Consider the following 115,343-nt stretch of genomic DNA (forward strand, 5'->3'; position numbering starts at 1 on the left):
TACATAAATTCTTCATCCTTTTTGCCGGGATACTATTCCTGTCAGCATCGGCCTGTTCCGATGTCGACGATCCAGTGATAGCAACGCTGGAGCCGGCACAACTAGTCAGCAGCACCCCTGAAAATGGAGCAGAAGGTGTACCCATCGGCGATGTAACCATCGTCTTGACATACGACCAGAATGTTTTCTGCCCTACAGCCGGACATAGCAGGATTACACTGGGAGACGCCACTATTACAAGTGTTGCCGCCAAGCTGAGCAATGTAACTATCAAAGCTACCGGATTGCAAAAAGGCGAAATATACAACCTCGTTGTTCCCGAAGGCGTAGTGCAAGGCCCTACCTATGTAAGTGCACAGCCGGTTTCTATTAGCTTCACAGCAAAAGACGACCCGAAGATAACAGCTACGCTTTGTACTCCAAATCCTACGGCTCAAGCACTTAAACTTTATCAATATCTGGTATCTACTTACAAGGAGAAAGTAATATCGGGAACTATGGCCAACGTAAACTGGAATGTAGAAGGTGCTGATGCAGTATATGCCCTTACGGGAAAATATCCGGCTATGAATACGTTCGACTATGTACACTTGCCATTCTCTCCAAGCAGTTGGATAGACTATAGCGATATTACGCCTGTAAAAGACTGGTGGAATGCAGGCGGTATAGTTTCTGCCATGTGGCACTGGAATGTACCTGTATCTGCCAGATTGTGGACGGGCGAAACAGCAATGCCGGACGACTGGTCGGGCAATGTACAGTTGACAGATGATGCCTTTGTGCAAAGTTTTGCAATAGCCAAAGTAGGCGATATTATACGTGTCGCAATCAAAGATTTAGCAGCAGGGGCGCAAGGCTCGATCAAAGGAAGTAATTGGGGCGAAATAGCCAGCGGTTATGAATATTTTGATATAAGCGGAAGCTATTACGAAATGCCGGTAACCGGCGAGATTCTGGAAAAGCTGCAATCGTCGGGTATGATCTTAAGCGGACACGATTATACGGTAACAGGCGTATATCTTATCCCTGCCAATTCGCAAGGCGATTACGCATTCTACAAGGAAAATACATATTTCGATGCTGCTAAGGCTACAGTTTCAGGTACATGGGAAAACGAAATATTTACTGCCGACTTGGCAAAAATCGCTACATCGTTGAAGCAATTACAATCGGAAGGCATTGCCGTTATCTGGCGTCCATTCCACGAAGCTGCCGGAGGATGGTTCTGGTGGGGCAAAGATGCCGAATCGTGCAAGAAACTCTGGATTGCCATGTTCGATTACTTCCAGGCACAGGGGGTAAACAACCTGATCTGGGTATGGACAAGCGAGCCGAATGATGCTGACTGGTATCCGGGCGATGCTTACGTAGATATTATAGGACGCGACCTCTACAATAAAGATACTGCCGCTTCCAATTCGGCCTACTGGACTGAATTTGAGCGTTACGGGCACAAGATTGTAGCACTGACCGAAAGCGGAACACTGGGGCTTCTGTCCGAACAGTGGAATGCAGGTGCGCGTTGGGCGTGGTTTATGCCGTGGTATGGAACCAACGATAATGGTGAAAACCATGCTACAGATGCTTGGTGGCAAGATGCTATGAGCCAAGATTATGTGATTACGCGCGATCAGTTGCCAAATCTGAAATAAATAATTCTGTATGAAGAGGAATAATAAAATGAAGGAGAAAATGAAAAATTACAAGGTTGTTAGAAATAATGTGAGTATGAGTTTGTTATTCCTCTTCTGCATGTTTTTTGCTGATTGCTTGGGAGCAACACCGTCTCTGGTGGAAGGAAAACCTCAGGGCTTTGTCGGCAAACATGGATTCCTTTCCGTAAAAGGAAAACACCTGGTAGACTGCAATGGCGATGTTATAGCATTACGGGGTGTCAGCCTCGGATGGCACAATTGGTGGTCTGAGTTTTATAATAAAGAGACTGTTGCGTGGCTAAATACAGATTGGGATGCAACATTGATAAGGGCTGCTATCGGGGTCGACCCCGATGGTGCTTATATCAGCAATCCCGATAAGGCGATGCAATGTCTTTATAACGTTATAAATGCAGCTATCGAGAACAACATGTATGTCATTGTCGATTGGCATAGCCATACCATCAAGGCAGATGAGGCAAAGGCATTCTTTACGCAGGTAGCTACTAAGTATAAGGATTATCCCAATATTATTTATGAAATATTCAACGAACCCGAAAATCAGTCGTGGGAAGAGGTAAAAGCCTATTCGGAAGAACTGATAAAGACTATCCGTCAGATAGACAAGAAGAATGTAATACTGGTTGGTTGCCCACATTGGGACCAGGATATACATCTGGTAGCTGACAACCCGATCGTAGGATATGAAAATATAATGTACACAATACATTTCTATGCAGCCACCCACAAACAGGATTTACGCGATAGAGCAGATTATGCTTTAAATAAAAACATACCTGTCTTTATATCCGAATGCGCTTCGATGGAAGCAACGGGCGACGGGCCTATCAATTACGAATCGTGGCAACAATGGCTCAACTGGATGGAAGCCAACCGGCTTAGCTGGGTTGCGTGGTCGGTATCTGCTAAAGACGAAACATGTTCGATGGTCAAAGATTCGTCTTCGCCATTAAGCAGATGGAACGACAACGACCTGAAAGAGTGGGGGCAAATAGTAAGGAAAACAATAAAAGAATATAACGGAAAATGAAAGCTTTAAGGTTAGGTTTGGTTATCCTTGTCGGAATAAGTTTTTTATACTCCTGTCAGGGAAATAACGAGGAAGATACATCTGCACCCGTCAAAGAATCTTATTCCGGCGTTTGGAAATTCCATGCCGGGGAAGGGACTGATAGTTTGTGGATGAATGCCAATTACAACGATTCTTTGTGGCAGGAAATAACATCTTCTAAATCGCTCAAAGAGCAAGATGTTTCGCTCGAAAACGGTTTTGGTTGGTATCGTAAAACCATCCGGTTCTGCGATAGCTTGCAGGCTGCCATCAAGAAGTCTGGTGCGGCAATGTTGCATCTTGGTAAATTTGCCGCTTGCGACGAAGTTTACGTCAATGGAAACTTGGTTGGAAAGACTGGCGAGTTTCCCCATAACTACAAGGGATATTTCGACAACGAACGCAATTATATCGTTTACGACAAAGACCTGAATCTTGAAGGCACTAATACCATTGCCATCAAATTCCATGACGGATGGAGCGCAGCCGGAGGATTTATCGAAGGTGCAGGTTTGTCTGTATCTTCTGCTACCACGAACGATAAATTTGCACTAAAAGTTATTGTCTACGACCCCGACTATATTTTCATGGGAACAAATCCAATAAAAATAGGAATTGATCTGCAAAACAATAATAAATGGAATGTAGACGGACGGTTGTATGTCACCCTTACCACAGACGATTATCAGCCAATAAGCTCCGATTCTTTAGACATCGAAGTGGGCAAAAATTCGAATTTCATTAAGGATTATACATTCAAAAATCCTGCTCCCGGATTTTATCGCTATACAGTGCAGTTCAGACGGAAAGGAGAAACCGTTTGTGAAAAGAAATTCAATGTAGGCTACGAACCTGAGAAAATACAATCGCCGGTTGATGCTAAAACCGATTTCAAAGAATTTTGGGACAATAACCTGAAAGAATTGGCTAAAGTAGCTCCAAACTATAAGCTTACGCCAATCCCCGAAGCATCGCAAGTCGATTATGATATGTATCTGGTCGAGATGCGTTCTTTCGGCAACGAACTGATAAGAGGATATTATGCCAAGCCTAAGCGCGAAGGCAAGCATCCTGTGATAGTAGAATATATGGGCTATGGCTCTTCTCCCTATTATCCGAATCAGTGGTGGGACGGCTTTGCATATTTCGTATTGTCGATACGGGGACAGGCACTCAACCAGCCGGCAAACAAATATGGCACATGGATAACCTACGGACTGAATGATAAATCTGACTATTATTACCGTGGCGCCTTTCTAGATGTTATCCGTGCATTAGACTTTGTTTCTTCACGTGCTGAGATAGACGCAGATAGAATAGTGGTAAGGGGAGGTAGCCAGGGTGGAGCCTTATCATTTGTAGCAGCAGCGCTCGACAAGCGGGTAAAAGCCGCAGCACCGAATATTCCTTTCCTATCCGATTATCCTGATTATTTCAAGATTGCCCTTTGGCCGAAGAGCGATTTCGACAATTATATGCAAGGTCATCCTACCGCCCAATGGGACGATATATATAACCTACTCACATACTTCGACATAAAAAACCTTGCCCAGTGGATAGAATGCCCTGTAGTAATGGGAATAGGGGTACAGGACGATGTATGTCCGCCTCATATCAACTTTGCAGCATACAACCAGATAAAAGCAGAAAAAAGTTGGATGGCATTCCCCGAGTACGAGCATAGTGTAGGCAAAGAATTTAATGATACGGCTATGGCCTTATTCAGAAAAAAATTAAAAGTAGAAAAACCATGACTAAAGTATTATTAGCTGTTATCGCAAGCCTGTTGTTATTCTCGTGTAAAGAGAAACCGGCAGAAGAGATAAATCCATTTGTAGCACAAAAAGACGGGCAGTTCTTTATTGGGGCAACTCCCTATTATTTCATCGGGACAAATTTCTGGTATGGAGCAATCCTCGGCTCGGAAGGTCAAGGAGGAGATCGCGAACGTTTGCATAAGGAACTCGACTTTATGAAAGCCAATGGCATTACCAACCTGCGCATACTTGTAGGCGCCGATGGGGTGGCAGGACAAGCCGTAAAAGTAATGCCTACACTTCAACAATCACCGGGTACTTACAACGATACTATCTTCGACGGGCTCGACTATCTGCTTGCCGAAATGGATAAACGCGATATGAAAGCAGTCCTCTTCCTGAACAACAGTTGGGAATGGAGCGGTGGATACGGACAGTATCTCGAATGGGCAGGAAAAGGAAACGTACCCGAAAAAGGTGTTTACGACTGGCCTTTGTTCGTTGAGCATGTTGCTAAATATGCCGATTGTGAAGAATGCAAAAAATTGTTCTTCAACCATGTGAAACATGTACTAGGCCGAACAAACAGATATACCAACAGGAAATATACCGACGACCCTGCTATCATGGCATGGCAGGTAGGCAACGAGCCGCGCGCATTTAGCGAGGAAAGAAAACCCGCATTTGCCAAATGGGTAAAAGAAACAACTGCTTTGATGCGCTCGCTCGACCCGAATCACCTGATATCCATAGGCTCGGAAGGGCAATGGGGCACAGAGATGGATATGGATTTATTTGAACAAATGCACGCCGACCCGAATGTCGATTACCTGACAATGCATGTCTGGCCTAAAAACTGGAGTTGGATAGATGTGAACAACATCCCCGGCTCGGTAGCTACAGGCATTGAAAAAACAAATGAATATATGCAAAACCATATCGCAGTAGCTAAGAAACTGAACAAGCCTATAGTTATGGAAGAATTTGGTTTTCCTCGCGATAATCATAAATATACGCTTGACGATCCTGTTACCGCACGCGATAAATATTACGCCAATGTATTTGCCCAAATACTGGCATCACACAAAGATAAAGGATATTTAGCCGGATGTAATTTCTGGGCATGGGGAGGCTTCGGACGCCCTGCACACGAGTTTTGGCAGCCTTGGGACAATTATGTAGGCGACCCTTCGCAGGAAGAACAAGGCTTAAATTCGGTTTTCGATACCGATTCCACTATCAAAGTCATTAAAGAGTACGCAGATCAACTAAAATAAAAGAGAGTCTAACGAATAAACGCTAAATAAGATGAACGAGCTATTTAAAAAACGTCTGGAGGCTGTCACAGCAGCATACGATCAACTGATTACACGCAAAAACGAACCGGTATTGCCGGGTAACGGTATATTCGAACGATATAAATATCCTGTACTTACGGCAGCCCATGCCCCGGTGATATGGAGATATGACATGTCGCCCAAAACCAATCCTTATTTCATGGAGCGTTTCGGAATCAACGGCACATTCAATGCCGGAGCAATGAAGTGGAATGGCAAATACCTGATGGCTGTTCGTGTGGAAGGAAACGACCGTAAATCATTCTTTGCTATAGCCGAAAGTCCAAATGGTATAGACAATTTCAAATTCTGGGATTATCCTATTGTAATGCCCGAAACAGATAATCCGGACGTCAATGTATATGATATGCGCCTTACAGCCCACGAAGACGGATGGATTTATGGCGTGTTCTGCACCGAACGAAAAGATCCGGATGCCAAGCCCGGCGATTTGTCGTCGGCTGTAGCTGCTGCCGGAATTGCCCGTACCAAAGATTTGGTTAATTGGGAACGCCTACCCGACCTGAAAACGAAGAGCCAACAGCGCAATGTAGTCCTTCACCCTGAGTTTGTAAACGGTAAGTATGCCCTATATACACGCCCTCAGGATGGCTTTATCGATGCCGGAAGCGGTGGTGGAATCGGCTGGGGGCTGGTAGACGATATAACCAATGCTGAGGTAAAAGACGAAAGGATAATAAACTTCCGTTATTATCATACGATAAAGGAACTGAAAAACGGAGAAGGCCCACACCCTATAAAAACACCGAAAGGCTGGTTGCATCTGGCTCATGGAGTGCGCGCATGTGCTGCCGGATTGAGATATGTTTTGTATATTTACCTTACCGATCTTGAAGATCCGGCAAAACTGATAGCCGAACCTGCCGGGCATATACTTGCCCCTATAGGCGAAGAACGCGTGGGCGACGTGTCGAATGTATTATTCACAAACGGATGGATTGCCGACGACGACGGTACTGTTTATATGTATTATGCTTCCTGCGATACGCGTATGCACGTAGCTGTAACATCGGTCGATCGCTTGTTGGATTATTGCCTGAACACTGCCCCCGATGGTTACCGTTCGGCAGCATCGGTAGAAACACTTACTGGTATTATTAAAAGGAATTTAGAATTAAATAATAATTAGTAAACAAAATACGAGGTACGGGTTTGCAAGTAACATCTGAAACTTGTTTGCTTGTACCTTGTTTACTTGTATCTAAACATATAAACTTAAAAACTTGTATAACTAAATATCCATGAATACACCAAAAATCACATTAAAAGAAAAAGTCGGATATGGATTTGGCGATATGGCCTCCTCCATGTTCTGGAAGATATTCGGGATGTATTCCCTGTTTTTTTATACCGATGTATTCGGTATAACGGCTGCTGCTGCCGGAACCATGTTTCTGGTTGCCCGCCTGTGGGATTCGGTTTTCGACCTCTTTGTCGGAATCATGGCCGACCGCACCAAGACCCGCTGGGGACGCTATCGCCCTTATCTGTTGTGGTTTGCCGTACCTTTTTCGGTAATGGGAGTTATAACATTCTTTGTTCCCGATTTCGGAGAGACTGGCAAATTGGTATATGCCTATATCACTTATTCGCTGATGATGATCGTGTATTCACTCATTAATGTACCGTATGCCTCATTGTTGGGAGTAATGTCTCCCAATCCGCAGGAACGCAATGTATTGTCGTCTTACCGTATGTCTTTTGCCTTTATCGGTAGCTTTATTACATTCATGTTGCTGCAACCATTGGTCGATACATATGCCAATGCGTTCGATTCGCATATCGTTACACAAATAGAGGGCGTTGCTGAAACCTCAATTAGCACCTCACCTATTGGATGGACTCTTGCTGTAGCATCTATAGGTGTTTTGTGTACCATCCTTTTTGTCCTATGCTTTAAGTGGACAAAGGAACGCGTAGAACCAGTAAATGAGGAGACGGATACTTCGGTAAAAAGCGACCTGAAAATACTGTTCCGCAACGCTCCCTGGTGGATTTTGGTTGCAACGGGGCTGGCAGCTTTGCTGTTCAATGCTGTGCGCGATGGGGTCGCTATCTATTATTTCCGCGATTATGTGCAGTTTGCCTACAAAATGCCGTTTACAGGTTGGGATATGACCACAATATATTTCCTTGTCGGACAGGCGGCAAATCTTGTAGGTGTGATTCTTGCTCCTACCCTGTCGGCAAAATATGGAAAAAGAAGGACATATATGATTGCAATGGCTGTTGCTGCTGTTTTGAGTGTTATTTTCTTCTTTATTCCTAACCAGATCGGGTGGATATTGTTGCTTCAAACTTTGATATCGTTCTTTGCCGGATATGTGCTGCCTCTATTGTGGAGCATGTTTGCCGATATAGTAGATTATCAAGAACTGACTACAAACCGCCGTACTTCGGGGCTTATATTCTCATCTTCTTCCATGTCGCAAAAACTAGGATGGGCGCTTGGTGCTGCCCTTACTGGCTGGATTCTCTTCCTGTTCAGATACAATCCGGATATTGCACAGCAAAGTGCCGAAACGATCATGGGCGAACGGCTGATGATCAGCCTTATCCCTGCGGCCTGTTGCGTATTGGCATTTATCGGTATGATGTTTTATCCACTGACGGAGAAGAAGGTAAAAGAAATTACAGAAGAACTGGATGCACGGAGAAGGCGTAAATAGGTTCTCTTGCACCCGGAGGGGCAGGTTTGTAAAATCCTTTGCAACTTCTCGGCTTGTACACACTTTGAGATAATCGAAGAAAAGTGGATAATATATTGATAACTGTTGACTGACAACTGAAAAATGGACGGATTAAAAAAAGAATTACTCGACAATATTCTGCCTTTTTGGATACACAAAATGGTAGACAACAAAAATGGCGGCTTTTACGGACAAATAGACGGAAAAGATATCCTGCATCCCGAAGCCAATAAAGGAGCTGTACTAAATGCCCGTATCTTATGGACATTTTCGGTAGCCTACCGCATTTTCGGGGATAAAGAATATCTGGAAACAGCAACGAGAGCATATGACTATATTAACAGCTATCTTGTTGATAAAGAATTTGGCGGCGTTTACTGGGAAACCGATTATAAGGGAAATCCGGTAAATACCAAAAAACAAGTTTATGCACAAGGTTTTGCGCTGTATGGTTTTTCCGAATATTACAGGGCAACAGGTAAGAGGGAGGCTTTAGATTTAGCTATCGACCTGTTTCACCTGATCGAGAAATATAAAGACAAGCGATATGGCGGTTATTTCGAAGCATTTACCCGCGAATGGCAACCGATAGATGATATGCGCCTTAGCGAAAAAGATGCAAATGAGAAGAAGTCGATGAATACACACCTGCATATCCTCGAACCATACACCAATTTGCTGCGCGTATGGAAAGACGAGGAATTGAAACAGGCGCAAAAAGACCTGATCCGCATTTTTAGCGATAATATCTTAGACGGCAAAACTTATCACCAAAACTTGTTCTTTGCTGAAGATTGGACTGTTAAATCGTCTGCCATATCCTATGGGCACGACATAGAAGCCTCGTGGCTGTTGTTCGAAGCAGCAGAAGTATTAGACGACAAAGAAATAGTGGAAGAAATCAGGCAACTTTCGATTAATGTTGCCGATGCCGCATCAGAAGGGTTGGAAGCCGACGGAAGCATGATCTATGAAAAGGATGGCGGGCACACCGACCGCGAACGACATTGGTGGGTACAAGCAGAAGCTATTGTAGGTTATATGTATGCCTACAAAAATTCGGGCGATATTAATTATAAGAAAAGGGCTGCCCGCATTTGGCAATACATACAAAACAACCTTGCAGACCGGCAGCATGGCGAATGGCATTGGAGCCGTATGGCAGACGGTGCTATTAACAGAAAAGACGATAAAGCCGGATTTTGGAAATGCCCATACCACAATAGCCGTATGTGCATGGAGATGATAGAACACTTTGATTTGAGATAAACATAAGAAAAGGAAATGAAAAAAAGTATATTGATAATGGCAACAACAATAGGCATGTCGGGTAGTATATTGGCACAAAGCAATATCGACATAGAGAAAAGGGCAGCGGAAATAGTAAAGGGTATGACCTTGCCCGAAAAGGTTGGGCAAATGGCGCAGATAAGCATAGATGCCGTATGCAAGGGGGAAGATACTCCTCCTGCAAGCACCATGCAACTCGATTTGGACAAACTGCGCGATGCTGTAGTGAATTACCATGTAGGCTCTATACTCAACTCGCCCAATGTGCGTGCACGTTCTACCTCGTGGTGGAACAATGCAGTGGAGCAGATGCAAAGCATGGCAATGAACGAAACACGGGTGAAAATACCGATAGTGTATGGCCTCGACCAGATTCATGGAGCTACATATACGGCAGGTTCTACCATGTTTCCTCAGGAAATAGCCCTTGCCGCCACATGGAACCCTGCCCATGCCCGCCGTATGGGAGAGATTACAGCTTACGAAACACGTGCAAGTAATGTTCCATGGAATTTTTCTCCTGTTCTCGATTTGGGGCAAGATCCGCGCTGGGCGCGCCATTACGAGGGTTTTGGAGAAGACCCTTACATTGGTTCCGTTTTTGGAGCCGAACTTATAAAAGGTTATGAAGGCGATAATAATGATATCTCTCATCCTCATAAAGTCGGGGCTTGTATGAAACACTTCCTCGGATACTCTGTACCTGTGAGTGGAAAAGACCGTACCCCGGCTTTTATTCCTGAAAATGTTTTGCTCGAATACCATGTGCCGGCATTTCAGGCAGCAGTAGATGCAGGAGTTGCTACAGTAATGATAAATTCAGCCTCGATAAACGGCGAGCCTGTACACGGCAGCTTTAAGTTACTAACAACACTACTGAAAGAAAAAATGGGATTCAAAGGCATGGTTGTTACCGACTGGCAGGATATAGAGAACCTTTATACACGCGAACGTTCGGCTACCAGCCATAAAGACGCTATCAAACAAGCTATAAATGCAGGCATTGATATGTCGATGATACCGTACGATTACAAGCGCTTCTGCGAAACTCTGATAGAGTTGGCAAATGAGGGTGAAGTTTCTATAGCGCGTATAGATGAGGCTGTAGCACGTATTATAGAATTTAAGCTGAAACTTGGTTTATTCGAAAAACCGAATACTTATGCCAAAGATTACCCTGAGTTCAATTCTCCGGAATTTCAGCAAGCCTCTTATGATGCAGCAGCCGATGCCATCACTTTATTAAAGAATAAAGATAATATTCTACCTCTCAAAAAAGGAGCGAAAATATTAGTCGCAGGCCCTAATGCCGTTAGCCGCCGCGCACTCAATGGTGGATGGACATATTCGTGGCAGGGAGAGAAAGTCAACGAATTTTTGTCGACTAATACCCTATTGACGGCTATCGAACAGACTTATGGCAAAGAGAATGTTGATTATATTCCGGGCGTCAGTTATACCGACGCAACAGAATATCGCACTGAATACAAAGACCGTTTCGAAGAGGCTGTTGCTGCCGCCGAGAATGCAGATTATGTAATTCTCTGCTTAGGAGAAAACTCTTATTGCGAAAAACCGGGCGATCTGGATGACCTGTATCTGAACGAACTGCAAACCGGGCTGGCTCAGGAAATACTCAAGCAAGGCAAACGAGTGATACTGGTACTTAGCGAAGGGCGGCCGCGTGTGATATCGCGTATTGCAGGAAAAGTGGATGCTATTGTGCAAACATACCTTCCGGGTGCTTATGGTGCTGACGCTTTAGCCGATATACTTATCGGCAAGGTAAATCCTTCGGGGAGATTGCCTTATACCTATCCGGCTTTTCCGAACTCCATAACTCCATATTACCATAAATATTCGGAAGAGCAGACTGCTAATGCGGGGGCTTATAACTACGAGGGTGACTTCAATCCGGAGTTCCATTTCGGCTATGGGTTAAGCTATACTACTTTTGCTTATTCTGATATGCGAATAGATAAAGCATCGCTGCCGAAAGGTTCGAAAGAGACTGTAAAAATAACAATAGACGTAACAAATACCGGCAATATGGAAGGTAAAGAAGCCGTACAACTTTATTCGAGCGACCTCTATGCTTCTATTATTCCCGATATGATCCGTTTGCGCCGGTTCGAGAAGGTTTCTTTAAAGCCGGGAGAAACAAAGACCATTACATTTGAGTTAAATTTGAACGACCTATCTTTCATCAACCTGCAAAACGAAAGAGTGGTAGAGCCCGGTGACTTTGAATTGAAGATAGGAGCTTCGTCAGCAGATATAAAGGAGAAAGTATTGTTTACCGTAACAGAATAATATAAAAGATGAAGAAAATATTTACCGTTTTAGTAATGAGCGTATTACTTATGGCTTGTAAAAAAGTACAAAAGGGCGAGCCTGTTCATCAACCTGTAGATAAAGATGCTACAGAAGAAACCGTTAAGTTATACAACAAGCTTTTTGCACTGATGGAGACAGGGACTATGGTAGGCCACCAGGATGCTTTGGCATATGGGCATGGCTGGTATAAGGAAAACGGGCGTTCAGACGTGAAGGGCGTTACAGGAGATTATCCGGCAGTCATCGGCTGGGAATTGGGACATGTGGAGATAGGTGCAGAATATAACCTCGATTCGGTCTACTTCTCCGATATGAAACAGTACATAAAAGATACATATAAAAGAGGCGGCATAACTACTGCCAGTTGGCACGGCGACAATATCGTAACAGGCAATACCTCGTGGGACTGTGCCCAGGATACGGTCGTGAAGACCATCCTCCCCGGAGGCTCCAACTACGATAAATATTTAACATGGCTCGACAGGGTCGGAGATTTCTTTCTCGACCTGAAAGATGAGGAGGGTAAGCCGATTCCGGTTGTTTTCCGCATGTATCACGAACATACAGGAGACTGGTTCTGGTGGGGTAGCACGCAATGTACACCCGACGAGTATAAACAGTTGTGGATGATGACTGTAGACCATCTTCGCAACAAGAAAAGTGTTCACAACCTCCTTTACGCTTATTCCCCATCCGAAACAAAGGATGAGGTGGAATTCCTCGAACGCTATCCGGGAGACGAATATGTAGACATCATAGGTTACGATTGCTATGCAACAGGCAGCGATTCCACAGCCGTGGCTAACTACAAGGCTGCAATGGACAGGAACTTGAAGATAGTAACAACTTATGCGCAGAAATCAGGTAAGCTTCCCATTGTGGGAGAAACAGGGATGGAGGCTATCCCCTATCCTACATATTTTACCGAAGCGGTATATCCTGTAATCAGCCAATATAAAATAGGATGGGTGTTATTCTGGCGCAATGCGTGGGAAGCCGATAAGCCGCAGCATTTTTACGCACCGTTTGCAGGGCACACATCGGCTCCCGATTTTGTCAACTTTGTAGAGAAGCCTGATGTTTTGATGAATAAGGATATTACCGAAGAATAAGAAAAAAGGGTATGCTATAAGTAAAGTGAAGCAATCACTCCTATCCTCACGGGGTGTGCTCTACTCCGTTAGGGATGAGAGACAGATAGCCGATTTACTTATGGCATACCATGTATTGCATAATAGTGTTATTTTACTAAATCCGAGTACATAATATTTGCCGGAGGACGCTTGTTCTCCAGTTCTTTTTTCATAAAGTCCATATAGGGGGCAACATGCCTGAAGAATTTATAATAGCCTTTGCATAGGTAGTTAAGCCCGTCTTCGCCCTGCTCAGTCTTTATTATTCTGTTTTTAGGGCATTCGCCATAGCAGGCGAACAAGAACTCGCAATCCTTACAGGTAGAAGGCAGTTTTTCGTATTTGTCGTTGCCGAATTTTATCTGCCTGTCGGAATACATCATTCCCGTCAACGTGTCTTTCCGTATGTTGCCCAACTTATACTCGGGATAAACGAAATGGTCGCAGCTATATACATCGCCGTTAAATTCCATTACGCCAGCGTGCCCGCAAGTCTTTGCCAATATGCACACGCCCGGTTTCTCGCCTACCCAGTTGGCTAGTGTAGAGTCGAAATATTGTATATAGTATTTGCCGACATCCTGTTTCACCCACTCATCGAATATCGCTATAAGGAAGTCTCCCCATTTTTCGGCAGGTACATTCCACGATGCGGGTTGTCCATCTTCTGTTTCTACAATAGGGGCAAACTGGATATAGCGGCAATCTATGCTTTTGAAGAAATTGTAGAACTCCAACGGATAGTCTACATTATAATCATTGACCACTCCCATAACGTTGAACTCAACACCATGCTTTTTCAGCAACGATATGCCTTTCATTACATTATAGAATGATGGACGCCCGTCACGTGTTTTGCGGTATTTATCGTGGCAATGTTGCGGCCCGTCGATAGAGATACCTATCAGGAAATTATTTTCTTTGAAGAACCTGCACCATTCGTCGGTAAGCAGCGTTCCGTTTGTTTGCAGGCAGTTTTCTATGTGCCTTCCCCGCCCGTATTTCCTTTGCAGTTCCAGAGCCTTCTTATAAAAACCGATATTGCGCATAAGGGCTTCGCCGCCATGCCATGTAAAAAGGACTTCGGGCTGCGTCTGCGAATTCAGGTATTGCTCGATAAACTCTTCGAGCAGCTCTTCGGTCATTACGTGGTTCTTGATATCTGGATAAAGACCTTTCTTTTCCAGATAGTAACAGTATTGGCAACGCAGGTTGCAGACAGCGCCTACAGGCTTGAGCATGACATAGAGTGGGCGCGCAAAGGGGGAAATATAGTTTGTTTGAGCCATATCAGATATTATAGTTAGCGCATAAAGATACAATGGTTTTCCCGGCTAAGGAAAACCATTGTATTAAAATATGTTTCGTTATGTTTTGCTCAAAGCAGGCATTTGTGTTTTTTATATATGTATTAGAAGAAAAAGTCTTTCCTTTCGGTTGTAAAACTATATAAAATATAGATCTTTGACAATAAATCGGATTTGCTTATTTTCCTTTGTTATACTAATGGAAGTCTGATATAAAAAAGATTTGCTATGAAATTGAAACAGACTTTAATATGAAAGGTTTGTAAACAATGCAATCGTTTGCAAACCTTTTTTGTTAAAATAAAATATAAGGAAATGGCATTAAACTTATTAATAAGTAGATTTGTTTAAACTAAACCAGGGAAATGCAATATCTAAATCATTTATATAATGAAAATAAAATTACACGTAAACTATAAGACCAATTGGGGGCAAACTCTCTTTGTATGCGGTTCTGTACCCCCACTAGGGAACAACGATGAGAGTAATGCTCTGGAAATGGTATATACACCCGAATCATCCTGGTCTGTCGAATTTGAATGTAACGAAGAAGGAACAGTAGAGTATTATTATATTGTAAAAGAAGGCAACAGGATCATCCACAAGGAATGGGGAGGGCATCGGTTCTCTGTGGAAAAAGGCAAGTGCTATGAAGTCGAAGATACCTGGCGCAATATGCCTCAGCAGCAATTCCTCTACACATCGGGCTTTACCGACAGTTTCTTTAAACACGAACCTCCGGCAAAGGCTAAGTTCGGCAAGAAATCCCTCGTCTTGTTAGTAGAATGCCCGTATGTTAAGAAAGACCAGTCGCTTATCCTTGTCGGGGCAACAAAGACTTTAGGGGAATGGAAACTGGAAAAAGCCCTGCATTTTACTCCGCAGCCGAATAGTTTCTGGCAACTAGTAATAAATGCGGCCAACATAAAACAGCCTCAGGAATATAAGCTTGCGATCTACGACCACCGCAAAAAAGATATAATCCATTGGGAAGAAGGGCCGAACAGGATGTTGCAACCCCTACCTGCCGGTTTTCCCGACAACTCGGTACATATCGAATCTTTCTCGTACTGGCATGGCTGGATGAACTGGAAAAGTGCAGGTGTAGCTATACCCGTATTTTCGCTACGTTCGGAAGACAGTTTCGGTATAGGAGAATTTTCCGACCTGAAAAAGATGGTCGATTGGGCGGCAGCAACCAGCCAGAATATCATACAGATATTGCCAATAAATGATACGACCAACACGCATACATGGATAGATTCGTACCCATACAATGCTATTTCGATATATGCCCTGCACCCTATCTATTTAGGGTTAAAGGAATTTCCGCTCGAAAATGCCGAATTGTACAAAGAATATCTGGCTAAGGCTAAAGAATTGAATAAACTGTCGCAGATAGATTACGAAAAGGTGTATGCACTCAAGCAGTCTTACCTGATCGACTTATTCGAAGAATCGGGTAGCAATGTGCTGAAAAGCAAAGAATATAAGGACTTCTACAGCCAAAACGAAGAATGGCTTTTTCCTTATGCCTGCTTCTCATACCTGCGCGACAAATACAAGACGCCCGATTTTAAACGATGGAGTACTTTCTCAAAATACAACAAGAAAGCATTACAGAAATCTGTAGATGGTAATAAAGATTTCAAAACGGCAATAGAATTGCTGTTCTTCACCCAATTCCTTCTTCATAAGCAATTGTTGGGAGTACGCCAATATGCCAATGCACACGGAGTAATACTCAAAGGCGATATCCCTATCGGCATCAGCCGCAACAGCGTAGAGGCATGGACTGAGCCGCACCTCTTCAATATGGATGTGCAAACGGGTGCGCCGCCCGACGATTTCTCGTTCTATGGACAAAACTGGGGGTTTCCTACTTACAACTGGGACGAAATGGCTAAAGACGGTTACCAGTGGTGGGTGAAACGTTTCCGTAAGATGGCCGATTATTTCGATGCCTACCGTATCGACCATATATTGGGATTCTTCCGCATTTGGGAAATACCCCTGTCTTCGGTGCAAGGCTTGCTGGGCTATTTTAGTCCTGCCCTGCCGCTTACTGTCGGCGAGATCAATTCTTCGGGCATGTACTTCTCCGAAGAAAGGATGGCCAGCCCGTTTATCCACGAAAATTATCTGGGCGAAGTATTTGGTGAATATGCCGAAGAAGTCAAGCAAAAATACCTGCATACTACAGGATGGCAGCTTTTCGGGCTGAATGAAGAATGCAATACCCAGGTGAAAATAAAGTCTCTCTTTGCCGGGCAGGAAGACGTGAAGAATAGCCATATACGCGATGGGCTTTACAGCCTTTGCAACGAAGTATTGTTCATAAAAGATAAACGCGAGCCGGACAAATACCATCCGCGTATCACTGCCCAGTTCAGCTATTCGTACAAATTCTTGAGTGAGGGTGAGAAATATGCCTTCAACCGCCTGTATGATGACTTCTTCTATCGCCGCCATACTCAATTCTGGCACGATCAGGCAATGAAGAAGCTGCCGACACTGATATCATCCACATCTATGCTGGTTTGTGGCGAAGACTTAGGGATGGTTCCCGATTCAGTGCCTTGGGTAATGAACAAATTGCAAATACTGAGCCTCGAGATAGAACGCATGCCAAAGGAGCGGAACGTATTGTTCAACAGCCTGCCAAGCCTGCCTTACCTCAGTGTATGCACCACCTCTACCCACGATATGTCGCCTATAAGGGCTTGGTGGCACGAGAACAAGGAACTTACCCAAACATACTACAATCAGGTGTTGTGGAAACAAGGGCCTGCTCCTGACGATTGCTCTTCCGACCTCTGCTGGCAGATCGTTAGCAACCACCTCAACTCGCCATCGATGCTTGCCATATTGCCATTGCAAGACTGGCTCTCGATAAGCGACAGCTTGAAGTATCCGAACCCGGAAGCCGAAAGGATCAACATTCCTGCTATTGCACAGCACTATTGGCGCTACCGTATGCACATCACTCTGGAAGAACTTCTGGCAGCCGACGACTTCAACCAAGAAATAAGGACAATGATTAAAGTTGCCGGACGAGAATAAAATATTCAATTAATTAATACATTAAATACCAATGAAGAAAAACTGTTTGATCTTATTGTTTCTGGTATTCTTTGCCCAAACTGTCTTTTCTATCGAGATAAAGACCGTAGATCCCGCCTTCTGGTGGGTGGGAATGAAGAATGCAGAATTGCAAGTACTCATCTATGGTAAAGACGTGGCAAAATCGGATGTAAGCATTACATCTAAAACTGCCCGCCTCAAGGAAACCGTAAAGCTGGAAAGCCCGAATTACCTGATACTTTATTTCGATTTGACCGATGCCAAGCCCGAAAAATTCGATATAGTATTGCAGCAAGGAAAAAACAAACAAAATGTTTCCTACGAGTTGAAAGAACGCAAACCCGGTTCTGCCAACAGGACAGGCTTCAATTCGAGTGATGTGCTATATCTCATAATGCCCGACCGTTTTGCAAACGGAGACCCGTCTAACGATGTTGTACCCGGAATGCTCGAAGCCAAAGTGGACAGGAACGAACAATATGCACGTCACGGCGGCGATTTTAAAGGGATAGACAACCATCTGGATTACATACACGACCTAGGCGTGACAGCCATCTGGCTCAATCCTGTGTTGGAAAACGATATGCCCGAAGGTTCGTACCATGGATATGCTACAACCGATTATTATAAGGTAGACCGCCGTTTCGGTTCGAATCAGGACTTTGTAAATCTGGTAGACAGAACCCATGCCAAAGGGATGAAGGTAGTAATGGACATGATCTTCAACCACTGCGGAAGCCATCATTTCTTTTTCACCGACCGTCCGGCGAAAGACTGGTTCAACTATCCCGAAAAATACATTCAAACCTCATACAAAACCACTACGCAGCACGATCCCTATGTGTCTGCCGCCGACAAAAAACTGGCGATAGACGGCTGGTTTGTAGAGTCGATGCCCGACCTCAACCAACGCAACCGGCATGTAGCCAAATACCTGATACAAAACAGTATTTGGTGGATAGAATACGGTGGCATAGATGGCATCCGCCAAGACACGCACCCTTATGCCGACTTCGATATGATGTCGCGCTGGTGCAAGGAAGTGACAGACGAATATCCCGATTTCAATATTGTGGGCGAAACATGGCTTAACAATAATGTGGCAGTTGCTTTCTGGCAAAAAAACAGCAAGCTGGCTGCACCACACAATTCGAACCTCCGCTGTGTGATGGATTTCCCTCTGATGGGAGTTATGGAAAAAGCCTTCGATGAAGAGACGACATGGGATCAGGGAATGTCGCGAATCTACGAATATCTGGGGCAAGACATTGTATATGAGAATCCGCACGAACTGCTGATATTCCTCGACAATCACGATACATCGCGTTTCTACAGGACGATAGAGCAGACATCCAACCTCAACAGGTATAAGCAGGCAATAGCGTTCCTGCTCACCACGCGTGGCATACCCGAAATATATTACGGGACGGAGATACTGATGGCTGCCGACAAAAGCGAGGGCGACGGCTACCTGCGCCGCAACTTCCCCGGAGGATGGCAGGGCGACAAAGTAAATGCTTTCAACCGCAGCGAAAGAACAGCCGCTCAAAACGAAGCGTTCGACTATATGCGCAAACTGCTCAACTGGCGCAAGGGCAACGAGGCCATATCGAAAGGAACGCTCAAACACTTTGCTCCGGCAAACGGGGTGTATGTTTATCAGCGCGCCTACAACGGTAAGTCGGTCGTGGTAATCCTTAGCGGTTCGGATGAAGAAAAAACAATCAAGACAGCCGATTACAAAGAGGTATTGCCTAAGAATCAGGCAAGAGATGTTATTAGTGAAAATATAGTAAACTTGAATGCAGAATCTTTAACAATTAAGCCAAGAAGCGTAATGGTATTAGAATTTTGATTATTTTTATAAAGTCATCAACATTCTACTACCATGAAAAAAGGGCCTCTTACAATTAAAGACATTGCAAAGTTCCTCAACATATCGCCCTCGACTGTATCGAGGGCTTTAAAAGATAATCCGGACATCAGTCTGGAAACCAGGAAACTGGTGCAGGATTATGCACGCGAGCATAAATACAAGCCTAACGAATTGGCACTGAGCCTGAGAACGCAACGTAACAACATTATAGGGGTCATAGTACCCGAACTGGCAAACCATTTTTTCTCGGGAATACTTTCGGGAATGGAAACGATAGCCGAAGAAAAAGATTTCCATGTCATTGTCTGCCAATCGTCGGAAGACTACAACAAGGAAATAAAGAATGTACAAACCCTGATAAAAGCACGGGTATGCGGCGTACTGATATCGCAGTCGAAAACTACGACCAAATACGACCATTTCCAGGAATTGATAGACAACGGCATACCCGTCATTTTTTTCGACAGGATATGCACGGGTATCGATACGGGAAAGGTGGTGGTAGACGACTACTCAGGGACATTCACAGCCGTGGAATATATGATAAAAACAGGCTGTAAGCGCATAGCATTCTTTTCGGCACCCCTGCACCTCGAAATATCGAAAAACAGGAAAAACGGATACTTGGATGCACTCAGGAAACACCACCTGCCGATAGACGAGACTCTGGTAAGGATAGCCGACACAAAGCCCTTAGGCTACGAAAAGGCGATGGAAATATTGCAGGAACCCGGCAGGCCGGATGCTTTCATGGCAATGAACGACTATACGGCATCGGGCATATTATCGGCCGCAAAAAAACTGGGGTTGAGAGTGCCGGAAGATATATCCATCTTTGGTTTCTCAAACTCTAATATATCACAGGATACCGATCCTATGCTAACCACTATGGATCAGCATCCGCAAAAAGTAGGAGAAGAAGCAATGAAGCTGATGCTGGAAAAGATCGAAAACCAGAATGCCCCGTTGCGAAAAAACAAAATAATAAAAACATCCCTCATAGCCCGGCAGACAACGCGCGAACTGCCACCGGAAGATGGGGGATAAGCAGATTATAAAAAATCAGACAAAACCATGAAACAAAAACCAACATTGACATTCTGGCAAATCTGGAACCTCAGTTTCGGATTTCTGGGAATACAAATAGGATACTCGTTGCAAAGTTCGCAGACCAGCCGTATCTTATCAGCCCTGGGAGCCGACCCGCACCAATTACCTTTATTCTGGCTGGCAGCACCCATCGCGGGGCTTATTGTACAGCCCATAATAGGCATGTCGAGCGACCGTACTTGGACAAGGATGGGGAGGCGGATTCCATTTATATTGGGCGGGGCTATCGTTTCGGCCATAGCCATGTACTTTATGCCTAATTCCGAGTTTGTGGCGGCAATTATGCCTCCTGTCATATTTGGTGCGTTCATGTTGTTGTTTATGGATTGTGCGTTCAATGTATCCATGCAGCCGTTCCGCTCGCTGGTCGGCGACATGGTTAACGATAAACAGCGCAATCTGGGGTATTCTACCCAGAGTTTCCTTACCAATGTGGGTGCTGTAGTAGGATCTTTTCTCCCCTTCCTGCTGACATGGATAGGCATACAAAATATACCCGAAGCCGGGGAAAAGGTTGCTCCTTCGGTCGTCTGGTCTTTCTATATAGGAGGCACAGTACTTTTGCTCACGGTCTTGTGGACAAGCCTGCGGGTAAAAGAGTATCCGCCAAAAGAATATGAGGAGTACAATGATATTACCGACAACGAAAAGCAGAAGAAATCTTTTATACAAATATTAAAGGAGACTCCAACCACGATGTTGCAGTTGGCAGTAGTGCAGTTTTTCTCATGGTTTGCCCTGTTTATCATGTGGGTATATTCTATTGGGGGTATTGCCGAAAATGTATGGCACACGGCCGATCCCCTTTCCGAAGCATACAACGAAGCCGGTAACTGGAACGGGGTATTAAGCGGGGTATATGGTATCTTTGCCGTTGTATTCTCTATGCTGATGGCTAAACTGGCTGATAAACTGGGACGAAAGAAAGTATATTCGTTTGCCCTGCTTATGGGAGCGTTAGGACTTGCTTCTATGTACGTTTTCGATGATAAGTATATGCTCCTACTATCTATGCTTGGGGTTGGTATCGCTTGGGCAGCCATCCTGGCCATGCCTTATGCTATCTTATCGGCGGCACTGCCTGCCAGTAAGATGGGGGTATATATGGGCATATTCAATGCAACGATAACAATACCTCAGATCGTAGCAGGGCTTACCGGAGGTCTTATCCTGAAATATGTAGCAGGAGGAAGTTCTATTGTAATGATGATAGTAGCAGGAGTGGCGATGGCATTAGCTGCCATTTCCGTCACATTCGTAAGAGATATAAATGCTGAAAAGCAAAAATTAGAGCAAGTCAACAAATGATTAAATGAATTGCATATGAAGAGTAAGTTATTATTAGTTATCGCAGCCGCGCTGTTTATCGGGTATTCGTGTAAAGAGAAACCGAAAGAAGCAGAAGGGCCTGTCGAAAAATGTACGGTAAAGCATCCGGACTGGACGCGCAACGCCGTCATTTACGAAGTGAATGTACGGCAATATACCAAAGAAGGCACTTTCACCGCTTTCGAACAGCATTTGCCACGCCTCAAAGAACTTGGCGTAGATGTGCTTTGGTTTATGCCTATCCATCCTATTTCCGAGAAGAACCGTAAAGGAACATTAGGTAGCTATTATGCTGTGAAGAACTACACGGAAGTGAATCCTGAATTTGGTACAAAAGAAGATTTTAAACGTGTGGTAGATAAGGCGCACGAAATGGGATTCAAAGTTATCCTCGACTGGGTTGCCAACCATACAGGTGGCGACAATATCTGGCTCGCCGAACATCCTGACTGGTATGTGAAAGATGCAGCAGGAAACCCTAAAAGCCCGTACGACTGGACTGATACTTACGAACTGGACTACGACAATCAGGATATGCGTGCGGCTATGATTGGCGCACTTAAATATTGGATAAAAGACTTCGATATAGATGGCTACCGTTGCGATATGGCGCATGAAGTACCTACCGATTTCTGGAACAATGTACGTCCTGCCCTCGACAGTGTCAAACCTGTATTTATGCTAGCCGAATCGGAAGAATACGACCTCCTCGAACATGCTTTCGACGCCAACTACTCGTGGGAGCTGATGCACATGATGGCAGACGTGTATAAAGGAACAAAGGATGCGGATAGTATTGCAGCGTATATCCAAAAGCTGGATTCGATAAAATGTCCTGATGGATACAAGATGAACTTCCTGACCAATCATGACGAAAATTCGTGGAATGGTACCGAGTTCGAACGCTACGGGAAAGCGGCTGAAGCCTTTGCAGTGTTGACTTATACCTTGAATGGTATGCCTATGATCTACACAGGGCAGGAAGTAGGTTTGAAAAAACGCCTCTCGTTCTTCGAGAAAGACATGGTTCCTTCGTGGACAGAAAATGCAACTACCAAGTTCTATAAGAAGTTGAATGAACTGAAACACAACCATCCCGCGCTTCGTGCCGGAGAGATGGGCGGCGAGTTTAGGCGGTACAGCACCAATTATGGAAAAGAACTGCTAATTTATTCGAGAGAGAAAGCCGGAAAAGAACTGATGGTAATGCTCAACCTTTCGGGCAAAAGCATCACTTATGCGAGTAACGATGCGTTGGGTAGGAATAATTATTACGATTACTTTACCGGAAAGCTTGTAGGCAATTTGCCGAAGACTATGAAGCCTTGGGAATACAGGGTATTTACAAGGGATAATTAATCGCATAGGGGTAATACAAAAGAAGTTGTCCCAAAAGTAATCATCTGCTTCATTGCTTCATTTATTAGCCATCGGTCACATACTTTTGTATGCTCCCTTCTGTCTAAAAATGAGCGGCTTCGCATCTAATCACTTTTGTCCTTTATTACTTTGGGGACACCTTCTTTTGTATGCAGGTTTACGTGTTTGTTATTTACGGATTAATCAAGAATAACACGGCACGGTTTTTATCATTATCCAGTTTAAACGGTTGTTGCCCGTCACCACGCCAGTTTACAGATATACGGTTTTTAGCGATACCATATTTAGTTTGCATGGCCTTGGCTACAGCTTCCGAACGGTTTTTTGACAAGCGTTGGTTAATAGTAGCATTACCGGTCTTCTTATCGGCATAACCTGTTACTACCACTGTTGCTCCAGGATTGTTGTTCAGGTAGTTTACAGCCAGTTCTATCTTAGCCCACTCTGGTTGGTCTATCACCCATTTGTTTATACGGAAGAATACAGGATCGGGCAAGAAGAAAGGTTCCACCTTCTTTACTTCTGCTTTCTCTTCAGGTTTCACGTCGAATGGCAGAGTCGGGGTTATCTCTACTTTTGGCGCTTCTTTCGGAGGCTCCGGAGCAGCGAATATATCCGGACAATCGTAGAACTTCCTGCGGCGAGCCATTTCCGATTGGGCAACGCTTAGTTGTTGTGCGCTTCTTTTTATTACGATAACTTCTTCTCCCGAATTGAGCTGCATAAGTACCGAGTCGCGTACAGTGCCACAGTTACACGGGTCGGCAGCCTTTTCTGTTGTAGTGGCTGCTTCTGTATTGTTTTCTTGTGCATTGAGCGAAAAAGACAGTACTATAAAGAGTATCGGTAGTAATATAAATCTCATCTTCATAATAATTTGGGTGTCAAGGTAAATTTATTCCTATCGTTTACTATTAATATCAAGGTACAAATTTAATACATTATTCTTAAAAAAGGTTTTCCTTCCCGAAGAAATGATAAGTTTTAACTATAAATGCGTCAGATAAGCGCATTCATGTATATATCCACATCAATAGCGGCTTCTTCTCTTTTTTCAATAAGGCGTCAATATCTTTCATCAGCCTGTTGCTTACTACCGGGCATCCCATGCTCCATCCCAACGGCAGGTGACGCGGATGAATTTCGTGATCGGGTACAGGAGTATGCGAATGCAACACGATTATTCGCCGGAAGGCATTGCTGTTGGTTTTTTCCAACCCGTGCATCTTGTAATGCGCATTTATGCCATAATTGCTATACGAGCGTATGCCTAGTTTATATTTACCCAGCGAGGAACAATAACTGCCTTCGGTATTACTGAAAACAGGTTTCGCCCCGGTACTGCCCTGTCCGTAGCCATGGCAGCAAAGCCCTGTATATTTGATTGTGTCATTCGCGAAGTCCCAAACGAAAATACGGTTCTTGCCAGAATGGATGCTAAAGTCTATCAAGATGCAATAATCGGTATTCAGTCCTTTGGTTTTACAATATACCATTGCCGAATCGGCTTTGGCTTTCAGGCGGCTGAATGCCGCCTGTTTTTCTGCCAATTCATTATCTAGCCTTTCCTGTATTTGCGGGTTGCTGGCATTGCTGCACATGCTAAAGCAAAGAATCAATAACAGCGTAAGTAGTGTGTAAGGCTTTGGTTCGTTCATTTGTATCTATTGAATAAAAAACACTTGTAGCTATTTCACCACTACCTTAACACCCTGTGTATGCGAAGCGTATTCAGGTGCATACATACACTGTATAGTTGTAATACCGTTGGTATATTCTCCTGTGCGGTTCACATATACAGGATATTCGAGTACATAAGTCCCTTTCGGCAAATGGTCGAAATAGAAGTTGGTCGAAGCATCTTTCGGCATCTGGTAATAAATCAGACCGTCAGCCCATTTCACACCCGAAACGGTTTGCAACGGTTCGAAGCATGATGCACGCATATCCTTCAACTGCACAAAGTCCATATCCTTGTTGGTGCGGACAGTGAGGCGTACTATAATTTTGTCGCCAACAGTGAGTGGATTGCTTTCTGTTATCTGTACCAGACCATTACCTGCAGCCGTTACATTTTCTTTGTATAACTGCTTTTCTACACTCAAATCGCCTTTTTGCGCTGTTATCTTATCCAGGTTTTCGTAATATTGCCAATACAATGCGCCGTAGGCAGGCTGAGGGTTTACTGTAGTGATTTCTACTTTACCCATCTCTTTCGAGATCTCTCCCTTATCCCATGTTTGCTTGATGTAGCCTGTACCCAGTTCCTTATTTTGTTGTTCTACGGCTTTGCCGCCAACTACTACACGCGCAGGGGTAGTTTCGCCCGAAAACCAGTCGGAACCTGTGCTTAGCAATGCGCTTACTGCATCTATCGTTGCGTGCGTAGACTCCCATTGCTGGGTTTTCTTTTGATTCACCAACCAGCGTTTGAGAGCATTCATTTCTTCAGGTTTCGCTCCAGCTTCCTGCAAGGCTTCCATCAGGAATGTATGTGTGCTGATAGCCGAAAGCGACATGAATACATTGCTGCGGTTGTTCGGCCAGTACATACCCAGTTTTTTGTCGTTGACAGCATGCTCGCGGACAGATTTCAGTATCTTGCCGGCTAATGCTTTTTCTCCGTTGCGGATCAGTACAGGGACAAGTATCGAACGCTCGTACATACCCAGTTTTGTCCAGTTCTTGCTTGCTACGTTGGTATAGAAGCGTTCTGCGGCACGTGTTTCCTGATCGATCGGTATATCTCGGTAGAAAGAACGGACATAGGCAAATTCGAGTTGAGAAACAGAAACCGAAGTCGTCTTTTCCCAATCCTTATTATTCTCTTTCAGGCGGCTGAAATCGTCACGTATTTGCTTGTCGATATATTTCAATGCCTGCATCTGCATTCTCTTTATCTCTTCCGGATATTGCACCTGCCCTATTTGTTGCAGGCGTGCATATCCGTAAAGGATATATTGCGATATGGCACGGCTAGGGTACATTCCTTTGTACCACGACCAACCTCCTTCGTTGTCCATTAGTTCCGACAGCTTACGTGTGGCTGCATCGGTTTGCTGTTTTGTATTATTCAGGTCGAACAATAGGGACAGGCGTTGCATTTGCTCTGTTTCGTTCTTGGCATCCATTACCCACGGGGTTTCTTCGAGCAAAACGTTTTTCAGTTCCTCATCTTTTTGCAGATTCGACATCAATGTTTGCTTGTCGCCTCCTTGTTTCTTCCATGCCTCTATCATTGCCGACACTTTCGGGTATTGGCGAACGATAGACGAACCTAGTGTATTCACATAGTAGCTTGCAAACCAGTTTACAGCATTCTCATTCGTTGGGTTCGACATGGTTGGCAGTGCCATTACCGCATACCATGCAGGATTGGATGTGTATTCCAGCGTCAGCTTATAGTTGCTGGCTGTAGCAGAATTGTTGTTATACAACTTGTCGAGCGTAAAGGTGTTTGTTCCCTCTTTGGTAATATCCATCGGCAGGGTTTCGGTCACCAGCATACGGTTTGGCAATACGGCAAGCACATGCTGTTCGCCATCGCTGAATGTCGCATTCTGTGCAACTATACGGCAGCCGATAAGTTCCATATCCGAAGGGACATCGAATATCCACGCTGCGGAAGCAGATGCTTCTTTTTCCACAGAGAACGATTGCGATTTATTTGCAATATTCAGGTCAATAACTTTCTCGGTTGCAGGATCGAAAAATTCGATGCTTACATTACCGGATATCGCGTTTTCCGACAGGTTCGATATTTTTGTCGATATACTTGTCTTATCTCCCTGACGGATAAAGCGTGGCATATTTGGCGTTACCATCAGTTCTTTTTGGGTAACGATAAACTGCTCAACTGTGCCTACACGCGATTTCTTATCGTGAGCTAATGCCCTAAACCGCCATGTAGTATTACTTTCGGGTACTGTAAACGATATTTGGGTTTCGCCCTTCTCGTTTGTCTTTAGTTGAGGGAAGAAGAATGCTGTTTCGGCAAAGTTCTGGCGGATTTGCGGGGTGTTGCCGCTTTCTGCTTCTGCTGCAGGGTCAAGTTTTCCCACTCTGACGCTTTCGTCTGGTATATAATGTGGCATAGGTGCAGATTTAACTCTAGCTTTAGAGAGGCTTAAATTGAATCCAGGTGCAGAATCGGCCATAATCTCAGTCGGTATAATTGGTTCTTCTACTGTGGGTACTGCGTAAGCTATTCCACCACTTCCTCCTCCTACATAACCTTCTCTCTTCAATAATTTGTAGTTTGGTATATATCCAAACCAATTTAATTGATCGAATCTTAACTGAACAGCAGCCGGAGTAGCAGCCTCTTTATCCAACTCTTTCATTTGAACAAAGAAGCTCCTTACCATATCGTTATCTGCATAATAGTTACTCGGAAAATTGAAGTTCATAGGATATACCCCTACCTTATTTATATGTGGTCTGTTGAAACCCCATGCAGTATAAGGCATTAATTTATCCAACGAAATATCGTACATAGAAGCCAGTACTTCTGCCATTGCTGCATTATTCAATGTGTCGCGTACGCTCAATGTCCATGTTTCAGCCTGCCCCGGACGAAGCTTGTCGCGGAAAACTTCGAGTTTTACATTCAGTTTGGTATCCGGTTCGGCTTCTTCTTTTTTCAGCGACACATCGTTTTGGTACATCTTTCCATTCTTCACATAGGCAAACGAAATATTTACTCCGTCACCGTACTCTGCTTTGTACGGGATAGTAAATGTGCGGTTGGCATCAGACATTGGGATAAACCTGCGTTCGAAGACATTGTTGTTATTAAACAACTGATAAAGAACATATACATCTTTTTCTGTCACTCCGAAAATAACCTCTGCCGGTTTACCTTTATCTGTAAATGTTGTGTTCTTTTCTACCAGCCAGCCATCAGTTTTTACAGGCGGTTTTTTGTCGGAATAGGAGAATAATACAAAGTCTTTTTCGCTGTCCACTTCTATTCCCTTATTGTCTAATGCTTTTACTTTAAGGCGATATTTGCCCGAAGCCAATGTTTTCATCACTGATTTTAACTGGCTTTGTTCTCCTGTTTCGAATGTCCCTTCTTTTACGCTTTTTACAATGGAATTATTCGTATCTAATGAATAGATTGTGAAAGAACCTTTGGTGTCTATATTTTCGCCTTGCAGGTTCTTAGCTGTGATAGCAAGCTTATAATCGCTGCTTTTTTCCATCTGGTCGGGCATATCGAGGCTTATAGCCATAGAAACATTGCCCACTGTTATGGAATATGTATTCGATTGCGTTTCACCATTCATATCGGTAACAGCAGCAGTTACTTCGAATGTATATACCTGCCTGTCGTGCAACGGAAGCACAGCTTTGTTATCACCCGCCAAAGGCGTAAAGATGATTTCGAATGAGCCGTCTTCTTTTGTCTTCGCTGTTCCCTGACGGAATGGTGCTTTATAACTGCCTCCTCCCCAACGCCAGAAAGAAAACTGGGCGCGTGTGATTGCATACTCAACGTTTGTGTCCTGCAAACTAACACCTGAGAAGTTTTTTGCATAACCTTTCAGCGTCACCTCATCGCCAAACGAGTAAGACTTGTCTATCTTGTCGAAAGTGATTTCGAATGTAGGACGCTTGTATTCCTCTACGTTTACATAGGCGCGGTATCCTCCGTTTACAGCGACATTATATTGGCCGAGCAATCCCGATTGAGGGATGATAAATTCACCTGATACGGAGCCAAACTCGTTGGTGATTAATGTCTTTTCTGCCACTTTCTCGCCATTTACATTGTAAAGTTCTACCGGATACGATTTTCCGGCGATTACATTGCTGTTTTTATCCACAGCCACAGCCTTGAAATACAAGGTTTGCCCCGGACGATAGATGGTACGGTCGGTAAATACGTTGATAACAAGATTCTCCCCTTCATACTGCGGGGCATTGTTCCATCGGTATGAGTTTTCCTGTAAGCCTTGTGCCTCCAAGCAGGAGTCTGCGCCTAAAGCTATTGTATATTTAGCTACCGTCCAGCGATATGTACCTTTCTTCTTTACGGTTTTATCCAGATATGTGGCGATGCCCATAGCATTAGTTTTCAAAAATACAGGGGCAATATCGGTATCAGTATCCTTATATTTCTCAGGTACGACCTTCACAGTCACATCCTTCATAGGTTTGCCCGACAGCCTGTCGGTGACGAATATCTCATATTCATTTTCCTTGCTGTTGCGCGAAAACGATATCAGATTGGTTACCACAAAATTGAACCGGCTCTGAGCATCCTGCGTATATTTAGCCTTCTTGTTGTTAACCAGTTTATTTATAGCTTCTGCCGGAAGGCTTGTGAAACAATATTCGCCTACCGGCAATTTGCCTAAATCGAGCTTTATGGTATCGGCAAAATAGGTGGTCTTAGAGATAAGGTTCAAGTCATTATATTCTTTCAGAAGGGTGTATTTATTTCCTTCTTTCTTGTATAATGACAATACCGGCGATTTGCTTGCGGCTTGCAGGTTCTTATGCTCTATAGTTATATTGAAATCGTTCTTAGGCGATATTATTTCCCTGCCTTGTACCTGCAAAAAAGGAGTTTCTATTACAGCCAGGCTTTTCTTCAATAGCCTTGCACCGTATGAATCGGGATGTTTTTTCAGCCCTTTCTGAATCCATTCGTATTGTTCTTTTGCTATTTCCACGGGCATTTCGCCCCAGTTGTACGAGTTTACTATCTTGTCTATTATTTCGGTGCTGATCTCGTTATTCTCGTATTTCTTTTCCAGCCTGATATAGGCATCATGTGCCGACTTGCCATCGAAAGAGTAGGAATTGGATGCCACGAAGTTTATCTTATCCATTTCGGTCAAAGCAATGGTCGGAGTCATCCTCCGCTGATTCAAATCTTTCAGGTATTGTTGGTAATAAATAAATACAGTGTAGCGATTATCTTCCCCGGCTTTCAAATTAAGGGTAGTATATTCATCAGCAAACGAAACAAGCTGTTCCACTGTTGCACCTGTCTGTTCGGGATCGAAATTGGAATAGTCGTAAGAAACAACCTGTTGCGCTATTTCAATGGCCCTTTTCATCAGGAAATCGTAAAGGGTAGGATATTTATCCTTATCTACTCCCAGGTCGATAATATCGTCGAATTCTTTGGTCGTATGCTTCTTCAGCGTTGCAGCCTGCCCGACTGAAAGATTGAGGTTTTCCACTATCTTATTGATAAAGATATTCGAAGTCCATTCCTTCATATCCTCAGGCACTACATCGGTGAGGGCTGTTCGCCTCCTTATCTGCCACCGGTGTTGGTCGTAATAATTGTTGTACAGTTCTGCCAACATGGAGTTAAGCAAAGCTTTCTCCTCTGCTTTTCCTGTCTGCCCGACGAGGGCTTCGATATCGGGTATCAGGCTGTCGCTGTCCTTGTCAATATCTCCTTTGTACTTGTTTTTGATAATAAGTGCCTTGATTACCTGCGTGCTGTTTTTCTCATCAATAGCCTTCCGCAAGATTTCGTCCACCTTATCTACTGCCGACTTGGGCAGCGATTCATTCTGGAAGCGGTTGACCTCTTCCCAGTCCTTTTCATACTTGTTGTTGGATGTCTGCGCTGTCATTGCAATGCTTATTAAAAACAAAAGACCGATTAAAAAATGCTTCTTCATATCTTGTGTTATTTATATTATCTCTATTAGAGATAATTTTTGATGGATATATTCATATACAAATATGTTAAAGATGGTTAGAGTTTTGTTAGAAATCTTTATTTAGCCAAAGCCATGCCCAGCCAAACGGCCAGAATTCCTACAATACAACTCAATAATACATAAACAACAGCAACGGGTACTTGGTTGTTGTTTACGAGTGTCAAAGTTTCGATAGAGAACGTGGAAAAGGTGGTGAATCCGCCACAAAAGCCTGTGATAAGCAGGAATCTCAAATAGTTTTCGGGAATAAGGTTTGCAAAAAGTCCAATACAAAAGCAACCCAATACGTTTACTATAAATGTAGCCACAGGAAACAAAAACGGCTCGGAACGGGTAACCAGCACCGAAGTAAGAAATCGTAATATACTTCCTACTGCCCCTCCTGTACCAACTAATAGTATTTGTTTCAGCATATCCTGCAAATTTACTTAAATCTTAATTATTTAAACCTTAGTAACTGTTTAAATTTTATTTAATTACAGAAATAATGTTCAACCCGCCTATCTTTACTACATTTGTATCCGGATAATAGTAGGAAATGCTGTAAGCGATGAAAGAAAAAATATACCTGAACCAGTTAAGCGACAAACCTTTTGTCGAGGTCTTCAAGCTTGAGGAGATTGAAGATGGTGTATTTTTTGACAATTACCAACGATACGATTTTTATCAGCTCATCTGGTTTACAGAAGCCGAAGGAGACACGTGTTATTCTATCGACTTCAACGATTATGTGATTGAAGAAGACACTGCTTTCCTTGTCTTTCCGGGACAGATAGACAAGCTGGATGTCAATGGCAAGAAAGGTTTCCTGTATGCCATGCACAACGATGTGTTTTTCAGGATAAGCCAGCATATAGCTGCTGAATTGAATAAAGATTCTTTCCTCAACACCCGCATTGCATTAGATGGGGAGACAAAGAAGGTATTGGTGGAGATCAACTCGCTTATTTTTGAAGAATACAACTCGCAAAACCGGCTTGCACTGATACAAAGCTATATGGAGGCTTTCTTCTTTCATATTGCCGCACTGTTCGACAAGGATGAGGTGTTCAAAGAGAAAAGAGACAGCACGATAGACCAATTGATGATACTGATTGACAAAAACTTCGTAGCCTATCGCGAAACGGATTTTTATGCGGAGCAGGTCGGGATGACCAATAAAACCGTAAATGAACTCTGTAAAAGAAGTACAGGCAAAACAGTTAAACAACACGTGCAGGAAAGGCTTATTCTGGAAATAAAGAAAGAAATAAGGCTGGGACGGAAGAGCCTGAAAGAAATTGCTTTCGATCTCGGGTTCAACGAGCCTGCTTATTTCACCCGCTTCTTTAAGCAACAAACTTCGTTTACCCCCAGCCAATTCAGAGATAGCTGACCCATTTGTGCAAGTAATGGTTCTATAATTATAAGTGAAGCATAAGACATCTTTCCTACTTTTGCAGCTCAAAAAAAAGGAGTATGAAAAATTTCAGTCTTACACAATGGGTTATCGTATTGAACCTATCGCTACTAACAGCCTTGGAACCTCTGAGCATCGACCTCTACCTGCCCGGTTTCCTTCTTATATCCGAAACCTTTGGCACCGATATAGCCGCCGTACAAATATCACTATCGACATTCCTTGCGGGATTTGCCATCGGGCAGTTAATCTGGGGGCCATTGGCCGACAAGTTTGGCCGTAAAAAGCCGATACTGGTATCCCTCGTGATTTTTACGATAGCTTCGGTTGCCTGCATCTATGTCCGTACGATAGAACAGCTATGGCTGGTGCGTTTTCTGCAAGCCATCGGCGGATGTGCCGGAGTGGTTATCTCTCGTGCTGTTGTAACAGACTATTTCGACAAAAGCCAAACCTTGAAAATATTCGCCCTGCTGGCTCTGATTATGGGTATTGCACCTATCGTTGCCCCAACAATAGGCAATGGCGTATTGCTGCTCTTTAGCTGGGAAGGGCTATTCGGGGCTATGGCCACAATGGGGGTATTGTTGTTCCTGTTCACCCTGTTTTTCCTGCCCGAAACCTATACGCCGGCAAGCCATACAGACGAAAAGAACGTAATAAGAGGTTATATAGAAATCCTCCACAACAAACGGTTTGTAATATATTCCCTTATCGCGGGTATAGTCAACGGCGCATTGATGGTATATGTAGCCAATGGCCCTTTCCTTATTATGGAAAAGGGAGGGTTCTCGAATAGTGCTTTCAGTATCATTTTTGCCGTAAATGCCAGTGGGCTGATGCTTGCATCGTACCTTACGGGTATCCTGCAAAAGCATATTGCAACAAATAAGCTTGTTAAACTAGCATTGTTTGCCATGACTGCCATGTCTGTAGTAATGCTTGCAGCCATGTATGCAAAAGTGGATATGCGGATTATCCTTTTTATGCTGTTTTTCTATGTATTCCCTATCGGTATATTGTTTCCTGCTACTACAGAACTGGCTATCACTCCTTTTGCCAACAGTAATAATACAGGAACAGCCTCTGCTTTGTTCGGTTCGATACAACTGGCAATGGCGTTTATCTGCACATTGGCATCAGGCTTTATCAGCGACGGAAGCATTGTTGCGGTCGGCACATCATTCTTCTTTTGCAGTATATTGGCCTTTGTTATTGTTTTCGTAAAAATAGACCTGAATAAAGAATATAGTAATTATTCGGCAAAATAACAGTTGCTTTACGGTTACTTCAATCCTGTTAAATTTTAGCGAAATGTTTCTTATATGCCCTGCGCATTTTATGGTTTTCGGCATTGAAGCCATCCCATAGCGAAACCATCTTGTTGTTCATCTCCAGTTCGGGGTTCGATTCTGCAAACTTGAATCCCGATTTGTGCGCAGATGGTATAAAGTCGCTGAATATGATGGCATTCACACCTTTGCCCTGATATTCGGGTAAAATACCCATTAGCATAAGGTCTACAACCGGGTTTTTCTTGCTTTTCAATGCTTTCAGCAAGTGAAACCAGCCAAAAGGGAATAGTTTTCCTCTCGATTTGATAAGAGCATCGGACATACTCGGTATAGATACGCCAAAGCCGACTACCTCGTCTGTTTCTTCTTTTATTACTATTTGCACAATATCCCATCTCAATAAGGGTACGTACATTTTCACATAATGGTCTATCTGGCGTTGGGTGAGAGACGAAAAGCCATAAAGGGGCTTATATGCTTCGTTGAGGCAATGGAATAATTTGCCGATGTATGGCTCTATCTGTTTGTAATTTTCAAATTTCAGAAGCTTCAGCCCATACCGTTGTGCCACCATATTGGCTATTCGTTGATGCCTTTCGGGTACCGAATCCGGCACGGGTATGCGAAATTCTTTCCAGTCGGCATCTTTTTCATAGCCCATGCGCTCTATATGTTTCTCATAATAAGGGAAACTATATTTGGCAGCCATAGTAGATACCTGATCGAATCCCTTGATGAGCAGGCCTTCGGGGTCGAGGTCGGTAAAACCCATTGGGCCTATTATGCTATCCATGCCTTTGCCTTTTGCCCATTTTTCGGCAGCATAGAAAAGCGCATCTACTACCTCATTGTCGTCGATGAAATCGACAAAACTAAACCGGGCTTCTTTCTTGTTCCAGATTTTGTTGGCATTGTTGTTTATGATGGCAGCTATCCTCCCTACTATTTCATCATTGCGGTAGGCCAGGAATAATTGCATTTCACAAAAATCGAATGCAGGGTTCTTCTTTGTATTCAGCGTGTCGAGTTCGTCAAGTACCAGCGACGGCACATAGTACGCACAGTCTTTATATAGGTTGATAGGGAATTTTACGAAAGCTTTTTTTAGCTTTTTGTCGTTTTCGCCGATTGCTTTTATTGTTACAGACATATATAGAGTGTAATATTGTTCGTTTTTTAACTTTGCAAATATATAATTTTTATCGGGTTTGTCCTGTGTATCCCCCAATTCTCTTTTTCAAACTAAGTATTAATAATTTTATTGCCAGATCAGGTCGTTTTCTGAAACCAGATAATCCATTTTTACATCATTTTCATTTGTCGGTACCGAATCCAACAACTGAAACTCGAAACAAATGCCCATTTTAGGAGCAGTCAGTTTTTTCAAGAAACGGTCGTAATATCCTTTGCCCCTGCCCAGCCGGTTCATTTTACGGTCGAAGGCAACGCCGGGTACTATTACAAGGTCTACCTTCTTATAGTCTGTGAAGTTTTCGCCCTCAGGTTCGTGTATGCCATAGGCTGATTGTTGCAAGGCGGTTGATTTTGAATATGGGCGGAAAACAATATCGTCGCCAAGCACTACCGGTAAGTAAATCTTTTTCTCGGTGCACCATTTGTCTAAAAAGGCGGATGTTTGTATCTCGTCGCTCAGGCTGTTGTATAAAAAAATGTTTTTTGCGCTTTGGAATACGCCGGTCATTTCTACAATATCCAGTACTTCCTGCGATTTTTCAGCTAGTTCGTCTTTCGGCATCTTTTTCTTCTCTGCCGATATTCTCTTTCGAAGTTCGTCTTTTGCCTGTTTTATATTTTTCATTATCTAAAAAGCAACGTCAGACCCGAAAAGCGAGCCTGACGTCATTTGTTCTTTATTTGTATGATTCTTCGCTTATCGCCTTGGGGCTCGCCTTGCCTTCTTTTATCAGTTTCACGGCTTCTTTTATTATCAGGTCATCCTTCTGGAAGACAGGATAGAATCCTTCTTCTCCATATATGTTTCTGATAATGAAAGATGTCAGCTGGGTATGTAATAGCTTGCGGGCTTGTTCTATCAGGTACGGTTGCCGGCGTATGCCTTTCTGGTAAGCATATTCTGCAAGAAGATCGACAAGCGGCTGCCTTTCCAGATATTTAAGAGCTTCTTGCCATGTGGCATTTTTGCTGATAGCGTCCCTGTGTTGTTCGGTGTAATTGAATGCGTATTCGCGCATCAACCCACTGTTGGCAACCCGCAGATAGTACGAATTTACTCCGGCAGTATCGCGCGGGATAAATACATCGGAGAGGATGCCATCATCGCCATACACAGGGCGTCCTGCCGAAGTGTGGAACAATGGCAGATTATCTAGCTTGATGCTGTCGCGGCTGTCAAACTCGCCCCTGTTGTACCTGTTGATAAGGTCGAGGTCGTAATCGGAGCGGTCGCCTTTGGTATATGCTTTTTGTATGCAGCGTCCCGATGGTGTATGGTAGCGTGCGATAGTCAGTTGCAGGGCCGAGCCGTCTTTGAATGTGAAGCGGTTTTGCACAAGCCCCTTGCCAAACGAGCGGCGTCCTACAATCAGCCCCCTGTCGTTGTCCTGCATAGCTCCTGCGAAAATCTCGCTGGCAGAAGCGCTGCCTTCGTCGACAAGTACAACCAGAGTATTGTCTTTGCATGTACCCGAACCGTCGGCAAATACATTTTCGCGCGGGTACGACCGGCCTTCGGTATATACGATCATATCGCCGTTGGACAAAAATTCATTAACCATTGTTATGGCTGCGCCCATATATCCTCCGGTGTTTTGCTGGAGGTCGACAATGAACGATTCGCATCCCTGTTTCTTTAGTCTGGCGATTGCCGAGATAAATTCGTTGTAAGTGGTGCTGCCAAACTTATTGACTTTGATATAACCTATTTTGTTGTCGAGCATGTAAGACGCCGGAACTGTTTTCACGGGTACGTCTGCCCTTGTTACTTCAAAGTTGATAATATCTTTGCTTGTAGCCCTTTTTATCCCGAGTTTTACTTTGGTGTTCTTTTTGCCGCGCAGGTTGCGGAATACTTTGTCTTCACTTACTTCGTTTCCTGCAAAAAGGCTGTCGTTGACATACACTATGCGGTCGCCGGGTATGATGCCCACTGCTTCGGAGGGGCCGCCCGGAATCACGTTCACGATAGCTACCGTGTCGTTTGTTATCATAAATTCTACGCCTATGCCGCTAAAGTGCCCTTCGAGTTCGTCGCCCGATAGCGACATGTTTTCGGCAGAGATGTAGGTAGAGTGTGGATCTAGTTCCGAAATGATGGATGGTATCGCACTTTCCACTATTTCGTTGATGTTTACGGTGTCTACATACGACTTGTTGATGTAGTCGAATATGGTTTCTATCTTTTTTGTTCCCGACGATGAATTGCTGATCCATCCGCCGGAAAAGCCAAAGACGGAGAATTTATTTCCTATAAATATACCTACTGCTATACTGAGGGCAATACATAGGGGGAGCCAGATATATATCTTTTTGCTGCTTTTGTCGTTTTTGCCAGGTTGTTTTACCGGAGGTCGGTTGTTGCCGTCCGGTTCCCGGTAAAGGTCGATATTACTTTCCATCTATATTTTCAGTTTGCGATGTATTGTTGATTGACTCTATATAAACAATTTCTATTCCGGCTCTTTCTAGTAATGCGGCTCCATCCGAACGGCGGTATTTCTCGCTGTACACTACCCTTTTTATCCCCGCTTGTATTATCAGTTTGGCACATTCGATACATGGCGATGTGGTGACGTACATGGTTGCTCCCATGCTGCTGTTGTGCGAACAGGCCACTTTGGTGATGGCATTGGCTTCGGCATGCAGTACGTATGGTTTTGTCTGGTAATCATCGTCTTCGCATACATTTTCAAACCCCGATGGCGTGCCATTGTACCCGTCGGATATTATCATCTTGTCTTTGACGATGAGCGCCCCAACTTTACGCCGTTTGCAATACGAATTTTCGGCCCATATACTAGCCATACGCATATAACGTTCGTCGAGCAAAAGTTGTTTGTCCTTATCCATGTTTTCGTCCAGAATTTTTCCGAGGCAAAGATAGTGAAAAGTTCAAGATATACACATTATTAAGCTCATCTCTATCGAATTATATGGGCTGTTGACCGGACATTAGGGCGTGATGGCTTATTTGTTGGGGAAATTTACGACATCTGTATGGGGTGTCTTTAGCCGATTTATAGCCATTAGGTGATAGCTGTGGACTTTGTTATCACCTCCGTAGTTCTGAAAATACCTGACTGTCAGGCTGTAGCTTTTCCGATTGTTTTCAGCCCCGTTTTCAGCCTTCCGAATGTTAAAAAAAGCAGGATAATATATTAAATATTGCAATAGACTTGCATTTTTGAAACGAAAAGCCCTATATTTGCAATGTAAAGATTGCAATATTGGTGTATTTGATGTAAATATTGATTATCCAATGTAATATTTAGATTGCAAAAAAATATTTAACCTAGAAAATTACGTCCCATGGATCAATACGAAAGATTAATTAATGAAATTCAATTTGCACAGAAGCAAATAGAAGACGCTCCAAAGGATACCCCGCATGAGGTTTTGGATATATGGTTGCAGGATTTGCATGTCATGTCTTTGAGATTGAGAGATATATGCGATATCAGCAGAAACAGGTAAGAACAACAATATAGTGTAAAGGAAGCATCTGAGAAGTCAGGTGCTTTTTTTGTTTTGTCACAAATCTATTTTTCAGGACTTTCTCTCACAAAATCAATTCTTTTCCTATGCCTCTGTGATTTTTTAATTACTTTCGTCGACTAATAAGGTAGCCGGTCGGAAAAAAGTTACAAGAAAAGGGGTTTTCTGTGATTTTATTCTCACAATTTTATCTTTATTGTAAAGATAACAGGAGGGTTGTGTGACAAAAAGTGACACGGTAAAAAATGACTAAAAGCTGTTACTTTTGTTACTTTTTTACACCTCACTCCCCGCTCTCGCCAAAAGGCAGAGAGCCGCAAGCCACGAAAAGGGAGAGAGGAAAGTGACAATGAGAAAATGGCTAAAAGCTGTTACTTTTGTTACTTTTTAGAAAGATGCAAGATGCCAGTGGATGAGCTAACGAGTTGGTTTCTGATAAGATATGGACTTATGTCTCGTATCATTATTACTTGTATATAAAGAAAAAGTAACAGTGAAAACATGACTAAAAACCGTTACATGTGTTACTTTTTAACATTAGTGCAAATAACGAAAAGTTGAACAAATAAATCATACAAAGCAAGATGTTTTACCTAGAAACACAAGACATTGTCAAACGTTATGGCGACCACACTGCCCTCAACGGGGTCAGCATACAGGTTCCCAGAGGTTGTGTCTATGGTTTGCTTGGGCCTAATGGTGCAGGCAAATCGTCACTGATACGTATAATAAACCGGATAACGGCTCCCGACGAAGGGAAAGTATTTATCAACGGGCGCGAATCTGTAGCCGACGATATCTTCAATATCGGTTACCTGCCCGAAGAGCGTGGTTTGTACAAAAAGATGAAAGTGGGCGAGCATATCATTTTCCTGGCCCGTTTGCGCGGACTCTCGCAAATAGATGCCAAGAAGAAGATGTATCACTGGATGAAGAAATTCGATATACTATCGTGGGAACACAAGAAGGTAGAAGAACTGTCGAAGGGTATGCAACAAAAGATACAGTTTATAGCGACCGTAATACACGAACCCGATCTGTATATACTCGACGAACCTTTCAGCGGATTCGACCCTGTGAATGCAGAATTGCTGAAAAATGAATTACTGGAACTCAAGGCTCAGGGCAAAACCATTATCCTTTCCACACACAATATGGAATCGGTAGAAGAACTTTGCGACGAGATATCCCTTATCAACAAGTCGCATGTAGTTTTGCATGGCAATGTGAAGGAAATACGGGCACGTTACCGCAAGCATATATTCAAGCTACAGGTAGCAGGCGAAAGCTTCGATATGGAATCGCCTCATTTCTCCATCCTGTCGCAATCTACAGCACTGGGAAATACAGAGTTGCGTATACAGCGCAACGACGAGGCTTCCAATTCGGAGTTGCTGCAAGAAGTGACGGCAAAATACGAAGTACTAACCTTCGAAGAAGAATTGCCTTCGATGAATGACATATTTATACAAATAGTATCAAAGAAAGAACAATGAAAGCACTGGGAATAATAATACAACGCGAACTGTATTCGAGGGTAAAGACCAAAACCTTTATCCTTACCACTATATTGACACCGTTCCTCTTCATTGCGGTTGCCGCATTGCCTACTCTGCTAATGATGTACAGCAGCAACGACGATATCAAAAAGGTATATATAATGGACAACACGGGGATGTATGCCGACAGGTTTAAATCTTCCGAGAAATATGAATTTATACATCTGGCCGCGAATGACACTACGCCTAAGGGTGCAGCTACAGCCCTGCTGCAAATAGTAAGCGACCTGAACGTAAATCCAAACGGTGCAACGTTCTTTTCGGAAAAGCAGCAGCCTCCCCGCGAACTGACGGCATATATCAACGATGTATTGTCAGACGCTGTAAAGGAAAAGAAGATAGCCGACTTTACCCAAAAAAGTGAGATAGAGCCGCAGATAGTTGACGATCTGCAAACCCTTATAAAATCGAAAGACAAGATAAGTATTGCTTCTGTGCGCTGGGACGAGGCCGGTAAAGAAACAAGCACTCTCGGCGAAGGGGCTTCGATGGTGGGTATGGCGCTTACGTTCTGTATGTTCTTCTTTATTATGATGTATGGCTCGCTTGTATTGCAAAGCGTGGTGGAAGAGAAGACCAACCGCATAATAGAAGTAATAGTATCGTCGGTGAGACCTTTCGAACTGATGATGGGCAAGATAATCGGCGTCGGGTTGGTCGGGCTGATACAGATGTTTGTCTGGCTGCTTATCGGCGGTGGAGCTTTCATTGCCATGCAGTTGTTCTTCGGTGTGAATATGCAAATGTCTCCCGAAGAGATGCAACAGATACTAGCTGCATCGGGTGTGAAAGACGGAATGGCAATAGGGATGAGCGAATTGCTGGCTATCAATTGGATACAGGTGTTTGCCTGCCTTATACTTTACTTTATTGGTGGATATTTGTTGTTCGCAGCATTGTTTGCTATGTTTGGTTCGGGAGCAAACGATTCGCAGGAAGCCCAGCAGTTGGTTATGCCTATCACAGTGGTGCTTATGCTGGCTTTCTATACCGGATTTGCTGCCGCACGCAATCCCGAAGGGGCAATGGCTTTCTGGTGCTCGCTGATACCGTTTACTTCGCCGGTGGTGATGATGGTACGCGCACCATTCGAAATTCCTTTGTGGGAACTGGCTCTCTCGGTAGTCGTGCTCTTTGTTTCGGCAATATTGATGATACAGCTGGCTGCCAAAATATACAGGGTAGGTATATTGATGTATGGCAAGAAGGTGTCATTTGGTGAGATGTTTAAGTGGCTGAGATATAAGTAATATTAATTAAGAATGCCAATCAGTAGTTGAATTATATGTTGATTTTTATACTGCATAAAAGCAATCATGATTTTAATATTTTATCATTGGCTCATACTGTCGCGCCCTCCCGGGCTTGCCCTTCCTTTTGGCATTGCCCAAAAGGAAGCAAAAGGCTAGTGCTTCGTTCCTCGGCGACCTGTCAACGGCTTGCCGGCTGAAAGGGATAAACGGGCTATCGCCCCATCCCTCTGATGCACTGAACCGCAATGCGACAATGAGGCAGAAGCTTTTCTGCAACTCTTGCCTGGCGTCAGCCCGCGCCATTAGCTTTGCGTACGGGGTACCCACGCGATGCAGGCGGCGTAGAATGAAGTGGGGGCGTTGTTATACAACATTGCTAAGCCAACAGATGGCATGGTGTTAGTTCACTTCATTCAGCCGTCAAAGCGCAAAGTGGGTCGTACGGCGAAGCGGGGTGCAAAAGCGTTTTTGGTTCCTTTTGGGGCTTAGGCCAAAAGGAACGCAAGCAATCTCTGATTGCGCGCAGTATAAAAATGAACATTTTGCAGCTAGATTCTAACTGCTGATTCGCATTAAGAATGATGAATTAAGAATTGCCATTTCCGGATTCTTAATTCATCATTCTTAATTCTTATATACTAAAGGTTTAGGTTGCTCTCTTTCGGATACTTCACCTCGTAGCTGATTTGGTAAACTTTCGTTTCCCCGGCTTTCAGGTCTTCTTCCCAGGAGATTACGCCCAAGTCTTCCTTGTTGGCTGTCCACGGGGTAGTATCTTTTGTCAGCAGTTTCACGTCGATGTTCTTCTGCATCGAAATAGGATATTGGTCTTTGAGCACCATCTTTATCGTTTTGTTCTGATTGTTGCGTACAGTCAGGCGGTAGGTAAATACCTGTTCGATATTGTTGCTAAGCGTCTTTTTGCTGCTATAGTCTTGCAGCTTTTCGCGCTTGACGCTAACCCGTTTATCAGTACCAAGCGTCAGGGCTAGTTTTTGTTGGGTAGAACGCGCATCGATGTATGATTCGCCTACATAAGTGCCATCGTATGTTATATTGGCTTTGCCGCTCAATAGGTTCAGCTCTTCCCAGCCTGATATTTCGGCAAGCAGGTACGTTTCTTTATCCAGCTTGGGCGCACAGTAATACTTGTATTCGGCTTTGATCTCTTTGGTAGACAAGTCTATGGCTTGTTCTTTACCGTTGCCCGGTATGGTATATGGCAGGTCGATAGCAAAGGACATATTCAGTTCGTTTTCCGACTGCGAAACATAGTCGCCCATACCTTTGGTAGTTATCATTACTACACCATTACTGCCTCTCGATCCATAGACAGCGGTAGATGAGGCGTCTTTCAGTATGCTTACATCCTTAATCATATCAGGGCTTAGCGAATTGAAATATCCGGCATCGACCTCCACGCCATCTACTATATATAAGGGGGTAGCACTTTCTTTCTTATGTGTCCTTGAACCTCTAATTACTACCGTTTCTTCCAACTCTTGGTTTTGGTATTCATCATACGAGTACGCATTTTGGGCAATATTCACACCAGATGTCCGTCCCTGAAGAGCCGAACCAATGCCAAGTGGTGCTGTAGGGAGTATGGGTTTGAGGAACCATGTGCGGAAAAGCGGTGCCGTCTTGCCATTGCTAGGCGTAGAAGTAGATAGCGTAAGCTTTACCCTGTCCCAGTCGAGACCAGTAGTCTGGCGTACTTTCGACTTCGACTGTATCTTGATCGGCTTGTTGGTAGAAGCGATATTGATATCGTAGTATGGTGTCCAGCCGGCAGATGTGGTGTAGTACGAAACGGTAAACGTGGCGGTAACGGCAAGTGGAGACGAGACGTTGAGGCGAAGGATACCCATCGTCTTATCGTTTTTCAGGGATTCCTGGTCGCGTTGCTTCTCTAGCCTGTCAATGGCTCTGTCCAGCTCCGCCTTTTTATTATTGAGGGTAGATTGCTGTGTCTGCAATTCGGTAGATTTCAGCTTGTAATAGTCCATTGTTTTAACCAGTTCGTCTATGCCAAGCCCTTTTTCCGAGCCGGAGACATTCTTATCCGTACCCTTTTGCAGAAGGGTGAGCAGGTTGTTTGTTATTTTGAGGTCTGTGTCTACCTTGCCATACAGGTCTTCATAGTATTTGATAGAATCATCTAGACGTTTGTTCCGGACATTCTTCTTCTTGTCGACCAGATAGTCTACCGAGAACTCAGATGCCGAGATAATAACACCGTTCGAAGCTTTTATCTTCAGGCTGTTCTTGTCTATAGTAGGGCTTAAGCCTTCTATATAGATTTCGTTCTCTCCTTTTGCCAGTAGATATGAGGCCGTATGTGTGAGTTCTGCACCTTGAAAGAATACTGTGGCGCTTTGCATTTTTGCTTTTACGGTCTTCTTCTCTTCAGTTTGCGCATTTAAGAGCAACAGGCTCGAAGGCAGGAGGAGAATCAGGGTTAATAGTTTTGCTTTCATATTTATCTGTTTATGGTTTTCTCTATTTCATTCAAATATAAAGACAATTGCGAACTTTTCTACCCCTAAGTGGGTGAAAACATTCTTTGAATTGGTGATCCGGGTATTTGGCCGTTTGGCAGCCATTTATTATTTTATTTAAAAGGAATCTTATTTTGAACAAAATTCAAGTGCCATTGTTATAGTAGTTGTAATAAAGATTATATAAAGACACATACAAAGGATACCATGAATATTACAGGGGTATTCTTTGTTTTTTTATGTCTGTTTGGTTTATTAAAGATTGTTTTATCAAAAAGGTTGAATTATGAAAAGGTTATCAATTTTATTAGTGGCCATCCTTGCATTCAGTGCAGGTAGTTATGCTGTGAACGGAAATGAGTACAATGTGCTTTGGACATTAAACAACAGATCAGTATCTCAGAAGGTGTCTGATTATGTAGGGGCTACCCCTGCCCAGACTCAGGTGTTGAACGAAATATTCTATGCCTCTGTGCAAAGATTGACCGATGCCTTAGTCGAAGGCGACAAAACAGAAGCCCAGAGAGCATTGATATTCAATATCGCAAATGTAAAGGCCGTATTGTCGAAACAACAGTTCAGGAAATACCTGGAAATACTGAACAAGACTTATCAACAGCAAAACGTTGCTTCATTGACAAATGAATAAATAGTAAGCGACATGATAAGCGACAAGGAAGGGAAGGTATCGAACCAAAATCGATGCCTTTCTTCTTTTTCATTCCTTTGCTTTCGCCTCATCCCACAAAGCATCCATCTCTGCCAACGTCATATCTTTGAGGCTCTTATTCATACTCTTAGCCTCTTGCTCTATATGGTTGAATCGGCGGATAAATTTCTGATTGGTGCGTTCCAGGGCGTTGTCGGGATTCACTTTATACAAGCGGGCTGCGTTGATAAGGCTGAAAAACATATCGCCAAATTCGGCTTCCATTTTATCCTCGTTCAAGTTAGCCACCTCATCTTTCAGCTCCGAAAGCTCTTCCGAAACCTTATCCCATACATCTTCTTTCTTATCCCAGTCGAAACCGGCATTACGAGCCTTATCCTGTATTCTATGGGCTTTTGCGATCGAAGGCAATGATGCTGGCACGCCTCCCAGTATGGTCTTGTTACCTCCTTTTTCTTTCAGCTTTATCTGCTCCCACGATTTCTCCACCTCTCCGGCTGTTGCTGCCGCATCGTCGCCAAATACATGCGGATGGCGGAAAATCAGCTTATCACAAAGTGCATTACATACGTCGGCAATATCAAAAGAGTCCTTTTCCTCCCCTATCTTGGCGTAAAAGACTATGTGGAGCAAGACATCGCCAAGCTCCTTTTTTATGGCTTCGTCGCTATTTTGGATGATAGCTTCGCAGAGTTCATAGGTCTCTTCTATCGTGTTGGTGCGCAGGCTTTCGTTAGTTTGTTTGGCATCCCACGGGCATTTTTCGCGCAGTTCGTCCATTATGTCGAGCAGGCGGCCAAATGCTTCCATCTTCTGTTGTTTGGTATTCATTCGTTTCTATTCCATTTTGTTTTATAAACAATTCTTTGGCCGTCTTCGGCTGAACCACCCCATAGCGACTTACAGAGAATACTTCATAAACCACTATATTCCAATCTTTTATTTCTTGAAGTTTTGTAGTCCAATATTCAGGAACCCAATGTATTTATCTACATCTTCATCGTATGCATACGAAGGGCCTATAGGGTTTCCCGCATGGTCGAGCAATACGTAATACGGTTGCGAATTTGTCCCGAATTTATGGCGTTGCAGGTAACTCCATTTATCCCCGATGGTTTTCAGTTTTGTCTTCTTTCCGTTTTCGTCTACTTCTATTACTTCAGGCAGGCTTTTCTTATCATCTACCATCAGGGTGATAAGTACATAATCTTTTTCTAGCAGATCTTTTACCCTTACGTCTGTCCATACTGCTGCTTCCATCTTGCGGCAATTGACACATCCCCAGCCTGAGAAGTCTATTATTACAGGCTTGTTGTTTTTGCGGGCATACTCCATGCCTGTTTCGTAATCGTCGAACATGGCATGTACTTCGCCTTTATACAGATTGAAATCCTGAGTAATCAACGGCGGAGAAAATGCGCTTATCGCTTTCAGTGGCGCGCCCCAAAGCCCCGGAACCATATAAATGGCAAACGAGAACGAAGCGATAGCCATCAGCAGGCGGGGTACTGATACATGCTTGAGGTCGCTATCGTGCGGCAGTTTTATTTTACCCAACAGATAAACTCCGAGTAAGACAAATATTATAATCCAAAGGCTCAGGAAAACTTCGCGGTCGAGTATCCCCCAACCATAAGCTAAGTCGGCAACTGATAAGAATTTCAAGGCAAGAGCCAATTCGAGGAAGCCAAGCACCACCTTTACCGAGTTGAGCCATCCGCCGGATTTAGGCATGCTTTCGAGCCACGACGGAAATATAGCAAATAGAGAGAATGGGATAGCCAGAGCGAAAGCAAACCCAAACATACCCACAGCAGGAGCGATGATGCTGCCCGATGTAAATGCCTGTACCAGCAATGTGCCGATGATTGGCCCTGTGCACGAGAATGAGACAAGAGCCAGTGTGAATGCCATGAAGAAAATACTAAGGATACCTGTAGTAGAATCGGCCTTTTGATCCATCTTATTTGTCCACGAAGAAGGGAGCACCATTTCGAATGCCCCGAAGAAAGATACGGCAAAAACCACCAGTAAACCAAAGAATATTAAATTGAATATAGCACTGGTAGACAAGTCATTCAATGCGCTCGGCCCGAATATTGCTGTAATAATCAAACCTAGAGCTACGTATATAATGATAATGCCAAGCCCGTAAGTGACGGCATCTTTTATTGCTTTGCTCCTGTTTTTCTTATTTCTTTTGAGGAAGAAGCTTACAGTCATCGGTATCATAGGCCACACGCATGGCGTAAGCAATGCGATAAAGCCGCCGCCCATACCTACGATGAATACCCATATCAATGACAAATCGGAAGTATCGCCTTCTGCTCCATACGCTTTCAATTCTTCTATCACAGGCCGCCACAGATCCGATTTGCTGACCCCCTGCGCATTTGCCGGTTGAGCAATGGAATCTACAGGTTGTAGTATCAGGCTATCGCCGCTTTTGCTCACCTCTTCTGTTTTACCTGTAGTAGCAACAAAGCCTGCGGGCAAATCCTTCGATGTGTAATTCAAATCTATCTTGAACGAAATACACTGTCCGTCTATCTCGCTGCAAACCTGTCCGCGCAGATCACCTTCGAGCGCAAAGGCGTCTTTATCTGTAACTTTAAACCGCTGAACAAAGGTTGCTTTGGTTTCATAATAGCCTACTTCCATCTTGAAAATATCGTCATAATATTTTTTCAAAGTAGAATTAACGGCTTTAAACTCTCCTGCTTTCTCTGCTCCTTTAAGCTTATCTACGGAAAGGCTTGTAGGCATAGGCCCATCTGCAGGAAGATTTATCTCATAAATATGCCAGGTGGGATCGATGCTAAAGTTGGCGGTAAGCTCTACCTCTCCGTTTCCTTTATCTGCAAGTTTGACTGTCCATGTAGCTGGCTCTTGTGCGTTGACACTTATTATACCTGTTATAAACAAGGCTATAAATAAGAAATATTTTTTCATAAACTATATCTATATTTTTTGATATATTATAAGATTTGCAAAGATACAAAAAGAGTATATATTCTCTGTCAACCTTCCATCCTTTTTTATTTTGTTAATATCCTCAGTCTGTTTATACATCAAATATTAACTCGAAAAAAGTAACACAAGTAACACATTTTAGCCCATTTTTATATGTTACTTTTTCTCTCCCTTGCCGTGGCTTTGCTCACAAGTCCCATTTGGGGATTTAGGGGGCAAAAAGTAACAAAAGTAACACTTCTTCCACTGTTTTCCAGATGTTACTTTTTCGTTCCTGTTTCCCTCTATTATAGATAATTGAATGGCTGTTTTATGCAAAAATCCACCATTACTCTATCAACAATTCCGGCCTGTATTCGAAGTGCATTGTATCGTAGTGATACCATTTTCCGCCCCAGATAAAACCATACTTTTCGAATATATCGACTATCAGCTGCGGGATGCGGTTTTTATATTTCAGGTCTACATTCTCATTGTTGCATTTGCAGTCCCATTGCCAGTAATTCGAATACTTGATGCTTACATCTATGGCTGTGCCAAAACTGTGCGCGCTGAGCCTGTCTGCCCCTCTTACCTTTCGCCAGACAAATGTTCCCGCACTGAGTACATAGTCTTTGAGTTCGGGATGCCGGTCTAGCTCGTCCGATACCTTTTGCAGTTGTTTGTCTACTCCGTTTATAGTGGTAACTTTCAATTTCTGGTTTACAAGTTTGGGACACCATATTATGGTGGTCAGCGTTTTTTGTACCTCGGCAGCCGATGCGCCGTACATCTTTTTCAGGAGGTCTTCGCTGCGTATGCGCCCCGGGTCGTGATTTTTTGGCAGGGTAGTTACTTTTCCTTTCTTGTATTCGAATGCGAATATGTCTTTTACCGAATTGCTGTTTACCAGTTCTTCGTGTGTTTTATTTTCTTTCCCATCGTTGGCATATGCAACCTTATTGCCATTAGCCAATATGATGTAGCTACCGTCGAAACCTGTGATGGTTTCGGGATATGCTTTTACAAGTTTCTGTACAGGTAGTGGATAGCTGTCGGCAACTTGTGCATTTAGCACGCTTGAGCAAGCTATGCCGATCAGTACAATTACAAGCCGTATATTCATGCTTTAAAGAAAAAATAGGGATATACCTACAGATGTGATATATCCCCATTGATTGTTTTATAGTCGCTATTTTCTTATTTGCGGAGGACTTCCCCTTTCAGGTGCAATTTATAGATAGTGTCGGGAACGTTGGTGAAAACTGTTACCGCTTTGTCTATCGTACCCGGGCGTCCTGTTGCGGAATAAGTCACTTTTATTATACCTTCTTTTCCCGGAAGCACAGGTTCTTTCGTATAGTTAGGCGTTGTACATCCGCAGGTTGTTTGCACCCTTTGTATGATTAGCGGGGCTGTCCCTGTATTTTTGAATGTAAATTCGCAGCTTACGGTTCCCGTAGCTTCTTGTACTTTACCAAAGTTATGAGTCGTTGTTTTAAATGCAGCTTTAGGTAGTTTCTTTCCTTCTTGTGCGGCGATAAAGCCAGTCGATAAAATTAATGCTAATAATATAAATCCGATTTTTTTCATATCTCTACAAAATTTGTTCTCTTAAATAATGGTTCTGAATAATATAAACACTGAGATCTGATTTTTGTTTTGCCGGTGTTTTTTATTACGGAGCAAAGGTATAAATAAAAATGGGCACATGTTAATATTTTTACAATAATTCACATTGGGAAAGGGTATATAACATAAGACTTTAATGCCTTATTGAAAAGAGAAAAACCGCTATCATCCACGACTGCGGTTTTTCGTACTAACCTAGAATGTTGTAAAAATCAATATATCTGCATGATTGATTTTTAATGTTTCTGAGACAGATACTCAGAAATACCGTCTTGTGTAGCCTTCAGGGCTTTGTCTCCTTTTTTCCAGTTGGCAGGACAAACCTCCCCATATTCTTCAGTGAATTGCAGGGCGTCGATCACCCGTAGTATTTCGTCTACGCTACGGCCAAGAGGCATATCGTTTACTACCTGGTGGCGTACCACTCCTTCTTTGTCGATAAGGAACAGGCCGCGATAAGCCTGCGGTGCACCTACAAATACATCCTCGCCGGCATCGTTATAGTCGAATTGTCCGGCAAGCACATCGTAAGCAGTGGATATCATAAGCGATTGGTCGGATACCAGCGGATACTTTACGCCTTTGATACCGCCATCGTTTTGTTCTGTTTGCAACCATTTCCAATGCGAAAATGCGGAGTCGGTAGATGCGCCGACAACAGCAACGTTGCGCGATTCAAATTCTGCTATTTTTTCCTGGAAAGCAATGATCTCTGTCGGGCATACAAATGTGAAGTCGGCCGGGTAGAAGAAGAAGACAACATACTTCTTTCCGTTGTATTGTTCCAAAGAAAAATTTTCTACTATCTCATTTCCGTTTACTACTGCACCTGTGTTGAATACCGGGGCTTTTTTGCCTACTAATACTGCCATAGTTGAATGTTTTTTTACTCGTTATTGTTTTTTTACCTGATGCAAATGTAATTGCTTAATACTGATAAATCAAATAGATATTTATTATGTATATATCGACCAATTCTATTCACCCCTACTATTCAGGCTTTTCCTTTATCTTTGTATCAAAACCTCAGGAAAAAGAATTTAGCGTATGATAACAGTTACAGTAGAAGAGAGGCATCTGACAGAAGAAATAATAAAAAAGAATGCGGTTTGCTATGTGGGCATGATAACGCCGGAAGGCTTGCCCTATGTCATCCCGATGAATTTCGGCTATAAGGATGATATTATATACTTGCATTCGGCACAGGAGGGATCGAGCATCACAGCCTTAGAAAACAATCCGAATGTATGTATAACTTTTTGTACCGACCCCACCCTTACTTATCAGAATAAGGAAGTGGCTTGCAGCTACAGGGTGAAGGGAGCCAGCGCAATTTGTTACGGGAAAGTGGTTTTCGAAGAAAATTTCGATGAGAAAGTCAATGCCCTGAACATAATAATGGGGCAATACTCGGAGCGTAAATTTTCATACTCCGATCCGGCTGTCAACAATGTAAAGGTATGGAAAGTGGAAATAGAGCGAATCTCGACAAAGGTGTTCGGCGTTCCTCATCGCAACTCGCGCAATTATAAGGACAATCTGGAGTTTTAAATCAGTTTGTTCATTGCCAAATATTTCCATATAGTTGCGGCGTGCATCGACTGCAATATCTCGTCTTTATAAAGCAAGTCTTTTACCTCATCGAGCGACAGGAGGTGTACCGTAATATCTTCTGTTGGTTCAAGATGCTGGCCTGATACTTTTTCCACATCGGTAGCTACGAAGCAGTACGTCCTGTTGGTATGTGTGCCGGGATTGGCAGATGTCACCATTATTTGCTCCCATTTACCATTGGCATAGCCCGTTTCTTCGAAGAGTTCGCGTTGGGCGGAAACCAGAGGCGAGGCATCTTCCTTTTCGCAGACACCTGCCGGCAGTTCCATAGATGTGACTCCGGCTCCGTGCCTGTATTGGCGGATAAGTATATATTCCTTGTCTTTGGTTATTGCCAGCATACATACCCAGTCGGGATATTCGAGGACGTAGTATTCCGGAATTTCGCTTCCGTTGGGCAATTTCACATGTTCGCGCCTTGCAGTAAACCACGGTTCGCGCGACAGGTATTCACTTTTTACTACCGTCCATTTTTTGCTATCCTTTTGTTCTTCCGTCATCTTGTGCCCCAATTTTATTCAATTATTTTCATTTCCAGGATTACCACTTGTTGCAGAGGCTTGTCTCTCATATTGGTTTCCAGGTTTTGAATCTTGTCTACCACATCCATTCCTTCTATCACTTCGCCAAATACCGTATATTCGCCATCAAGATGCGGTGTGCCTCCTATGGTTTTGTAGATTTCCTTTTGCTCTTCGGTGTATTGTGTTTCCTGCCTTCTTTTTTCGGCTTCCTGCATAGCTTGTTCCTGCCATTGGGCGCGCAATGCTGTTATACCGGCGCGGTTGCCTTCTTTGTAAAGCGCTTTCAGGCTATCCATGCTGGCCGATTGCAGGTTGCTGTAGATATTTTGTTTCAAGCGTTCGAAACGGGTCTTTTCCAGTTCTTTTATTTTTTCATCATAAAATTTCTCCCCCGTCACTATATAAAACTGTGCTGCATCCGAAGCCTTTGTCGGGTTTTCGGCATCGCCCCAACGGGCGGCGGCTACAGCTCCGCGCTTGTGATAGTGTAACGGATATTTTATTTCGGCGGGGATGGTGTCTGCCAATTCTCTTTTCGCTTCAACCTCATTGTTCTCCTGCGAACTTTTTGCATCGCCACCCTGTATCATAAAGTCTTTGATGACGCGGTGGAATGTAAGTCCGGTATAGTAACCCGAATTTACCTTTCCTGCAAAATTATCCCTGTGGCCGGATGTTTCTTTATATAATTTGATTTTGATGTCTCCATAATTGGTTTTTATCAGTACGATGGGTTCCTGGCTGTTGCTGCACATAGTTGTAAATAAGAGAATTGATATAGTGAATAGTAAATGTTTCATACCTGTTGCTTAAAAAGACAGCATAAAAGTACATATTTTTAATCGAATACAGGTACGATAATAAAAGCGGAGTGAAGTATCTCTCGGAAAAGAGATATTTCGCTCCGCTTAAAAAGATAACAGCAAAGACTGTTTTTATCGTTCGGTTATCGTATTATCTTTTTATACCGTTTCTTTCCAATAAAGCATCTACAGTCGGCTCTTGTCCTCTGAATTTCACGTAAAGACTCATCGGTTCTTCTGTATTTCCACGTTCGAGGACGTTTTTGCGGAACGATTCGGCTGTTTCTTTATTGAAGATACCTGTTTTCTTGAACAGTGCGAAAGCATCGGCATCGAGCACCTCAGCCCATTTGTAGCCATAATATCCGGCAGCATAGCCTCCCGAGAATATATGACCGAACGAAGGCGACATGGCTGCGCTCTCTACTACCGGCAGCAATGCTGTTTTATTCATTGCCTTATGTTCGAATGCGATAACATCGCCTGTATATGGTTCGTTTAGCGTATGCCAAGCCATATCCAGATACCCGAAAGACAACTGACGGTAGCAGAGGTATCCCGCATTGAAGTTTGCGGCATCTATAAGTTTCTGAACCAGTTCGGCAGGGATTTTCTCTCCTGTTTTGTAATGCACTGCAAATTTATCGAGGTACTCTTTTTCTGTCAGCCAATTTTCCATTATTTGCGAAGGAAGTTCAACGAAGTCGTGCAATACGTTTGTTCCCGACAATGTTTCGTAAGTACATTTAGTCAATATTCCGTGCAGGGCATGTCCAAATTCGTGCAGGAATGTTTCTACTTCGTTGAATGTCAGCAAAGCCGGCTCTGTTTCCGTCGGACGGGTGAAGTTCATTACAATAGTAACGTGCGGGCGCGAATCCACTCCTTTTTCAACATATTGTCCTTTATATTCGCTCATCCATGCGCCCTGACGCTTGCCTTCGCGCGGATGGAAGTCTGTATAAAGCACAGCAAGGAATTGTCCTTTTTCGTCCAATACATCAAATGCTTCTACTTCAGGATGATAAACCTGTATTTTTGTGTTTTTCCTGAATGTGATGCCATAAAGGTCTGTAGCCAGGCCGAATACACCTTTCTTTACATTTTCCAGTTCGAAGTATGGGCGTACCAGTTCATCATTTACACTATATCTTGCATCTTTCAGCTTTTCGGAATAATACGACCAGTCCCAAGGCATAAGTTCTATTCCTTTTCCTTCCATGCCAACGGCAAATCCTTCTACCATTTTCACATCTTCGCGTGCAGCCACAGCATAGGCTTTAAACAGGTCGTCGAGCAAGCCGTAAACATGTTCTTTGTCTTTCGCCATCTTGTTGCGCAACACATAAGAAGCATAATCAGGGTAGCCCAGCAACTTGGCAATTTCGAGACGGGTCTGTGCTATTTGTTTCACATTTTCCCTGTTGTCGAACTCACCTCCGGCAGCACATTGTGTAGTATATGCCATATACAGCTTTTCGCGAAGGTCGCGGCGCGAAGAGTATTTCATAAATGCTATGTAGCTGGGAGCCGACAGGTCGAATACCCAGCCTTCTTTGCCTTTAGCTTTTGCCTTTGCGGCAGCGGCATCTTTTATCATTTGTGGCAGGCCGGCAAGGTCGGCTTCGTCGGTAAGCAACATTTCATATTTGTTATTTTCTTTCAGCGAATTTTGCCCGAACATAAGGCTCAACTGGCTAAGCTTCGACGATAGTTCCTTATATGTTTCGCGATCTTTGCCTGTCAGTGTGGCTCCGCTGTTTTCGAATCCTTGATACGTTTTCTCCACCAGGCGGATTTGCTCAGGGGTGAGGTTCGACTCATATCTTTTGTCATAAACGGCTTTTACTCTTTTGAAAAGAGCTTCGTTCAGTGTGATTTCATTCGAGTGTACAGACAGTTTAGGCTGTATATTTTGTGCTATCTGCATCATTTCGTCATTACTTTCAGAACTCAACAGGTTGTAAAACACAGATGTAACTTTCGACAATAGTTTGCCCGATTCTTCCAATGCTATTATCGTGTTTTCGAAGGTAGCCATCGAGCGCACCATCGTTATGCGGTTTATTTCGTTTTGGTGCTCCTTTATGGCCTTGTCGATAGCCGGTTCGTAATGCTCGTTCTTTATCTTGTCGAACGGCGGGGTTTCGTACGGGGTTTTATACTTTGCAAAAAATGGATTTTGAGCTTCGATTGTAGTCATAATCGTCATTAAAAATAAGATTGAAAAAATTATTTTCTTCATATATTATAGATTTTAGATAGTGAAACCTATGTTAGTTACAACAGTTTCGATATGGTTTTGTTTTTATCAGATAATGCAAATCAGTCGTTAAATAAAATGTTCTTTTATCTTCTACGCGCAATCATAGATTGCTTGTGTTCCTTTTGGCCTAAGCCCCAAAAGGAACCAAAAACGCTTTTGCGCCTCGCTTCGTGGTACGACCCGTTAACGGAGGTGATGGCTAAACGAGAAAACTCGCTCAAAATGAGTCTAGGTTCTATCACTTTGGATAAGCTCAAACACGTTCTCGTTTCTAACGCCATCTTTCTCCGACGGGTGCCCCGTACACTCATCTTATGGCGCGGGCTGACGCACGAAAGCAAAGGCTATTCGTGCGTCAGCTTCCTGCGCATTAGTGCCGCAGGTGGGTACCTGTCCGGTGAGGGCGGCGTAGAAACAAACGGGGCGGTAGCCCATGTGTTTGTTTCAGCCGACAAGCCGTTGACAGGTCACCGAGGTACGAAGCGCTAGCCTTTTGCTTCGTTTTGGGCAATGCCAAAATGAAGGACAAGCCCGGGAGGGCGCGTTAGTAAAAACGCAAAAATTGAATACAATAATAAAAGAACGTTTTTTTTAACAATCCGACTCCTTGTTGCTTCCATAACGATATAATCTCTATTATATCTGATTTTAGAATCCGTCAAAGGTATAAAAACTAATTCAAAAAACTTTATCTTTGCCAGTTGATTAAAATGTTATCGCCTGTATGGATACTAAGCAGATCATTCAGGTTTGAACGATATACTTTTTTTTCTTTTTTTTCGTTATAAATTAACTTGGTAACTCAGAAAACAATATGATTGATTATATAAAGGGCGAGATAACAGAATTAACACCTGCCTCTGTCACTGTAGAAGCATATGGTATCGGATATTTTATCAATATATCGCTCAATACATACACCAGCCTCACCGGCAAGAAACAGGCACAAGTCTATATCTACGAAGCTATACGGGAAGATGCGCATGTGCTTTTTGGCTTTGCCGAAAAGAGCGAGCGTGAGATGTTCCTGCTTTTGATTAGCGTTTCGGGTATCGGTGCAGGTACGGCGCGGATGATGCTTTCGTCGCTGAACACTCAGGAACTCGCCAGTGTTATAGCTGCGGGTAATGCCGATATACTGAAATCGGTGAAAGGTATCGGGCTGAAAACCGCCCAGCGGGTAATAATAGACCTGAAAGACAAGATAAAAGCGACAGGGGTAGGACAAACGGATATGTTGCCGTTGGCAAACCCTTCGGGCGAAGAGGCAGTTGCTGCGCTGGTCATGCTGGGATTTCCGCAGCAGGCTTCACAAAAAGCAGTAGGAAAGATATTGAAGGACGATCCTTCACTTTCGGTGGAACAGGTAATCAAGGTTGCCTTGAAAATGTTGTAAACGTATATATTTCAGCTGTTTGAAAAATTGAGAAAAACGGTTAAATATTCATTCATAGTCATTCTTTTGATTGGTTTGTTTTCGGGTGTATATGCGAAAACGGCTCTCCTTGTTGCCAACACTCCCGAGCCGATCGACGTACCTGCCGACTCCCTGCCCCGCTATCCTGTAAAGAAGACGCAAATAACGGAATATAAAGACCTGGACGCCAATCCTCCTGCCGATCTTAAAGACCCGACGAATGTAAAGACAACTATCGAATACGATCCTGTTACCAAATCGTATATCTTCCGCACAAAGGTAGGAGATGAAGATATTGCCACTCCTTTTTCGCTGACGCAGGAAGAATACATGGATTATACCCTGCGCAAGTCAATGTCCAACTACTTCAGAGACAAGAATGCCGAAGCTTATAACCAAAAAGACGAACCGTCTGACGAAGGCTTCTCGCTGAAAGACATAAGGCTGAACCTCAACGTTGCCGACAAGCTTTTTGGCCCCGGTGGCGTAAAGGTCACTACACAAGGGTATGTAGAAGCCCGTATGGGAATAAAGCGTACAACCTCTGAAAACCCGACCCTATCGGAGCGTAACAGGAAAAAAACGACATTCGAGTTCGACGAAGATATACAAATGAACGTCACCGCCTCGGTGGGCGATAAGATCAACTTCGGCATGAACTACGACACGAAGGCGCTTTTCGATTTCGACTCTAAAAAGCTCAAATTAGGCTATGGGGGCAAGGAAGATGAGATAATAAAGAAAATAGAAGCCGGAAATGTGAGTATGTCTACCACCAATTCGCTGATAAATGGCGGAACATCGTTGTTTGGTATCAATGCCGAGCTGCAATTCGGCAAGTTGCGGGTAAATACCGTAATTTCACAGCAGGAATCGCAGTCGCAGTCCACCAATTCGAAGGGTGGGATTCAGACTTTGGAATATGAACTGAAAGCCGACCAGTACGACGAAAACAGGCACTTCTTCCTCGGACATTATTTCAGGGACAACTACGACAAGGCCATGAGCCGCATGCCATATATCCAATCTCCAGTTAACATAACAAGGATAGAAGTATGGATTACCAACAAGCGGATGAACGATTACTCGCAGGCACGCAACATGCTGGCTTTCGCAGAAATAGCAGAGCACGATGTGATAAAGAATCCATTGTGGGGCAGTAGCGGGTCTGTAGCAACACCCTACAACGGGGCAAACAGCTTGTATTCTACTATCACATCATCTTACCCGGCAGCAAGGGATATCACACAAGTCACGTCATTGTTTAGCGGCTACATCGAAGGCGGCATCGATTACGAAAAAGTAGAAAGCGCCCGTTTGCTCAGCTCGTCGGAATATACATACAGCCCGCAATTAGGCTATATTTCGTTGACTTCTGCTCTGCAGGCCGATGAGGTGTTGGCTGTGGCTTACGAATATACAATGAATGGGAAGACATACCAGGTGGGCGAATTTTCTACAGATATAGTCGATAAGTATGAAGCATCGAACCCCAAGTCGGGGGCATTGTTGCTGAAATTATTAAAACCCATATCACTATCTCCACGGTCGTACACATGGCATCTGATGATGAAAAACGTGTACCGGATAAGCGATAATGCAATACAGCAGGATCGGTTCAGGCTCAACATATCCTACCTGTCGGATACGGTAGGCACATATTTGAATTACATTACCGAAGGGCAGGTAAAAAACCAGTTGCTACTGAGGGTGATGAACCTCGACCGGCTCGATTCGCGCAACAACGAAGTGAAGAATAAAGACGGGCTTACCGGCGATGGCATCTTCGACTTTGTAGAAGGATATACGGTAAAGGCTCAGAACGGGCGCATTATATTTCCTGTAGTAGAACCCTTTGGTAGTCACCTGCGCAAGAAGATAGGCAGCGATGCTGTTGCCGACAAATATGTCTATCAGGAATTGTACGATTCTACGCTGACCATTGCACGTCAGATAGCCGAAAAAAATAAGTTCAAAATATATGGTACATACCGAGGTTCGGGCACCAACAATGCCGAGATAGACCTCAATGCGACCAACGTACCACAAGGTTCGGTAAGGCTTACTGCTGGAGGTACTACCCTGACCGAAGGCGTAGATTATATAGTAGATTATATATCGGGGAAAGTAACGATTATCAACCAGAATATTCTCGACTCCGATATTCCCGTGCAGGTGTCCAGCGAAGGCTTTTCGATGGGTATGCAGCGCAAAACGATGATGGGGCTGAACCTAAGTTACGACATATCGAAGAATTTCAATATCGGTGGTACTATAATGCACTATTACGAAAAGCCACTGACCATAAAAACCGAATATGGCAATGAATCTGTAAAGAATACACTCTGGGGGCTCAACACATCCTTCCGCACAGAGTCCATGTGGCTGACCAATCTGGTAGACAAGCTACCATTTGTAAATGCTACCCAGCCTTCGCAGATTACATTCAATGCCGAATTTGCCCACATGATTCCCGGACATTACCAGAATGAAGAAGCAGGAGGATACTCGTATCTCGACGATTTCGAGTCGTCGCAATCGAGGATCGATATAAAAAGTCCTTATGCCTGGGCATTGGCAGCTACGCCTTACGACGATGTCAGCGATGTTTTCTTTGGCGGGCCAGCATACACCAATAAGATAGAATATGGGAATAAGCGTGCCCGGCTTGCATGGTTTACTATCGACGGACTGTTTACACGGCAGGGTTCTTCGCTCACGCCCGAACATATAAAGAATGATAAAGATCAGCTATCGAACCATTTTGTGCGCGAGATCTCGATGGAAGAGATATACCCGTATAAAGATGTGGCATACAATGAGGCGGCTACCATACCAGCCCTCAACCTGTCTTATTATCCTACCGAAAGAGGCCCATACAACCTCGATGCAACCGATATAGGCACCGATGGTAAACTGCTGAAACCCGAAGAACGGTGGGGCGGCATTACCCGCAAGATGGATGTACGCGATTTCGAAGCTTCGAATATCGAGTATATCGAATTTTGGCTGATGGATCCGTTTGTCTACAATTCTACCGACCCTGTACCCAATAAGGGTGGCGAACTGTATATCAATCTGGGAGAGATATCGGAAGATGTATTGAAAGACGGGAAGAAGTTCTACGAAAACGGATTGCCAGCTACCGGCGACCCCAACGACCCCGATGCTGTCGATTTCACAGTATGGGGCAAAGTGCCCAAACGCCAGTCTACTGTTTATGCCTTTGATGACAATCAGGGTACTGATGCCCGCAGGAGGCAGGATGTAGGGCTCAATGGACTTAGCACCGACGAAGAATTCCAGTTTCAGACTTACACGGATTATCTTCGCGATTACAGGGCGAAGCTTTCGGCATCGGCTACAGAAGAATTGTCAAACGACCCTTTCTCTCCATTGAACGATCCGGGTGGAGATACGTTCCATTTCTACCGTGGGGCAGATTACGACCGCAACCAGGTAAGTATTCTCGACAGGTATAAGCACTATAACAATACAGAAGGCAATTCGCGGGCAACAGGCGATTCCGGCGAAAGTTTCGCAACGGCGGCACGCAATACGCCCGATGTGGAAGATATAGATCAGGATAATACGCTAAACGAAACAGAAGCTTATTTTCAATACAAGATAGAGCTCGACCCCAATAAGATGAATGTCGGCGACAACTATATTGTCGATAGCCGTAAGGTCGCAGTCACCCTGCGCAACGGTCAACCCGGAGAGGTGACATGGTACCAGTTTAAAGTACCTGTTCGTCAGCCCGACAGGAAAATAGGCAATATACACGACTTCAAGAGTATCCGTTTTATGAGGATGTACCTGACGAAGTTTACACAAAATACATTCCTTCGTTTTGCAACATTGCAGCTTGTACGCGGCGACTGGCGAGCCTATGAGCAAACGCTGAACAAGAATAATACACCATCGGGGAGCGGCACATTGGATGTTACAACAGTCAACATCGAAGAAAATGCAGAGCGCAAACCCATAGCTTATGTAGTGCCTCCGGGTGTGAGCCGTTCTACAGACCCGGGACAAGCTCAGATGTTGAAAGAAAATGAGCAGGCCTTGTCGCTCAAGGTTACAGACCTCGATCCTGAAGATGCGCGGGCTGTGTACAAAACTACCGCCTACGACCTGAGGCGGTACAAACGCTTACAAATGTTTGTACATGCCGAGAAACTGATAGATGGAGAAGATCTGGCTAAAGGCGACCTTACGGTATTTATGCGCTTGGGGTCGGACTACAAGAATAACTATTACGAATACGAAATACCACTGACCATTACACCGGAAGGTACATACAATACCAATAGCCAGGTAGACCGGTATGCAGTATGGCCTACCGACAATATGTTCGATTACCCTCTCGAACTCCTCAAAAATGTAAAACTGCACCGCAACAGGGAGAAACGGAAAGCTGGCTCGGCAATTTCATATACCACCCTGTATTCGGAGTACGACCCCGACAAAAAGAACAATAAAGTAAGTGTGATGGGCAACCCCTCGTTGTCGGAAATAAATGTGATAATGATAGGGGTGAGAAATAATACCCGTGTAGTGAAATCGGGAGAAGTGTGGATAAATGAGTTGCGCCTTACCGACTTCGACGAAAAAGGTGGATGGGCGGCACAGGGAAACCTGAATGTCGCACTTTCCGATCTGGGTACAATCAGTGTATCGGGACGAAAAGAAACCGTAGGCTTCGGAGCATTGGATCAGAGCCTTATGGAAAGGCGGTCTGACGACTATTATACCTATAGCGTGGCAGCAAACGTGGAACTGGGTAAATTCTTCCCGGAAAAGGCAAAGGTGAGCTTGCCGCTATATTACTCGTATTCCAACCAGACCACCACACCCGAATACGACCCGTTCGACCAGGACGTAACGCTTAAAGAATCGCTCAGCCTGGTAGATACAAAGGCCGAAAAAGATTCGATAAAGAGCCTTGCCCGCGATAGGACAACGACACGAAGCATCAGCCTCAATAATGTAAAGGTAAATGTGCAAAGCAAGACTCCTATGCCTTACGACCCCGCCAACTTTACGATGAGTTATTCGTATAGCCGTAGCGAAACCAATAATCCTACTACTGTTTACGACCTGACTAAGAATTATAAGGCTACCCTTAACTATTCTTATTCCCCTCTGGTAAAAACATGGGAACCATTCAAAAAAGTGAAAGGGAAGTCGGGAGCTGCGAAGTTTGCCAAATCTATAGGCTTTAATTACCTGCCTGCTAGTATAGACTTCAACTCTAATATCACCCGCTACTATACCGAAACGTCGTTGCGCGACATAGAGAGTTATACATTAGGTGGGGATAACAGCGCATATCAGTTCCTCTCGTGGAGCCAGTCTTTCCTTTGGGACAGGGATTTTAATATCAACTGGGATTTTACCCGCAACATCAAATTCTCGTTCCAGTCGGGTACGCGTGCTGAGATAGAAGAACCATATCTGCAAGTAAATAAGGAGCTAAACAGGAGCGATTACGAGATTTGGAAAGACGAAGTGACCCGCAGCCTGAAAAGTCTGGGCGATCCGCTTTCGTACAGGCAAGTGGTAAAACTCACCTACCAGTTGCCGTTCCGCAATATACCGGCACTCAACTGGATAAACTCCAATGCAGCCTATACCAGCGGATACCAATGGGACAGGGGCGCAAAGATAGATAGTATGGAAGTAGGTAACACTATCAGCAACAATATGACATTGGAGTTTACCAACAGGCTGAACCTTACCACCCTTTACAATAAATCGAGCTTCCTGAAAAGGGTCAACGATCGTTTCGATGGCAGAAACAAACGGACGCAATCGCCGGCACAACGCAACAACCAACAGGCCCGGCGTCGAAGGTTTACACAACAGGTAACCCTGAAAAGCGATGGAAAGACAGAAATACGCCACGGATTAAGCACCAAAAATCTGGAAGTCGTAGCCAAGAAAGATGGCAAAACCTACACGGTAAAATTCAAGAAAGTGGATGAAAATACCATCCGTATAACAAATAAGGATTCGGTAAGGATACAACTGACCATACTCAGCAAGCCGGACAATCTTGAAGGCTCAAAAATATGGAAAGAGATAGCAGAATATTCTGCACGCGCACTGATGTCGGTGCGTACGCTGAGTTTCAATTACTCACGCCGCGATGAAACCCATATCTCAGGTTTCAAACCCGGTATCGGCGATGCTTTCGGGCAAAAAGGATCGGATCATGGGCTGGTTCCCGGATTGGGCTTTGCTTTCGGGCTCGATGGCGGCGAAGACTTCATTAACAAATCGCAGGAACGCGACTGGCTGGTAATGAACGATGTCAATCTCAGCCCGGCTATATTCAGCAATGCCGAAAAGTTTGAGATGAGGGCGCAGGTAGAACCTTTCAAGAATTTCAGGATAGAACTGAAAGCCAATTATGAAAAGAACAAGCGTACCGAGGTACAATATATGTTCGACGGCTCGCCAAAATCGCTGGGAGGTAATTTTTCTATGACCACAGTCGCACTTTCATCAGCTTTGCGAAGCAGTAATGCAAAAGACAACTATTATTCGGAGGCATTTAATAAATTTCTTCAAAACAGGCATGTGGTGAAAGAACGTTTGGAAACGATGTATCAAAACACCTCATATCCTAGCGGTGGCTTTTTAGCCGAAACTAATCCTAACCTGCAAGGCCAGTCTTATTCTCCATCGAATGGTGAAGTCGATTTAAATTCGGCAGATGTACTCATTCCGGCATTTATTTCGGCATATACCGGAAAAGACGCAGGCAAGATTTCGCTATCGGCATTCCCTTCCCTATTGTCTATATTGCCAAACTGGACATTGACATACGATGGGCTGACAAGCCTGTCGTTGCTGAAAGATAAATTCAAATCCATACGCATTACACACGGCTATACTTGTTTCTATCAGGTGAGCAACTACAATTCGTTCTCCAACTGGATGGATGCCGGCGATGGATTGGGCTACATTCGCGATGTGCTCAACGGCAACCCTGTGCCATCGTCGCCTTACAATATCAGTTCGGTAGGTATATCCGAAATATTCAACCCGCTATTTGGTGTAGAAGGTACTCTTAATAATAGTATGTCGATCAATGCACGCTATAATAATGCACGCACGCTAAGCCTGAATATGACCTCGTACCAGATTATCGAATCGTTGCAAAGGGAGCTTGTTGTAGGCCTCGGCTACCGTATCAATGAATTTAACCGCCTGATAGGATTGAAGTCGGGAACAGACAGCAAATTTAATAACGATCTGAATATAAAAGCCGACCTTTCGCACAAAACGACAGAGGCTCTACTTCGCAAAATACAGGAGAATTTCACCCAAGCTACGAATGGCACGACTATTGTGACTTTAAAAATATCGGCAGATTATACAATAAGCCGGGCTTTGACACTTCGTGCGTTTTATGACAGGATTTTGAACAAACCGTTAATATCATTATCCGCATACCCGACAACAAACACAAATTTCGGCATAAGTCTGAGATTTACGTTGGTGCAATAAAACACATAAAGATGTTTGCGTAAAAAGAAAATTTACTTTAAGTTTATTTTTTCAAATGTTAAACAATATCTTTGTATTAATTGTTAAATAGGAGAAGACAATGAAAAGTGAATATTATATACTTGAATTGTGTATAAATGAAAGGATAAAGGCCGTAAGATGAGAAAGTCGACAATATGGATACTTGCTGCTATAATGGCATTTACATTCTTTGGCCTATTGTATTTACAGATAACATATCTCCGCGAATCAATAGGTTGGAGGACAGACCAGTTTAACGAAGCTATAAACAGGAGCTTGTCGCAAATATCGCGCAATCTTGAACTGGATCAGACAAAAAAGTATCTGGACGAAGCCTTTATCGAAACACAGAAAAAGCAGGCAGCTGCATACAAAAGGTCTTTGGCGTTGAGAAACCAATTACAAGAGGAGACTGTAACCCAACAACAAAGATTTAAAATAATAGCTCCCGACGGCTCTGAGTTTGACATAGAGCATACAGCCTCGAGTACAGTGCAGAGGCCCAAAAGCCAAGTATTCCAAGCACCTGCCAAGGCCGGAACAAATGCAATATCGAAGACAATATCCGATATGCAGGACGAACAAAAAAAGAAATTCCTGTACGAGAGCGAAATAATGAATGAAGTTGTAAACCGTATAATAAATACGGCGAGCAATACCCCGATAGAAGAACGGGTGAACCTGAAAGGACTAGAAGCGAATATAAGAAACGAAATAAAATATAATGGTATAGAGTTGCCATTCCAGTACGAAGTAGTAGACAAAAACGATAAACCGATATACCAACAACCACTTTTTTCGGTGAAGAACAAAAAGGATTATTATTCGCAGCCGTTGTTCCCGAACGACCCGCAGGATAAAGTGGCGTACCTCAAGGTTTACTTTCCGAGCAAAGAAGATTATCTTTTCAGCGAGGTATCTTTCCTCTATCCGGCTATTTTGTTTACATTCATCCTGTTGGTAACATTTATCATTATCATTTATATAACCTTCCGTCAGAAGCGTTTGTCGGAAATGAAGAATGACTTTATGAATAATATGACCCACGAGCTTAAGACTCCGGTGTCGACCATATCATTGGCTGCGCAGATGTTGAAAGACGTCTCCATAACCAAGTCGCCCGACGTATTTAAGCACATATCGGGGGTTATAAATGACGAAACCGAACGGCTGAGTTTTCAGGTGGAGAAAGTCTTGCAAATGTCGCTATTCGAAAAACAAAAAGCAACTCTCAAACTCAAAGAGCTGGATGTGAACGACATAGTGGTACATGTGGCACATACATTCCAACTGAAGGTGGAAAAATTCGGAGGCAACCTCGATATAGACCTCGAAGCAACCGAATCGTCCATCAATGCCGATAAAATGCATTTTACCAATGTGCTGTTCAACTTGCTCGACAACGCCGTAAAATACAGGCGCGAGGATACGCCTCTCGAACTGATGATACGCACATGGAACAATGGCAACAAGATATTGATATCGGTAGAAGATAACGGTATCGGTATAAAGAAGGAGCTTGTGAAAAAGATTTTCGACCGTTTCTATCGCGTATCCACCGGCAACAGGCACGATGTAAAAGGCTTTGGCTTGGGGCTGGCATATGTGAGGAAGATAGTTGAAGACCATAAAGGCACAATCAAGGCAGAAAGTGATGTAGGCAAAGGCACTAAGTTTATAATAAGCCTGCCTGTAATGAAAAATAAATCGCTAGATTAATTTAATGGAGAGAATAATATTAAACATTGTAAATAAGTAAATAAATAAGCTATGGAAGAAAAATTGAAATTATTCTTATGTGAAGATGATGAGAATCTTGGTATGTTGCTAAGAGAATATCTTCAGGCTAAAGGGTATGATACAGATTTGTATATCGACGGAGAAGCCGGATACAAAGGGTTTGTAAAAGAAAAGTATGATCTATGTATATTGGATGTAATGATGCCTAAAAAAGACGGAATCACGCTAGTGAAAGAAATCAGGGCTATCAATACCGAAATACCTATCATATTCCTCACAGCTAAAAATATGAAGGACGACATCCTCGAAGGCTTCAAAGCCGGCGCGGACGATTACATCACTAAGCCATTCAGCATGGAAGAGCTGGTACTTCGTATCGAAGCTATTTTCCGCCGAGTGAAGGGTAAGAGGGTAAAAGAACAACAAATTTACCAATTTGGCGATATGGCGTTCGATACTCAAAAACAAATCCTTACCATCAAAGGGCAAAGTACTAAGCTTACAACCAAAGAAGCAGAACTGCTAGGCCTGCTTTGCGCCCATGCGAACGATATCCTGGAACGGAATCACGCCCTTAAACAAATCTGGGTAGACGACAACTACTTCAATGCCAGAAGCATGGATGTGTATATCACTAAGTTGCGTAAATTATTGAAACCGGCATCGGACATTGAAATTATCAATATTCACGGTAAAGGTTACAAACTGATTGCACCTGTAAGCGAAGAAGAAACAGCAGAATAAATATACTTGAATGTATGAGAGAAAGCCGGACGATTTTTTATCAGCCGGCTTTTTTGCAGCTATTTTATAGAAAATCGTTAAGGATTACCCTTTGCATATAAAATAACAATTTGTTTTTCCTATTTTTGTAGCGGAATAAATATAAGTGAAATGAAGCAATATCACGACCTGTTGAAACGTGTACTCGCAGAAGGAGTAGAAAAAAGTGACCGCACGGGAACCGGTACCATCAGTGTATTCGGGCATCAAAGCCGCTACGACCTGTCGGAAGGCTTTCCGGTGCTCACTACCAAGAAGCTACATCTCAAGTCCATCATATACGAATTGTTATGGTTTCTGGCAGGCGACACCAATGTGAAATATTTGCAGGAACATGGTGTGCGTATATGGAACGAGTGGGCCGACGAGAATGGCGAACTTGGTCATATATACGGCTACCAATGGCGTTCGTGGCCCGATTATAATGGCGGACATATCGACCAGATAACAGATGCAGTAAATACAATAAGGAACAATCCCGATTCGCGCCGTATTATAGTGAATGCGTGGAATGTTGCCGACCTGCCAAATATGAACCTGCCTCCATGCCATGCCTTTTTCCAGTTTTATGTGGCAAATGGCAAATTGAGCCTGCAACTGTACCAACGCAGTGCCGATATATTTCTGGGCGTGCCGTTCAATATTGCGTCCTATGCGTTATTACTGAAAATGATGGCGCAGGTAACGGGGCTTCAGGCGGGAGAATTTGTCCACACATTGGGCGATGCACATATTTACACCAACCATCTGGAGCAGGTGAAACTGCAACTGAGCCGCGACCTTCGTCCGTTGCCCGAAATGAAAATCAATCCCGAAGTGAAAAGTATTTTCGATTTCAAATATGAAGACTTCCAACTGGAAGGCTATGATCCTCACCCGCATATAAAAGGTGAAGTCGCAGTCTGAGAATATTTAATTTACACATGTGTTATCAATAGTATTTTCCTGGATAATCCTGTTCTTCGTTCTCTTTTCGTCAGGAGACATGTTGCTCGCGTTCTACAATAAAGTATGCAGGCAACAAGAAAGTTATGGCTTAGCCGACAAGGTACTGTTGGGACTATGCGCATTAATCGTACCATTATCATTCTGGTCGTTGTGGCTGCCTTCCAATCATTTTTTTCTGTTTGGTAGTATCGCTTTATGCCTGTTGTATTGGGGCATGGCCCGCAAGAGGCTATATGAAACATTATCCTATCTCAAGGCCTTGATAAGGACAATATCTTCGTCTTATTTTTTCCTTGTCCCCATCGCCCTATTCCTATTATTCTCTGTCTACTTCTACTCGTGGGAACAATCGGTCTACGATTCCCTATTTTATCACCATCAGAATATACGGTGGAACGAGGAGTTTGCCGTAGTTCCCGGCTTGGGCAACCTGGACGACAGGTACGGATTCAATTCCAATTACCTGCTACTGAGTGCTGTTTTCACCTTCCGGTTTGTATTAAGCGAAGCTATATATCCACTACAGCCGTTCATTGTAACCATTATAGGTTCGTGGATACTCTACGAATTTATACGCTCTGGGTTCGAAACAAGGCGTTTGTTTATTCTTGTGTCATATATATTGCTTTGCTGGGTATCCATTTATTTTCTGGGGAATACGTCGACTGATATTTTGCCCAACTTTATAATCTTTTATATAGTAGCACGACTGATACTCTATCCCCATATATTGAAAGAGAATTATCTCTTATTAATTATCCTGCCTGTATTTTTACTTACCTGCAAGCTGTCTTCGTGCGCATTGGCAATATTGAGTGTGTACCTTATTTACCAATTGATCAAAAACAAGAGGTATCTCGATGTCGGATTTTTGTGTACGGCCGGGCTTATTATTGTTTTGCCGTGGCTGGTAAGGAATGTGATAATATCAGGATACCTTATCTATCCTCTCTACCAGATAGACCTATTTTCGTTCGACTGGAAAGTGCCGCTAGAAGCTGCTGTTAAACAAAAAGCATATATTTTTTCTACGGGTTATTATTTCCTGCGCATCGCATTGCGCTATCCGGGCGAAAGCATGAGAGACCCGTTTGCCATAAATATCTTGACCGATATAATATTGGTGCTATCTATCCTTATGTTTCTATATACGACATACTTTGTGATAAGGCAGCAAAGAAAAAAAGCAGAACCGGTACATATATTATTATATGCTATATTTGCAGTTGCTGTAATTGTCTGGTTGACTGGCGGTGCCGATATTCGTTTTATTGTGGGGGTACTGTGTGCAATAATATTTACGGGAGCAACCCTGCTATTAAAAGGAAAGGTAAGGAAATACCCCTTAGAAGGCAGATGCCTGATAGGAATATTCATCCTTAGCCTGTTCGTTTGGACTACAAGCCGATACAATATCGTGTATTCGGAAGCGAAGATTGACAATGTAAATGTACCGTGTCATATATTACTTAAACCTTACACAGTCAAAGACCAGCAAACTTCTATCGGGCTCGATTGGGAAAGTTCATTCTCGCCTTATTTACTAAACAATGGCCATGTGGTATGGATCAATACCGGTTTTGCATACGACAAACTGCCTGCCCGGACAATAGATCATTATGCCTTGTTTCTGCCTGTTATATGCCTTGAGTCGAGAGGTAAAAGCCTGCAAGATGGCTTTCGGGCGAAAGCGGATTGCAGGTAAATATAGCCTTTGTCAATACTACACAGCGAATCATAGAATTATTTGGAAGAGTTGCTGTTTTGAATAAAAAATCACTGTTATTTTTTGCTAATTCGCTGATAATTTGTAATTTTGCGAGCCGATTATTACGAATTAAAGCGTAAAAAATTGATAAACAGATTGTTGTCGCTTATCATACTTAGCTCGATAAGCGGATAATAATTGTGTGAGTCGATAAGTCATTAACCAAATTAATTTTTTAATTTAAGTGGATACTTTAAGTTATAAGACCATTTCTGCGAACAAAGAAACTGCAAACAAAGAATGGGTTGTAGTTGACGCAACAGGCCAGACTCTTGGACGTATGGCTTCCAAGGTGGCTAAACTTCTGAGAGGGAAGTACAAACCCAACTTTACTCCGCATGTAGATTGTGGCGATAATGTTATCATCATCAATGCAGATAAAGTTGTGCTTACAGGAAACAAGTGGAACGACCGTATATACTTGAGATATACAGGTTATCCGGGAGGACAAAGAGAGATGACTCCTGCAAAACTAATGGAAAAAGGAGCAGATCGCTTGGTGCTGAAAGTGGTAAAAGGTATGTTGCCTAAAAACCGCCTTGGCGCAGCCTTGCTTAAAAACCTTCATGTATATGCAGGTGCAGAGCATAAGCACGAAGCTCAACAACCGAAAACAATAGATATTAACTCTCTTAAATAATAATTGATGGAAGTAATAAATGCAATAGGAAGACGCAAAGCTGCTGTAGCACGCGTATTCGTTAGCGAAGGAACCGGTAAAATTATTATCAACAAGCGAGAACTCGATAATTATTTCCCTTCAACTATTCTTCAGTATGTTGTAAAACAACCGTTGAACAAACTAGAGGTTGCTGAAAAATACGACATAAAAATCAACCTGAACGGTGGAGGATACAAAGGACAAGCTGAAGCTGCACGCCTTGGTATCGCACGTGCTTTGGTTAAGATCAACCCTGAAGATAAGCCTGCTCTGAGAGCCGAAGGATTTATGACTCGCGACCCTCGTGTTGTAGAACGTAAAAAACCGGGACAACCAAAAGCAAGAAAAAGATTTCAATTCTCAAAACGTTAATTTGGAAATTATTTTGCCTCCCTATATTGTGGCTTACGCCGCTTAGGTACAAGGAGGTGTAAATATAATGATGAGTCGGCCTCATCTCTGAAATTACGTTTAGTATCTAAATTGACGGGACTTCCGCAAAAGAACTACCCGGCAATTCGTTAACAGAAAAAGAAAGTAAACGAACTAAAAAACAAAAATGGCAAAATTAGAATTTGAACAATTACTAGAAGCCGGTGTACACTTTGGCCACTTGAAAAGAAAGTGGAATCCGGCAATGGCTCCTTACATTTTCATGGAGCGCAATGGTATCCACATCATTGACCTGTACAAAACAATAGCAAAAACAGAAGAAGCTGCTGCTGCAATGAAGCAAATAGCTAAATCTGGAAAGAAAATATTATTCGTTGCTACCAAAAAGCAAGCAAAACAAGTTGTTGCCGACTTGTCGCAAGCTATAAACATGCCTTACGTAGTAGAACGCTGGCCAGGCGGTATGCTAACCAACTTCCCTACAATCCGCAAGGCTGTGAAAAAAATGTCGACGATCGACAAAATGGTGAAAGACGGAACTTTCGATACCCTTTCTAAAAGAGAGAGATTGCAAGTAACACGCCAACGTGCCAAACTGGAAAAAACTTTAGGTTCTATCCAAGACCTCACTCGTCTTCCTTCAGCCTTGTTTGTAGTAGACGTAATGAAAGAACACATTGCGGTGAAAGAAGCAAAACGCCTTGGCATACCTGTATTCGGCATGGTAGATACAAACTCAGATCCTAGCGATATTGATTTTGTAATACCTGCAAACGACGATGCAGCAAAATCTATCGAACTCATCATGGGCTGCCTTTGCGATGCCGTAAAAGAAGGCCTTGATGAAAGAAAGGTTGAAAAAGCCGATGCAAATGCAGCAGAAGCTCAAGACGAAGAAGGAGCACCAAGAAGAGAGCGTAAAGCTAAAGCCGGAGCTAAAAAAGCACCTGTAGAAAAAGAAGACCAAGAAGCAATAAATGCTGCTGTAGCCAGCAAATTTGCTAAAGAGGACGAAGAATAATACAGCTTAAAGGCTAAGAATCAAGCTCTGGATAAATATCACAGAGCCTGTTTCTTGGCCTTTTTTTATTGAAAATATTTATAAACTAAATAATCAAAAAGGAGAACACTATGGCAATTTCTATGGCTGATATCCAAAAACTGCGCAAAATGACAGGTGCGGGAATGATGGATTGTAAAAACGCCCTGAACGAGGCAGAAGGAGATTTCGACAAAGCAATTGAAATAATTCGTAAAAAAGGACAAGCTTTCGCTGCAAAACGTGAAGACCGCGACGCTTCGGAAGGATGTGTATTGGCAGCAACAAGCAGCGATTTTGCTGCAATGGTAGCTGTAAACTGCGAAACAGACTTCGTGGCAATGAATGGCGATTTCGTTGGTATGACTAAAGCAATCCTCGATGCAGCATTGGCTAACAAACCGGCTACTATCGACGCCCTTAAAGAAATAAAAGTAGGCGACCGTACCGTTGCAGAACTTGTAACCGACAGAATGGGTGTTACAGGCGAAAAAATGGAACTGAATGTTTACGAACAAGTTACAGCCCCTTCGGTAATTGCATACATCCACCCGGGAAATAAACTTGCAGCTATCGTTGGCTTCAACAAAGCAAATGTAGACGAGCAAGTTGCTAAAGACGTTGCTATGCAGATTGCAGCAATGAATCCGGTAGCTTTGCTTCCTGAAGAAGTATCGGAAGAAGTAAAAGAACGCGAATTGAGCATCGCCCGCGAAAAAGCGAAAGAAGCCGGCAAACCAGAAAATCTGCTTGATAAAATCGCAGAAGGTGCGCTTAATAAATTCTACAAGGACTTCACTCTCCTTCAACAAGAATTTATTAAGAACCCAAAACAAACAGTTGCTCAATATCTTGCTGCCAACGACAAAGAACTTACAGTTACAGCATTCAAGCGCTTTACATTAAACGCTGAATAAATAACAGAAAGATATTTTTTTAACAATTTTGTAAATAAAGCGCGCAATACATTCTAGATGTTGCGCGCTTTTTTGTATATTTGCGATATACACTTTATTACACAAAAAGATGGAGTTTCTGATAGGTTCAGTTCTTTTATTGTTGTTAATAGGTTTTATCCTGTGGAAACAAAAACACTTGATAAAAGCTATTTGCACAGATATCTACATAAACCCTCACTCTAAAGCGACAGCAGACCAATACCGCATGTTGGCGGTAGGGGCTATGTGTAGCGAACAAAACGCAGCATATGTCAACTCTATAGAAACAGGTCTGAGCAAAGAACGCGTGGATGAAATCCTCGAAAATTGGTGGGATGTAAGAAATAAAGAAGAGGCCATAATCAAACTTCATTACCTGAGGGATAAAGGAGATAACTTCTACGCCGAAGCATTGAACAAGTGCATCGACTGTGAAGATGAAACTGTTATCCATGAAATGCTCCAAGCTACGTTCAGCACCGCAGAAGATCTGGCTACAGCCATAAATATTATAACAGTTTTCCGCAAAATATACCCACAGTTGATAGAAAAGGGAATAATAAAAAACCTACCGGAGGTAAAGCAATTGGGCTTTTCGGCCTGGGATAGTTGCCGGCTGGTTTTTGCAGCACGTTTGTGTTACGAAAAAGAATATATAACAGAACACGAAGCCTGGGAGTATATAAACGCAGCATACAAAACCTCGAAGGAAAACTACAACAGTTGGGAGGAATATGCAAACAGCTATCAGATTGGGCGCGCTATCTGGCTTGGCGAATTTGATAAGAAAATGAATGTGTTAGTCGGCTATTTGTTCGAAAATCCGAAGAGCCCTTGGGTGCAATTATCGTGGTAATACCTGTAAAGAATGAATATAGAGCTTCCGTATAAGGAGGCTTTTTTTGTATCTTTGCCAGCACTCTTTCTATAATATATGATACTCTTTTTCAACCCCGGCCACGAAACAGCCGTGCTAAATGGCTCGCCTTTTTATACAGCTCCCGCCAATGTTGTATCTATGCAGCAGGAACTTGCATACCTTCCGGCATGGTACGGCGGCTGTAGCGATGTCGTTCTTGTACCGGGAAAAACGGAGGAAGATACGTATTATGCTGCAATAAGGAAGCAGTATCCCCATTTGCCAATGCCTATAGATAATATAAAGGAATGTACCGGGCAGGAAGTTTCGCTCTGGGGCATCTCGCCGCAAGCTATCCATTACTTCGAAACTTTGCAGCAGAAAAACGATATAAATCTTGTTGTCCCTAAATGGAACAATAGCTACCTTGGGCTGAACAACCGTAGGTCGGCACACAACATCTTATCAGAGTTGGTAAAAGATATTCCTCAGGTTGATAGTTATATAATCCCCCGTTTTTGTACTTCGTTGGATGAAATAGAAGCTTATCTATCTACATCGACAGAGAGTTTAATAGCTAAAGCGCCATACTCCTCGTCGGGCAGGGGATTGCTTTGGCTTCCCGATACCGGCCTTACCCGTACCGAAAGGCAAATACTGCATGGGATACTTAAAAAGCAAGGTTCAGTCGGTATAGAACGGGTGTTGGATAAGCAAGTGGACTTCGCAATGGAATTTATGTGCGATGGCAAGGGAAAAGCGTCTTTTCATGGATATTCACTTTTCGACACCAATGCAAAAGGAGGTTATGAGGCTAATTATATTGGTCCGCAGGAATATATCGAAGATGTTTTGTGCAATAAGATATCCTCCTCCCTGTTGATGGAAGTTTGCACCCGGTTGGAAAGATTGCTGGGCGAAAAATATGCCCCTGTCTATAAAGGCTGCATAGGTGTCGATATGATGATCTATAAAGATAAAGAAGATTGTAAATTACATCCTTGCCTGGAAGTGAATATGCGTTATAATATGGGCTATCTCGCTTTAAAATTGTATGAGAAATATATATGTAGCGGTTCACAAGGCAAATTCTATATATCATTCGACGCTAAAGACGGCAAAACATATGCAGACCATTTGCTATTAGAACAAAAACACCCTGCTGTGTTTGATAACAACAGGCTGAAACAAGGGTACTTACCTCTATGTCCTGTAAACAAGCAAAACCGCTATCATGCCTATGTAATAGTTGATACTTTATAAAACCCGCCTTCTGAACTCGGCACAAATAATAGCTGTCGCAATGGCCACATTCAGCGATTCGGAAGTAGGATTTCCAAGAGGATAGTTGGGTATGTATAACTTCTTGTCGATAAGTTTTTCTATTTCGGGACGTATTCCATTGCCTTCGTTTCCCATCACAATTATTCCGTTGGCAGTCAACTCCTGCTCATACATATTCTTGCCATCGAGCAGAGTGCCATAGATTGGTACTTGTTTTTCCCTATTTTGCATTACAAAGTCCGGCAAATCTACATAATGCACTTTTACACGGGCTATTGCTCCCATTGTAGCTTGCACTACTTTCGGATTGTATATATCTGCCGTATCGTGCGAGCAAAAAACATTTTCGATACCGTACCAATCGGCCAGGCGCACTATTGTACCCAGATTGCCGGGGTCTTGTATGCCATCGAGAGCCAATGCCAATTGGGCGTTGATTTCAATAGCTGTTTCGACCGGTGGCTGGTAGAAAACGGCTAATACCTGCTGCGGATTTTTCAACAAACTGGCTTGAGCCAGTTGGCTTTCGTTTACTTCAATCACCTCTTCTATGCCCAGCGTGCAGGCATTGTCAAGGTAATCTGCCGTTGCAACTAAGAGTTGGCATTTGATATGTGGCAATAAATCATTCACCAACTTATTGCCCTCAGCGATGAAAGTCCCGTATTCGGTGCGGAATTTTTTCTCCCGGAGCGAACGGATGTATTTTAATTTATTTTTACTCAAACTCATACAAATGTGTTGTAAGTTTCATTTTTTGATATCTTACCCTATTCTTTTCACAGCAAAACTACAAAAAGAAACAATTAAAACCCTAAATTTGTCGTTCAATTGATGTATCCAATTTGTACGATTACACTCTTATGAGATATAAGCCGTTAACTTACTTACTTACTTTTCTTATATTTGCTATACTTATCCATTCGTGTAGTACGACCAAATACGTGCCCGAAGGAGAGTATTTGCTATCGAGCGCAATAGTAAAAAGCGACAAAAAGGTACTTCCGTCTTACGAAGTAGAGACTTATTTTAAGCAAAAGCCCAACTATAAGACTTTTGCCCTATTCAAGCTTCCTCTTTTTATTTACAACCTATCGGGAAGAGATACTACAAAATGGGTGAACCGCGTTCTGCGCAATGCTGGCGATCCTCCGGTATTGTTCGACAGCACGCTGATGGATCAGACGGTGATAGATCTCAAGCGTATGATGACAAACAAAGGCTACCTCAATGCCGAAGTAAGGCCAATGGTAGAACTAAAGAAAAAGAAAGCAAGAGTAGTTTATGATATAACGGCGGGCGAGCCATACCGGATAAGCGATTATAAAATAGCTGTAGACAGCAATGTTATTTCCGACCCTACTTTTTATCTTTCGCCTATCTATATAAGGAACAAGAAGTTGAGGGATAATCCTCCCCGTTTGGCTATAGATACTATCTTACAAAGGAACTCGCTTGTTCACTCCAATGATATATTCGATCTGGATATGCTCGATATGGAGCGCGACCGGATAACCTCGATTTTCAGGCGGACGGGCTATTACAGTTTCAATAAAGAATATATTGGGTTCGAAGCCGACACTACATTGGGCAACAGGCAGGTATCCCTTGATCTGAACATCTATCCGTTTACCCAGCGTATGCAAAGCGGCCGCGAAACAGAAACCCCGCACAACCGCTACATAGTACAAGAAGTGAATCTGTATGTCGATTATAATCCTCTCGAAGATGGTGACATCGGGCAATATAAAGAATCGACGACATACGAAAGAGACGGCTATAAAATAAAATACGGGCCGAGGGGTGAGTATATAAAACCCCATGTCATACTCAACAATTGCTATATAGTGCCGGGTACAATGTTCGATGAGAATATGACTACGCTGACTTATAGTGCCCTTTCGCAACTGAAGATACTTAAGAATGTAAATATAACCTATACTGAGTTTTGGGAAAACGACTCTACAAAACTGCGTTGTACCATCACCTGCGTACCCGACAAACGACAGGGCATATCGGCCGAAGTAGAAGGCACAAACTCAGGTGGGTATATCGGTGTAGGTGCAGGTATAGGGTACTTGCACAGAAATGTTTTTCGTGGTTCCGAATTATTTAATGTAAAATTGCGGGGGGCTTACGAGGCTATTACACCAAGTTTTGCCAGCTTCTCGGAAAATTATTTTGAAATCGGGGGCGAGACATCTTTAACATTTCCTCGTTTTATGTTCCCGTTCCTAAGCAAGGATTTCAGACGGCAGATACATGCTTCCACGCAATTTTCAGGCAGTTATACTTATCAGCGTCGCCCGGATTTCTTCACCCGTACGGTTTTGTCTACGGGTATCAAATATATATGGCAAGACAGGCGTATGTCGCTCAACCGCCATATCTTCGACCTGGTGGATATCAGCTATGTGCATTTGCCGAAAGATGCCTTGAACCTTGATTTCTACAACGAGTTGCCATCGGGCGCACAGCAGTATAGTTTCAAAGACCATTTTATACTGAGCACAGGCTATACCTTTTCGCGTTCCAATGTGGCATCGCCACTCAGGCGGAACAGGCCGATCTATACATTGCGGGCTTCGATAGAAACTGCCGGCAACCTTCTTTCCGTAATAGCTGCTGCGACAGATGCTCCGAAAGATGAATTTGGCTCGAAGCAGATTTTCGGCACCAATTATGCCCAGTATGTAAGGGGAACTTTCGACTTCAGCAAAACCTATCAGGTAGACGAGAAAAACTCTATTGCCTGGCGGCTGGGAGGCGGATTGGCTTATCCTTATGGCAATTATCAGGAGATACCTATACAAAAACGCTTTTTCTCAGGAGGAGCAAACAGTGTTAGGGGATGGGCCATACGCGAACTGGGACCCGGATCGTACTATTTTAAAGGGGAAAAACAGCCGAGAGCTTTGTCTGTAAACGATAACTTCTACTATCATTCAGGAGATATCCGTTTCGATGCAGGTATAGAATATCGTAGTAAGTTGTTCTGGATATTAGAATTAGGTGCTTTTATCGACGCCGGAAATATCTGGACTGTAAGAGAATATCCGAAACAGGAGGGAGGGGCTTTCAAATTCAATAAGTTCTATAAGGAGATAGCGTTTTCGTGGGGGCTTGGCATTCGCCTCGACTTCGATTTTGTGCTTATCCGCCTCGACAGGGGATGGAAGGCTTATGACCCATCGGGTGATCCCGCGACGACAAAATGGCCTGTCAAACATCCGTTCCGACTGAGTTCCAACGGTGCCTGGCATATTGCAGTCGGCTACCCTTTCTGAGTAACTGTTACTAAAATTTAGAATATAGATAAAGGTCTTACCCTGTGAAAAAGTAAGACCTTCTTTTTATTTCAAAAAATCACTAATCTTCTCGAAAGTCAACCTATATTGTTCATCCACCTCGTCTGCTATTTTCGGCAGGGCGGGAAACGGGTCTTCGTGTATATATTTGTACGGATAATCCAACACCTCTACTTTGATAGGGATATCGCGCAACGAGCCTTGCAGAGTATTGACAACCTCGTAAGTGGGTACTACTTCGTCTTTAGCTAAAGTAATGGCATAGAACTGATGGCTCATCGCCTTGAAGCGTTCCTCCCTTTCTTTTGTTTGCGAACGGTAGTTAAGCATACTGCGGAAGTAATTGCCTTCGGGATGTGTATGCATATAGTGGCGAAGTACCTCGTCACGCTTCATATGGCTTTCCAAATGTTCTACAACGAAGGAATAGAGGCTTACGTTTGCCTCACTATCGAGAATAAACTTAGATACCGGCGACAAGCGGTTAAATACAGCCCCGCCACAGAATGTTGCATATTTAGAATCGGAGAAATAGCCGTTCTTATTACTCATCATCAATATTTCGCCGAGGAAGGTGCCTATAGAATAAGAGAAGAAATCTATTGTGGTGTCTTTGTCTATCGCGGGATGTTTCCCTTCTTTGAATGCTTCTACAAAATCAATGACATCGTAATAGGTTTGCAGCCCCGACCAGATAAACCGTTGCGGCTTGTTGTGCAACCGTGTACTTATAGCCACATTCGATAGGCTGGAGCATATAACATCGGGATGCCGCAGTTTGCGCTGCTCGCTCACACGGTACATTTCGCGCGTGCTGCTCCATGCCGCCGGCGCACGGTTCATATGAAAAGCGATAGGGAACAAGACGATTGATTTGCCTGTTTTTTCTACAATATATTTTGCCCAAGGCAGGTATTTGTACCATGTCTTTTCGTTGAATCCGTGAAACATGAATATAATGCCGTTTGCTTTCACCACATTCTTAGGCATAATCATATGGTAGCGGAACTTTATATTCTCCATTATCTCCGAATCCTTTTTGTTGAGCATCCGCTGTATTACATCCGGCTCGTAATCTTGTGGCACGCTGGGGATAAATTCGTAGTCGTCGTTGTTGCCAAGCCCTCCGGGAAGTATGAAGCGGTAATTGGATTCGAAGGAAAAGTTTCTCATCACCAGATTTTCATCTATCTCGATCTCGTTGTCGGTATAGTTTTCTATTTGTTTGAGATGATTAAAAAGATCAATGTACTTCATATTGTTTATATCTTGTTTCAAGATGATGATTTATCGGTCAATAGTTGATGCCCTATCCTGCAATACAGGCATTTGCGCAGTTCGCAATATTCGCGTTTCAGTTGTATTATAGCCTGCGAATCGGCAGCGTTATTCAGAGGCATATTTTGCTTTGCAAACATCTTAGTTATGCTGTTCTTCTCTGGTTTCAGCATTTCCATAAATTGCATCGCCCTTTCGCAATGTGTTTCGCTACCAATGCTTTTCCCATAGGTAAACAACATGGGAACCACCGTATTAATCAAGAGGAGATCGAGCGACGCATCGCCCAGATATTTGGATTTTCGCGGCGATGTTACGCCAAAAGCGTAATGGGTTTGCCAGTATTCCGATGCATTGATATGCAATATCAGTCTTATACGTCCCAAATCTTCTGTACTAACCATTTTAGAGAACAATCCCTCCGAACTATGCAGCAAAGCAGCCAGCTGTGCAATCCTTATCTGGGGAAATGCCGTAGGGCGTGACCGCAAACTCTTGAATATATATGATTCTAACGGTTGTAATTCATATTTATTCTTTAAGAAACCGTATTCTTTTTTCAATAGTTGGAAATAATCATCATCCGTTTTCAGATTATCGAGCATTCCTGCCTGCCCGAATAGCAAGGCTTCTATCTGTATCAGGTTGTCTTTTTGCTTCAATATGTATATTAGGGGAAGGCTCAATGCCAACCGTTCGAATGAATCGGCATTAAGCCCGAAGCCGAAGTTGCGGGATAAGAGAACGTAAAACACTTCTTCCCACGAATTGTTGAACCTGTTCAATAGGTCTTGTATATGGTTCGACTTCCGTTCCAGCCGTTCCACCAGCAAAGAGTTCATCCATGCATTGAGGTGTAGCGATGGCATAGCCGCTATATAGTTCCTGCACGGTATGTCGATGTCGGTATGCAGCAGAAATTCGTAATTTTCTTTTATATAGGCCGGATAGGTTATCTCACATTGCGGCACATCTTTTCCTTGTTCGTTCGATACGGTGCAGTTCGCCTTTTCTACAATATGCAGTATCACCGAATTGTAGTTCTTGTCGGTATTGTGATTGTGCATATTCCACTTGTCGGAGGTCGTATGTATTTCTACATTGCCTGCCCAAAGCTTGTCGCCTATCTTTATTTTGGCGTTGAAGAAATCAGGGCCTTGGTTTGTATTTGGCAGCCCTACATCTATTACCTCTACCGGTAGCCCGTCGGTTGTTTGCAAGGCTTTGTCGAACAGTCGGTATTTCCATACATAGTGCAATATCTTTTCCATAGTAGCCGGGGGTTATTCAAGTGTTATACCCATTTTTTTCATCAAGAAGCTGGCATTCATATTCTGGGCAATACCTTCTTTCATTTTGTAAGTAAAAGACAAGTGCTCGCCATTAATATCCGCCTCGAAACGATAATTCTTTATTTCGCTGGGAAATTCTTTTTCCAGATTGCCTAAAACAAGGTCGTGCGTAGCTATTATTCCGTTTCCGCTGAGCGATACCAGTTGCTTCATCAGCGAAATAGAGCCTTTTTGCTTGTCTTCCGAGTTAGTGCCTTTCAGTATTTCGTCGAGGATGATGAATAATTGTTCTCCCGATTTCAGACGGTCTATAATCATTTTCAATCGCTTGAGTTCGGCAAAGAAGTACGATTCGTTGTCGTTTAGCGAGTCGGATGTGCGCAGGTTGGTAACCAGCCTGTAAGGATAGAATTTCAGCGATGAAGCGCATACGGGTGCTCCGGCACAAGCTAAGACCAGATTGACCCCTACAGTTCGCAGATAGGTACTTTTCCCTGCCATATTAGCCCCCGTAACCACGAGGAAGTAGGGCTGATGGGGGATCTGCACATCGTTGCAGACACAGGCGTCGCGGTTTATCATCGGATGTCCCATATCTTTACCTTCGAGCAATAGTTTGTCCGAAACCTCAGGGTAGCTATAGCCGGGATGATTGTATGCAAAGATAGCTAGTGAGACAAGACTGTCGAATTTAGCTAGGACACCGAACCATCTTCCCACATCTTCTTTATGGGTGTTTATCCATCTCTCTATTTTTAGTGTATAGCGTATATGCCAGAAGAATATCGGGTTGAGGATGAGCAATCCAAGTACATTCGACGATTGGTCGAGATTGTCGCAATACCGTTTCAGTTGGTATATAACTTTCGAAGCGAGAACCTTACCATTTAGCTGCCCTTTCAGCCCGTTTAATGATGCAGATTCGAAATTCTCTTTTTCTATTATCTCGAACAGGTCGGAATATGTTTGTAATATGCTTACTTTTTTATCGAGCGGTTCTTTTTTCTTATTTATATTTTTTAATGGTATAAGGCTCAGCATAAACAATATAGTCCAGCATAAGCCGATAACAGACACGGGGATAACATTCAGAATGGCTAAGACGGCAGATGCAAAAAACGCAACGGGTGCTATAAATGTAAAATAATTCAGGATGTTCCGGTCCATCAACTTAGTTTGCAGAAATTGTTCCGAAAAGTCATTGATGTTTAAGTCTCCTGCATGGCTCATCTGCCCTGTAGCCCTGAAATGCCTGGCCAGTTTCACTTTAGGCGTCAGCTCCTTTATAGCCTGTTGTTGGGCAAGTATTTCGTTTTTGTGCTGATAGCCATCGAGCAAGCTATCGGCAAGGCTGTCTTTCCCAAAGGTGGTAACGGTGCGGTTGATGGACTGAAAAAAAGACCGTTCGCCAAACAGGTCGAGGTCGAGGCTGTAGCTGTGATTTGCGTCAGCCTTTTCCGCTGCTCCGTCGAATACCGAAAAGTCATAATTTAATGCCTTCAATTCATTTTGGGCATCGGCAATCAGCAGTTCGCAATACCGTTTGCGGATAAAAAGCCTGTTGTGATATTTAAGGAAGAAAAGAAAGATAATGACAGACAACAATATCGTAACTGTTACGGCTACAATATCACTCCATAGGAAATAACAGGCTGCAATACATCCTATTACTATAGCCAGCCGCACGGAGCCTATACGGAAAATGTCTTTTTTTAGTTTCGATAACTTTATCTCCTCTTTTGCTATCAGCGTGTTGTACGATTCTTTTACTTCTTCGAGTGTCATTCGTGTTGTTTAAAATATAGAAGGTTATTCTCAAAATAATTCGTGCAGTACATCCAGCGATTTCAGTGCCGGGAAGTCGTAGAGATGTACCCTGTAATATTCTAATATACGGTTTATTATCGTTATCCTGTCTTGCCGCGAAAATGCGAAATGGTGCATATTCTCGAAAGTGATTCTGGCGAGCAGCGACAAGGCTTTGCTGTCGTTCCTGTTGAGATAATGCTTGTGGTGCGGCTGGTGTGCGACAAACTCACCATTAATCATATCAAACAAGTCGCTTTCGCGGTATTCCTCCAGATTGGGATAGAAGCCCATGAAATGGCTAAGCTTAAGCATAAACACCAGATGAAAATTGGCGATGCTCTTGTCTGTCATTTCCAATATCTGTACCGACTGCACCATGAACGAGAAAAGATGCTGGCTATCGCCTGTATCGCGCAATACACGCGATAGAAATTCCGACAGGAAAAAAGCCATCGACGTTTTGCCCAGATTGGCCGATATATCGTAGAAGTGCATAGCAGCCCTCGCTTCCCTTATGCGTTGTATGTCGCGCGAAGCCTGGTGCTCGACCTCCATTTCGAGCACGGCCAACGGTGAGAACAACGATTTAGGCACCTTCGTATTTTTTCCTTTGGCTTTGGATATCATATAGGTCACACGCCCGAACGATTCGGTGAAAATCTGGGCGAGGATATATTTGTCGTTATAGTTGATAGTACTCAGTACTAATCCCTTTGTTTTATGCAGCACTGTCGATCGGTTTTATATTAACAAATATACAAATACAAAATTGAAAAAATAAGGTAGGTACAGAATAAATAGCTAACTTCGTACCTGATATTTTCCCGGTTGTTTTATCTATATAAGACATCTGTTCCTCCGGAGGGAGGAAAGTAACAGCAGGAAAATATAAAAAAGGTGTTACATGTGTTACTTTTTGGAGAGACACAAGATACCAGTAGACGAGTTAACGAGTTGATTGTTGATAAAATATGAACTTGTGTCTCGTATCTTGTTTACCTGTATCTAAAGAGAAGGTAACAGGAAAAAGTAACGAAAAAGGTGTTACATGTGTTACTTTTTAGAGAGATTTACATAAAATAATATATATAATATGAGCACTCAGATTAAAAACATTTTGTTCGACTTCGGAGGAGTAATAATAAATATAAACAAGAAAAAAGCCTTGAAACGCTTTGCTGAGATCGGTTTCCCCAATATAGACGAATATCTGGGCGAGTTCCGGCAAAAAGGGATCTTCCTCGAGTATGAAGAAGGGAAAATAAACCAGGAAGATTTTTACAAAGAGTTTCGCAAGCTGGCAGGACGCGAAGATATTTCGGATAAGGATATTGATTCAGGATGGCTTGCCTTCCTCGACGGGCTGCCGGAATATAAACTGGAACTGCTGAAAGAACTGAGAAAAAAATACAATGTGTATCTGCTGAGCAACACCAACCCTGCTATTATGGGATGGGCTACCACACCCGATTTCTCGCCCGAAGGGCTGCCTATAGGCGCATTCTTCGACAAGTGTTACATTTCGTATAAAATCGGTTGTGCAAAACCCGACAAAGAGATTTATGAACATGTAATCGCAGATTCGGGAATGAACCCTGCCGAAACCATATTCTTCGACGATGGTAAGACAAATATAGAAGTTGCCCAACAATTGGGATTCCAGACTTACCTCACTGACCAGGCCGAAGACTTAAGAAAGGTTTTTGTGGACAAAGGATTGCTGTAAATACATAAAAATGCAATTAATCGACAAATATAATAAAGCGAAGCATCCGCCTCTGGTGGCTACCATAGGCTTTTTCGACGGTGTGCACTCCGGCCATCGCTACCTGATAGAGCAGGTAAAAGAAGAGGCTGCGAAAAGGGGCTTACCATCTGCCGTCATAACCTTTCCCGTGCATCCGCGCAAGGTATTGCACAGGGACTATGTACCTGCCTTGCTATGCGGTTTCGACGAAAAGATAGAAAGGCTGGCGTCTACAGGTATCGACTATTGCATAAGCCTCGATTTCACGGTAGAAATATCGGAGCTGTCTGCCGAAGAATTTATGCGCGATATTCTTCGCGATAAGCTCAATGTAGACACGCTGGTTATTGGTTACGACCACCGTTTCGGACACAACCGGGAGGATGGCTTTGCCGACTACAAACGTTATGGCGAAAGCCTGGGGATAAATGTGATAGAAGCCGAAGAACTTCCGAGTGCGGATCACGTAAGCTCGTCGCGCATACGCAAGATGTTGAGCGAAGGATATGTACGCAAGGTAGCTAAGCTTCTGTCGTACAATTATACCATATCGGGCAAGATAGTAGAGGGCTTTAAGGTAGGCCGGACAATAGGTTTCCCTACAGCCAATGTGGAAGTATGGGAGACTTATAAGGTTATCCCAGCCTTTGGTGTATATGCCGTATATGTATATGTGGAGGGGCAGCGGTATGGGGGAATGCTCTACATTGGCAAACGCCCGACTCTGCACAATGGCGATAATATAAGTATAGAGGTCAACCTGTTCGATTTCGACGGCGACTTGTACAATAAAGAACTGACAGCCGAGTTTCTCGATTTTGTTCGTCCCGATGAGAAGTTCTCCAATCTGGAAACATTAAAGGAAAGTATTCGGAATGATAAAGAGAAGGTATTGAAGATACTGTCTAATTTATCAGAATAGAGTCGCTTTTCCATGAAATAAAAACAGGCTCGATTATTACAAGGAGCCTGCTTTTCAATTCATATATAGGGAGATAATTACTGTTTTACTATCACTCTGTTTTCCAGCGGTTGATATTCTTTAGGGCCTGTTTCGCCGGTAGGTACGCCAAAAGGCATTTGAGCGATAAGCTTCCATTTCGGTTCTATGGCAAAGGCTTTGGCAACCTCTTCGTCTATTATCGGGTTGTAGTGCTGCAACGACGCTCCGAATCCGGCATCTTCGAGCATTGTCCATATCGAAAACTGGTGCATGGCACTCGTATGTTGCGACCATACAGGGAAGTTGTCTTTGTAAGATGGGAAAGCATTTTGCAGGCCTTCTACCACCGACATATCTTCGTAGAACAATACCGTACCATATCCCGAAGCAAAGGCTGTATCTATCTTGGCCTCGGTATTGGCAAAAGCTTCGGGCGAAACGATCTTCTTAAGTGTGTTCTTTACGATTTCCCATAACAGCTTGTGCTGTTTGCCCAGTAGCAAGATCACCCTTGTCGATTGCGAATTGAATGCCGATGGCACGTGCAGTATGGCAAAATCGAGTATCTCTTTTATCTCGTTGTCGGATATAAGACTTTTGCTGCTCAGATTATAATATGTTCTGCGGTTTTCGATAGCTGCTTTAAAATTTCTCATTACTTTCTAAATTTTTCTGTTTTTTATTACATGTAGTTTATCTATATTAACACGAAGGGGGTGGAAATGTTTTTGATAATTGTTTAAATTTAAAACAGCCACTAGAAGATACTATAAAATTACTTTTTCGGTAAGTTGTAGTATTTTATTTACCTTTGTACCAACAATATCCAAATATGTCGCAACCACTAAAAAGGAAAACCGGGCTGGCTCTATTCTGGAGCTTTGTAGACAAGGGGGGACAACAAGTCATTCAGTTTGTCTTCTTTTACATACTTGCCCGCTTGGTTTTGAAAGAAGACTTTGGTATTGTGGGCATACTGGCAGTGTTTACAGCCGTAGCCAACATCTTACAGGAAAGTGGCTTCTCGTCGGCCCTTATAAGGAAGAAACGGGTATTGCAGGAAGAATATACGTCGGTTTTCTACTTCAATATAATAGTAAGCCTATCTATATACATCGTATTTTTCGCCTGTGCACCTTTGATTAGCCAATTTTACGGAAAGCCTATACTTACAAACCTTTCGCGTGTCATATTCCTTTCATTTGTATTCAGTTCGTTCGGCATTGTGCAAAACGTACACTTGATAAGGGAAATGAACTTTAAGACCAATACCCGGATAACCCTCTTGGCCGGCGTTCTTTCGGGTGCGATAGCTATAACGATGGCATATAATGGCATGGGAGTATGGAGCCTTGTCATGCAACTGGTTTTCCAGAATTTCCTGCGTAGCACATTCCTTTGGATATTTGTAGGATGGAGACCGGCTATGATAAAGAATTTTGTATTCGGGCATATAAAGGAAATGTCACCTTATAGCCTTAAATTGTTAGCTACCGCTTTATTAAACCAGATATGCAATAATATAGCTCCGCTGATAATAGGTAAAAAATTTGATTTTACACAGGTGGCCTCTTATAGTCAAGGAGTAAAACTGAATACTATACCCCAGTCCATTATCAGCGATGGAATAAAAAGTGTGGCTTATCCGTTGCTTACCAATATAGATGGAGGAGAAGAGGAGGAAAAAAAGGTATTCAGAAAGGTGGTGCGAATAGCTGCATTTATCTCCTTCCCGGTAGCCATGATGCTAATAGTATTAGCCGATCCTATTGTGAGCATATACTTGCCACCGGAATGGAAAGACGTGATTCCGTTGGTTCAGATATTAGCTATTGGCAGTGCCTTCTATCCGTTCTATGTGCTTATAGGCTCTTTATTGCAGTTTAAAGGAAAGTCGGGTTTATTGTTGAATATCGAAATTATAAGGAATACCTTTCTATTGTCTGCCATCGTATTTTGCTTGTCGTATGGAGTGACGGCATTGGTGGTGGGAGTTAGTGCAGTCGGACTACTGTCTTTCCTATGTGGCATATACATAGCGGGCAGAACCATTTCGTACACACTCAAAGAAGTGATAACGGATATAGCTCCTTATATGGTTATTGCCGGGGCTGCTTTTTTGCCGACTCTTCTATTACACCAGACCGGACTGGAAAATAAATACTTATTGTTTTTCATTCCGCTTATTACTGGCAGTTGCCTGTATCTACTGATAGTAAAACTATTTGGTTCGGTAATATTAGAGGAGACCATCAATTTTGTAAAACAATCATTCAAAAGAACAAATGCAGGGGAATGATATGGTAAAGTTGCCTAAAGTATCGGTACTGATGCCGATCTATAATGCTGAAAAGTATTTATCTATTGCTATCCAGAGTATTATCAGTCAAACTTTTACCGACTGGGAACTGATACTTATCAATGATGGTTCGACAGACAAAAGCGAAGACATAGCCCTCTCATATGCCGACAAGAGGATCAGGTATTATAAAAACGACGGTAACAAGGGGCTGATATACACCCGCAACCGTATGATAGGCTTGGCAGAAGGTGAATATATCGCTTTTCTCGATAGCGACGATTTATCCCTCCCTCTGAGATTGAGTAAGCAAGTCGCTTTCCTCGACAACAATCCCGGCTATGCCCTTTGCGGTACATGGTGCAAAATGATTGACGGCGAGAACCGGGAAATCAAGAAGATAAATATGTCTGTTTCGGACGAAGAAGTTAAATGTACCCTGCTGTTTGCCAATACATTTGTACAATCGAGCATAATGATCCGCAGGCAAGTGTTAGCCGCCAACCCATACGATAAGGATTATCCTCTGGCTGAAGATTATGAACTATGGTGCAGGCTTTCGCATTCCTATAACCTAAAAAACATACCAGAGCATCTGACCCTGTACCGTTGGCACGGGAACAATATAAGCAAGGAGCGAAAAGCGCATCTGGACCTTTTGGCAAACAACATCCTCAAACGCGAACTCAGCCATATAGGACTCGTTCCCAACGAAGAAGAACTACAAATTCATGCAGCGATAAGGGATAAAGATATTTCATCTCTGCCCAATACCCAGTATTTAAAAGCACTCAGATTGTGGATGAAAAAGCTATCCGTACAGGGTATAAAAAGCGGGAATTACGATAAAGATATCTTAAATGCAACTATCGCTTTCAGATGGATATTTGCATGTAAAGAAAGAAAGACTTTCAGCAAAATATTATCCTTGCCCGTGCATCTGAATGTAAGAGGATATAAGACCCTGTTCAAATTATTGAAAGAACGGCTATAATATGGTAATGCAGATAAGACAAGGCAATTATTAGCGCTATTAATTTTAGAATCTGAATAATTATCTTTTCTTTTGTAAGAAGAAGCCTTATGAATAAAACGATGAAAGACTGCCCGGCTTATTACCACTCTTTCCTCTACATTTAAGGATATGAGGCTTTATTAAAAATGCTGAAAGAACGATTATAACAAATGGAAAAAGAAGATTTAAGAGCAATATATAACCCCGAAGGTTCGGAGCTAAGAAAATTACAGTATCAGATGCTCGATATTTTGATTACTGTAACCAATATCTGTGATAAACACAATATTCCGTACTGGCTTAGTGGTGGAACATTACTTGGATCAATACGGCATGGAGGATTCATCCCATGGGATGATGATATTGATATAGAGTTGCTCCGTCCCGACTATCTTAAGTTGCTTAAGATTCTTCCGGAAGAGCTTCCGCCACATCTGTATCTGCAAACACCTAGAGAGAAAAGTTACCGCTTCTTATTCTCTAAAGTGAGGGACTGTAACACAATTATCCGTTCCGAAGAGGAAGATATGGCTACATATAAAGTCAAAGGAATTTACATCGACCTTTTTCCACTCGAAAGGGGATATACAGGATATAAAAAGGTGGTAGACCTCTTTTACGGAAGGGCTTTCCGACGGTTGAAACGAGGACGAGCCTTCCAGTCCTTTCAATACTTTTTCGAATATATAACTTCCTTATTCTTATTCCCTATTGGATATATCCTGCTATGGATAGGCAGAGGCATTAGTGTAGTGACTAAGCCTGATAACGTAATATATAACTACGGCTCTAACTTTTATTTCGACCGTAAAATGGAAGACTTGCTCCCTGTCAGTAAAGTAACTTTCGAAGGACACCAATTTTCTGCACCTCATGCAGTAGACAGGTATCTAAGAAAACAGTATGGTGATTATATGGTTATTCCACCAAAAGATAAAAGAGCTATTCACTTTACAGATGTAGAATACTTATAAAGGCTAAAAGAGGCTACTCTGGCGAGCAACCTCTTTCTATTTCGATCAGCATTGTACCTTAGTATATTCCCATATCTTTAAATAACTTAGTTTCTTTTGCTTTAGCTATTTCTACCGATTTTGCGTCCTTTACGTCTATACCATATTTAGCAGGGGCAGGAATCACAAGTTTTGTACCTATAGGAATATTATTCGGATTAGTTATTTTATCCTTATTCTCCTCATATATATATATCCAGAACGACTTGTTCCCGTAGTAGTGCAGTGATATGTTTCGCAAGGTATGCCCTGTCCGTAGGGTTACAACACCCAGCGGTTTCGGATCGGGTTTCTTCACCTCTTGCTTCGGCTGCTCTACAGCTTGAGCCGTACCTACTTTTGCCGTATCTGCCTTAAGAGAATCTACCGCTAACAACAGGGTAGAATCACTCTGCAAAGAATCTGCTTTTGCAGCCAATGTATCGGCCACAGTAATATCCTTCGGCTGTTCTACAACTGGTGTTGCAGAAAAACGATCTTTTATAAATTTATTTATATCATCGTAATAGCGCATAGCCAGAAATCCCAATGCCAGCAGCAACAGTATTATAATAATTGTCCAGATTGTACGCTTGCGGCGTTCTGATTGATATTCTTTCCATTGAGCTTCAAATTCGTCTTCTTCGTCATCTTCTTCCGTATCATCTTCGTCAATGTCAGAAGAATCCGTATCTTCGGCTACCGGCTCTATGTCTTCCTCGTCTGCCACTTGCTCTATCTCTGCTACAGGTTCTTCGATAAAGAACTCTTCTACTTCTTCCTCTACAGGCAACACTTCTTCTTCCGCGTCCGTATCTTCCTGCGAAACGTTATCTGCGATAAAATGAATGGCTTCTGTTCCGGATTGAGATTCGGTTTCCACATTCTCATCTTGCTCCTGCACACCAGGATCTTCTACCGGCAATTCTTTTTCAACTTCGCCAACTTCGTCTTCTTTTTCGTCCTCTACATTGTCGAAAGAAACTCCATCTTCGAGTACAACACTCTCGAAATGAGCGAACGGACGGTTTATTGCTTCTTTCAACGATTTGTCGGGAGTAAAGCTAAGCTTGTAATGCGCCGCTATCTCAATAGCCTCTCCGGTATTTACATCCACGCTCTTGCGGGCATTTACCTTCACCAGCTTGAATGCGCCAAACTCCTTTATCTTTACAGGTTCACCACTTTCTATATTCTCGGAAACAACGGCGATAAACTCACGCAAAAAAGTTTCCGCATCCTTCTTTGTGATACCCTGCCTATCTGCCAGCAGGTCTATCAAATCTTGTAGACTCAACCTTTCACTCATTTACTTCCAGTTTTTTGAGGTTATCTTTTATTGTTTGTCCGGGACGAAATGCGAGGGATATTTTCGGAGGGATCAGGAATCGCTGTTTCGATACAGGGTTTACAGAAATACGTTCTGCTTTTTTCTTTGTTTCGAATAAGCCGAACCCCTGAATATTGATAGCTTTACCTTCTTCCAGATTGCCATTGATTATAGAAATAGTAGCACCCAATACTTCGGATGTCTGGCGTTGAGTCCATCCCAATCGCTTTGATAATGCATTCACTAGTTCCTGATTAGTCATAGACGAATATATTAAGGTTAAATAACTTCTGCATAAAGGTCGAACGGCTGAGCGCCAACTACTTTCACTTCGCAAAACTCCCCAATATTAAGCATTTTATTCTTTTTGACCAAAACTTCGGGGTCTACTTCGGGCGAATCGTACTCGGTACGGCCTATATAGTAATCTTCTTCTTCCCTGTCTATTATGACACGAAGAACCTTTCCTATTTTCTCTTCATTTGTTTCCAAAGCTATCCTTTCCTGCAAAGCCATAAGCAAATCCATGCGCTCCTGTTTCAATTCATCGGAAATCTCATCGCTGTAATGATTGTAAGCGTAGGTTCCATCCTCGTGCGAATATGGAAACGCGCCTAAGCGTTCGAACCGGATATCTTTTACAAATTCGATCAACTCCTCATAGTCCTTATATGTCTCTCCCGGATGCCCTACCATCAGAGTGGTACGCAGATGAATACCGGGTACTTCTTCCCTGATACGCTTCATCAGGTCGTAAGTCTGTTGCTTCGACAGGTTGCGGCGCATCTTGGTCAGCATATTATCGCTTATGTGCTGTAAGGCTATGTCCAGATACTTGCATACATTATCGTTTTCGCGCATTACACGAAGCAGGTCGTACGGAAAATTAGCCGGATAAGCATAATGCAACCGAATCCATTCCACACCTTCTATCTTAGCTATGCGTTCTATCAGTTCGGGCAGCTTTGCCTCTTTATAATTATCGTAACCGTAAAAAGTCAGATCTTGCGCTATCACCTGAAACTCTTTCACGCCCGATGCCACCAAGCGGCGCACTTCTTCTTCTATTTCCTCAATAGGGCGCGACTGGTGTTTTCCTGTCATTATCGGAATAGAGCAATATGAGCAGGTACGGTTACATCCTTCGGATATCTTCAAATAGGCATAATGGCTAGGCGTAGTGATTTCACGCTCCAACGCCAAATCCTGTTTGTAAGATTTGCCCAGATCAGCAATTAAGGCTTTCCATCCGAATTTACCATAAAAGGCGTCCACTTCGGGAATCTCCATCTTGAGTTCCTGCATATACCTTTCGGTAAGGCAGCCCATTACAAAAAGCTTGTTCAACTCCCGGTTTTTCTTTGCCTCTGCAAATTCGAGAATCATATTTATCGACTCCTCCTTGGCATCGCCGATAAATCCGCAAGTATTTATCACTGCAATCTCTCCCTCCGGGTTCTCAGGATCGTGTTTTACTGTGTAACCGTTTGCGAGTAACTGCTTCATCAGCATCTCGGAGTCGACAAGGTTTTTCGAACACCCGAGCGTAATGACATCTATTCTGTTCTTCTTCATTTCTTATTCTCCAAAAAGGCTGTCGACAAATTCTTTGCGGCGGAACACCTGCAAGTCGTCGATTCCTTCTCCCAACCCGATATATTTAACCGGAATTTTAAACTGGTCTGAAATACCGATCACTACCCCACCCTTTGCTGTACCATCGAGTTTAGTAATTGCCAGCGCAGTAACATCGGTAGCTACGGTAAATTGTGTCGCCTGTTCGAAGGCATTCTGTCCGGTAGAACCGTCGAGAACAAGCAACACTTCGTTGGGCGCACCCGGAACTATCTTGTCCATTACTTTCTTTATCTTCGAAAGTTCGTTCATCAGTCCCACTTTATTGTGCAAACGCCCGGCAGTGTCTATTATTACCACATCGGCATCATTCGCCTTTGCCGAACTTAACGTATCGAATGCCACAGATGCAGGATCGGAGCCCATCGACTGTTTTACCACAGGTACTCCTACCCTCTCGCCCCAGATTACAAGCTGCTCTACGGCAGCGGCGCGAAATGTGTCGGCAGCACCGAGATAAACCGACTTCCCTGCTTTCTTAAACTGGTTGGCAAGCTTGCCTATAGTGGTTGTTTTTCCTACACCGTTTACGCCGACTACCATTATTACATATGGCTTGGCGTCTCCCGGCAACGAAAAGTCTTCGGCGTCGACTGTATTGTTTTCGGTAAGCAGGTCGGCTATTTCATCGCGAAGAATGGTGTTCAATTCATCGGTATTCACATACTTGTCTTTAGATACGCGTTTTTCGATGCGCTCTATTATTTTCAATGTGGTATTTACGCCGACATCCGATGTTATGAGTACTTCTTCGAGGTCGTCGAGCACCTCATCGTCTACCTTCGACTTTCCGGCAACGGCTCGCGACAGCTTTGAAAACATCGACTCTTTGGTTTTCTCCAAACCTTTATCCAGCGTTTCTTTTTTCTGTTTCGAAAAGAAATCAAATAATCCCATGAATATTTACTAACCTTTATTATTCAACAAATATAAGCTTCTAACCAGCTTTGACTTCAAAGATAATGAATTTCAGCGGATAATAATTGAAGTTATCTTCACTTTTAATGAAACCACAGGCTAAACTCCGCAGCAAGCCCTAAGTGAATCCTCCAATCGCTTAAAAGCAAAGAGGGCGTGTTCAAACTCATGACACACCCTCTCTCTTAATATCTTTAGTAAGATTATTTCGCGAAAAAATCTTTTACTGATTCGTTAGGAACCATTTCTTCTTTGAATGTATAAGCACCTGTTTTAGGCGACTTTACCATCTTGATTACTTTTGCATAGTTACGACCGTCTTTTGCTGATGGGTCACGGTAACCTGCGACTGTTTTCTTTGCCATGGTCTATCTTGTTTTTACTTTATTTCTTTGTGTACGGTCATTTTTCTCAGAACAGGGTTGTATTTTTTCAATTCAAGCCTTTCTGTCGTATTCTTTCTGTTTTTTGTAGTGATATAGCGTGATGTGCCTGGCATACCACTTTCTTTGTGCTCTGTGCACTCAAGTATCACTTGAATTCTGTTTCCTTTTGCTTTCTTAGCCATTTTCTGTTCCTCCTGTTATTAAGCGTTCAAATACCCATCGGCAGCAGCTCTCTTAAGAGCAGCATCCAATCCTATCTTATTGATGGTACGAAGCCCTGCAGCTGATACATTTAGGCTGATCCAACAATCTTCTTCTACCCAGTAGAATTTTTTTCTGAATAGGTTGACGTTGAATTTTCTCTTTGTCTTTTTGTTCGAGTGAGAAACATTGTTGCCAACCATAGCTTTCTTTCCTGTAATTTGACAAATTTTGGACATCGCTATTGTGATTTTTTATGTTATTCTTAATTATGTTTCGTGTGCAAAATCGGGTTGCAAATTTAGTTATATTTTTCGAACTAACAAATAATTATAATGCTAAAGTGCTTATTTTTATTTAGAAAAAATGATACCGCCCCAACTTTTCGATAAAACCACCGAGTGATAAAGGTGTTTTGCGGAGTTCTTATTTATTCCAGAACTCCAGATATTTCTTTGCCACGACCATATAGTCGTGGTTTTGCTCTACAAACTGCCGGCTTTTCCGCGATATATCAGGTATTTGCTGCTTATTCAGCACCAGCCATTCCAGTTTGTCGAATACATCATCTTCATTCGGATGTACATTTACGATAGGCTGGTTGCTGCTATCGTCGTACAACTCGTAGATATATGGCTCGCCGCCGCCTACAACTACTTTCCCCTGTGCCAGAGCCAATAGGGCATTCATAGCAGGAGTGTGCGAATAGAGTTGGTCGAGTACCACGTGAGCCTGCGACATCAGTTGTTGGTAAACATCGTAGCTTACCGACTCTACGCGGGTCACTATCACCTGGTCGGGGTATTTGTCTTTTACCCGCGCCAATGCCTTTTCCATTACATCTGTGCCTTTGAACTTATCGCGTACTTTGTTGATGCCGATAAAGAAGTTAACCTTCTCGGGTTCTTCGGGTATCGGCTGAAATTCTATCTCGGCTGTATTGAGCGGCAATGGAATGTATTTCAGCTTATCGGCAAAATATGGCTTGTACGAGCAATAATATTCGTACAGGCAGGCTGATATGCCGTCTACATCTTTGGCCAGGTCTTCGTTGAATTTTGCCAGGGGTGTATCTATCCATTTGTCGATAAACCGCTGGTTGAAATCTACATTGATAGGCTTGCCATCGACAAAGAACTCCGAATAGTCGAATATCTTGTTTCCCAGGCAGGCTTTTACCCAATACGTGTCGTCGCCGAAAGCTCCCATAAATACTTTCTTGTTGTTTCGGCGAAGCTTGTTGTACAGATGGCGGTTAACCCTTACATTCTGAGTCGTGAAACAAGGGTTTATAAGCTGTACGACATCGTACCCTTTAAATTCCCCGAACTTGCCCAAAACAGACATCAGGCTGGTAAATGTATCTATTAGCCCCGAACTTTTGCGGGTCAAATCCACATCGCGCGGATAGTTCTTAAACCCATCGCCGTCGGAAGCTACCAGTACCTCGTGTCCTAAATTGCGCAGCCCCTCTGCCAGTGTAAGGTGGGCGCGACTATATTCGCCTATCAATAGAATTTTCATGCGGTTATAAAGTCTGTTTCGAGTTGCAAAGATAATGATTATTTAGCTACAAGCCTTATATCTTTGGGTTTGATTACAAAAGAGTACCTGTCGTCGATATATAGCAGGGGCAGATAACCTTCGTTTTGCTCCCATTGCGGGTTCGACTTATTTATATCCTTGCCACTAATAGCTTTTACAAATATCTCGGCATTGCTATCTTCTATTTCTATTCGCTTGGTATCTTTCTTCAGCTCATCCAAGGGATACTTTGCCAGAACTTCGTCGAGCGAAACAGATTTCAGCGGAGTGTTCAGATAATGGGGGCTATGCCTGCGGTTGTCTTTAGCGAAGGCAACATAAGTATAGCCGGCTTTTTCGCCCAACGGTTTGCCAATACATACCAGGAACGAACCGTCGGCACTCATCTTGGTCTTTTGTATATTCCTTTTCACAGCCTTGAGCCATATCGTCCCCAGCATAAAAAGCAACAAATAGGGTATCATATATACGGATATTAGCATATCGCTTTTTAGCAGGTACAACAGCCCGACCAGCCCTACAAACAGCAACAACACCGGGGGGAGCATCGCCAGTGTTTTCCACCATGGGGTCTTATTTAGATAAGTCTTTTTGAAAAAGGTGTCTTTTTCAAGTTTCTCAAAATCGGATGGTTTCATATTTTACAGTTCTTAGTTTTTTGTTAAGAAGCAAAGTTAAAAGCCAATAGCTGATAAACACTGCCATATGGCAGGTAAGTTTGCAAATACTAAGAAATAAAAACAATATTTTCGATTATTACTTACTCAAAGCCTCTTTCAATGCCTTTACGGCTTCTTTCACGTCTTTATTTTCTTTCAGCAGGGTGATAAACTTACTTCCGATAATAGCCCCGCCGGCATTTGCCTGAGCAGCCTCTAGGGTTGCTTTGTTGGATATCCCGAAGCCTATAAGACGCGGGTTGCGCAGGTTCATATTGTTTATCTTGCGGAAATAGTCCTGCTTCTTTTCATCGAAGCTTTTTTGTGCGCCTGTAGTGGCGGCCGACGAAACCATATAGATAAAGCCATCGGTGTGTTCGTCTATCTGCCTGATACGTTCGTCCGAAGTTTCGGGAGTGATAAGCATTATCACCTTTATATCATATTTGTCGGCAATAGCTTTATACTCATTCATATAATCGTCGAAAGGCAGATCGGGAATGATAGCACCGTCGATACCAGTCTCGTTGCATTTCTTGCAAAAGTTTTCGAATCCGTATTGCATTATCGGATTGAGATACCCCATCATTATCAGCGGCATCTTTACATCTTTGCGGATATCTTTCAACTGGTCGAACAATAGGCTCAAGGTCATACCATTGCGCAGGGCAATCGTCCCACTGTCTTGTATCGTAGGGCCGTCTGCCATAGGGTCGGAGAAAGGGATGCCTACCTCAATCAGGTCTATGCCGTTGGCCTCCAGTTCGCGTATAATATTGCAAGTGTCATTTAACTGAGGAAAACCTGCTGTGAAATAGATGGATAATATATCCTTTTGTTTCTTCTCGAAAAGTTGCTTAATCCTGTTCATCGTTCAGTGCTTTTATAAATTGCTGTAATTGTTTTATATCTTTCATTCCGGGCTGGGTTTCGAACCTGCTGTTAAGGTCTACTCCAGCAAATTTCGGATGCTTAATTTTCCTGATTGCTTCTACATCGTCGGCTGAAATTCCGCCACTTAGTAAAAATGGAGTATCTCCTTGATAATTGTCTAAAATATTCCAGTCGAACTTTTGTCCCGAGCCTCCATATTGAGGAGTTTTGGTGTCGAAAAGGAAATATCCATTGATAGCTTCGTATTGCTCCGCCTGTTCGAAATCAGAAGCCTCAGCAATACTGAATGCTTTGATAACAGGCATATACGTAGCTAGTTCTTTACAAAATTCCGGCAATTCGTTCCCGTGCAACTGCACAGTGCCGAGCCTGTATTTTTCTGCCATCTGTAGAATGTAATCCATGCCTGCATTCACAAAGACGCCTGCTCTTCCTATTTCGGGGTGCAATACATCCCTGATATCCTCCCATTCCAGATTATCTATATAGCGGGGCGATTTATTATAGAAAATCATCCCCATAAGATTGATGGGTAAAGCATTAAGTTCCTTTATGTTGTGGGGATATTTCATCCCGCACACTTTAATCAGCATAAGCTATTCTTTTGATGTTACTTTTTTCACTTCTTCACACTATTAAGCCTACCGGAAACCCGCATTAGTTTAACCTAATTTTACAAAACATAGTTAAAAAGTAACACAAGTAACGCTTTTTAGCTATTTTTTCCTTGTTACTTTTCTCCCATTTTAGCTTTGCTCTACCCTCTCCTATTGGAGAGGCCGGGAGAGGTGTTATATAGATAAACTTTTCTACTCCCGATTCACATTTTTATTATCCCAACTGCTTTATAAACTCCTCCAAAGCCTTTCCCGGATTATTTGTCTTCATAAAGTTCTCGCCCATAAGGAATCCTTTATAACCCACAGTCTGTAGGTCTTTTACTGTTTGTGGCTGAGAGATACCGCTTTCCGAAATTTTAATAAAATCGCCGGGTATTTTATCCGCCAGGTCGAACGAAACCTGTATATCGGTAACGAATGTACCCAGATTACGGTTGTTTACGCCTACAACATCTACATTGCCATTTATGTGAGCCAATTCTTGTCCGTTATGTATTTCGAGCAAAACGTCCAGTCCCAGCCCCTTTGCTTTAGCAGCCAACTTCTTTGTTTCATCTATCGTAAGAGCAGAAGCAATAAGCAAAATTGCGCTCGCCCCTTTCCACGCAGCCTGATAAAGCTGATATTCGTCTACTACAAAATCTTTGCGCAACAGGGGGGTATCGGTCAAGGTTCTTGCTACTCTCAGGTCTTCGAGTTCGCCGCCGAAAAAGTCCATATCGGTAAGTACAGAGATTGCGCTCGCTCCGTTTTTGGAATAAAGAGGAACAACATCTTCTACTTTCGCATCCTTGAAAATCCAGTCGCGCGATGGCGAACGGCGTTTAAATTCGGCGATAATGCCGGTCGGCGAATTTACTAATGCTTCTTTAAATGATTTCGGACGTTCTTCAGAATCTACAATGAGGCGCATCATACCGTCGATGCTATATTGCTGCTTCTGTGCTTCTACTTCCTTTTTCTTGTTAGCAATGATTTTGTCTAGTATATTAGCCATAATTTTCTTATTTAGCCCCACCAACCTCCCCAAGTGGAGGCCGCAAAGAGGGTATTTATTTATACTATAATATTCTTACCCGGATTGTCCTCCTTTGGGGGCAAGGGGGTCTCTTTTTTGAATATCTTTATCATCGAAGCCAGCACCACAATGCAGATGCCGAACACTCCGATCAGCGCATACGAATATCTCAGATTAGTCGCACTTGATATATAACCTATCAATGGAGGCCCCATAAGAAACCCAAGGAAACTCACGCTGGAGACGATGGTAAGGGCGACACTGGTCGATATCTTTGTCCGTTGTCCGGCTATGCTATAGATGGTGGGGACAATGCCCGCCGTACCAAAACCTATAATCATAAATGCAATGATGGTAGTGATAAGATGGGGAAATGCTACTGCCGAGAAAAGCCCGATGGCAATAAGTGCCCCTCCGGCCTGTATCACGCGTTGGCGTCCCCATCGCTGGGTGGCTTTATCTATCAGAAACCGCCCCGAAGCCATTGTTACCATATAGGCAGCCAGCCCCAGAGGTGCAAGGTGCGCCGGCGAACCAACAACATCGATAAGGTACAATCCGCTCCAGTCTGCCATTGCCCCTTCGGCAGCCATTCCGCAGAAGGCTACGATACCCAGCAGGAAGAGGAATGTTTCGGGCTTACGCTTTTTCTTTGCTGCTACTTCGGCAGGGTCTTTTTCTTTTTGCAGGTCGGGTTGCAGATAACGTGTATTAATAATGACTGAGATAAATACAAGTATGCCTATAATGCAGAAATGATAAATAGGCTCAATGCGCGTGGCCGACATCAAAAGCCCGATGGCAGCACCCGCCAGTCCGGCTAGGCTCCATCCGCCATGAAACGATGCCATTATCGGCTTATCGTACATAGCTTCTACGGTTACGGCCTGTGTATTGACGGATATGTTAGTAAAATTTCCGCAGAACCCGAAAATGATAAGGCTGATAATCAGCGCATATTCACTCGCTGATAATCCGATAAGAAGTAGCCCGGCAGCATAGGCAACCAATGCAATGGGTAATATCTTCCTGCTGCCTACCCGCGAGATGAGTAGCCCCGATATTGTCATACCACAAACCTGCCCTATTGGTATCATCAACAGGATTGTCCCCCAGGCAGCGTCACCCAACCCGAGTGTTGTTTTGATATCGGGAATCCGGCTTGCCCAGCTCGAAAAGCATATACCACTACAAAAGTAGAGGAAGAAGATGGCAAGCCGGATTCGTTTTTTAGAAATTTCAGTCATTTATATACGTTTAAAAACAATCTTAGAGTTTGTTAGAAAGCAAACATTGCAACCCCTAAGATTGTTCCGAAGATCAGCCCTAAAATTATGGCTAAAGCGAAGAATAATAATGTAGTAGCTACCGACACAACCAAGGTATATAGAAGTTGCTTTACAAAATTATTCTCACTACGTATTATATTTGCCGAAGCCAGCATACCCAATGCGCCGCATCCTCCTAGTAGAGCTCCGCCTAATATACCGATCTGCCCATGCGAGAAAACCACAATAGCTACAACGATGAATACAAAAGGAAGCATAGACAATATCGTACTCATTGCGCTGAGAGGTGTTTCCAGATTGACCGTTTCGCCTCTATATACTATCTGGCGTCCTGTTTTTATATTCGCCTTTACTTTAACAACATTGTCGCCGCCGTCGGTTGTCTGTACTTTGTATTTTTGTCCGCCAAATCCGGAGCCGCTTCTTTTTATTTCTACACCGTTTTGATAGAATTTTTGCCCCATCGGGGTATAAGTGAGCCGAAGGTCGCCTTCGACACCGTCAAGGATAAATGGTAGTTCTGTAGTCCAGTTCATAATTTAATGTATTTATAAAAGTTAATAAGCGGATGTAAAATTAAGGAAACTGTTTTATGCCGGTATGCAAATTGGCTATAAAGTAATAAATAATATTTGCAGGTGCATACTTTTCCTTCTTGTTGTCAGGACGGCAAAGTATGTGTTACGTATTCAGTTCCAAAAATTGCCCGAATGTCTTTTTCAACCTTCCGCTGTCTATCGTTTCCTGCGCTTTGGCTATTGCTTCTTCAAACGACAGGTGCGAGTCTATGGTCTGAATGGCTGTAGCGGCATTGGCTATTACTGCATTTTTCTGTGCTATAGTAGCTGTATTGTTGATGACGTTGTCGAATATGCTTGCGGCATCTTCGGGTGTTTCGCCGCCGTACAGGTCTTCTTCCATACATTTAGCCAAGCCTATTTGCTGCGGGCTGAGTATTTTTTCTTCAAACTTATTAATTATTTTGAAGTCGCTGGTCAGCGATATCTCGTCGTATCCATCGAGGCTATGCACAATGGAGTAATCTACATCCGTCTGCTGGTACATATAGGAATATAGGCGTGCCATTTTCAGGTTAAAAACACCCAGCACAGTCCGCTTAGGCCGTATAGGGTTGACCACAGGGCCAAGCATATTGAAAAAAGTACGTACTCCTAACGCTTTCCTTACAGGGGCTACTACTTTCAGCGCATTGTTGAACAAGGGGGCGTGCAGGTAGGCTATGTTTGTTCTGTCAATCGACTTTTCGAGCTTACCTACATCCTGAGTAAATTTCACTCCATGCTGCTCCATCACATTCGATGCCCCGCTAACGGAAGTTGCTCCGTAGTTACCGTGTTTAGCCACTTTGTAGCCGGATGCTGCTACTACGAAGCAGGCAAGCGTAGAGATGTTGAACGTATTCTTATTGTCGCCACCCGTACCTACAATGTCGATAGGATTATAGGCGGCAAGCGCGTCCACATTCGCCCGGAGGTCGAGCAAGGCATCGGAAAATCCGAGAAACTCGTCAACGCTGATGCTGCGCATAAGGAAGACGCTGATAAATGCTGCTATTTCCGACTCGTTGTATCCTCCTGCCGCCATTTTGGTCAGTATTTCTTTGGCCTCGGCGCGGTTCAGGTATTGGTGTTCGAACAGGCGGTTTAGTATTTGTTTCATTGTATATTTTAGCTTTTAGACATCAGTTAGTTATGGGTTTCCCTTGTGAACTTTGTGTAAAACATTGTGAGCTTTGTGGTTAAATCTTATTTTTTACCACAAAGGGCACGGAGTTTTACTTCATATGTTTTGGTAAACAATTGATTGCATACTGTTCTTCTTCTCGAACTCACGTTATTTAGTTTTTCAAGAAATTCCTGATTATAGCCTCACCGTCTGGCGTCAATACCGATTCGGGGTGAAACTGCACACCATGTATATCGTACTCCCTGTGGCGGAGAGCCATTATTTGCCCGTTGCTGTCGGTTGCCGTTATTTCCAGGCATTCGGGCAGATGGTTGCTATCTACTATCCACGAATGGTAGCGCCCGACTTCGATATTGTGCCCTAACCCATCGAAAATATAGTCGGGTTTGCTAACCTCTATTTGGGTGGCCACGCCATGATATACATCTTCGAGGTTTACCAGCTTTGCACCAAACGATTCGCCTATAGCCTGATGCCCGAGACATACGCCCAGTATGGGCTTCCTGCCGGCATACTCTTTTATCAGGGGTAGTAGCAATCCGGCTTCGGAGGGGATTCCCGGCCCCGGAGAGAGGATGACCTTATCGTATCGGCCAATATCTTCCAGCGCAATTTTGTCGTTCCGGTACACATCTACATCGGCATATCCCAGTTCTTTTACCAGATGGACAAGGTTGTATGTAAACGAATCGTAGTTGTCGAAAATCAGTATTTTCATTATTTCAGGAATTTAATTTTCCGCCTCATATTCATGAACGGACGCTCTATATATTTATATGATAATGTTGCCAGCGCGTAGGTTACAACAAATACCAGGACGACTTTCATCATATTGCTCAATCCGAAAACGGCACTCAGATGTGGCAGGATAGAGTATTTGAAGAACGAAAAATGGAGCAAATACAGCGAGTATGAGATCAGGCTGGTATATGTAAGGAACTTATAGATTATACCCGAACCTGTTTTCAGGGAATCGAAGAAAGGCATCATCAGCAATATGCCTATTGACAAAACTGTGGAGGCAAACAAGACACTGACAAGATTTACTTCGAATACCCATTGAAACCCCACCAGCAGAAATAGTATCAAGCCCGGCACAAAGTATATACGCTGATGATTTGTCCACCATTTATTATGGTAGGTGTTGATATATGCACCAAGAATGCCGTACATCAGACAGTCGAGGTTGGGCAATACCTGATGGGTGATAGAAATATTGTGTATAATGCGGTATGCCCTGATATTGGTTCCTATAAATATGACAAGGATGATGGTAGTGAGTACGGATTGCCGCAGACTAAAACCACATTTTCGGAAAAAGAAGATAAAGAGTGGTGTAAGAAGATAAAACCATTCTTCTACTGCCAGTGTCCATGCTTCGGCAAAGAACGGGAACTTTTCCCATGCAAAATTATAGAGAAAGACCAGGTAGCTGCTTTTCTCCAGCAGGCCAAACTTTTCGGGGTCGGGCTCAGGAGCAAGGTGCAGTACATATGTGCAAAAGAACAGGAGTGCCAGTATAATATAATAAAGTGGCAATGTCCTCATCCATCTGTTTGTCCAGAAACGGAGCAGCAATTTTCCATCGAGGGCTTCTTCCTTAAAAGACTTTATAAGGATATTGCCGATAAGGAACCCGCTGAGGACAAAGAAGATGGGCACACCCTGTTGCGTAGAATACCTCATAGCGTGATGATACTCTTCGGGGAAATATTCGTAAGTATGGTTTATAAAAATAGATATAATTGCGTAGGCACGCAATATATCGAGCCCATAGATACGGTGGGTGAGGTCTGCTCCCAGTATTGTGTTCTTTTTCTTTTGCTTTGGGTCTTTCGTTTGCATAAGTGAATATATTAGCTTTTTAGAGTCTGTTACAGTTAATTTTTCAAATCTACTGCAAACTTAACAGCTTTTGTCAAAGCACCCAACTTTTTTTTCACTTCCATCACTTCTGTTTCGGGGTTCGACTTCGATACAATCCCCCCTCCCGCCTGATAATACAACGTATTGTTGCGGCTGAGAAATGTGCGAATAGTGATGGCTTGGTTCAGGTCGCCATTGAAACCTATATAGCCTATACAGCCACCATATACACCGCGCATTTGCTTTTCTATGTCGCGTATCAACTGCATCGCCCTCACTTTGGGCGCACCCGACAACGTTCCGGCCGGGAAGGTGTCGGCAAATACTTTTATATTGTTTTCCCCTTGGTTCACTATTCCGCTGACACGCGAAACAAGGTGGATGACGTGCGAATAGAACTGTACATTCTTGTAAAACTCCACTTTTACATTGCGGCAGTTGCGGCTCAGGTCGTTGCGGGCAAGGTCTACGAGCATGACGTGTTCGGCGTTTTCCTTCTCATCATTCAACAGGTTTTCCGACAGGATGCGGTCTTTCTCATCATCGCCTGTGCGGAAGTATGTACCGGCAATAGGGTCTATATATGCTTTGCCTTTGGTTATTTTGCAATGAGTTTCGGGCGATGAACCGAATATACGGAATGAACCGAAGTCGAAGTAAAACAAATAAGGCGATGGGTTGATAGAGCGTAGCGAGCGATATACTTTAAAATCGTCACCGGCAAATCGCTGAGTAAAGCACCGGGACAGTACAATCTGGAAGACATCGCCACGACGGCAATGTGTAATTCCTTGTTTTATCATCTCCTGATGCTCTTGGTCGCTAATCATCGACTGTTCGCAACCAATAGCTTCGAAATTGTATGAGGCAATATTATTGTTGGCAAGGAGGGCTTCCAGCTCTTGCATCCTCGCATCTGAGCCTTCTGTTATATTTTCTACAATCGTCAGTTCGTTTTTTGCATGGTTGATAACGAGTATAAAGCGGTAGAGTATGTAGTAAAATTCCGGTATATCGGCATTGTTCGGTTTGTGGTTGACGGGGTTTACATCTTCAAAATAGCGTATTGCATCGTACGATGTGTAGCCGAAAAAGCCATTAATGCCTGTCTTGTTTTCGCCCTGTACTTCAAATTGGTTCATAAAATGATGGAACTTATCAGCCAGTTTTTCCTTTACAGATAATGTTTCTTTCCTAATACTATTGTCAGGATATGTGCTGGTGATCTCGTTATTGTCAACCCTGAACCGGGCAATGGGGCTGATCCCGATAAAGGAATAGCTATTTTCGCCTCCATGATAGTCGGAACTTTCCAATAGTGCCGATTCGGGATATACATCCCTCACCTTGAGGTAGATACCAACAGGAGTTTGCAGGTCGGCAAGGAGATTTTTGGTCTGGACGTTGATTATATATTTCATGTTGTGATTTTGTATTTGCGAGCTAATAGCTATCAGCTAAAGGCTGTATTTATATACGTCTCCATATCCTTATCGCCCCGTCCCGACAGGCAAATAACTACTACATCGTCGGCCTTGAATTTCATTTTATCCAGTCCTCCCAATATATGAGCCGACTCTATCGCCGGAATGATACCCTCCAGTTTCGTCAGTTCGAAAGCAGCTTGCAAAGCTTCGTCATCGGTTACAGCCAACACTTGCGAGCGGCCGATACTTGACAGATGTGCGTGCATAGGGCCTATACCCGGATAATCCAATCCGGCAGAAATAGAATAAGGCTCTTCTATCTGCCCGTCTTCCGATTGCATTATCAATGTCTTGCTGCCGTGAATAATGCCAAGCTTACCCAGGTGGATAGTGGCAGCCGATTCTCCTGAATCCAAGCCCTTTCCGGCTGCTTCGGCAAGGACGATCTTCACCTCGGGCTCGTCGATAAAGTGGAAGATAGTACCCGCGGCGTTGCTTCCTCCTCCTACACAAGCCATTACATAGTCGGGCGTTTCGCGCCCTTCTTTTTCCAATAGTTGCTTGCGTATTTCTTCGCTGATAACCGATTGCAGGCGCGCTACCATATCAGGGTAAGGATGAGGGCCTACCGTAGAACCGATCACATAATAGGTATCGGCAGGATTGCAACACCAGTCGCGGATAGCCTCGTTGGTGGCATCCTTCAGTGTCATGTTGCCGCTGGTAACGGGCACGACTGTCGCTCCGAGCATTTCCATCTTTTGCACATTTAGCCTCTGACGCTCTACATCTGTTGCACCCATATATACAATGCATTGCATATTCATCAGGGCACAAACAGTAGCTGTGGCTACCCCGTGCTGTCCGGCTCCCGTTTCGGCTATGATACGTGTCTTGCCCATACGGCGGGCGAGAAGCACCTGCCCGATAGCGTTGTTTATCTTGTGCGAACCGGTATGGTTGAGATCTTCGCGCTTGAGGTATATCTTACAGCCGTATTTCGCCGAAAGCCTGTTGGCCAGGTACAACGGGGAAGGACGCCCCACATAGTCCTTCAACAAGGCATCGTATTCGTCTCTAAACGATGGGTCGTTGATTACTTTCAGGTATGAGTTTTTAAGTGTTTCTACATTATCGTAGAGTATTTCAGGGATATATGCTCCTCCAAATTCCCCGTAAAAGCCATTTGCGTCAACTTTAAATTTTTCCATTGTATATATGTTTTAATTTTTCTTCTTACAAAAAAAGCCTGTCGTGAGTTACGACAGGCTTTGTATTGTTTATTGATTTCTATACTTTAATACATACCGACTTGGCTCACGACTTTTTGAGTTGAGAGTGCCACCACCAGAATGTATTTGTTAATAGAAAATTCATTTTACTTTCTTTTTGTTTTTGCAAAGATATAAAAAAAATGAAAAGAACAAATAAAAGAGGATATTTTTGCAGGGCAAATGCATAAAAAAAAATGATATTTCAGTTTTGACTACCGTAGGGGCGAATTGAAAATCGACGGAGTCAATTATCATTCGCCCGCACAAAGCCCAGAATTGAGCCCAAATAGATTTCATGTGTTTGCCCTATTAGTTATAGCCTTTTTACGAAATTATTCCATTTTGTAAAAAGGAATAATAATACTAGATTTGTACTATATGGAAAGTGCCGGAATTATAGTGTTGCCTAAGATTTTCGATAAAAGGGGAAACCTTACTTTTATCGAAGGTGGCCGACATATCCCTTTCGATATCAAAAGGGTCTACTGGATATACGATGTTCCCGGAGGACAGGTGAGAGGAGGGCATGCCTTCATCGAACAGCAAGAACTGATAATTGCATTGTCGGGTAGTTTCGATGTGATTGTCGATGACGGCTTAAGCAAACAAACCTTTACTTTAAACCGTTCTTATCAGGGACTTTATATCCCTGCTGGCATATGGCGGCATATGGAGAACTTTTCGACCAATTCGCTGGCATTGGTTCTGGCTTCTACTTTTTACAACGAAAACGATTATATAAGAGATTATGAACGATATCTCTCCGGCAGGAAGTAATATGGCTACAGTAGAAGACTGCACTCTGGTAGCTTTGCCTAAAATCCAGTTCGATGCAGGAAATATAACGCCTGTGCAGAGCGAGATGGAAATTCCTTTCGAGATTGCAAGGGTATTCTATCTGTACGACATTCCGGGAGGAGAAAGGCGTGGCGGGCATGCCCATAAGAGATGCCATCAGCTATTGGTGGCAGCCAGTGGCTCGTTTGATGTAGAGCTCGACGATGGACGCTCCCGGCGGACTGTAACACTCAATCTGCCGGATAGGGGATTGTATATCCCACCGGGGATATGGGCCTTACAGACAGGCTTTTCGTCAGGTTCTATTTGCCTTGTTCTTAATTCTATAGAGTATAATGAGGACGATTATATCCGCAATTATGATGAGTTCCTCGCTTTAAAAGGTGTGCAGAAATGATTAAATATTTAGACCTGCTTCGCATCAATGAACAGCATGCCGGAGAGATAGAACAAGCCATGTCGCGCGTGCTTCATTCGGGACAATATCTTCTAGGTGAAGAGAACAGGCTTTTCGAAGATAATTATTCAAGATATATAGGCACATCGCATACCGTAGGCGTAGCTAACGGCTTGGATGCTCTCCGGTTGATACTGAGGGCTTACATAGAGTTGGGAGTGATGCAGGAAGGTGATGAGGTTATCGTTCCCGCCAACACCTATATAGCTTCTATCCTGCCGATTACCGTGAACAGGTTGGTTCCGGTGTTGGTAGAACCAAATATGGAGAATTACCAGATAGACGATTCGAGGATAGAAGAGGCCATTACCCAAAAGACAAAGGCCATAATGATTGTCCACCTCTATGGGTTTTGTGCTTATACTGAAAAAATTGGCGAATTATGCAGAAAGTACAACCTGAAACTGATAGAAGACAACGCGCAGGCTCACGGTTGCCTGTGGCACGGCCGGAAGACGGGTTCGCTGGGCGATGCTGCAGGGCATAGCTTCTATCCCTCCAAAAACCTGGGAGCATTGGGCGATGCAGGAGCTGTAACAACCAACGACAGGCAACTGGCGGAGGTAGTCCGCACAATGGCTAATTATGGCTCGTCAGAGAAATATATTTTTAAGTATCAAGGGATAAACAGCCGTCTTGACGAGTTGCAGGCAGCTATATTGAATGTAAAACTGAAATACCTGGATAGCGAAAACGAAAAGAGGCGGGAAACAGCCCGTTACTACATTGATAATATAAAAAACAAAGACATCATCCTTCCACATGTAAGAGACTGGGGTGCATACGTTTCCCATATATTCCCTACCTTATCTACTCAAAGGGATAATTTGCAATCGTATCTGGCTGATAACGGTGTGGAAACACAGATTCATTACCCTGTTCCTCCCCACAAACAGGAATGCTACAGGGAATGGAGCAACCAGCCTTTCCCTTTTACCGAACAAATACATAATGAAGAATTGAGCTTGCCGATAAGCCCGATAATGGATCTGGGTGAAGCAGAAAAGGTAGTGGAACTATTGAATAAATTTGGTTCTTAAATGCGGCACTACCAAACCCAGCAATACCACAAAGCTATCAAGCTATACATCAGGGAATTACACTATTTTTACAAAGAATAGATAGCCATGGAGCAGTCTAAAAATGATGTGACTGGAAACAAAATTGATCAGCAGCTATCTTAGTTATGATAGGCTCTATACTATCTGAAAGTCGAGGTATTACATCATCTTTAATCAACTCTTCTTCCAACTGATCTACTGCTTTTAAAGTCTCTTCATTCAAGGGTAAACCTAATTCTTTAAGTCCACGTATTGAGTTGTATAATGTTTCTAATTTGGTCATAATCTAAAATGCATTTATAATCCGTTCTTATCTTTACCGTATTTTACAATAGGTTCAGCCGCTTGTTGCACAAATTCATCATTGAGAGTTGTTTTATAAAGCTTATACCCCGAGTCAGATAAGTCAGTGGAATCTGATGGATTATCACTCCATTCTTCACATTGTTTCAGAAGAACAGCCATCGCATTTTCAGATTCTTCTGGTGGATATTTGTACTTCTTCAATAGACGCTTCACGAGTCGGCGCATACCTGCTCTTGCAGACTCTTTCTTTTGCCAGTCAATAGTCCTATTCTTACGTAGCATATCAGTTAACTCCTTAGTCATTTCAACTAACTGTTCGTTTGTATAGAAATCTTGAACGGCTCTCGGCTTGGTTAATGCGTCGTAAAAAGCTTTTTCTTCCGCATTGAGTCCAAGCTCATTCTTCTCATTTTCTGTTTCGGCTATATTTTTTGCCATTTTTAGAAGTTCCTGAATCACTTCTTCATTGGTAAGCATTCCCTTGAGGTAGTTTGATAAAGCTTGATTTAACATCTCAGAGAATTTTTCAGCCTGTACAAGATTGGTTCTTTTGTAAAGGCTTACTCTTTCTGCCAATAAACGTTTAAGTAATTCTATGGCAATATTTTTCTCCTTCATCTTTGATATCTCGTCCAAGAAAGTAGCATCGAATAACGAAAATTCAGTCTTAACATCCGAAAATAGGTTGATAACACCCTGGCTCTTTATGCTTTGCTTTAAAAGTTCGCCAATCCGTTCATTAATTTCTCGTTTTGAAACTTTCCCTTTACCTGTCATTCTATTTAATAGGATACGAACGGTTTCAAAAAATGCTGCTTCGAAGCGTAATGTATTATCTAATAAACTGCGACATAAAGTGATTGCATCATGCAATAATTTTGCTTCCTTTAAGAATGCATCTCTTTGTGCCTCCTTATCAGGAGCCATAATGAAGTTCACTCCCCCCTTTATCAACTGCGCTCTGTCGGCATCACTCCCTGTTTGAAAACTACCATAATCATATCCGTGGAATATGTCTCGACAGACTTCTAACTTTTCTTTGAACTTGGATAGCGCCGTTTCCTTTATATCTAATTTCTCAAAATTACTCTTATCTCGTTTGGTATAATCGCGCATCGCATCCTTCAGGGCTTTAGCAATACCTATATAGTCAACAACGAGACCTCCTGCTTTATCTAAGAATACCCTATTGACACGCGCTATCGCTTGCATCAGATTATGACCTTTCATCGGTTTATAAACATACATGGTTGCAAGCGATGGCACATCGAATCCTGTAAGCCACATATCAACGACAATGGCAATCTTCATCGGGTCTTCATTATCTTTGAATTTTTTTGCCAATTCTTTCTTGTATTGCTTGTTGCCGACAATAGAATGCCATTCCTCCGGATCATTATTTCCTCCGGTCATAACTACTTTTACTTTCTCATCCCATTCCGGACGTAGCTCAAGTATTTTTTTATAGATATCAATGGCGATAGATCGTGAATAAGCGACAATCATCGCCTTTCCTGTCAGTTCAAACTGACGGTTTTCTTCATAGTGTTTGATAATATCTCGACAAAGCGAATCAATGGTTTCAGGAGCTCCAAGTATGACATCGAGATGAGATAAATCTTGTTTGCTCTTTTCTATTTGATCAATCTCTGCCCCCTCTTCAGCTAAACTTTCATATTCAGCATCGATTAATCTAAGTGTTTCTTCTTCCAATTTTAAGTTGATAACACGCGATTCATAGAATACTGGACGAGTGGCTCCATCTTCTACAGCCTGGGTCATGTCATAAACGTCAATATAATTTCCAAAGACCTCTTGTGTATCTTTGTCTTTTGTTGATATTGGCGTGCCGGTAAATCCGATAAAAGATGCATTGGGTAAAGAATCGTGAATAATACGAGCAGCACCTATAACGACTTTAGCCTCTTCTTTGCCTTCTTTATTCTTTGTGAGACGAATCTTTTCTTCAAATCCGTATTGCCCCCTGTGTGCTTCATCGGTCATAACGATTATATTTCGTCTCTCAGACAATGGCTCGTTTGATTCCTCAAACTTCTGCATGGTAGTAAATATAATCCCATTTGCTTCCCTGCCTAAAAGAAGTTCTTTGAGATTTTCCCTGCTTTTGGCTTGTATTGGTGTTTGCCGCAAAAATTGTTTGCATTTTGCAAATTGTGTGTATAACTGATCATCAAGGTCGTTCCTATCGGTTATAACCACAATCGTTGGTTGAGATAAAGAATGTTGGAGTAAATGAGCATAGAAAACCATAGAAAGCGATTTGCCACTTCCTTGTGTATGCCAAAAAACACCAACTTTACCATCATTCCCTACAGCCTGTTTAGTACGTTTAATAGCTTTGTTTACGGCGAAGTATTGATGATATCCTGCTAATATCTTGATAGATTCGCTCTTGTCATCCTTAGAGAAACAAATATAATTTTTGATTATATCTAAAAAACGTTCTTTGAGAAAGATTCCCTCAAAGAAGGTATCGTAATCGGCAAATTGCGTGCTTTCATAACTTCCATCTTTGGTTTTCCACTCCATGTAACGATCTTCTTTGCTGGTTATGGTACCGGCTTTAGACGCACTCATGTCTGTCATCACACAGATTGCATTATATACAAACATAGATGGGATTTCTTGCATATAGTTTCGCAATTGACGATAAGCTGCGGATGCATCAGTCTCTTCTCGTGATGGAGATTTGATTTCAACAATAACAAGTGGCAATCCATTTATGAAAACAATCAAGTCTGGGCGTTTTTCGGATTTTTCGACAAAAGTCCACTGATTTATGATTTGGAATGTGTTTTTATGAATATGTTCATAATCTATCAGGTAAACGAGATTGCTTTGTTGTTCTTTCCCGTCAAAGTAACTAACCTCTATGCCATGTTGGAGATAATCCATGAAATGTTCATTCCGTTGAGTCAAGCTACCGGTATCCAGATTCTTTAGCTTAGAAATAGCTTCTTCAATGCCGATTTGTGGTATCGACCTATTCAGTTCAATAAGGCTTTGTTTTAATTGAGCTTCATAAAAAGGGACATAATAGTCCCGTTCAACATCAGGACCATATAAATACTCGTATCCTAACTTTTGATATAGTCCGATAAGAGCTTGTTCGTAGCTGTTCTCTGTGAATGACATATTATATCTTTTTAAGTATCAAATTCATCTTTACTCTCTAAATAGTATAGATATTCCTCTCTGTATGCCTGGTAGTCTTGCTGATACAAAGCTTCCGAAGCAGAAAGGCTAAGTAATCCTATAACCAAAGGGTTTGCATAGTCAAAATACTCATTGAACATCTGGCAATCTTCGTAGTGTATTCGACTATTCCTTTGGGGCTTATTATACTTTATGTAATAGTGTAAGATAAATCCTCCAAGAACATCAGTTATTTTATAGGTTAGCAAGGATAAGCTCCTGTCTATTGGAGGCTCTTTTATATCTTTTCCATGCGAGGCAAAGCCACAATCATTTCTGATTTCGGTAATCGTTTGTGAAACAGCGGCAATTCGCCTTGATAGTTCACGAATCTTCTCATTATTATAACAAGAAGGGGTTATTGTATCAACAGTTTTGCGAACTAAACCCTGAAAAGACTCGCTCTGTTTGTATATGATATTCTTATTAGTTAGGATGGTTTTACATATTCCTTCTATTAGACTTTTACAAGTTTCAATGCATAGCGATGCATTTGTTTCAATAGATTCTTCTATCATTAAAACATGTGCTTCAAAAGCGCCAAAACTCGGCATCTTAGTAATATGTTCTCTTGTCCAATCCATACTAATTTGATCTTAAATTATCATTTATCCGGCGATTGAGGGCGATTTTGGAGTCGAGGGAAGAGAGAACCCTTGCGATATTTTGTTGAATGTAAAACGGGGGTAAGGAAATAGAAATATTCAAGATATTCTTTATTGGTAGCTTTTCTTGAACGGCACCAACGGTACCCTTTGCGATTTCAGATTGTCCAATATTGGATTTTAAATAGTAATACAGAAAATCATCATCAATTCCATTCAAATCAATTAGTTTAACACAATTTTCTGTTAGATTAGAACCATTAAGGCTTTCTCCAACTTTGCCAATAATCCCAGTTGTACCAACTATTGATATTATAATATCATTTGTGTTTACTGTGTACCGTGATATTTGTTTTTGGGTGTCATTGTCCACATATTCATAAGAGGAATCTAATTCGAGATACTTAGTATTACCTAAATCTCGAACTCTAATATATGGATGCGTATTAGGCATGGTTATTAAATTTACACCTTTAGGAAGTCTTTTTCCTCCTTTTACAGATACCACATCACCTAATTTTACTTTTTTCCACTCTTCCATAAATGAGAATTTAGCTGTTTAAATCATTGATTTTTAACTCTCCGGACATCAATTTGGGGAGAATCATATCTCGCAAACTTGATAATCTTTCACTCTCAATGCATCGGCTAATGATACTTTTATTGTATTGATCTATGGATAAACTAAATTTTTCCACAACTCTTTGTGGTGGAATTAGTATTGTTTCTTTTTCAAGCAACCCACTTATATCTAAGTTTTTAATCCCTGTTGTTCCATTTTCATAAGAAAACATTACTCCATCTTCATATAGTTTTGACCAACAGTGATAAATATATTGAGAATACCCATTCTTGGGCTTCATTGCCCTGCAAAAATTAGTACAAATAAGTTTGTTTGCATATTTGTCCAGCAACTCTTTTGAAATATGACAAGCTCTCCCTGTTGATTGTGTTGGACTTCCTCCTGATATCTCAATTACAATATCGTTATTGCTTAGAGATTTCGCTAAGAAATTCTTAGGCAAAATAAATCTTTGTGGCATTTTTCCCGTGAGCCCTGATTGAACATCAGGAATATCTGCTCCTCTTATGCAAAAAACTTTTTGAGTGAAATTAGCAGTTTCTTCATCTTTTCCCCAATCTCCGCCAATAGTTGAGATAATTATATCAGAAAAAGAGCCTACTTCCCACCCCTCAGGTATCCGTCCCAACTCCGAATCAATAAATCTACCGCCCTTAAACGGTTCAAAATCAACAAACCAAGACTTGTATAAAGCCTGTGCCTGCTGCTCTAAATTATCATTTATCCGGCGATTGAGGGCGATTTTATCATCGAGGGAAGAGAGGATAGAGGCAATCTGTTTTTGTAATCCTAATGAAGGAAGATAACAATCTATATTATCAAATGTCTCTCTCGTTATCGTGTCGAAAACACTTCCGTGAGTTTTGGATTTTATATCCGCAATCTTTGATTTTATTAAATAGTATAGATAATGTTGGTTCACAATCTCTCTACCTCTTATTCCATAACAAGACTGATTAAAGGTCATAGGGGAAAAGAGCATTGCTATTTCTCCGACAGTTCCACGAGCAGAGATTATAATATCGCCTTTATAAAGGAGTTTAGTGCTACTGTTTTCTAGCCCTTGCTGAGTAATTGTTTTCTCTGTTGAGTAAACGTATTTCTCACTATTGTTAAAATCTTTGACTGACAACCAGGGGATATTTCCTCCCCAAAACTCTTTTATAGTTGTTTTAGGGGTTCCTCCTCCAATTAATTTTATAATATCACCCAATCTATATTTTTTCCACTCTTCCATAAATGAGAATTTAGCTGTTTAAATCACTGATTTTTAACTCACCGGACATCAATTTGGGGAGAAGAGAGTCGCGGAGCTGAGACAATTTTTCGTTTTCTATCATGTTTTTTTTCATCTCATCAAAAATAGGAGTTTGTAGAGTATTAAATTGAGCCATGATATTTAATGGTACTATTACACATTTTAAGCCATTAAGAATATCAACAGTCATACTTGGTACTGCAGATCCTGCATTCATAGAACTCAAATTTTGAGTTAAGACAAAGAAATAAACAAATTTTGCAATGTTTTCTTGTCTCATCTGTGTATAAAACATTGTGTCAACACTCCAAAACTTGTCATTTATATAAAAAACATTGCTTAATGAACCTTTTCTAGGAATTAAAACAGATTCTCCAGAATACAGATAATCATCAACATACCTCATAATACCTCCAGAACCATACACAGGTATATTCCCATCTCTTAATTTCTTATGATCTTTCCCATATTTTACGATAATTAAATCCTCCAAACTGCCTACTCTCCACCCCTCAGGTATCCTTCCCAACTCCGAATCAATAAATTCACCGCCCTTAAACAGCTCAAAATCAACAAACCAAGACTTGTATAAAGCCTGTGCCTGCTGCTCTAAATTATCATTTCCCTTTCTCTTTTTGGAGAAACGAGTTCTGCAATTATATGTTGTACTATATGTCCACATCTTTAATTGATATATTTACGGTGAGAGAGTTTCACGTTTGTCTGATTGACCATTGCATAGTGCATAGTTGTGTCAATCTTAACATGACCTAATAATTGTTGCACTTGCTCGACAGGCATACCTTTGTCAATAGCCATAGTTGCCAGTGTTCGTCGGAACTTATGAGGATGCACCCTATTTATTTTTAATTTACGTCCAACCTTTCGGAGACGTATTTCTACACCAGATATCTCTAATCGCTTATGAGGTTTAGCCAATGAGACGAACAAGGCTGGATTTTTATCTTTACGAGATTTCAGGTATTGTTGTAAATGAATCTTTGTCCGTGCATTGAAATAAACCATGCGTTCTTTGTTCCCTTTTCCAAAAACTATACACTCTCGCTCCTGGAAATTAATATCGTTCCGATTGAGTTTTACAAGTTCGCCCACACGAATACCGGTTGATGCAAGAAGGTCTATAATTGCCAAGTCTCGTATATTTTCACAATTATCTCGAAGCATCTCTAATGCCTCATCGCTTAATACCTCTTTTACTTGCGTTCCTGTTTTTACCTTATGAATCCGCCTTACCGGACTTTTTAGGATATAATCTTCTTCTTCCAACCAAGAAAAAAAGGAAGAAAATATCCGTCTGATATTATCTATTGTGACCTTACTTGATTTACGCTTACTCTGAAAAACAGCCAAGTATGCTCGAATATCCTCAGTAGTGTAATCCGCTACATTCTTAGGTAAACCTTTATACAAATGGTGAATCGTTGATTCATAATACTTGATTGTTTTAATTGAGCAACCTTCGACTTGTTTTGCTGATAAGAAGACTTCTAATAACCGGGTATTTGATGCAGAATCTTCATGCACACTTTCCTTATCCTCAACCACTTCATACTTACTAAGTATTTGAAGCAACGAAGTACTGAGTTGCGCTGTTTGTTCCAGTGTTAAAGCTCCCGACATAGAATTTTCAATCTCTTTAATTAATTTTTCTTTCATATTTCTTCAATTATAAGTGATTATTAAACTGAAGAGAACATGAATGCTATTTTATCGTAAATCCAATACTCTTCAGCTGTTTGCGAATTTCATCTTCTAATTCATGTGATTGTGCGAAGAGATCAGACAACTCGCCGGTAAGGCGTGTCATTTTTTCATCGAACGGTTCTCCGTCATCTTCAACTTCTGCTATTCCCACGTAACGACCGGGAGTCAGTATATAATCTTGCTTAGCTATATCTTCTATAGAAACTACAGCGCAATAACCTTTTTCGTTTTCTAATGTTCCACCTTCGAAAGCCTCAAATGTATTAGCTATTTTTGAG

The 115,343-nt window shown here is 42.8% G+C and carries 94 protein-coding genes (2 of these 94 cut by a window edge); 42 read left to right on the plus strand and 52 right to left on the minus strand.

Annotated elements, in window-relative coordinates; genetic code table 11:
* The 9 genes from D0T57_RS00235 to D0T57_RS00275 all read left to right on the plus strand — a co-directional run.
* Positions 1-1,652 carry the 3' portion of a glycosyl hydrolase gene (locus tag D0T57_RS00235; protein ID WP_163269664.1) on the plus strand. 13 nt of this gene lie to the left of the window's left edge, so only the last 1,652 of its 1,665 coding nucleotides appear in the window; its start codon lies off the left edge, out of view; its stop codon occupies positions 1,650-1,652.
* 10 nt (positions 1,653-1,662) lie between these two features.
* Positions 1,663-2,706, plus strand: coding sequence for a glycoside hydrolase family 5 protein (locus tag D0T57_RS00240; RefSeq protein WP_255490442.1), 1,044 nt, complete (start codon positions 1,663-1,665; stop codon positions 2,704-2,706).
* Positions 2,703-4,481, plus strand: coding sequence for an acetylxylan esterase (locus D0T57_RS00245; protein ID WP_163269666.1), 1,779 nt, complete (start codon positions 2,703-2,705; stop codon positions 4,479-4,481). Before D0T57_RS00240 ends, D0T57_RS00245 begins: the two co-directional genes overlap by 4 nt.
* On the plus strand, positions 4,478-5,761 hold the full coding sequence (locus D0T57_RS00250; RefSeq protein ID WP_163269668.1) for a cellulase family glycosylhydrolase: 1,284 nt from the start codon (positions 4,478-4,480) through the stop codon (positions 5,759-5,761). Before D0T57_RS00245 ends, D0T57_RS00250 begins: the two co-directional genes overlap by 4 nt.
* 31 nt (positions 5,762-5,792) lie before the next feature.
* Positions 5,793-6,971, plus strand: a complete 1,179-nt coding sequence (locus D0T57_RS00255) for a glycosidase (RefSeq protein WP_163269670.1) — start codon at positions 5,793-5,795, stop codon at positions 6,969-6,971.
* A 112-nt stretch (positions 6,972-7,083) separates the two neighbouring features.
* Positions 7,084-8,511 carry an MFS transporter gene (locus D0T57_RS00260; RefSeq protein WP_163269672.1) on the plus strand — a complete coding sequence of 476 codons (1,428 nt, stop codon included), beginning with the start codon at positions 7,084-7,086 and terminating at the stop codon, positions 8,509-8,511.
* Positions 8,512-8,634: 123 nt separating this feature from the next.
* On the plus strand, positions 8,635-9,801 hold the full coding sequence (locus D0T57_RS00265) for an AGE family epimerase/isomerase (protein WP_163269674.1): 1,167 nt from the start codon (positions 8,635-8,637) through the stop codon (positions 9,799-9,801).
* A 15-nt stretch (positions 9,802-9,816) separates the two neighbouring features.
* Positions 9,817-12,135, plus strand: a complete 2,319-nt coding sequence (locus D0T57_RS00270) for a glycoside hydrolase family 3 N-terminal domain-containing protein (RefSeq protein ID WP_255490443.1) — start codon at positions 9,817-9,819, stop codon at positions 12,133-12,135.
* A gap of 8 nt (positions 12,136-12,143) precedes the next feature.
* Entirely contained in the window at positions 12,144-13,271 is a 1,128-nt protein-coding gene (locus D0T57_RS00275) for a glycoside hydrolase family 26 protein (RefSeq protein ID WP_163269676.1), read from the plus strand.
* A gap of 128 nt (positions 13,272-13,399) precedes the next feature.
* Here the strand turns inward: D0T57_RS00275 and D0T57_RS00280 are convergent, their stop codons facing one another.
* The gene (locus tag D0T57_RS00280) at positions 13,400-14,581 is read right to left on the minus strand and encodes an anaerobic sulfatase-maturation protein (protein WP_163269678.1); all 1,182 of its coding nucleotides are present in this window, start codon (positions 14,579-14,581) and stop codon (positions 13,400-13,402) included.
* A 408-nt stretch (positions 14,582-14,989) separates the two neighbouring features.
* On the opposite strand from D0T57_RS00280, the gene D0T57_RS00285 reads away from it, so the two are divergent.
* From D0T57_RS00285 to D0T57_RS00305, 5 genes are read left to right on the plus strand one after another with little or no spacing between them, the layout of a single operon-like run.
* The gene (locus tag D0T57_RS00285; RefSeq protein WP_163269680.1) at positions 14,990-17,662 is read left to right on the plus strand and encodes a 4-alpha-glucanotransferase; all 2,673 of its coding nucleotides are present in this window, start codon (positions 14,990-14,992) and stop codon (positions 17,660-17,662) included.
* Positions 17,663-17,693: 31 nt separating this feature from the next.
* Complete coding sequence (locus D0T57_RS00290) at positions 17,694-19,538, plus strand: glycoside hydrolase family 13 protein (RefSeq protein WP_163269682.1); 1,845 nt, start codon at positions 17,694-17,696, stop codon at positions 19,536-19,538.
* 33 nt (positions 19,539-19,571) lie between these two features.
* On the plus strand, positions 19,572-20,606 hold the full coding sequence (locus D0T57_RS00295; protein WP_163269684.1) for a LacI family DNA-binding transcriptional regulator: 1,035 nt from the start codon (positions 19,572-19,574) through the stop codon (positions 20,604-20,606).
* A 27-nt stretch (positions 20,607-20,633) separates the two neighbouring features.
* The gene (locus tag D0T57_RS00300) at positions 20,634-21,977 is read left to right on the plus strand and encodes an SLC45 family MFS transporter (protein WP_163269686.1); all 1,344 of its coding nucleotides are present in this window, start codon (positions 20,634-20,636) and stop codon (positions 21,975-21,977) included.
* Between the two features lie 15 nt (positions 21,978-21,992).
* A complete protein-coding gene (locus D0T57_RS00305) occupies positions 21,993-23,357 on the plus strand; it encodes an alpha-amylase family glycosyl hydrolase (RefSeq protein ID WP_163269688.1) in 1,365 nt (454 codons plus the stop codon).
* Between the two features lie 193 nt (positions 23,358-23,550).
* Here D0T57_RS00305 and D0T57_RS00310 read toward each other — a convergent pair whose 3' ends face one another.
* The 4 genes from D0T57_RS00310 to crcB form a co-directional block, all read right to left on the minus strand.
* On the minus strand, positions 23,551-24,243 hold the full coding sequence (locus D0T57_RS00310) for an OmpA family protein (RefSeq protein WP_255490444.1): 693 nt from the start codon (positions 24,241-24,243) through the stop codon (positions 23,551-23,553).
* Positions 24,244-24,391: 148 nt separating this feature from the next.
* Positions 24,392-25,036, minus strand: a complete 645-nt coding sequence (locus tag D0T57_RS00315) for a murein L,D-transpeptidase catalytic domain-containing protein (RefSeq protein ID WP_163269692.1) — start codon at positions 25,034-25,036, stop codon at positions 24,392-24,394.
* A 30-nt stretch (positions 25,037-25,066) separates the two neighbouring features.
* Positions 25,067-31,030 (minus strand): alpha-2-macroglobulin, encoded by a 5,964-nt coding sequence (locus D0T57_RS00320; RefSeq protein WP_163269694.1) that lies wholly within the window; start codon positions 31,028-31,030, stop codon positions 25,067-25,069.
* A gap of 98 nt (positions 31,031-31,128) precedes the next feature.
* Entirely contained in the window at positions 31,129-31,485 is a 357-nt protein-coding gene (crcB, locus tag D0T57_RS00325; protein WP_163269696.1) for a fluoride efflux transporter CrcB, read from the minus strand.
* A gap of 137 nt (positions 31,486-31,622) precedes the next feature.
* On the opposite strand from crcB, the gene D0T57_RS00330 reads away from it, so the two are divergent.
* Both D0T57_RS00330 and D0T57_RS00335 read left to right on the plus strand, forming a co-directional pair.
* The gene (locus tag D0T57_RS00330; RefSeq protein WP_163269698.1) at positions 31,623-32,447 is read left to right on the plus strand and encodes an AraC family transcriptional regulator; all 825 of its coding nucleotides are present in this window, start codon (positions 31,623-31,625) and stop codon (positions 32,445-32,447) included.
* Positions 32,448-32,530: 83 nt separating this feature from the next.
* Positions 32,531-33,742 carry a multidrug effflux MFS transporter gene (locus D0T57_RS00335; protein WP_163269700.1) on the plus strand — a complete coding sequence of 404 codons (1,212 nt, stop codon included), beginning with the start codon at positions 32,531-32,533 and terminating at the stop codon, positions 33,740-33,742.
* A 28-nt stretch (positions 33,743-33,770) separates the two neighbouring features.
* Here the strand turns inward: D0T57_RS00335 and D0T57_RS00340 are convergent, their stop codons facing one another.
* The 4 genes from D0T57_RS00340 to D0T57_RS00355 all read right to left on the minus strand — a co-directional run bounded on the left by D0T57_RS00340 (position 33,771) and on the right by D0T57_RS00355 (position 37,813).
* A complete protein-coding gene (locus D0T57_RS00340; protein WP_163269702.1) occupies positions 33,771-34,916 on the minus strand; it encodes a hypothetical protein in 1,146 nt (381 codons plus the stop codon).
* Positions 34,917-35,024: 108 nt separating this feature from the next.
* Positions 35,025-35,585 carry a 5-formyltetrahydrofolate cyclo-ligase gene (locus D0T57_RS00345; RefSeq protein WP_163269704.1) on the minus strand — a complete coding sequence of 187 codons (561 nt, stop codon included), beginning with the start codon at positions 35,583-35,585 and terminating at the stop codon, positions 35,025-35,027.
* 52 nt (positions 35,586-35,637) lie between these two features.
* On the minus strand, positions 35,638-37,362 hold the full coding sequence (locus tag D0T57_RS00350; RefSeq protein ID WP_163269706.1) for a S41 family peptidase: 1,725 nt from the start codon (positions 37,360-37,362) through the stop codon (positions 35,638-35,640).
* Complete coding sequence (locus D0T57_RS00355) at positions 37,352-37,813, minus strand: dCMP deaminase family protein (protein WP_163269708.1); 462 nt, start codon at positions 37,811-37,813, stop codon at positions 37,352-37,354. Before D0T57_RS00355 ends, D0T57_RS00350 begins: the two co-directional genes overlap by 11 nt.
* A gap of 1,229 nt (positions 37,814-39,042) precedes the next feature.
* On the opposite strand from D0T57_RS00355, the gene D0T57_RS00360 reads away from it, so the two are divergent.
* Both D0T57_RS00360 and D0T57_RS00365 read left to right on the plus strand, forming a co-directional pair.
* The gene (locus D0T57_RS00360; RefSeq protein WP_163269710.1) at positions 39,043-39,954 is read left to right on the plus strand and encodes an ABC transporter ATP-binding protein; all 912 of its coding nucleotides are present in this window, start codon (positions 39,043-39,045) and stop codon (positions 39,952-39,954) included.
* Positions 39,951-41,267 carry an ABC transporter permease gene (locus D0T57_RS00365; RefSeq protein ID WP_163269712.1) on the plus strand — a complete coding sequence of 439 codons (1,317 nt, stop codon included), beginning with the start codon at positions 39,951-39,953 and terminating at the stop codon, positions 41,265-41,267. Before D0T57_RS00360 ends, D0T57_RS00365 begins: the two co-directional genes overlap by 4 nt.
* Before the next feature lie 72 nt (positions 41,268-41,339).
* On the opposite strand, the gene D0T57_RS00370 is transcribed toward D0T57_RS00365, so the two are convergent.
* Both D0T57_RS00370 and D0T57_RS00375 read right to left on the minus strand, forming a co-directional pair.
* Entirely contained in the window at positions 41,340-41,573 is a 234-nt protein-coding gene (locus D0T57_RS00370) for a hypothetical protein (protein ID WP_163269714.1), read from the minus strand.
* 335 nt (positions 41,574-41,908) lie between these two features.
* Positions 41,909-43,750 carry a DUF4139 domain-containing protein gene (locus D0T57_RS00375; RefSeq protein ID WP_163269716.1) on the minus strand — a complete coding sequence of 614 codons (1,842 nt, stop codon included), beginning with the start codon at positions 43,748-43,750 and terminating at the stop codon, positions 41,909-41,911.
* Positions 43,751-44,057: 307 nt separating this feature from the next.
* Between D0T57_RS00375 and D0T57_RS00380 the strand changes: the two genes are divergently transcribed.
* Entirely contained in the window at positions 44,058-44,420 is a 363-nt protein-coding gene (locus D0T57_RS00380; RefSeq protein ID WP_163269718.1) for a hypothetical protein, read from the plus strand.
* Positions 44,421-44,489: 69 nt separating this feature from the next.
* Here the strand turns inward: D0T57_RS00380 and mazG are convergent, their stop codons facing one another.
* The 5 genes from mazG to D0T57_RS00405 form a co-directional block, all read right to left on the minus strand.
* A complete protein-coding gene (gene mazG / locus D0T57_RS00385; RefSeq protein ID WP_163269720.1) occupies positions 44,490-45,272 on the minus strand; it encodes a nucleoside triphosphate pyrophosphohydrolase in 783 nt (260 codons plus the stop codon).
* Between the two features lie 108 nt (positions 45,273-45,380).
* Positions 45,381-47,393 carry a protein-disulfide reductase DsbD gene (locus D0T57_RS00390; RefSeq protein WP_163269722.1) on the minus strand — a complete coding sequence of 671 codons (2,013 nt, stop codon included), beginning with the start codon at positions 47,391-47,393 and terminating at the stop codon, positions 45,381-45,383.
* A 349-nt stretch (positions 47,394-47,742) separates the two neighbouring features.
* Entirely contained in the window at positions 47,743-48,519 is a 777-nt protein-coding gene (locus D0T57_RS00395; protein WP_163269724.1) for a M15 family metallopeptidase, read from the minus strand.
* 74 nt (positions 48,520-48,593) lie between these two features.
* Positions 48,594-48,986, minus strand: coding sequence for a DUF1573 domain-containing protein (locus tag D0T57_RS00400; protein WP_163269726.1), 393 nt, complete (start codon positions 48,984-48,986; stop codon positions 48,594-48,596).
* 275 nt (positions 48,987-49,261) lie between these two features.
* Entirely contained in the window at positions 49,262-49,897 is a 636-nt protein-coding gene (locus D0T57_RS00405) for a peroxiredoxin (RefSeq protein WP_163269728.1), read from the minus strand.
* A 175-nt stretch (positions 49,898-50,072) separates the two neighbouring features.
* Here D0T57_RS00405 and D0T57_RS00410 point away from each other — a divergent pair, with 175 nt between their 5' ends.
* Positions 50,073-50,576, plus strand: coding sequence for a pyridoxamine 5'-phosphate oxidase family protein (locus D0T57_RS00410; RefSeq protein WP_163269730.1), 504 nt, complete (start codon positions 50,073-50,075; stop codon positions 50,574-50,576).
* On the opposite strand, the gene D0T57_RS00415 is transcribed toward D0T57_RS00410, so the two are convergent.
* The 3 genes from D0T57_RS00415 to D0T57_RS00425 all read right to left on the minus strand — a co-directional run bounded on the left by D0T57_RS00415 (position 50,573) and on the right by D0T57_RS00425 (position 54,211).
* The gene (locus D0T57_RS00415) at positions 50,573-51,139 is read right to left on the minus strand and encodes an NUDIX hydrolase (RefSeq protein ID WP_163269732.1); all 567 of its coding nucleotides are present in this window, start codon (positions 51,137-51,139) and stop codon (positions 50,573-50,575) included. The genes D0T57_RS00410 and D0T57_RS00415 overlap by 4 nt on opposite strands.
* A 14-nt stretch (positions 51,140-51,153) precedes the next feature.
* On the minus strand, positions 51,154-51,963 hold the full coding sequence (locus tag D0T57_RS00420; protein WP_255490445.1) for a peptidylprolyl isomerase: 810 nt from the start codon (positions 51,961-51,963) through the stop codon (positions 51,154-51,156).
* A 154-nt stretch (positions 51,964-52,117) separates the two neighbouring features.
* A complete protein-coding gene (locus D0T57_RS00425) occupies positions 52,118-54,211 on the minus strand; it encodes a M3 family metallopeptidase (RefSeq protein WP_163269734.1) in 2,094 nt (697 codons plus the stop codon).
* Positions 54,212-54,343: 132 nt separating this feature from the next.
* Here D0T57_RS00425 and D0T57_RS00430 point away from each other — a divergent pair, with 132 nt between their 5' ends.
* The 13 genes from D0T57_RS00430 (at position 54,344) to D0T57_RS00490 (ending at position 73,583) form a co-directional block, all read left to right on the plus strand.
* Positions 54,344-54,721, plus strand: coding sequence for a hypothetical protein (locus tag D0T57_RS00430; protein ID WP_163269736.1), 378 nt, complete (start codon positions 54,344-54,346; stop codon positions 54,719-54,721).
* A gap of 325 nt (positions 54,722-55,046) precedes the next feature.
* On the plus strand, positions 55,047-55,628 hold the full coding sequence (gene ruvA, locus D0T57_RS00435) for a Holliday junction branch migration protein RuvA (protein WP_163269738.1): 582 nt from the start codon (positions 55,047-55,049) through the stop codon (positions 55,626-55,628).
* Positions 55,629-55,655: 27 nt separating this feature from the next.
* A complete protein-coding gene (gene sprA / locus D0T57_RS00440) occupies positions 55,656-63,170 on the plus strand; it encodes a cell surface protein SprA (RefSeq protein ID WP_163269740.1) in 7,515 nt (2,504 codons plus the stop codon).
* 159 nt (positions 63,171-63,329) lie between these two features.
* Positions 63,330-64,910 (plus strand): sensor histidine kinase KdpD, encoded by a 1,581-nt coding sequence (locus tag D0T57_RS00445; RefSeq protein ID WP_163269742.1) that lies wholly within the window; start codon positions 63,330-63,332, stop codon positions 64,908-64,910.
* A 51-nt stretch (positions 64,911-64,961) separates the two neighbouring features.
* A complete protein-coding gene (locus tag D0T57_RS00450) occupies positions 64,962-65,675 on the plus strand; it encodes a response regulator transcription factor (RefSeq protein WP_163269744.1) in 714 nt (237 codons plus the stop codon).
* A gap of 150 nt (positions 65,676-65,825) precedes the next feature.
* A complete protein-coding gene (locus D0T57_RS00455) occupies positions 65,826-66,620 on the plus strand; it encodes a thymidylate synthase (protein WP_163269746.1) in 795 nt (264 codons plus the stop codon).
* 19 nt (positions 66,621-66,639) lie between these two features.
* Positions 66,640-68,367 carry a hypothetical protein gene (locus D0T57_RS00460; protein ID WP_163269749.1) on the plus strand — a complete coding sequence of 576 codons (1,728 nt, stop codon included), beginning with the start codon at positions 66,640-66,642 and terminating at the stop codon, positions 68,365-68,367.
* 247 nt (positions 68,368-68,614) lie between these two features.
* On the plus strand, positions 68,615-69,070 hold the full coding sequence (gene rplM / locus D0T57_RS00465) for a 50S ribosomal protein L13 (protein WP_163269751.1): 456 nt from the start codon (positions 68,615-68,617) through the stop codon (positions 69,068-69,070).
* Between the two features lie 6 nt (positions 69,071-69,076).
* Positions 69,077-69,463 carry a 30S ribosomal protein S9 gene (rpsI, locus tag D0T57_RS00470; RefSeq protein ID WP_163269753.1) on the plus strand — a complete coding sequence of 129 codons (387 nt, stop codon included), beginning with the start codon at positions 69,077-69,079 and terminating at the stop codon, positions 69,461-69,463.
* A 187-nt stretch (positions 69,464-69,650) separates the two neighbouring features.
* Positions 69,651-70,505, plus strand: coding sequence for a 30S ribosomal protein S2 (gene rpsB / locus D0T57_RS00475; protein ID WP_163269755.1), 855 nt, complete (start codon positions 69,651-69,653; stop codon positions 70,503-70,505).
* Positions 70,506-70,615: 110 nt separating this feature from the next.
* On the plus strand, positions 70,616-71,440 hold the full coding sequence (tsf, locus tag D0T57_RS00480; RefSeq protein ID WP_163269757.1) for a translation elongation factor Ts: 825 nt from the start codon (positions 70,616-70,618) through the stop codon (positions 71,438-71,440).
* Between the two features lie 178 nt (positions 71,441-71,618).
* Positions 71,619-72,317, plus strand: a complete 699-nt coding sequence (locus D0T57_RS00485; RefSeq protein ID WP_163269759.1) for a DUF1266 domain-containing protein — start codon at positions 71,619-71,621, stop codon at positions 72,315-72,317.
* A 78-nt stretch (positions 72,318-72,395) separates the two neighbouring features.
* Positions 72,396-73,583, plus strand: a complete 1,188-nt coding sequence (locus D0T57_RS00490; protein ID WP_163269761.1) for a hypothetical protein — start codon at positions 72,396-72,398, stop codon at positions 73,581-73,583.
* On the opposite strand, the gene D0T57_RS00495 is transcribed toward D0T57_RS00490, so the two are convergent.
* Positions 73,578-74,336 carry an RNA methyltransferase gene (locus tag D0T57_RS00495; RefSeq protein ID WP_163269763.1) on the minus strand — a complete coding sequence of 253 codons (759 nt, stop codon included), beginning with the start codon at positions 74,334-74,336 and terminating at the stop codon, positions 73,578-73,580. The genes D0T57_RS00490 and D0T57_RS00495 overlap by 6 nt on opposite strands.
* Positions 74,337-74,467: 131 nt before the next feature.
* On the opposite strand from D0T57_RS00495, the gene D0T57_RS00500 reads away from it, so the two are divergent.
* Entirely contained in the window at positions 74,468-76,891 is a 2,424-nt protein-coding gene (locus D0T57_RS00500) for a BamA/TamA family outer membrane protein (protein ID WP_163269765.1), read from the plus strand.
* 66 nt (positions 76,892-76,957) lie between these two features.
* On the opposite strand, the gene D0T57_RS00505 is transcribed toward D0T57_RS00500, so the two are convergent.
* Genes D0T57_RS00505 through recO form a run of 4 tightly spaced genes read right to left on the minus strand, consistent with a single transcriptional unit; the run spans position 76,958 to position 82,020 of the window.
* A complete protein-coding gene (locus tag D0T57_RS00505; RefSeq protein ID WP_163269767.1) occupies positions 76,958-78,169 on the minus strand; it encodes a DUF6051 family protein in 1,212 nt (403 codons plus the stop codon).
* A 17-nt stretch (positions 78,170-78,186) separates the two neighbouring features.
* Positions 78,187-79,461: a DUF2851 family protein gene (locus D0T57_RS00510; RefSeq protein WP_163269769.1), complete on the minus strand. Its 1,275-nt coding sequence runs from the start codon at positions 79,459-79,461 to the stop codon at positions 78,187-78,189.
* Positions 79,462-79,473: 12 nt separating this feature from the next.
* On the minus strand, positions 79,474-81,267 hold the full coding sequence (locus D0T57_RS00515) for a hypothetical protein (RefSeq protein WP_163269771.1): 1,794 nt from the start codon (positions 81,265-81,267) through the stop codon (positions 79,474-79,476).
* 30 nt (positions 81,268-81,297) lie between these two features.
* Positions 81,298-82,020: a DNA repair protein RecO gene (gene recO / locus D0T57_RS00520; RefSeq protein WP_163269773.1), complete on the minus strand. Its 723-nt coding sequence runs from the start codon at positions 82,018-82,020 to the stop codon at positions 81,298-81,300.
* A 364-nt stretch (positions 82,021-82,384) separates the two neighbouring features.
* On the opposite strand from recO, the gene D0T57_RS00525 reads away from it, so the two are divergent.
* Both D0T57_RS00525 and ribF read left to right on the plus strand, forming a co-directional pair.
* On the plus strand, positions 82,385-83,017 hold the full coding sequence (locus D0T57_RS00525; protein WP_163269775.1) for an HAD family phosphatase: 633 nt from the start codon (positions 82,385-82,387) through the stop codon (positions 83,015-83,017).
* A 10-nt stretch (positions 83,018-83,027) separates the two neighbouring features.
* Positions 83,028-83,960, plus strand: a complete 933-nt coding sequence (gene ribF, locus D0T57_RS00530; protein WP_163269777.1) for a riboflavin biosynthesis protein RibF — start codon at positions 83,028-83,030, stop codon at positions 83,958-83,960.
* 77 nt (positions 83,961-84,037) lie between these two features.
* Here the strand turns inward: ribF and D0T57_RS00535 are convergent, their stop codons facing one another.
* Positions 84,038-84,637: a nitroreductase family protein gene (locus D0T57_RS00535; RefSeq protein WP_163269779.1), complete on the minus strand. Its 600-nt coding sequence runs from the start codon at positions 84,635-84,637 to the stop codon at positions 84,038-84,040.
* Between the two features lie 176 nt (positions 84,638-84,813).
* Here D0T57_RS00535 and D0T57_RS00540 point away from each other — a divergent pair, with 176 nt between their 5' ends.
* From D0T57_RS00540 to D0T57_RS00550, 3 genes are all read left to right on the plus strand, one after another.
* Positions 84,814-86,280: a lipopolysaccharide biosynthesis protein gene (locus tag D0T57_RS00540; protein WP_163269781.1), complete on the plus strand. Its 1,467-nt coding sequence runs from the start codon at positions 84,814-84,816 to the stop codon at positions 86,278-86,280.
* A complete protein-coding gene (locus D0T57_RS00545; RefSeq protein ID WP_221412268.1) occupies positions 86,267-87,274 on the plus strand; it encodes a glycosyltransferase family 2 protein in 1,008 nt (335 codons plus the stop codon). Before D0T57_RS00540 ends, D0T57_RS00545 begins: the two co-directional genes overlap by 14 nt.
* Before the next feature lie 191 nt (positions 87,275-87,465).
* Positions 87,466-88,269 (plus strand): phosphorylcholine transferase LicD, encoded by an 804-nt coding sequence (locus D0T57_RS00550; protein ID WP_163269785.1) that lies wholly within the window; start codon positions 87,466-87,468, stop codon positions 88,267-88,269.
* Between the two features lie 58 nt (positions 88,270-88,327).
* On the opposite strand, the gene D0T57_RS00555 is transcribed toward D0T57_RS00550, so the two are convergent.
* The 19 genes from D0T57_RS00555 to trpB form a co-directional block, all read right to left on the minus strand.
* Positions 88,328-89,596 (minus strand): HU family DNA-binding protein, encoded by a 1,269-nt coding sequence (locus tag D0T57_RS00555; RefSeq protein ID WP_163269787.1) that lies wholly within the window; start codon positions 89,594-89,596, stop codon positions 88,328-88,330.
* Positions 89,589-89,879 carry an HU family DNA-binding protein gene (locus tag D0T57_RS00560; protein WP_163269789.1) on the minus strand — a complete coding sequence of 97 codons (291 nt, stop codon included), beginning with the start codon at positions 89,877-89,879 and terminating at the stop codon, positions 89,589-89,591. Before D0T57_RS00560 ends, D0T57_RS00555 begins: the two co-directional genes overlap by 8 nt.
* A 17-nt stretch (positions 89,880-89,896) precedes the next feature.
* Positions 89,897-91,192 carry a 30S ribosomal protein S12 methylthiotransferase RimO gene (rimO, locus tag D0T57_RS00565; protein ID WP_163269791.1) on the minus strand — a complete coding sequence of 432 codons (1,296 nt, stop codon included), beginning with the start codon at positions 91,190-91,192 and terminating at the stop codon, positions 89,897-89,899.
* Between the two features lie 3 nt (positions 91,193-91,195).
* Positions 91,196-92,149, minus strand: coding sequence for a signal recognition particle-docking protein FtsY (gene ftsY, locus D0T57_RS00570; RefSeq protein WP_163269793.1), 954 nt, complete (start codon positions 92,147-92,149; stop codon positions 91,196-91,198).
* A gap of 224 nt (positions 92,150-92,373) precedes the next feature.
* Complete coding sequence (locus tag D0T57_RS00575) at positions 92,374-92,535, minus strand: DUF4295 domain-containing protein (RefSeq protein WP_163269795.1); 162 nt, start codon at positions 92,533-92,535, stop codon at positions 92,374-92,376.
* A 14-nt stretch (positions 92,536-92,549) separates the two neighbouring features.
* Entirely contained in the window at positions 92,550-92,738 is a 189-nt protein-coding gene (gene rpmG, locus D0T57_RS00580) for a 50S ribosomal protein L33 (RefSeq protein WP_101689590.1), read from the minus strand.
* A gap of 18 nt (positions 92,739-92,756) precedes the next feature.
* Entirely contained in the window at positions 92,757-92,996 is a 240-nt protein-coding gene (gene rpmB / locus D0T57_RS00585; RefSeq protein ID WP_163269797.1) for a 50S ribosomal protein L28, read from the minus strand.
* 187 nt (positions 92,997-93,183) lie between these two features.
* Positions 93,184-94,281: a glycosyltransferase gene (locus D0T57_RS00590; protein WP_163269799.1), complete on the minus strand. Its 1,098-nt coding sequence runs from the start codon at positions 94,279-94,281 to the stop codon at positions 93,184-93,186.
* Positions 94,282-94,319: 38 nt separating this feature from the next.
* Positions 94,320-94,940, minus strand: a complete 621-nt coding sequence (locus tag D0T57_RS00595) for a hypothetical protein (protein ID WP_163269801.1) — start codon at positions 94,938-94,940, stop codon at positions 94,320-94,322.
* A 118-nt stretch (positions 94,941-95,058) separates the two neighbouring features.
* On the minus strand, positions 95,059-95,832 hold the full coding sequence (gene trpA, locus D0T57_RS00600; protein ID WP_163269803.1) for a tryptophan synthase subunit alpha: 774 nt from the start codon (positions 95,830-95,832) through the stop codon (positions 95,059-95,061).
* Entirely contained in the window at positions 95,819-96,427 is a 609-nt protein-coding gene (locus D0T57_RS00605; RefSeq protein ID WP_368666890.1) for a phosphoribosylanthranilate isomerase, read from the minus strand. Before D0T57_RS00605 ends, trpA begins: the two co-directional genes overlap by 14 nt.
* Positions 96,428-96,686: 259 nt before the next feature.
* Positions 96,687-97,472, minus strand: a complete 786-nt coding sequence (trpC, locus tag D0T57_RS00610; protein ID WP_163269807.1) for an indole-3-glycerol phosphate synthase TrpC — start codon at positions 97,470-97,472, stop codon at positions 96,687-96,689.
* Between the two features lie 59 nt (positions 97,473-97,531).
* Positions 97,532-98,740: an MFS transporter gene (locus tag D0T57_RS00615; protein ID WP_163269809.1), complete on the minus strand. Its 1,209-nt coding sequence runs from the start codon at positions 98,738-98,740 to the stop codon at positions 97,532-97,534.
* Positions 98,741-98,772: 32 nt separating this feature from the next.
* Positions 98,773-99,318 (minus strand): hypothetical protein, encoded by a 546-nt coding sequence (locus D0T57_RS00620; protein WP_163269811.1) that lies wholly within the window; start codon positions 99,316-99,318, stop codon positions 98,773-98,775.
* Positions 99,319-99,463: 145 nt separating this feature from the next.
* Positions 99,464-100,462 (minus strand): anthranilate phosphoribosyltransferase, encoded by a 999-nt coding sequence (gene trpD, locus D0T57_RS00625; RefSeq protein WP_163269813.1) that lies wholly within the window; start codon positions 100,460-100,462, stop codon positions 99,464-99,466.
* A gap of 178 nt (positions 100,463-100,640) precedes the next feature.
* A complete protein-coding gene (locus D0T57_RS00630; RefSeq protein ID WP_163269815.1) occupies positions 100,641-101,207 on the minus strand; it encodes an aminodeoxychorismate/anthranilate synthase component II in 567 nt (188 codons plus the stop codon).
* Positions 101,207-102,334: an acyltransferase gene (locus D0T57_RS00635; protein WP_163269817.1), complete on the minus strand. Its 1,128-nt coding sequence runs from the start codon at positions 102,332-102,334 to the stop codon at positions 101,207-101,209. The genes D0T57_RS00630 and D0T57_RS00635 overlap by 1 nt, the downstream gene beginning before the upstream one ends.
* A gap of 35 nt (positions 102,335-102,369) precedes the next feature.
* Positions 102,370-103,776 carry an anthranilate synthase component I family protein gene (locus D0T57_RS00640; protein ID WP_163269819.1) on the minus strand — a complete coding sequence of 469 codons (1,407 nt, stop codon included), beginning with the start codon at positions 103,774-103,776 and terminating at the stop codon, positions 102,370-102,372.
* A gap of 32 nt (positions 103,777-103,808) precedes the next feature.
* Positions 103,809-104,993 carry a tryptophan synthase subunit beta gene (gene trpB / locus D0T57_RS00645; RefSeq protein ID WP_163269821.1) on the minus strand — a complete coding sequence of 395 codons (1,185 nt, stop codon included), beginning with the start codon at positions 104,991-104,993 and terminating at the stop codon, positions 103,809-103,811.
* Positions 104,994-105,434: 441 nt separating this feature from the next.
* Between trpB and D0T57_RS00650 the strand changes: the two genes are divergently transcribed.
* Genes D0T57_RS00650 through D0T57_RS00660 form a run of 3 tightly spaced genes read left to right on the plus strand, consistent with a single transcriptional unit; the run spans position 105,435 to position 107,351 of the window.
* Positions 105,435-105,833, plus strand: coding sequence for an FdtA/QdtA family cupin domain-containing protein (locus tag D0T57_RS00650; RefSeq protein ID WP_163269823.1), 399 nt, complete (start codon positions 105,435-105,437; stop codon positions 105,831-105,833).
* Positions 105,805-106,251, plus strand: coding sequence for an FdtA/QdtA family cupin domain-containing protein (locus D0T57_RS00655; RefSeq protein WP_255490446.1), 447 nt, complete (start codon positions 105,805-105,807; stop codon positions 106,249-106,251). The genes D0T57_RS00650 and D0T57_RS00655 overlap by 29 nt, the downstream gene beginning before the upstream one ends.
* On the plus strand, positions 106,248-107,351 hold the full coding sequence (locus tag D0T57_RS00660) for a DegT/DnrJ/EryC1/StrS aminotransferase family protein (RefSeq protein WP_163269825.1): 1,104 nt from the start codon (positions 106,248-106,250) through the stop codon (positions 107,349-107,351). Before D0T57_RS00655 ends, D0T57_RS00660 begins: the two co-directional genes overlap by 4 nt.
* Positions 107,352-107,448: 97 nt before the next feature.
* Here D0T57_RS00660 and D0T57_RS00665 read toward each other — a convergent pair whose 3' ends face one another.
* The 8 genes in view from D0T57_RS00665 to D0T57_RS00700 are tightly spaced (at most 46 nt apart) and all read right to left on the minus strand, a layout consistent with a single transcriptional unit that may run on beyond the window.
* Positions 107,449-107,655 (minus strand): hypothetical protein, encoded by a 207-nt coding sequence (locus tag D0T57_RS00665; RefSeq protein WP_163269827.1) that lies wholly within the window; start codon positions 107,653-107,655, stop codon positions 107,449-107,451.
* A gap of 14 nt (positions 107,656-107,669) precedes the next feature.
* Positions 107,670-110,834 (minus strand): type I restriction endonuclease subunit R, encoded by a 3,165-nt coding sequence (locus D0T57_RS00670; protein WP_163269829.1) that lies wholly within the window; start codon positions 110,832-110,834, stop codon positions 107,670-107,672.
* 11 nt (positions 110,835-110,845) lie between these two features.
* Positions 110,846-111,478 carry an abortive infection family protein gene (locus tag D0T57_RS00675; protein ID WP_163269831.1) on the minus strand — a complete coding sequence of 211 codons (633 nt, stop codon included), beginning with the start codon at positions 111,476-111,478 and terminating at the stop codon, positions 110,846-110,848.
* Position 111,479: 1 nt separating this feature from the next.
* Positions 111,480-112,040 carry a restriction endonuclease subunit S gene (locus D0T57_RS00680; RefSeq protein WP_163269833.1) on the minus strand — a complete coding sequence of 187 codons (561 nt, stop codon included), beginning with the start codon at positions 112,038-112,040 and terminating at the stop codon, positions 111,480-111,482.
* A gap of 10 nt (positions 112,041-112,050) precedes the next feature.
* The gene (locus tag D0T57_RS00685; RefSeq protein WP_163269835.1) at positions 112,051-113,319 is read right to left on the minus strand and encodes a restriction endonuclease subunit S; all 1,269 of its coding nucleotides are present in this window, start codon (positions 113,317-113,319) and stop codon (positions 112,051-112,053) included.
* A gap of 10 nt (positions 113,320-113,329) precedes the next feature.
* A complete protein-coding gene (locus D0T57_RS00690) occupies positions 113,330-114,022 on the minus strand; it encodes a restriction endonuclease subunit S (RefSeq protein ID WP_163269837.1) in 693 nt (230 codons plus the stop codon).
* Positions 114,023-114,024: 2 nt separating this feature from the next.
* Positions 114,025-115,017: a site-specific tyrosine recombinase/integron integrase gene (gene xerA, locus D0T57_RS00695; RefSeq protein WP_163269840.1), complete on the minus strand. Its 993-nt coding sequence runs from the start codon at positions 115,015-115,017 to the stop codon at positions 114,025-114,027.
* Between the two features lie 46 nt (positions 115,018-115,063).
* Positions 115,064-115,343, minus strand: the 3' end of a protein-coding gene (locus D0T57_RS00700) for a class I SAM-dependent DNA methyltransferase (RefSeq protein ID WP_163269842.1). 1,226 nt of this gene lie beyond the right edge of the window; 280 of the gene's 1,506 nt are visible here — the last part of the coding sequence; its start codon lies off the right edge, out of view — the gene reads right to left on this strand; it ends in the stop codon at positions 115,064-115,066.

It is taken from the genome of Dysgonomonas sp. 511 (assembly GCF_010501105.1).
Classification (GTDB): domain Bacteria; phylum Bacteroidota; class Bacteroidia; order Bacteroidales; family Dysgonomonadaceae; genus Dysgonomonas.

Coding starts and splice junctions, on each gene's coding strand:
- D0T57_RS00420 (WP_255490445.1), bottom strand. CDS start 51,963: ATGAAACATTTACTATTCACTATATCAATTCTCTTATTTACAACTATG.
- D0T57_RS00535 (WP_163269779.1), bottom strand. CDS start 84,637: ATGAGAAATTTTAAAGCAGCTATCGAAAACCGCAGAACATATTATAAT.
- D0T57_RS00375 (WP_163269716.1), bottom strand. CDS start 43,750: ATGAAAGCAAAACTATTAACCCTGATTCTCCTCCTGCCTTCGAGCCTG.
- D0T57_RS00275 (WP_163269676.1), top strand. CDS start 12,144: ATGAAGAAAATATTTACCGTTTTAGTAATGAGCGTATTACTTATGGCT.
- D0T57_RS00410 (WP_163269730.1), top strand. CDS start 50,073: ATGATAACAGTTACAGTAGAAGAGAGGCATCTGACAGAAGAAATAATA.
- D0T57_RS00370 (WP_163269714.1), bottom strand. CDS start 41,573: ATGGCGCGGGCTGACGCCAGGCAAGAGTTGCAGAAAAGCTTCTGCCTC.
- D0T57_RS00380 (WP_163269718.1), top strand. CDS start 44,058: ATGAAAAGGTTATCAATTTTATTAGTGGCCATCCTTGCATTCAGTGCA.
- D0T57_RS00365 (WP_163269712.1), top strand. CDS start 39,951: ATGAAAGCACTGGGAATAATAATACAACGCGAACTGTATTCGAGGGTA.
- D0T57_RS00575 (WP_163269795.1), bottom strand. CDS start 92,535: ATGGCAAAGAAAACAGTCGCAGGTTACCGTGACCCATCAGCAAAAGAC.
- D0T57_RS00660 (WP_163269825.1), top strand. CDS start 106,248: ATGATTAAATATTTAGACCTGCTTCGCATCAATGAACAGCATGCCGGA.
- ruvA (WP_163269738.1), top strand. CDS start 55,047: ATGATTGATTATATAAAGGGCGAGATAACAGAATTAACACCTGCCTCT.
- D0T57_RS00360 (WP_163269710.1), top strand. CDS start 39,043: ATGTTTTACCTAGAAACACAAGACATTGTCAAACGTTATGGCGACCAC.
- D0T57_RS00425 (WP_163269734.1), bottom strand. CDS start 54,211: ATGAAGAAAATAATTTTTTCAATCTTATTTTTAATGACGATTATGACT.
- tsf (WP_163269757.1), top strand. CDS start 70,616: ATGGCAATTTCTATGGCTGATATCCAAAAACTGCGCAAAATGACAGGT.
- D0T57_RS00260 (WP_163269672.1), top strand. CDS start 7,084: ATGAATACACCAAAAATCACATTAAAAGAAAAAGTCGGATATGGATTT.
- D0T57_RS00675 (WP_163269831.1), bottom strand. CDS start 111,478: ATGGATTGGACAAGAGAACATATTACTAAGATGCCGAGTTTTGGCGCT.
- D0T57_RS00615 (WP_163269809.1), bottom strand. CDS start 98,740: ATGACTGAAATTTCTAAAAAACGAATCCGGCTTGCCATCTTCTTCCTC.
- mazG (WP_163269720.1), bottom strand. CDS start 45,272: ATGAATACCAAACAACAGAAGATGGAAGCATTTGGCCGCCTGCTCGAC.
- D0T57_RS00330 (WP_163269698.1), top strand. CDS start 31,623: ATGAAAGAAAAAATATACCTGAACCAGTTAAGCGACAAACCTTTTGTC.
- D0T57_RS00285 (WP_163269680.1), top strand. CDS start 14,990: ATGAAAATAAAATTACACGTAAACTATAAGACCAATTGGGGGCAAACT.
- D0T57_RS00290 (WP_163269682.1), top strand. CDS start 17,694: ATGAAGAAAAACTGTTTGATCTTATTGTTTCTGGTATTCTTTGCCCAA.
- D0T57_RS00605 (WP_368666890.1), bottom strand. CDS start 96,427: ATGAAATATCCCCACAACATAAAGGAACTTAATGCTTTACCCATCAAT.
- D0T57_RS00620 (WP_163269811.1), bottom strand. CDS start 99,318: ATGAACTGGACTACAGAACTACCATTTATCCTTGACGGTGTCGAAGGC.
- D0T57_RS00590 (WP_163269799.1), bottom strand. CDS start 94,281: ATGAAAATTCTATTGATAGGCGAATATAGTCGCGCCCACCTTACACTG.
- D0T57_RS00455 (WP_163269746.1), top strand. CDS start 65,826: ATGAAGCAATATCACGACCTGTTGAAACGTGTACTCGCAGAAGGAGTA.
- xerA (WP_163269840.1), bottom strand. CDS start 115,017: ATGAAAGAAAAATTAATTAAAGAGATTGAAAATTCTATGTCGGGAGCT.
- D0T57_RS00395 (WP_163269724.1), bottom strand. CDS start 48,519: ATGAATATACGGCTTGTAATTGTACTGATCGGCATAGCTTGCTCAAGC.
- D0T57_RS00690 (WP_163269837.1), bottom strand. CDS start 114,022: ATGTGGACATATAGTACAACATATAATTGCAGAACTCGTTTCTCCAAA.
- D0T57_RS00560 (WP_163269789.1), bottom strand. CDS start 89,879: ATGACTAATCAGGAACTAGTGAATGCATTATCAAAGCGATTGGGATGG.
- D0T57_RS00635 (WP_163269817.1), bottom strand. CDS start 102,334: ATGCAAACGAAAGACCCAAAGCAAAAGAAAAAGAACACAATACTGGGA.
- D0T57_RS00355 (WP_163269708.1), bottom strand. CDS start 37,813: ATGGATAAGGACAAACAACTTTTGCTCGACGAACGTTATATGCGTATG.
- D0T57_RS00280 (WP_163269678.1), bottom strand. CDS start 14,581: ATGGCTCAAACAAACTATATTTCCCCCTTTGCGCGCCCACTCTATGTC.
- D0T57_RS00545 (WP_221412268.1), top strand. CDS start 86,267: ATGCAGGGGAATGATATGGTAAAGTTGCCTAAAGTATCGGTACTGATG.
- D0T57_RS00345 (WP_163269704.1), bottom strand. CDS start 35,585: ATGAAAAATATAAAACAGGCAAAAGACGAACTTCGAAAGAGAATATCG.
- D0T57_RS00595 (WP_163269801.1), bottom strand. CDS start 94,940: ATGAAACCATCCGATTTTGAGAAACTTGAAAAAGACACCTTTTTCAAA.
- D0T57_RS00630 (WP_163269815.1), bottom strand. CDS start 101,207: ATGAAAATACTGATTTTCGACAACTACGATTCGTTTACATACAACCTT.
- D0T57_RS00310 (WP_255490444.1), bottom strand. CDS start 24,243: ATGAGATTTATATTACTACCGATACTCTTTATAGTACTGTCTTTTTCG.
- ribF (WP_163269777.1), top strand. CDS start 83,028: ATGCAATTAATCGACAAATATAATAAAGCGAAGCATCCGCCTCTGGTG.
- D0T57_RS00490 (WP_163269761.1), top strand. CDS start 72,396: ATGATACTCTTTTTCAACCCCGGCCACGAAACAGCCGTGCTAAATGGC.
- D0T57_RS00505 (WP_163269767.1), bottom strand. CDS start 78,169: ATGAAGTACATTGATCTTTTTAATCATCTCAAACAAATAGAAAACTAT.
- D0T57_RS00245 (WP_163269666.1), top strand. CDS start 2,703: ATGAAAGCTTTAAGGTTAGGTTTGGTTATCCTTGTCGGAATAAGTTTT.
- D0T57_RS00335 (WP_163269700.1), top strand. CDS start 32,531: ATGAAAAATTTCAGTCTTACACAATGGGTTATCGTATTGAACCTATCG.
- crcB (WP_163269696.1), bottom strand. CDS start 31,485: ATGCTGAAACAAATACTATTAGTTGGTACAGGAGGGGCAGTAGGAAGT.
- D0T57_RS00680 (WP_163269833.1), bottom strand. CDS start 112,040: ATGGAAGAGTGGAAAAAAGTAAAATTAGGTGATGTGGTATCTGTAAAA.
- D0T57_RS00510 (WP_163269769.1), bottom strand. CDS start 79,461: ATGGAAAAGATATTGCACTATGTATGGAAATACCGACTGTTCGACAAA.
- D0T57_RS00265 (WP_163269674.1), top strand. CDS start 8,635: ATGGACGGATTAAAAAAAGAATTACTCGACAATATTCTGCCTTTTTGG.
- D0T57_RS00540 (WP_163269781.1), top strand. CDS start 84,814: ATGTCGCAACCACTAAAAAGGAAAACCGGGCTGGCTCTATTCTGGAGC.
- trpC (WP_163269807.1), bottom strand. CDS start 97,472: ATGGCTAATATACTAGACAAAATCATTGCTAACAAGAAAAAGGAAGTA.
- D0T57_RS00405 (WP_163269728.1), bottom strand. CDS start 49,897: ATGGCAGTATTAGTAGGCAAAAAAGCCCCGGTATTCAACACAGGTGCA.
- D0T57_RS00445 (WP_163269742.1), top strand. CDS start 63,330: ATGAGAAAGTCGACAATATGGATACTTGCTGCTATAATGGCATTTACA.
- rpmG (WP_101689590.1), bottom strand. CDS start 92,738: ATGGCTAAGAAAGCAAAAGGAAACAGAATTCAAGTGATACTTGAGTGC.
- D0T57_RS00350 (WP_163269706.1), bottom strand. CDS start 37,362: ATGGAAAGTAATATCGACCTTTACCGGGAACCGGACGGCAACAACCGA.
- D0T57_RS00400 (WP_163269726.1), bottom strand. CDS start 48,986: ATGAAAAAAATCGGATTTATATTATTAGCATTAATTTTATCGACTGGC.
- trpA (WP_163269803.1), bottom strand. CDS start 95,832: ATGAACAGGATTAAGCAACTTTTCGAGAAGAAACAAAAGGATATATTA.
- D0T57_RS00685 (WP_163269835.1), bottom strand. CDS start 113,319: ATGGAAGAGTGGAAAAAATATAGATTGGGTGATATTATAAAATTAATT.
- D0T57_RS00555 (WP_163269787.1), bottom strand. CDS start 89,596: ATGAGTGAAAGGTTGAGTCTACAAGATTTGATAGACCTGCTGGCAGAT.
- D0T57_RS00500 (WP_163269765.1), top strand. CDS start 74,468: ATGAGATATAAGCCGTTAACTTACTTACTTACTTTTCTTATATTTGCT.
- trpD (WP_163269813.1), bottom strand. CDS start 100,462: ATGAAACAAATACTAAACCGCCTGTTCGAACACCAATACCTGAACCGC.
- D0T57_RS00650 (WP_163269823.1), top strand. CDS start 105,435: ATGGAAAGTGCCGGAATTATAGTGTTGCCTAAGATTTTCGATAAAAGG.
- ftsY (WP_163269793.1), bottom strand. CDS start 92,149: ATGGGATTATTTGATTTCTTTTCGAAACAGAAAAAAGAAACGCTGGAT.
- D0T57_RS00305 (WP_163269688.1), top strand. CDS start 21,993: ATGAAGAGTAAGTTATTATTAGTTATCGCAGCCGCGCTGTTTATCGGG.
- D0T57_RS00495 (WP_163269763.1), bottom strand. CDS start 74,336: ATGAGTTTGAGTAAAAATAAATTAAAATACATCCGTTCGCTCCGGGAG.
- D0T57_RS00255 (WP_163269670.1), top strand. CDS start 5,793: ATGAACGAGCTATTTAAAAAACGTCTGGAGGCTGTCACAGCAGCATAC.
- trpB (WP_163269821.1), bottom strand. CDS start 104,993: ATGGAAAAATTTAAAGTTGACGCAAATGGCTTTTACGGGGAATTTGGA.
- D0T57_RS00450 (WP_163269744.1), top strand. CDS start 64,962: ATGGAAGAAAAATTGAAATTATTCTTATGTGAAGATGATGAGAATCTT.
- D0T57_RS00515 (WP_163269771.1), bottom strand. CDS start 81,267: ATGACACTCGAAGAAGTAAAAGAATCGTACAACACGCTGATAGCAAAA.
- rimO (WP_163269791.1), bottom strand. CDS start 91,192: ATGAAGAAGAACAGAATAGATGTCATTACGCTCGGGTGTTCGAAAAAC.
- D0T57_RS00250 (WP_163269668.1), top strand. CDS start 4,478: ATGACTAAAGTATTATTAGCTGTTATCGCAAGCCTGTTGTTATTCTCG.
- rpsB (WP_163269755.1), top strand. CDS start 69,651: ATGGCAAAATTAGAATTTGAACAATTACTAGAAGCCGGTGTACACTTT.
- D0T57_RS00525 (WP_163269775.1), top strand. CDS start 82,385: ATGAGCACTCAGATTAAAAACATTTTGTTCGACTTCGGAGGAGTAATA.
- D0T57_RS00655 (WP_255490446.1), top strand. CDS start 105,805: ATGAACGATATCTCTCCGGCAGGAAGTAATATGGCTACAGTAGAAGAC.
- rpsI (WP_163269753.1), top strand. CDS start 69,077: ATGGAAGTAATAAATGCAATAGGAAGACGCAAAGCTGCTGTAGCACGC.
- D0T57_RS00640 (WP_163269819.1), bottom strand. CDS start 103,776: ATGAAATATATAATCAACGTCCAGACCAAAAATCTCCTTGCCGACCTG.
- D0T57_RS00390 (WP_163269722.1), bottom strand. CDS start 47,393: ATGAAAAAATATTTCTTATTTATAGCCTTGTTTATAACAGGTATAATA.
- rpmB (WP_163269797.1), bottom strand. CDS start 92,996: ATGTCCAAAATTTGTCAAATTACAGGAAAGAAAGCTATGGTTGGCAAC.
- D0T57_RS00415 (WP_163269732.1), bottom strand. CDS start 51,139: ATGACGGAAGAACAAAAGGATAGCAAAAAATGGACGGTAGTAAAAAGT.
- D0T57_RS00665 (WP_163269827.1), bottom strand. CDS start 107,655: ATGACCAAATTAGAAACATTATACAACTCAATACGTGGACTTAAAGAA.
- D0T57_RS00315 (WP_163269692.1), bottom strand. CDS start 25,036: ATGAACGAACCAAAGCCTTACACACTACTTACGCTGTTATTGATTCTT.
- D0T57_RS00270 (WP_255490443.1), top strand. CDS start 9,817: ATGAAAAAAAGTATATTGATAATGGCAACAACAATAGGCATGTCGGGT.
- D0T57_RS00300 (WP_163269686.1), top strand. CDS start 20,634: ATGAAACAAAAACCAACATTGACATTCTGGCAAATCTGGAACCTCAGT.
- D0T57_RS00240 (WP_255490442.1), top strand. CDS start 1,663: ATGAAGAGGAATAATAAAATGAAGGAGAAAATGAAAAATTACAAGGTT.
- D0T57_RS00340 (WP_163269702.1), bottom strand. CDS start 34,916: ATGTCTGTAACAATAAAAGCAATCGGCGAAAACGACAAAAAGCTAAAA.
- D0T57_RS00320 (WP_163269694.1), bottom strand. CDS start 31,030: ATGAAGAAGCATTTTTTAATCGGTCTTTTGTTTTTAATAAGCATTGCA.
- D0T57_RS00295 (WP_163269684.1), top strand. CDS start 19,572: ATGAAAAAAGGGCCTCTTACAATTAAAGACATTGCAAAGTTCCTCAAC.
- D0T57_RS00670 (WP_163269829.1), bottom strand. CDS start 110,834: ATGTCATTCACAGAGAACAGCTACGAACAAGCTCTTATCGGACTATAT.
- D0T57_RS00550 (WP_163269785.1), top strand. CDS start 87,466: ATGGAAAAAGAAGATTTAAGAGCAATATATAACCCCGAAGGTTCGGAG.